Source organism: Stappia sp. ABD4_338, assembly GCF_056312175.1.
This window is the reverse complement of the sequence record NZ_CM149982.1, coordinates 1,466,264-1,581,606: the sequence shown is the minus strand read 5'-3', so window position 1 is coordinate 1,581,606 and position 115,343 is coordinate 1,466,264. Positions and strand designations below refer to the sequence as shown.

Annotated in this window: 85 protein-coding genes, 3 tRNA genes and 2 pseudogenes; 39 read left to right on the top strand and 51 right to left on the bottom strand. The window is 64.3% G+C overall.

Going from position 1 to position 115,343, the window contains the following annotated elements; genetic code table 11:
- Positions 1-393 precede the first annotated feature (393 nt).
- From ACYX4S_RS07275 to ACYX4S_RS07245, 7 genes are all read left to right on the top strand, one after another.
- The gene (locus ACYX4S_RS07275) at positions 394-1,542 is read left to right on the top strand and encodes an acyl-CoA dehydrogenase family protein (protein ID WP_476362411.1); all 1,149 of its coding nucleotides are present in this window, start codon (positions 394-396) and stop codon (positions 1,540-1,542) included.
- Positions 1,543-1,616: 74 nt separating this feature from the next.
- Positions 1,617-1,895 (top strand): acyl carrier protein, encoded by a 279-nt coding sequence (locus ACYX4S_RS07270; RefSeq protein ID WP_293721378.1) that lies wholly within the window; start codon positions 1,617-1,619, stop codon positions 1,893-1,895.
- Between the two features lie 64 nt (positions 1,896-1,959).
- Positions 1,960-3,684, top strand: coding sequence for a cobalamin-dependent protein (locus ACYX4S_RS07265; RefSeq protein ID WP_476362410.1), 1,725 nt, complete (start codon positions 1,960-1,962; stop codon positions 3,682-3,684).
- Between the two features lie 26 nt (positions 3,685-3,710).
- Positions 3,711-4,700: a hypothetical protein gene (locus ACYX4S_RS07260; RefSeq protein WP_476362409.1), complete on the top strand. Its 990-nt coding sequence runs from the start codon at positions 3,711-3,713 to the stop codon at positions 4,698-4,700.
- 10 nt (positions 4,701-4,710) lie between these two features.
- Positions 4,711-5,736, top strand: a complete 1,026-nt coding sequence (locus ACYX4S_RS07255; protein WP_476362408.1) for a 3-oxoacyl-ACP synthase III family protein — start codon at positions 4,711-4,713, stop codon at positions 5,734-5,736.
- 4 nt (positions 5,737-5,740) lie between these two features.
- Entirely contained in the window at positions 5,741-6,856 is a 1,116-nt protein-coding gene (locus tag ACYX4S_RS07250; protein ID WP_476362407.1) for an enoyl-CoA hydratase/isomerase family protein, read from the top strand.
- 223 nt (positions 6,857-7,079) lie between these two features.
- Entirely contained in the window at positions 7,080-8,651 is a 1,572-nt protein-coding gene (locus ACYX4S_RS07245) for an MFS transporter (RefSeq protein ID WP_476362406.1), read from the top strand.
- Between the two features lie 222 nt (positions 8,652-8,873).
- On the opposite strand, the gene ACYX4S_RS07240 is transcribed toward ACYX4S_RS07245, so the two are convergent.
- From ACYX4S_RS07240 to gph, 5 genes are all read right to left on the bottom strand, one after another.
- Positions 8,874-9,647 carry a 2OG-Fe(II) oxygenase gene (locus ACYX4S_RS07240; RefSeq protein WP_293721371.1) on the bottom strand — a complete coding sequence of 258 codons (774 nt, stop codon included), beginning with the start codon at positions 9,645-9,647 and terminating at the stop codon, positions 8,874-8,876.
- A 30-nt stretch (positions 9,648-9,677) separates the two neighbouring features.
- A complete protein-coding gene (locus ACYX4S_RS07235; protein ID WP_476362405.1) occupies positions 9,678-11,597 on the bottom strand; it encodes an IucA/IucC family protein in 1,920 nt (639 codons plus the stop codon).
- An 8-nt stretch (positions 11,598-11,605) separates the two neighbouring features.
- Positions 11,606-12,967, bottom strand: a complete 1,362-nt coding sequence (locus ACYX4S_RS07230) for a lysine N(6)-hydroxylase/L-ornithine N(5)-oxygenase family protein (RefSeq protein WP_476362404.1) — start codon at positions 12,965-12,967, stop codon at positions 11,606-11,608.
- Between the two features lie 170 nt (positions 12,968-13,137).
- Positions 13,138-13,881, bottom strand: a complete 744-nt coding sequence (locus tag ACYX4S_RS07225; RefSeq protein WP_476362403.1) for a cupin domain-containing protein — start codon at positions 13,879-13,881, stop codon at positions 13,138-13,140.
- Positions 13,882-14,083: 202 nt separating this feature from the next.
- The gene (gene gph, locus ACYX4S_RS07220) at positions 14,084-14,788 is read right to left on the bottom strand and encodes a phosphoglycolate phosphatase (protein ID WP_476362402.1); all 705 of its coding nucleotides are present in this window, start codon (positions 14,786-14,788) and stop codon (positions 14,084-14,086) included.
- 640 nt (positions 14,789-15,428) lie between these two features.
- Here gph and ACYX4S_RS07215 point away from each other — a divergent pair.
- From ACYX4S_RS07215 to ACYX4S_RS07205, 3 genes are all read left to right on the top strand, one after another.
- A complete protein-coding gene (locus ACYX4S_RS07215) occupies positions 15,429-15,848 on the top strand; it encodes a universal stress protein (protein ID WP_476362401.1) in 420 nt (139 codons plus the stop codon).
- 49 nt (positions 15,849-15,897) lie between these two features.
- Positions 15,898-17,541 (top strand): BCCT family transporter, encoded by a 1,644-nt coding sequence (locus ACYX4S_RS07210; RefSeq protein WP_476362400.1) that lies wholly within the window; start codon positions 15,898-15,900, stop codon positions 17,539-17,541.
- A gap of 348 nt (positions 17,542-17,889) precedes the next feature.
- Positions 17,890-18,498 carry a HupE/UreJ family protein gene (locus tag ACYX4S_RS07205; RefSeq protein ID WP_476362399.1) on the top strand — a complete coding sequence of 203 codons (609 nt, stop codon included), beginning with the start codon at positions 17,890-17,892 and terminating at the stop codon, positions 18,496-18,498.
- Positions 18,499-18,685: 187 nt separating this feature from the next.
- On the opposite strand, the gene ACYX4S_RS07200 is transcribed toward ACYX4S_RS07205, so the two are convergent.
- Positions 18,686-19,306 (bottom strand): DUF805 domain-containing protein, encoded by a 621-nt coding sequence (locus tag ACYX4S_RS07200; protein WP_476362398.1) that lies wholly within the window; start codon positions 19,304-19,306, stop codon positions 18,686-18,688.
- Between the two features lie 221 nt (positions 19,307-19,527).
- Between ACYX4S_RS07200 and ACYX4S_RS07195 the strand changes: the two genes are divergently transcribed.
- On the top strand, positions 19,528-20,547 hold the full coding sequence (locus ACYX4S_RS07195) for a zinc-dependent alcohol dehydrogenase (RefSeq protein ID WP_476362397.1): 1,020 nt from the start codon (positions 19,528-19,530) through the stop codon (positions 20,545-20,547).
- Positions 20,548-21,563: 1,016 nt separating this feature from the next.
- Here ACYX4S_RS07195 and ACYX4S_RS07190 read toward each other — a convergent pair.
- Positions 21,564-23,159 (bottom strand): DEAD/DEAH box helicase, encoded by a 1,596-nt coding sequence (locus ACYX4S_RS07190; protein WP_476362396.1) that lies wholly within the window; start codon positions 23,157-23,159, stop codon positions 21,564-21,566.
- Positions 23,160-23,697: 538 nt separating this feature from the next.
- On the opposite strand from ACYX4S_RS07190, the gene ACYX4S_RS07185 reads away from it, so the two are divergent.
- Positions 23,698-24,399 (top strand): phosphatidylserine decarboxylase, encoded by a 702-nt coding sequence (locus tag ACYX4S_RS07185; RefSeq protein ID WP_293721356.1) that lies wholly within the window; start codon positions 23,698-23,700, stop codon positions 24,397-24,399.
- Positions 24,400-24,406: 7 nt separating this feature from the next.
- On the top strand, positions 24,407-25,297 hold the full coding sequence (pssA, locus tag ACYX4S_RS07180; protein ID WP_476362395.1) for a CDP-diacylglycerol--serine O-phosphatidyltransferase: 891 nt from the start codon (positions 24,407-24,409) through the stop codon (positions 25,295-25,297).
- Positions 25,298-25,322: 25 nt separating this feature from the next.
- Here the strand turns inward: pssA and rarD are convergent, their stop codons facing one another.
- The 5 genes and pseudogenes from rarD to cysS form a co-directional block, all read right to left on the bottom strand.
- Positions 25,323-26,270, bottom strand: a complete 948-nt coding sequence (gene rarD / locus ACYX4S_RS07175; RefSeq protein WP_476362394.1) for an EamA family transporter RarD — start codon at positions 26,268-26,270, stop codon at positions 25,323-25,325.
- Positions 26,271-26,316: 46 nt separating this feature from the next.
- Positions 26,317-27,912 carry a citramalate synthase gene (gene cimA / locus ACYX4S_RS07170; protein WP_476362393.1) on the bottom strand — a complete coding sequence of 532 codons (1,596 nt, stop codon included), beginning with the start codon at positions 27,910-27,912 and terminating at the stop codon, positions 26,317-26,319.
- 92 nt (positions 27,913-28,004) lie between these two features.
- Positions 28,005-28,502 carry a GFA family protein gene (locus ACYX4S_RS07165; protein WP_476362392.1) on the bottom strand — a complete coding sequence of 166 codons (498 nt, stop codon included), beginning with the start codon at positions 28,500-28,502 and terminating at the stop codon, positions 28,005-28,007.
- Positions 28,495-28,650 (bottom strand): annotated as a pseudogene (locus tag ACYX4S_RS07160) (DUF559 domain-containing protein); the annotation flags it as partial. The gene ACYX4S_RS07165 and the pseudogene ACYX4S_RS07160, both read right to left, overlap by 8 nt.
- 236 nt (positions 28,651-28,886) lie before the next feature.
- Positions 28,887-30,350: a cysteine--tRNA ligase gene (gene cysS / locus ACYX4S_RS07155; protein ID WP_476362391.1), complete on the bottom strand. Its 1,464-nt coding sequence runs from the start codon at positions 30,348-30,350 to the stop codon at positions 28,887-28,889.
- Positions 30,351-30,651: 301 nt separating this feature from the next.
- Here cysS and ACYX4S_RS07150 point away from each other — a divergent pair, with 301 nt between their 5' ends.
- Positions 30,652-32,379, top strand: coding sequence for a L,D-transpeptidase family protein (locus ACYX4S_RS07150; RefSeq protein ID WP_476362390.1), 1,728 nt, complete (start codon positions 30,652-30,654; stop codon positions 32,377-32,379).
- 44 nt (positions 32,380-32,423) lie between these two features.
- Here ACYX4S_RS07150 and ACYX4S_RS07145 read toward each other — a convergent pair whose 3' ends face one another.
- Positions 32,424-33,236, bottom strand: a complete 813-nt coding sequence (locus ACYX4S_RS07145) for a class II aldolase/adducin family protein (protein ID WP_476362389.1) — start codon at positions 33,234-33,236, stop codon at positions 32,424-32,426.
- 312 nt (positions 33,237-33,548) lie between these two features.
- Between ACYX4S_RS07145 and ACYX4S_RS07140 the strand changes: the two genes are divergently transcribed.
- A complete protein-coding gene (locus ACYX4S_RS07140; protein ID WP_476362388.1) occupies positions 33,549-33,809 on the top strand; it encodes a hypothetical protein in 261 nt (86 codons plus the stop codon).
- Between the two features lie 285 nt (positions 33,810-34,094).
- A complete protein-coding gene (locus tag ACYX4S_RS07135; RefSeq protein ID WP_422068968.1) occupies positions 34,095-34,433 on the top strand; it encodes an ArsR/SmtB family transcription factor in 339 nt (112 codons plus the stop codon).
- 37 nt (positions 34,434-34,470) lie between these two features.
- On the opposite strand, the gene ACYX4S_RS07130 is transcribed toward ACYX4S_RS07135, so the two are convergent.
- Together ACYX4S_RS07130 and ACYX4S_RS07125 are read right to left on the bottom strand one after the other, a co-directional pair.
- Positions 34,471-34,977 (bottom strand): CreA family protein, encoded by a 507-nt coding sequence (locus tag ACYX4S_RS07130; protein WP_476362830.1) that lies wholly within the window; start codon positions 34,975-34,977, stop codon positions 34,471-34,473.
- Positions 34,978-35,107: 130 nt separating this feature from the next.
- Positions 35,108-35,461 carry a hypothetical protein gene (locus tag ACYX4S_RS07125; RefSeq protein WP_293721337.1) on the bottom strand — a complete coding sequence of 118 codons (354 nt, stop codon included), beginning with the start codon at positions 35,459-35,461 and terminating at the stop codon, positions 35,108-35,110.
- A gap of 251 nt (positions 35,462-35,712) precedes the next feature.
- Between ACYX4S_RS07125 and ACYX4S_RS07120 the strand changes: the two genes are divergently transcribed.
- The gene (locus tag ACYX4S_RS07120; protein WP_476362387.1) at positions 35,713-37,011 is read left to right on the top strand and encodes a DUF2865 domain-containing protein; all 1,299 of its coding nucleotides are present in this window, start codon (positions 35,713-35,715) and stop codon (positions 37,009-37,011) included.
- Here ACYX4S_RS07120 and gltX read toward each other — a convergent pair.
- From gltX to ACYX4S_RS07090, 6 genes are all read right to left on the bottom strand, one after another.
- Positions 36,974-38,347, bottom strand: coding sequence for a glutamate--tRNA ligase (gltX, locus tag ACYX4S_RS07115; RefSeq protein WP_476362386.1), 1,374 nt, complete (start codon positions 38,345-38,347; stop codon positions 36,974-36,976). The genes ACYX4S_RS07120 and gltX overlap by 38 nt on opposite strands.
- A gap of 68 nt (positions 38,348-38,415) precedes the next feature.
- A complete protein-coding gene (locus ACYX4S_RS07110) occupies positions 38,416-39,648 on the bottom strand; it encodes an MFS transporter (protein ID WP_476362385.1) in 1,233 nt (410 codons plus the stop codon).
- Positions 39,649-39,977: 329 nt separating this feature from the next.
- Entirely contained in the window at positions 39,978-40,676 is a 699-nt protein-coding gene (locus ACYX4S_RS07105; RefSeq protein WP_476362384.1) for a YfdX family protein, read from the bottom strand.
- Positions 40,677-40,832: 156 nt separating this feature from the next.
- Positions 40,833-42,527, bottom strand: coding sequence for an NAD+ synthase (locus tag ACYX4S_RS07100; RefSeq protein WP_476362383.1), 1,695 nt, complete (start codon positions 42,525-42,527; stop codon positions 40,833-40,835).
- Between the two features lie 100 nt (positions 42,528-42,627).
- Positions 42,628-43,086 carry a response regulator gene (locus ACYX4S_RS07095; protein WP_476362382.1) on the bottom strand — a complete coding sequence of 153 codons (459 nt, stop codon included), beginning with the start codon at positions 43,084-43,086 and terminating at the stop codon, positions 42,628-42,630.
- Between the two features lie 368 nt (positions 43,087-43,454).
- On the bottom strand, positions 43,455-44,840 hold the full coding sequence (locus ACYX4S_RS07090) for a class II 3-deoxy-7-phosphoheptulonate synthase (RefSeq protein WP_293721324.1): 1,386 nt from the start codon (positions 44,838-44,840) through the stop codon (positions 43,455-43,457).
- Between the two features lie 363 nt (positions 44,841-45,203).
- Between ACYX4S_RS07090 and ACYX4S_RS07085 the strand changes: the two genes are divergently transcribed.
- Positions 45,204-45,929, top strand: a complete 726-nt coding sequence (locus tag ACYX4S_RS07085; RefSeq protein ID WP_293721323.1) for a VIT1/CCC1 transporter family protein — start codon at positions 45,204-45,206, stop codon at positions 45,927-45,929.
- A gap of 9 nt (positions 45,930-45,938) precedes the next feature.
- Here the strand turns inward: ACYX4S_RS07085 and ACYX4S_RS07080 are convergent, their stop codons facing one another.
- Entirely contained in the window at positions 45,939-46,556 is a 618-nt protein-coding gene (locus tag ACYX4S_RS07080; RefSeq protein WP_476362381.1) for a gamma-glutamylcyclotransferase family protein, read from the bottom strand.
- Between the two features lie 91 nt (positions 46,557-46,647).
- Here ACYX4S_RS07080 and ACYX4S_RS07075 point away from each other — a divergent pair, with 91 nt between their 5' ends.
- Positions 46,648-47,847, top strand: coding sequence for an aminotransferase class V-fold PLP-dependent enzyme (locus tag ACYX4S_RS07075; protein ID WP_476362380.1), 1,200 nt, complete (start codon positions 46,648-46,650; stop codon positions 47,845-47,847).
- A gap of 27 nt (positions 47,848-47,874) precedes the next feature.
- On the opposite strand, the gene ACYX4S_RS07070 is transcribed toward ACYX4S_RS07075, so the two are convergent.
- Positions 47,875-48,837 (bottom strand): GlxA family transcriptional regulator, encoded by a 963-nt coding sequence (locus tag ACYX4S_RS07070; protein WP_476362379.1) that lies wholly within the window; start codon positions 48,835-48,837, stop codon positions 47,875-47,877.
- Positions 48,838-48,987: 150 nt separating this feature from the next.
- Here ACYX4S_RS07070 and ACYX4S_RS07065 point away from each other — a divergent pair, with 150 nt between their 5' ends.
- Positions 48,988-49,776, top strand: a complete 789-nt coding sequence (locus ACYX4S_RS07065) for an MBL fold metallo-hydrolase (protein ID WP_476362378.1) — start codon at positions 48,988-48,990, stop codon at positions 49,774-49,776.
- A gap of 85 nt (positions 49,777-49,861) precedes the next feature.
- On the opposite strand, the gene gor is transcribed toward ACYX4S_RS07065, so the two are convergent.
- From gor to rpiA, 3 genes are all read right to left on the bottom strand, one after another.
- On the bottom strand, positions 49,862-51,235 hold the full coding sequence (gene gor / locus ACYX4S_RS07060; protein ID WP_476362377.1) for a glutathione-disulfide reductase: 1,374 nt from the start codon (positions 51,233-51,235) through the stop codon (positions 49,862-49,864).
- A gap of 190 nt (positions 51,236-51,425) precedes the next feature.
- Positions 51,426-51,971, bottom strand: coding sequence for a DUF2059 domain-containing protein (locus ACYX4S_RS07055; protein WP_293721317.1), 546 nt, complete (start codon positions 51,969-51,971; stop codon positions 51,426-51,428).
- 54 nt (positions 51,972-52,025) lie between these two features.
- Positions 52,026-52,724: a ribose-5-phosphate isomerase RpiA gene (gene rpiA, locus ACYX4S_RS07050; protein ID WP_476362376.1), complete on the bottom strand. Its 699-nt coding sequence runs from the start codon at positions 52,722-52,724 to the stop codon at positions 52,026-52,028.
- Positions 52,725-53,067: 343 nt separating this feature from the next.
- Here rpiA and ACYX4S_RS07045 point away from each other — a divergent pair, with 343 nt between their 5' ends.
- Positions 53,068-54,753, top strand: a complete 1,686-nt coding sequence (locus ACYX4S_RS07045) for a methyl-accepting chemotaxis protein (protein ID WP_476362375.1) — start codon at positions 53,068-53,070, stop codon at positions 54,751-54,753.
- A 95-nt stretch (positions 54,754-54,848) separates the two neighbouring features.
- Complete coding sequence (locus tag ACYX4S_RS07040) at positions 54,849-55,529, top strand: HAD-IA family hydrolase (protein ID WP_476362374.1); 681 nt, start codon at positions 54,849-54,851, stop codon at positions 55,527-55,529.
- A 23-nt stretch (positions 55,530-55,552) separates the two neighbouring features.
- Here the strand turns inward: ACYX4S_RS07040 and ACYX4S_RS07035 are convergent, their stop codons facing one another.
- On the bottom strand, positions 55,553-56,665 hold the full coding sequence (locus ACYX4S_RS07035; protein WP_476362373.1) for a GNAT family N-acetyltransferase: 1,113 nt from the start codon (positions 56,663-56,665) through the stop codon (positions 55,553-55,555).
- A 274-nt stretch (positions 56,666-56,939) separates the two neighbouring features.
- On the opposite strand from ACYX4S_RS07035, the gene ACYX4S_RS07030 reads away from it, so the two are divergent.
- Positions 56,940-57,014 (top strand) — tRNA-Val (locus ACYX4S_RS07030).
- A 340-nt stretch (positions 57,015-57,354) separates the two neighbouring features.
- Here the strand turns inward: ACYX4S_RS07030 and ACYX4S_RS07025 are convergent.
- Together ACYX4S_RS07025 and ACYX4S_RS07020 are read right to left on the bottom strand one after the other, a co-directional pair.
- Positions 57,355-57,759: a hypothetical protein gene (locus tag ACYX4S_RS07025; RefSeq protein WP_476362372.1), complete on the bottom strand. Its 405-nt coding sequence runs from the start codon at positions 57,757-57,759 to the stop codon at positions 57,355-57,357.
- Between the two features lie 262 nt (positions 57,760-58,021).
- Entirely contained in the window at positions 58,022-58,909 is an 888-nt protein-coding gene (locus ACYX4S_RS07020; RefSeq protein WP_476362371.1) for a hypothetical protein, read from the bottom strand.
- 456 nt (positions 58,910-59,365) lie between these two features.
- Here ACYX4S_RS07020 and ACYX4S_RS07015 point away from each other — a divergent pair, with 456 nt between their 5' ends.
- Together ACYX4S_RS07015 and ACYX4S_RS07010 are read left to right on the top strand one after the other, a co-directional pair.
- Complete coding sequence (locus tag ACYX4S_RS07015) at positions 59,366-60,457, top strand: GlxA family transcriptional regulator (RefSeq protein ID WP_293717363.1); 1,092 nt, start codon at positions 59,366-59,368, stop codon at positions 60,455-60,457.
- Between the two features lie 166 nt (positions 60,458-60,623).
- Positions 60,624-62,654 carry an EAL domain-containing protein gene (locus ACYX4S_RS07010; RefSeq protein ID WP_476362370.1) on the top strand — a complete coding sequence of 677 codons (2,031 nt, stop codon included), beginning with the start codon at positions 60,624-60,626 and terminating at the stop codon, positions 62,652-62,654.
- A gap of 126 nt (positions 62,655-62,780) precedes the next feature.
- Here the strand turns inward: ACYX4S_RS07010 and ACYX4S_RS07005 are convergent, their stop codons facing one another.
- From ACYX4S_RS07005 to ACYX4S_RS06990, 4 genes are all read right to left on the bottom strand, one after another.
- Positions 62,781-63,575, bottom strand: coding sequence for an amino acid ABC transporter ATP-binding protein (locus ACYX4S_RS07005; RefSeq protein WP_293717365.1), 795 nt, complete (start codon positions 63,573-63,575; stop codon positions 62,781-62,783).
- 39 nt (positions 63,576-63,614) lie between these two features.
- Complete coding sequence (locus tag ACYX4S_RS07000; protein ID WP_476362369.1) at positions 63,615-64,916, bottom strand: amino acid ABC transporter permease; 1,302 nt, start codon at positions 64,914-64,916, stop codon at positions 63,615-63,617.
- Positions 64,917-64,920: 4 nt separating this feature from the next.
- Positions 64,921-66,123, bottom strand: coding sequence for an amino acid ABC transporter permease (locus ACYX4S_RS06995; protein ID WP_476362368.1), 1,203 nt, complete (start codon positions 66,121-66,123; stop codon positions 64,921-64,923).
- 257 nt (positions 66,124-66,380) lie between these two features.
- Complete coding sequence (locus ACYX4S_RS06990; protein ID WP_476362367.1) at positions 66,381-67,397, bottom strand: amino acid ABC transporter substrate-binding protein; 1,017 nt, start codon at positions 67,395-67,397, stop codon at positions 66,381-66,383.
- 311 nt (positions 67,398-67,708) lie between these two features.
- Here ACYX4S_RS06990 and metC point away from each other — a divergent pair, with 311 nt between their 5' ends.
- Positions 67,709-68,884, top strand: a complete 1,176-nt coding sequence (metC, locus tag ACYX4S_RS06985; RefSeq protein ID WP_476362366.1) for a cystathionine beta-lyase — start codon at positions 67,709-67,711, stop codon at positions 68,882-68,884.
- Between the two features lie 15 nt (positions 68,885-68,899).
- Here the strand turns inward: metC and ACYX4S_RS06980 are convergent, their stop codons facing one another.
- Genes ACYX4S_RS06980 through ACYX4S_RS06965 form a run of 4 tightly spaced genes read right to left on the bottom strand, consistent with a single transcriptional unit; the run spans position 68,900 to position 72,689 of the window.
- The gene (locus ACYX4S_RS06980; protein ID WP_293717370.1) at positions 68,900-69,217 is read right to left on the bottom strand and encodes a lipid-A-disaccharide synthase N-terminal domain-containing protein; all 318 of its coding nucleotides are present in this window, start codon (positions 69,215-69,217) and stop codon (positions 68,900-68,902) included.
- 6 nt (positions 69,218-69,223) lie between these two features.
- Positions 69,224-70,042, bottom strand: coding sequence for a glycosyltransferase family 2 protein (locus ACYX4S_RS06975; protein ID WP_476362365.1), 819 nt, complete (start codon positions 70,040-70,042; stop codon positions 69,224-69,226).
- Complete coding sequence (locus ACYX4S_RS06970) at positions 70,039-70,965, bottom strand: phosphatase PAP2 family protein (protein WP_476362364.1); 927 nt, start codon at positions 70,963-70,965, stop codon at positions 70,039-70,041. The genes ACYX4S_RS06975 and ACYX4S_RS06970 overlap by 4 nt, the downstream gene beginning before the upstream one ends.
- The gene (locus tag ACYX4S_RS06965) at positions 70,962-72,689 is read right to left on the bottom strand and encodes an ArnT family glycosyltransferase (protein ID WP_476362363.1); all 1,728 of its coding nucleotides are present in this window, start codon (positions 72,687-72,689) and stop codon (positions 70,962-70,964) included. The genes ACYX4S_RS06970 and ACYX4S_RS06965 overlap by 4 nt, the downstream gene beginning before the upstream one ends.
- Before the next feature lie 311 nt (positions 72,690-73,000).
- On the opposite strand from ACYX4S_RS06965, the gene ACYX4S_RS06960 reads away from it, so the two are divergent.
- On the top strand, positions 73,001-73,822 hold the full coding sequence (locus ACYX4S_RS06960) for a phosphodiesterase (protein WP_476362362.1): 822 nt from the start codon (positions 73,001-73,003) through the stop codon (positions 73,820-73,822).
- Between the two features lie 379 nt (positions 73,823-74,201).
- Positions 74,202-76,358, top strand: coding sequence for a putative bifunctional diguanylate cyclase/phosphodiesterase (locus tag ACYX4S_RS06955; protein WP_476362361.1), 2,157 nt, complete (start codon positions 74,202-74,204; stop codon positions 76,356-76,358).
- A gap of 82 nt (positions 76,359-76,440) precedes the next feature.
- Here the strand turns inward: ACYX4S_RS06955 and ACYX4S_RS06950 are convergent.
- The 4 genes from ACYX4S_RS06950 to ACYX4S_RS06935 all read right to left on the bottom strand — a co-directional run bounded on the left by ACYX4S_RS06950 (position 76,441) and on the right by ACYX4S_RS06935 (position 78,127).
- Positions 76,441-76,517, bottom strand: a tRNA-Arg gene (locus ACYX4S_RS06950).
- A gap of 63 nt (positions 76,518-76,580) precedes the next feature.
- Positions 76,581-76,886, bottom strand: coding sequence for an ETC complex I subunit (locus ACYX4S_RS06945; protein ID WP_293717376.1), 306 nt, complete (start codon positions 76,884-76,886; stop codon positions 76,581-76,583).
- Positions 76,887-76,967: 81 nt separating this feature from the next.
- Positions 76,968-77,810, bottom strand: coding sequence for a YihY/virulence factor BrkB family protein (locus ACYX4S_RS06940; protein ID WP_476362829.1), 843 nt, complete (start codon positions 77,808-77,810; stop codon positions 76,968-76,970).
- A 240-nt stretch (positions 77,811-78,050) separates the two neighbouring features.
- Positions 78,051-78,127, bottom strand: a tRNA-Pro gene (locus ACYX4S_RS06935).
- A 395-nt stretch (positions 78,128-78,522) separates the two neighbouring features.
- On the opposite strand from ACYX4S_RS06935, the gene ACYX4S_RS06930 reads away from it, so the two are divergent.
- From ACYX4S_RS06930 to ACYX4S_RS06890, 9 genes and pseudogenes are all read left to right on the top strand, one after another.
- Entirely contained in the window at positions 78,523-80,544 is a 2,022-nt protein-coding gene (locus ACYX4S_RS06930) for a type I restriction-modification system subunit M (protein ID WP_476362360.1), read from the top strand.
- Complete coding sequence (locus tag ACYX4S_RS06925) at positions 80,541-81,857, top strand: restriction endonuclease subunit S (RefSeq protein WP_476362359.1); 1,317 nt, start codon at positions 80,541-80,543, stop codon at positions 81,855-81,857. Before ACYX4S_RS06930 ends, ACYX4S_RS06925 begins: the two co-directional genes overlap by 4 nt.
- On the top strand, positions 81,854-82,261 hold the full coding sequence (locus ACYX4S_RS06920) for a hypothetical protein (RefSeq protein WP_476362358.1): 408 nt from the start codon (positions 81,854-81,856) through the stop codon (positions 82,259-82,261). Before ACYX4S_RS06925 ends, ACYX4S_RS06920 begins: the two co-directional genes overlap by 4 nt.
- A complete protein-coding gene (locus tag ACYX4S_RS06915) occupies positions 82,258-85,221 on the top strand; it encodes a type I restriction endonuclease subunit R (protein WP_476362357.1) in 2,964 nt (987 codons plus the stop codon). The genes ACYX4S_RS06920 and ACYX4S_RS06915 overlap by 4 nt, the downstream gene beginning before the upstream one ends.
- A gap of 55 nt (positions 85,222-85,276) precedes the next feature.
- The gene (cas13a, locus tag ACYX4S_RS06910; protein ID WP_476362356.1) at positions 85,277-90,022 is read left to right on the top strand and encodes a type VI-A CRISPR-associated RNA-guided ribonuclease Cas13a; all 4,746 of its coding nucleotides are present in this window, start codon (positions 85,277-85,279) and stop codon (positions 90,020-90,022) included.
- Between the two features lie 405 nt (positions 90,023-90,427).
- Positions 90,428-92,395, top strand: coding sequence for a CRISPR-associated endonuclease Cas1 (gene cas1 / locus ACYX4S_RS06905; protein ID WP_476362355.1), 1,968 nt, complete (start codon positions 90,428-90,430; stop codon positions 92,393-92,395).
- 2 nt (positions 92,396-92,397) lie between these two features.
- Positions 92,398-92,688: a CRISPR-associated endonuclease Cas2 gene (cas2, locus tag ACYX4S_RS06900; protein ID WP_476362354.1), complete on the top strand. Its 291-nt coding sequence runs from the start codon at positions 92,398-92,400 to the stop codon at positions 92,686-92,688.
- A 68-nt stretch (positions 92,689-92,756) separates the two neighbouring features.
- Positions 92,757-93,139 (top strand): annotated as a pseudogene (locus ACYX4S_RS06895) (IS5 family transposase); the annotation flags it as partial.
- Positions 93,140-93,432: 293 nt separating this feature from the next.
- Entirely contained in the window at positions 93,433-95,553 is a 2,121-nt protein-coding gene (locus ACYX4S_RS06890; RefSeq protein WP_476362353.1) for a hypothetical protein, read from the top strand.
- A gap of 446 nt (positions 95,554-95,999) precedes the next feature.
- Here the strand turns inward: ACYX4S_RS06890 and ACYX4S_RS06885 are convergent, their stop codons facing one another.
- From ACYX4S_RS06885 to ACYX4S_RS06865, 5 genes are all read right to left on the bottom strand, one after another.
- Entirely contained in the window at positions 96,000-97,580 is a 1,581-nt protein-coding gene (locus ACYX4S_RS06885) for a hypothetical protein (RefSeq protein ID WP_476362352.1), read from the bottom strand.
- A gap of 568 nt (positions 97,581-98,148) precedes the next feature.
- Positions 98,149-98,835, bottom strand: coding sequence for a hypothetical protein (locus tag ACYX4S_RS06880; RefSeq protein ID WP_476362351.1), 687 nt, complete (start codon positions 98,833-98,835; stop codon positions 98,149-98,151).
- A 3-nt stretch (positions 98,836-98,838) separates the two neighbouring features.
- Entirely contained in the window at positions 98,839-102,687 is a 3,849-nt protein-coding gene (locus ACYX4S_RS06875; protein WP_476362350.1) for an ankyrin repeat domain-containing protein, read from the bottom strand.
- 648 nt (positions 102,688-103,335) lie between these two features.
- Complete coding sequence (locus ACYX4S_RS06870; RefSeq protein ID WP_476362349.1) at positions 103,336-105,276, bottom strand: hypothetical protein; 1,941 nt, start codon at positions 105,274-105,276, stop codon at positions 103,336-103,338.
- A gap of 424 nt (positions 105,277-105,700) precedes the next feature.
- Positions 105,701-107,527, bottom strand: coding sequence for an ATP-dependent nuclease (locus ACYX4S_RS06865; RefSeq protein ID WP_476362348.1), 1,827 nt, complete (start codon positions 107,525-107,527; stop codon positions 105,701-105,703).
- Positions 107,528-108,327: 800 nt separating this feature from the next.
- On the opposite strand from ACYX4S_RS06865, the gene ACYX4S_RS06860 reads away from it, so the two are divergent.
- Positions 108,328-109,866: a PDDEXK family nuclease gene (locus tag ACYX4S_RS06860; protein ID WP_476362347.1), complete on the top strand. Its 1,539-nt coding sequence runs from the start codon at positions 108,328-108,330 to the stop codon at positions 109,864-109,866.
- Positions 109,867-109,877: 11 nt separating this feature from the next.
- Entirely contained in the window at positions 109,878-110,372 is a 495-nt protein-coding gene (locus ACYX4S_RS06855) for a hypothetical protein (RefSeq protein ID WP_476362346.1), read from the top strand.
- 387 nt (positions 110,373-110,759) lie between these two features.
- On the opposite strand, the gene ACYX4S_RS06850 is transcribed toward ACYX4S_RS06855, so the two are convergent.
- From ACYX4S_RS06850 to ACYX4S_RS06830, 5 genes are all read right to left on the bottom strand, one after another.
- A complete protein-coding gene (locus ACYX4S_RS06850) occupies positions 110,760-111,377 on the bottom strand; it encodes a hypothetical protein (protein WP_476362345.1) in 618 nt (205 codons plus the stop codon).
- A gap of 178 nt (positions 111,378-111,555) precedes the next feature.
- Positions 111,556-112,992, bottom strand: a complete 1,437-nt coding sequence (locus tag ACYX4S_RS06845) for a helix-turn-helix domain-containing protein (RefSeq protein ID WP_476362344.1) — start codon at positions 112,990-112,992, stop codon at positions 111,556-111,558.
- Complete coding sequence (locus ACYX4S_RS06840; RefSeq protein ID WP_476362343.1) at positions 112,989-113,345, bottom strand: hypothetical protein; 357 nt, start codon at positions 113,343-113,345, stop codon at positions 112,989-112,991. The genes ACYX4S_RS06845 and ACYX4S_RS06840 overlap by 4 nt, the downstream gene beginning before the upstream one ends.
- The gene (locus ACYX4S_RS06835; protein WP_476362342.1) at positions 113,342-114,025 is read right to left on the bottom strand and encodes a hypothetical protein; all 684 of its coding nucleotides are present in this window, start codon (positions 114,023-114,025) and stop codon (positions 113,342-113,344) included. Before ACYX4S_RS06835 ends, ACYX4S_RS06840 begins: the two co-directional genes overlap by 4 nt.
- Positions 114,022-115,293 carry a DNA-methyltransferase gene (locus ACYX4S_RS06830; protein WP_476362341.1) on the bottom strand — a complete coding sequence of 424 codons (1,272 nt, stop codon included), beginning with the start codon at positions 115,291-115,293 and terminating at the stop codon, positions 114,022-114,024. Before ACYX4S_RS06830 ends, ACYX4S_RS06835 begins: the two co-directional genes overlap by 4 nt.
- Positions 115,294-115,343 lie beyond the last annotated feature (50 nt).

Here is a 115,343-nt window from a genome sequence, read left to right as displayed (position 1 = left end):
CGCAATTCGTTTTTGTCACCCGTTTAACGCGATATAATACGAAACCCATTCATACACTTTTCGAATTTTGAGATACAAATAAGATGACCTCGCAATAAATGAACAAAAACAATGCCGATGCAAGAAACAAACGAATACAAAAACCCAAGTCATACGATAATAATATTTATATAAGCTGCGATTAAATAATAACAATTTTACGCCAGCACCTGATCCGGACGAATTCGCGCCGCTTGATCCGGCAATTTGATCGTGGAGCAGGCTGGCGGACAGAGACCGGACAACCGGCGGCAAGGGGGGAATGCGGCACGCGGGGCCAGGCAACGGTCGGACATCCGGCCGCCTCTGCACACCGCAGGTTGCCGTCCGGCCAGGTGCCGCGAGGGAGGATACATGGACTTCGGCTTCACACCTGAACAGGACGCGTTTCGCGAGAAGATCGTCGCCTTCGCAAAGAACGAGCTCAACGAGGGTGACCTTCGCCAGCGCGACGCCGAGTGCGAGCTGTCGCGCGACCTGTGGCGCAAGATCGCGGGCTTCGGCCTCCTCGGCCTCCCCTTCCCGAAGCAGTACGGAGGCTCCGAGGAAGACATCATCACGACGGTTCTGGCCATGGAGGCCCTGGGTTACGGCTGCCGCGACAACGGCCTGCTGTTTTCCATGAACGGGCAGATGTGGACCGTCCAGATGCCGATCTCCACCTTCGGCACCGACGAGCAGAAGAACAAGTATCTGCCGGGCCTGATCGCCGGAGACCTCATCGGCGCCCATGGCATCACCGAGCCGGAATCCGGATCGGACATCATGAGCCTCGACACCACCGCCCGCCGTGACGGCGACCACTATGTGCTCAACGGCGGCAAGGCCTTCTGCACCAACGGACCGGTCGCCGACGTCTTCGTCATCTTCGCGACCGTCGACAAGAGCGCCGGATCGCTCGGTCTCACCGGCTTCGTCGTGGACCGGAACACCCCCGGTCTCACCATCAGCCCCAACCACCAGAAAATGGGCCTGCGCACCTCGCCGATGGCGTGGCTGACGCTGGAGGATTGCCGAATTCCGGTTTCCGCGCGGCTGGGCAAGGAAGGCCAGGGTGGCCGGATCTTCAACAACTCCATGGAATGGGAGCGCTCGGCCATCCTGGCCGGCCTCGTCGGCGCCATGGAGAACCAGCTCGAGCAATGCATCTCGCACGCGAACACGCGCACGCAGTTCCGCAAGCCGATCGGCAAGTTCCAGTCGGTGGCGAACCGCATCGTCGACATGAAGCTGCGGCACGAGAACGCTCGGCTGCTGCTCTACAAGGTCGCCTGGCTGAAGAAGACCAGGGGAAGCTGCCCGATGGAGGCGGCGCTCGCCAAGCTGCTGCTTTCGGAATCCTGGGTTGCCTCGTCGCAGGACGCCGTCGTCCTGCATGGCGGCTACGGCTACATGGCCGACCAGGAGGTGGAGCGCGACTTCCGCGACGCGGTGGGAAGCCTTCTCTTTTCCGGCACGTCGGACATCCAGCGCACCATTGCCGCCCGCGCCCTCGGGCTTTGAGCGGCCCCCTCGGGGGGCGTCCGCGTGCGCGGGCGTGCCCCTGTCCCCCAGCATGTCACAGGAGGAGGAAGATCATGACCGCAACACCCAGGGACAGAGCAGAAATCGAGACGGCGCTTCGCGACTACCTCATGGAGAATTCGGGCGTGCCCATTTCGGGCGAGATCGATCCGGACGAGAACCTGCTCGACAGCGGCATTCTCGACTCCCTCGGCATCGCCGAGGTCACCGAGTTCATCGAGTCGAACTTCTCGCTGACCGTCGACGAGGAGGAAATCACCTCGGAGAACTTCCGGACGCTGAACTCTCTGTCCGACTTCTGCCACTCCAAGATCACCGCCGCCGCGGCCTGATCGGCACGGCCCCGGCACCACCCGGCGCCGGGGCCAGGTTCCACGCAATGGGAGGAAGCGCGTCATGACCAGCACCATCAAGGCGGACCTGATCCTGGTTCACGCCCCTGCGATCTACGACTTCCGCAACCGGGATGACTTCGTGCTCGGCTGGTACTCCAGCCAGGAAAGCAGCAACGTCACCCCGATCTTCGAGATGCACCCGCTCGGCTTCCTGTCGATCAAGAGCTTTCTCGCCGAACGCGGACTCGACGTGAAGATCGTCAACGTCGCCTCGCTGATGCTGAAGCATCCCACGCTCGACGTGGAGAAGCTCTTCGCCCATCTCGACGCGCCGATCTTCGGCATCGACCTGCACTGGCTGCCGCACTGCCAGGGGTCCATCGAGGTCGCCGGCGTTCTCAAGAAGGTTCATCCGGACAGCTTCGTCACCTTCGGCGGCATCATCTCCACCTACTACGCCCGCGAGATGATGCAGTACCCGCAGATCGACGGCGTCATTCGCGGCTACGACACGCTGGAGCCGCTCGCCGACCTGGTGGGACAGGTGAAGCGCGGCGTCCGCGGGCGCTTCAACGTCGAGAACCTCGTCTACAAGAACAAGGGCGAGGTCATCGACAACGGTCACAGCTACACACCCGAGGTGCTCAACGACGTCGCGATCGACTGGTCGAAGATGTTCCCCAAGACCTCGAGCCTGCTGAACATGCCCAACCTGATGGTGCTGCCGAACACCGGCTGCCAGCAGAGTTGCGGCTGGTGCTCGGGATCCCGCTGGGCCTACCAGCGCATGATGAACGTGGACAAGAAGACCGTCTTTCACCGCCGCTCGGAGCAGCTTGCGCGCGAGATCACGACCTTTCCGAAAACGGAATCCCCGCTCAGCGTCTACACGCTGCAGGCGTATTCGGAATCCGCGCCGCGCATTCTCGACTACCTCAAGGCCGTGCAGGACAGCGGCGTGGTCAAGTCGGTCTCCTTCGAGCAGTTCCGCCTGACCAAGCCGTCCGTGCTGGAGAAGATGCGCGAGGTCGCTCCCGATCTCGACATCTTCATCAACCTCTCGCCCCAGTCCCACGACGTGGAGATCAGCCGCCTGTCGGGACGTGGCACCTATACCAACGAGGAGATGGAATCCTGGATGGCCGATGCGATGGATGTCGGCATCAAGGGGGTCTACCTCTGGTACACGATCGGCATGCAGAAGCAGACCTACAAGTCCGTCATGGAAACGGTCGACTACACTGCCCGGCTGATGGAGAAATTCCCCGACGACAAGATCGTCCCGACGATCTTCGGAATGGTGCCCTTCCTCGATCCCGGTTGCCAGTGGTTCGAGGAATCCGACCAGCACGGCTACACGGTCTTCCACCGCGATCTCGAGACCCATCGCAAGGCGCTCACCTCGCCGCGCTGGCGCGATGCGATGAACTACGAGACCGACTGGATGAAGCGGGACGAGTTCCTGCCCGCCACCTATGACGCCATGCAGGTCATGGCCAATCACAAGGCGGACTTCGGCCGCATCACGCCGCGCTCGATCAAGATCGTCAACCAGCGCATCGATCACCTGCGCTACCTCACCAGCGAGGTCGATCGCGCCTATGACACCATCGGGCACCTGCCCGACAGCCTCCGGCGCGAGATCGGGCGGCACAACGACGAGATCCTGTCCTACGCCGCCGACGTGGCGCTGGTGAAGAAGCCGCTTTCCGGCCGCTGGTACGACGACCACACGGTGCCGGCCGACATCATCGCCGCCTGCTCGCGCGAGTCGCAGGCCGCCTGACCCTTCAGCTTCTCGAGGAAACACCCATGCAGACCCGACCCACGGCGATCCTGTCGGCGGCCGTACACCTGCCGCACGACACCCTGTCGCTCGATGACATCCTCACCGCCGAGATGGTGAATGGCGCAAGCCCCGCGGTGGCGGCGCTCGGCTTCACCGGCGTGCACGCGTTTTCCGGCAGCAATCCGACGGACATGGCGGTCGCGGTGTCGCGCGACGCCATCGAGGAAGCCGGCCTCTCGCCGCTCGACATCGACGCGGTCATCGACTTTTCCGTCATGCCGCAACGCTACGTCGAACCGGCCTGGTCCATGAGCAACGAGCTCCAGGCGGAGCTCGGCGCGAAAAACGCCTTCACGCTCGGCTTCAGCGGCGGGGGATCGGCAAACCTTCACACCGCGATCCGCTTCGCCTCCGCGCTGATCGCGACCAACGACGACGTGAACACCGTGCTCCTGGCGGCATCGGACTGCGCACTTCCCGGCAACCGCGTCATCGGCGGCGATGCGCCGGTCACGCTCCTGGGCGACGCGGCGAGCGCCCTCGTCCTTGCCCGCGACGGCGGACGGGCCCGTGTCATGGACACCGGCCTGGCCTCGCGCGGCGCCTATCACGACCTGCTCTACATCCCCGGCGGCGGCATGCGCCACCCGACGCGGCTCGACCTCTACCGGCTGGTGCTCGACGCGGCGCGCAAGGGAGAGGTCGATCCGCTGGCGGATCTTTCCAGCGTGGTCGACACGCTTCTCTCCCGCCACGGGCTCGCGCCCGACACGATCGATCATTTCATCACCACCGCGATTTCCGACGCCGATCTCGATGCCTTCGACGACCGGCTGGGCGCGGGCCGGCGGCTCGTCAAGCCGGACGCCTCGACGCGCGGCCATCTCCATTCCAGCGATCTCGTCTTCGGCCTTCGCGACCTGATGGCGCGCGAGGATGCGACGGGATCCGCGTTGCTGGCCTCGCACGGTCACGGCTTTTCCTGCGGTGCGACGCTGATCACCCTGTCCTGAGGAGGTTTCCATGGATCATCACACGCAAGATCACGTCGGCATCCTGTCCGAGGCCTTCTACCTTCCGCCCGACAAGAAGCTCGTCGCAGACGTTTTCCGTGACGAGGACGTTCCCTTCGGCACCCTGTCGAAGAACGTCGACTTCCAGCGCGACATCGGCATCCACGACATTCACGTCACCGAGGAGATGCCCTCGGTGCTGGCGCTGGAAGCCTGCCGCCGCGCCATGGACCAGGCCGGCGTCTCGGCCGCCGAGATCGATCTCGTCGTCGATTTCACCTCGATCCCCGAGGACTACGTCGGTCCGACGTGGTCGGCGGCCGGTCTCGTCCAGCACGAGCTGGGCCTCGACAATGCCTTCGCCACCGCCGTCAACACCGGCGGCTGCGCGAGCTATCACCTGGCGCTCAAGTCGGTCATGTCGCTGATGCTGTCGGACACCGGCTTCGAGACGGCACTGCTGTTCGCCGGCGACCGCACGCCGGAGTTCAACAAGACCTACTACCCGATCACGGTCGCAAGCGATGGCGGCAGCGCGCTCGTCGTGCGCCGCAACAGCCCTCGGGCCAGGATCCTCGGCGTCGAGACCATTTCCATCGGCCGGCTGCACGACGTGTGGTACGTGCCCGGCCTGCAAAGCCGCGAGCCCAACGAGGAGCCGACGGAAAAACTCCTGCACATGTACGCCAAGATGGACAAGTTCAACGAGGGCGTCATCCCGATCAACTTCCGGATGTTCGGCAAGGTGATCCAGAAGCTCCTGAAGCGCTGCGAGCTGACCATGGAGGACGTCGACTATTACATCTATCCGACGTTCTCGACCTGGGACCAGGCCTACTTCCTGAAGAAGTTCGACCTGCCCCGCGAGAAGGTCTACACGGCCGCGCTGAAGCATCGCGGTCACGTGCAGGAAAGCGACATGGTCATCAACTACGCCGAGGCGGTGGACCAGGGCCACATCAGGCCGGGCGACAAGGTGATGGTCATTTCCAATGGCGCCGGCTTTGCCTGGTCGGCGGCGCTGATCCAGCACTGACACGATGGCGGGACCGGTCACGACAGCCAGCAGGAGCAAGGACGCCCACCCCCTTGCGGGCGTCCTCATCCGCCGTGCGGGCGCGTGCGGACGCATGACGCTCGACCGGCCCCGCGCCCTCAACACGCTGACGGGCGCAATGGTCGCGGCGATGAGCGAGGCGCTGAAGGCCTGGGAGACCACGCCGGCGGTCCGTCTCGTCCTGATCGACGCCACGGGTCCGCGCGCCTTTTGCGCCGGGGGCGATATCGGCGAGGTCCACGACCTCGCGACCTCCCAGACCCCGGGTGCAGCCCTCGCCCACTGCGCGGACGAATACGCGCTCGATCTCATGATCGCGCGTTATCCCAAGCCGGTCGTCGTTCTCGTGGAGGGCGTGGCCATGGGCGGCGGCCTCGGCATTGCCTGTCACGCCTCCCATCCGGTCGCGAGCCAGTCCGCCACCTTCGCCTTTCCGGAATGCGCCGTCGGCTGGGTGCCGGACTCGGGCGCAACACATCTTCTGTCACGCATGGAGCCGGACCTTGCGCGATACCTGGCGCTGACGGGGACCCGTTTCGGCGCGGAGGACGCCCTGCGCCTCGGCCTCGTGCGCGCCATTCTGGTCGAGGGACGGCGCGAGGAACTGGTCGCGGATCTCGAGGCGAGCGGCGACCCCGACCTTCTCGCCCGTTACGCCAGAAGCGAACCCAAGGCCACGACCGACAGTCCGCCGGCAAGGATCCTCGACGCTTTCGGCGAAACCACGCTGCCCCGGATTCTCCAGGCGCTCGAGACCATGGACCCGGGAGCCGACGACGGCGGAGACGCCGCACGCACCATGCGCGAGCGGGCCATCAAGGCGCTCCTGCGCGGATCGCCATTCGCCCAGGAGCTCACGCTCGCCCTGGTCGCCGCCGCGCGCCGCACGCCGGGGCTTGCCAAGGCGTTCGAACGCGAGACCGGCGCTGTCGCCGCCCTCCTGGAGCACCCGGACTTTCACGAAGGAATCCGCGCCAACCTGATCGATCGCGACCGCCGCCCGTCATGGACGCACGATCACCGCAACTGCGTTCCCGCGACCGAAATCGAAACGGTCCTGACCCGGATTTCCGCACCGCTGGGTGCCTCGGGCTACTGAAGCAAAGGGGCCCGTTTCTCCCTGATACGCAAACGCTCCTAGCGAAGCGGAGAAACAGTATTTCAAAGACTTTCCGCAAAGTCCTAGCCTTCCCGCAAGGAGGGCGAAATTCAGTCAAAAATACTCTGGGTTGCACCTTCGACAAGCCGCGCGGCACAGGCCGCCGGATCCCATGGCCCGCACGGAATCCTCCGTCATCGGGCCTGCCACGCGGGACAGGACCATGACCTCAGCTCAAACGACTTCAGGATCCTCGCTCATGGCGAACTGGCCGACACTGGCCGTCGCGGCGCTTGGATCCTTTCTGGTGATCCTCGATGTGACGGTGGTGGCCATCGCGCTGCCCTCGATCGAGCGCGAACTCAAGGCGAGCTTCGCCGAACTGCAGTGGATCATCAACGCCTACAACATCGCCTACACCTCCGTTCTCATTGCCGTCGGAGCACTCGCCGACTGGTTCGGCCGGCGCCGCGTGATGGTGATCGGCCTTGCGCTCTTCGGCCTCACGTCGCTCATGGTGGGCATGGCGGAAACACCGACGGCGCTCATTCTGGGGCGTGTGGCACAAGGGCTCTCCGCCTCCGCCATGCTCATCCTCGGCGTGGCCCTGATCTCCAACGCCTTCCAGGGCTCCGACCGGGCCCAGGCCTTCGCCATCTGGGGCGTGTCCATCGGCTGTGGCGCCGCCTTCGGCCCCATCGTCGGCGGCATCCTCGTCGACCTCCTGAGTTGGCGCTGGATCTTCCTGCTCAACGTTCCCATCGTCGCGACGCTGATCGCGCTGTGCTACTGGCGCGTGGAAGAGTCCTCCGATCCCAACGCCGGGTCCCTGGACTGGACGGGCATCCTCCTGTTCACCGGAGCCCTCGCCTGCCTGTCCTATGGCGTGATCGAGGGCGGTGAACTCGGCTGGTCGAACGGGGCCGTCGTCGGAGCCTTCGTGGCCTCGGCCGTGCTTTTCGTGCTCTTCACGATCCTGGAGCTCGCGCTGAAGCGCCCGGCCTTCGACCTGCGCCTGTTCCGGATCCCGACCTTCACCGGCATCCAGCTCGTGTGCGTGCTCAACAGCATCACCTTCTGGGTCATGCTCGTGTACCTGCCGATCTACTTCCAGGTGGTGCATGGCATGTCGGCCTCGGCCGCCGGCCTGATGCTGATGCCGATGACGATCCCGCTTCTGCTGTTCGCACCGATGGGAGCCAAGCTCGCGTCGCCGGAACGCTGGGGCGTGCGCAACCTGATCGCCTTCGGATGCGCGCTGATCGCGGTCGGCTTCCTGTGGCTTGCCATCGCACCGCCGGCGGAAGTCACGCTGTGGGTCATCGCCTTCCTGCTGCTTGGCATCGGCACCGGCCTGATCAACGGCGAGATGTCGAACGTGGCCACCGCCGTCGTGCCGGCCGAAAAGGCAGGCATCGCCTCGGGCGTGAACATCACGTTCCGCCACGGCTCCTTCACGCTGTCGATCTCGGTCTTCGGCGCGATCCTGCTGTCCTCGATCACGATGCAGCTTTCCGGCTCGGCCGATCTGGCCACCGCTCTGGGCGAAGGCGTGCGCGAAACGGCCAACCTCATCGCGCGCGGCGATTTCGCCGGCGCCGTGACCAGCGCCCCGGCGGAGATCCAGTCGGTCGTCGAGACCTTCGGCCGCACAAGCTTCTCGTCCGCCTTCTCGGTCCTTCTGTGGATCGTCGCGCTGCTGTCGGTGGCGGCCATCGCGCTTTCGGCGCTGATGATCCGCCGCCGCGACCTGCACGCGGGCCCCGAGGCGGCCGCCTCCCCCGCAGGCGAATAAGTCCCCTGCGGACGGCCGTCCGGCCGCGCGGTTCCTGCCGGAACCGCGCGGCCTTTTTCTTGTCCAAAGCCGGGTGAAGCGCTGCCCCGCATACCGCCAGGGAGACAGCGGGAGACACCGGAAACGAAAAACGGGCGGAGCCCTGTGGTCCCGCCCGTTATCTGTTTCGCCCGTTCCCGGTTTCACCTGCGTCCGTGTCGCGGGACCCCGGTTCGCGTCCGCTCAGCTCCAGTAGGTCAGCGGCTGGTCGTCGCCGCTGTAGCCGACAAAGCACGACATGGTGACCCGACGCCCGCCGACACCCGGCGACACGCAATGGATCAGCAGCGAGTTGAACAGCACCAGATCGCCGTTGCCCGGGCTGACCACGAGACGCGGCTCCCCCAGTTCGGAGCGATCGAGCCCGTCCGTGGTCTTCTGGCGCTTGTCCTGCTCCGCATCCGGCTCGGAGAGCCACAGCTCCAGGTCACCGCCCGACGGCGGCATGTCGAGATAGATGTTGACCGCGAGCTGTCCCGTCAGGCCGGAATTGCCGTCCTTGAGCATCCGCGCCAGCCGGTCGTTGTGGGGAAGCATGTTGGCGCCAGGCTCGATCACCCGGCACGTGCCGACGAAGCTCTTCTTGCCCTCGATGACCTGGATGGAGGCACCCGGCGTCCACACTTCCTCCAGAAGGAGGCGGAACTGGTCCAGCGGCGTCATGCGCGGGTAGACGAGGTCGCGAATGGCCCAGATCGATTGCTGGGCCACGCTGTGGTAGCGCTCGGCGTTCTCTTCGTCACCGCCCACGTCCACATAGCCCATGCCGAGCCGCTTGAGCGCGTTCTGCACCTTGTAGGCCTCGAGCTCCCCGTGACCGGCAACCTTGTCGGAGAACTCCGCCGACAGGTCCCTGGGATAGAACCCCGGCACGTGGATCACGTCGATGGAGCGGTTGATCAGCCCTCTCAGGCTGTCCTCGGTAAGCTCCCTGGCGATTTCGATCGGCTTGAGCATGGCTTTCCTCCCTTGGTTTGGGCAGGCTCATCACCCCTCGGGCGCACCGCCGACGCCGAAGTAGCCGGCAAGCAGGCCGAGCACGCCGCCGGAACGCCTGCGCGGCGCGAACTCCGCGATCGGATTGGCGAGCCGGCCGGCATACTCGAATCCCTTGTCGGGATCGTCCGGATCGATGAGCTGCTGGTTGTCGCGCAACTGCAGACGGTTCAGGCAGTTGCGCGGAAACTCCGACCGGAACGCATCATGCCGGGCGAACTTCTCGCCAAGCTCCGGGCGGGAGGCCTGATAGGCCGCGACGCAATCCGCCACCAGCCGCCAGAAGCGTTCGTCGGACAGGGTTCCGGCGCGCTCCAGAAGCTGCGCCAGATGGCGGAAAAAGCAGTCGAAAACGTCGGTGAAGATGCCGTCCATCCGCACGTCGTCCTCGAGTTCGGCGCAGTTGCGCCGGATCGCCGGCGGCAGCGTGTCGGCCCCCTCCAGGATGCGCATTTCCTCCGCCAGGTCCTTCATCACGATACGCGCCGGCGTCATCCCCTCCATCACCAGGATCACGTTCTCGCCGTGCGGCATGAAGATCAGGTCGTAGGCGTAGTAGCAGTGCAGGAGCGGCGTCAGATAGGCATGCAGGTAGCGGCGTATCCAGGCCTCCGCCGACAGGCCCGAACGCGCGATCAGCTCGCTCACCAGAGGCTTGCCGTCGGTGTCCACATGCAGCAGCGCCGCCATGGTCATCAGCCGTTCGCCCGGCTTGATGAGATTGACCGGGTTTTCCCGCCATACCGCCGCCAGCACGTCGCGCTGCGGCGCGTCCTCGGCGAGCGCCTCGTCGTGATAGGCGTTGGAATAGCTCGCCGTCGCCACCTCGCGGATCAGCATGAAGCCCGTTTCCTGAAGCACCGCGTCGCGCGCGAGCAAACCGCTCAGCCAGTCGTTGAACGGCGGCGTGGTTTCCATGTCCTCCCGCGACAGGCCCCTCTGGAGCAGAAAGCCCATGTTGAGGATCGACAGGGCCATCTTGACGTAGCGCTTGGAGGGCGAAGTCGCATTGAAGAAGGTACGGATCGACTGCTGCGGCTGGTAGAGGTCCGGCGAGTGGCCGAGGAACACGATGCGCCCCGCCGCGATCTCGGGCGCGAAGCTCATCGAGAGCCGGTTGAACCACTGCCAGGGGTGAACCGGCATGAACAGGAACCGCGCGGGGTCGAGCCCGCGCCCGGTGATCCGCTCGCTGAAGGCCGCAATGGCCGTGGCGCCGAGTTCCTCCGCCATCAGCCGCTCGTGATCGAGCCCCGCGACGGTGGTGAATGCGGTGCGGTCCCGGTCGACCGCGAGCCAGACGATGGGCAGTGGACCCGCCGCCTCCGGCGCATATGCCGGATAGTCCGCCGTGCTGAAACCGAGCCGTCCGCTGTTGGCGACGAAGGACGGATGCCCCTCGCTCATCGTCGTCTCGATGGTCTGGAAGTCGGCGCCCGCAAGCTCCGTCACCGTATGGCGCTTGACCGCGCGCTTGTAGCAATCGGAGTAGAGAATGCTGGCGATCTCGTCGAGATAGATCGGCAGCATGGCATCGCGGATGCCCAGCGGGCGCTGGAACTCCGCGATGAAGGACAAGGCGTCGGGCGGCAGTTCGTCCTCGTCGCGCGTGCGCTTGAGCGAGGCCGGGTCGATCAGCCAGCTTTCGAGCCGGAGCCTGCGCGCCCGGAACCTGTAGCGGCCGCGCCCGTCCGGCGCATCGAGCCGGTAGTGCCCCCACCCCGCCTCCTCGCGTTCCAGATGCGGCAGCAGCAGCAGTTCGTGCGCGAACTCCGCGATCGCCTTGACCGTCAGCCTGAGGTTGGCGACCGCCCAGAGCGCGGGCTCGAGATGGGCGACCGCCCGCGCCTCGGGGCCGGACCGCGCCCAGAGCCTGTCGCCACCTCCTGAAAAGGCATCCATCGCCGCCATGCCGCGCCTCAGTCGCTTCCCGCCGCAACGGCCGTTCCAGGGGCCTCGCCGGCAGGCATCGCGGATGCGGCGGGAGCCGCGAACCGCTGGAAGGCGATGCTCTTCTCGACCGGATAGACCTCACGGCCCGCGATTTCGCGAAGGATCACCGAACTGCGGAAGGCGCCCTGCCCCAGATCCGCCGGAAGATAGGCATCGGCATGGATCTCCGAGTTGAGAACGAAGATCTCGCTGCCCTCGCGATCGATCGAGCAATTGCGCGCGACCCTGAAGCGCCCGTCACCGGCCCAGTTGATGCGCTCGCGCACCCCGTCCAGGAAATCGGGCGGCCGGAACCGGTAGCCCGTGCCCAGGATCACGGCCTCGCTCTCGGTGGTGAAACTGCGCTCCTCCTCGAGCTGGCGAAGCGTGAGACGGAACGGACCGTCCTCGCCGAGCGGCTCGACCGCCTCGACCCCGACGTTCGACATCAGCGTCGTGTCGATGTCGCCCCCCATGAGCTTGCGATAGCGCAGATCGAAGATATCGTTGATGAGCGTCGGGTTGATGCCCTTGAAGATCGCCTGCATGGAGCGCACCAGCGCCTCGCGCTTGTCGCGCGGCAGCGAGAAGAAATAATCGCCATAGTCCGGCGTCGTGACCTGAAGCGTCAGCTTGGTCAGCTCGCGCGGCACCAGGCGCGGCGAGCGCGTGTACCAGTCCAGCCGGTAGCCGTGCTTGTCGATGTCGCCCAGAAGGTCGTGGTAGACCTCGGCCGCGCTCTGGCCGCTGCCGATCACCGTGATGGACTTCTTCTGCCGGATCTCGTCGCGGCGGCTCATGTAGTCGGCCGTGTGGATGAGCCGGTCGCGGTGCGCCTCGCACGGCTCGGGGATGGCGGGGATCATGCCCGAGCCCAGCACGAGGCGGCGGGCGAAGAGGTCCTTCGTCAGCCCCATCTTCGTGTTGCGCACACTGACCTTGTAGAGGCCCGTGTCGGCGTCGTGGGTGACGTTCTCGACCTCCCGGTTGAAGACGATCGTATCGAGTTGCGCCACCGCCCAGCGATAATAGGCGTTGAACTCGTTGCGCAGCACGAAGAAGTCGTCGGTGTCGAGCAGGGTCGCGTAGAAAGCGTAGATCCGCCCGGTCTGTTTCAGGTAGTTGAGAAACGAGAACGGGCTCGTGGGATCCGCCAGCGTGACGAGATCGCACAGGAACGGCGTCTGCAGCGTCGCCGTCTCGAGCAGCGTCCCGCCGTGCCAGTCGAACTGCCCTTTTCGCTCCAGGAAGATGCAGTCGAGGTCCGCCACCGGCCTGGACAGGCACGCAAACCCAAGGTTGAACGGCCCGACCCCGATGCCGATAACGTCGTGAGGCTCTGCCGCCATTGCGTCCGTCCCTTCCGTTTCGCGCATGCCCGCCCGCACCGGGCGGGCCGCGCCCCTGAACTCCCTGGACAGGAAGCTTAGGGGTCGGCTCTACATGACTGAAATACTTATTGGTGGAGCCAGTCGAAGGGTTTTCGAATGACCGGCGAATGACACTCGCGGCCCCCTCCTCAATAGGAGGAGGAGGACCCGGCGCTGAAGTCGTGGGACTCGTGCCCCTCGATCGCGGGCGAGAACACGCTGATGCAGATCGACGGATCATCCACAACCATGCGGTGTGCATCGTTGCGGTTCATGATGAAGGCCGTGGCCCCGGCGCCATTGGTGTCGATCGGATGGCTGCCGCTTTCCCAGACGTACTTGCCGCTCCCCTGCACGTAGTAGCAGCTCTCGAAATGATTGCGGTACTGGAGCGGGGAATCCGTGTCCTGGTTGCCGAGTGTCTGGCACAGCGCGAAGCCGAAGCCGTCCGACTTCACCAGCAACCGCCGGCTCTGGCCGTTCCCCCAGAACACGTCACGCGGGGTGCCGAGCGTATCGGCCACGCGCCGCACCAGCGGCTCGCCGGGAAGCTCCTCCTCCGCGCCGGAACCGCCGAGAACGCTGCACAGCCTGAGATCCTCGTTCGCGCGGATGCTGAAGGGGACGGACGCGCGCGCGACCACCAGAACGTCGGGAGCGATCTGGACCGTGCGGCCGCCGATGGTCGCCACCCCGGTGCCCGAAAGGCAGTAATGGGCCTGGGCGGGAAACTCGCCGAAGACGTCACGGCTGAGCGTATCGGTCGCCCCTTCGGCAAACTGCGTATCGAAAACGGCGTGGCCCATCTGGTCTCCCCGCGAGACCACCTCACGCGAGGCGGTGGTGCGAAAGAGCGCCGCCGTCGAGGCGGACTTGAGTGTGCGAACGATCATGGTCGGTCTCCCTCAAGACGCCGACGTACCGTGCGCGCCGGCCGGATTTCCTGCCTCAAACGATATGGAAGAAGCGCAGCAAATCCAGCAAAATCAATTAGTTATATGAATTTCGACTTGTGAAACCCGGTACGGGCTATCACACCGCGCCCCGCTTTTGTCCCGCGATCAAAAAGGGTTGTGTCCGTCTCCCTGAGAGTTTTCACGAGGGGGACAGGCTTGCGTGCTCCGTCTCCGCGCCCTGCCAGACGGCGATCGCCTCCCCCGCCTCTTCCAGCCCCGTCACGAGAATATCGGCGCCCAGATCCTCGGCGCGCCCGTGCCCGTAACCGCCGGACAGGACGATACTGCGCACGCCGGCCGCATGGGCCGCGTCGATGTCGGCCGCGCTGTCGCCCACCATGACGGTCTCTCCCGGCTCCGCCTTCAGCAGCGTCATCGCATCATGCAGCATCTCGGGGTCGGGCTTGCGCGTTTTGCAGGTGTCGCCGCCGACCACCACCGGAACGAGGGTCTCAAGACCGAAATGGGCGAGGATCCGCCGCGACATGGCTTCCGGCTTGTTGGTGACGAGCGCCAGCGCGACGCCGCTTGCCGCGAGGCGGGAAAGCAGTTCGCGCGCGCCCGGCAACAGGCGGGTGCCGCTCGTGAGGTTGGCGCCGTAGATCTCCATCATGCGCGAGACAAGCAGCGCCAGTTCCCCAGACTCCGGCACACCGCCTCGCGCGGCGAGCGCACGCTTTACCAAGGTGGCGATTCCGTGTCCGACCATGGCGCGGACCTCGTCGAGCGACAACGTCTCCCGACCGTCCTCCTCAAGCAGAATGTTCACAGCCCCAGCAATGTCCGGAAGACTGTCGACCAGCGTTCCGTCGAGATCGAGAAGCACCGCCCGGACAGGGGTCAATTCGCATCGCGTAATCATATCTGAACCGCTTCGGGGACGTAGGGTCATCAGCCAATCCGAAATTTGTCGAGCCGACATGGAACCTTTTTGTTTCGCACGCGCTCGTGCTCCGCATCTTCCGTAGATCATGCAAGATCTGGCTTCGCAAGCAGCACGATGCCGGCCAGTCGATTGCGATTACGGCGGAAATGTGTAAAGTTCCGGACATTGTCGACGCGTGCGGGGCTGCCCTCAAGCCAGATGCGCAACCGTTTCGCATGCCTCGACGCCCCCGGACCGGGTGCCGCTCCAGCCGGAATTTGAACGGCTCGCGACGCGCCTGACGCGGATCCCCGATCCGCCTTCGATCCGGGGCAAGAAGCGGAACAGGCCCTTCAGGGCCTTTTCGGCGTTTCGCCTCAGGGCAGGCCGGGAACAACATGCGTCCCGGCGGATGCGTCGGCGTCCCCAGGGCCGTCGGCGTCCCAACGTCCGGAGCGTTCGGGGTTTCCTGTCGCATCCGGCCCGCGAAACCCGCGGATCGCGCCTCTGGCGCGACCGGGATCTGACTTCTGAAAGAACTGGCGGCCATGCGCCGCCGCACCCGACGGGTGGCGTTCGCCACCAGATAACAAACTGGCAAACGGGGGCCTTGCCTGACATGTACAGTCGCATTCTCGTTCCGGTCGATCTCGCTCACGCCGAACGCCTCGCCAAGGCGCTGAAGACGGCTGCCGATCTCGCCCGGCATTACGACATTCCGGTGTGCTACGCGGGCGTCTCGGCCGAGACGCCCGGGTCCATCGCCCACTCGCCGAAGGAATACGGCGAGAAGCTTGCCGCCTTCGCCAGGGACCAGGCCGAGCTTCACGGCGTCAAGGCCGAGTCTCGTCCGGTCTTTTCGCATGACCCCTCCATCGACCTCGACGAGGCGATCGTGAAGGCGGTCAAGGAAAGCGAAGCCGACCTCGTGGTGATGGCCTCGCACATTCCCAACATCGCTGATCGCTTCTGGCCGTCCAACGGCGGGCGCGTTGCCGCCCGGTCCGATGCCTCCGTCTTCGTCGTTCGCGGCGCCTGACGGGAACACGGTCCCGGAAACGCAATAAAATGAAGGAAAACAACCCCTCATGACAGACGAGTCAAACGAATCCAGCTCCGGCATTCCCGCGCCCGAGGGGCCGACCGAGATCATCGACACCGAGTATGAAATCGGCCAGGACAACCTGGAAGGTCAGGTGGGCCCGTTCGGCTTTGACATTCACAACCCGGTGTTCCTGGTCTCCGGCCTGGCGATCGTGGCCTTCGTGCTCTACGCCCTGCTGGTTCCGCAGCAAGCCAGCGACCTGTTCGGCTGGCTGCGGCCGACACTGACCAACACCTTCGACTGGTTCTTCATGTCGGCGGCGAACATCTTCGTGCTGTTCTGCCTGTTCCTGATCGTCAGCCCCTGGGGCAGCGTGCGCCTCGGCGGCAAGGACGCCACGCCCGACTACAGCTACTCCGGCTGGTTCGCGATGCTTTTCGCCGCCGGCATGGGCATCGGCCTGATGTTCTTCGGCGTGCTGGAGCCGGTCTACCACATGGCCATCTCGCAGCCGCTCGGCACCCCCTCGCCCTTCGGGCCGGACGGCGCCGTGATCCCAGAAAACGTCGAGGCCGCCAAGGCCATGGGCCTTGCCGCGACGATCTACCACTGGGGTCTGCATCCCTGGGCGATCTACGCGGTCGTGGCCCTTGCCCTGGCCCTGTTCTCGTTCAACAAGGGCCTGCCGCTCTCGATCCGCTCCGCGTTCTATCCGATCTTCGGCGAGCGCGTCTGGGGCTGGACCGGCCACGTGATCGACACCATCGCCGTGTTCGCCACGCTCTTCGGCCTCGCCACCTCGCTCGGCCTCGGCGCCCAGCAGGCGAATGCCGGTCTCGAACACATCTACGGCATCCCGAACACGGTCACGGTGCAGGTGATCCTGATCGTCATCATCACCTCGATCGCGCTCATCTCGGTGCTGCGCGGCCTCGATGGCGGTGTGAAGGTCCTGTCCGAAATCAACATGGCTCTTGCCGCCCTGCTTCTGCTCTTCGTGCTGGCAGTCGGCCCGACGCTGTTGATTCTCAAGGACTTCCTTGAGGGCCTGCAGGCCTATGCGGTCGATCTGGTCTCCCTGTCGAACCCGATCGGGCGCACGGATGACAGCTACCGCCAGGGCTGGACCGCCTTCTACTGGGCATGGTGGATCTCCTGGTCGCCGTTCGTGGGCATGTTCATCGCCCGCGTCAGCCGTGGCCGCACGGTGCGCGAGTTCATCACCTGCGTGCTGATCATCCCGTCGCTGGTGTGCGTGCTGTGGATGGCCGTCTTCGGCGGCGTGGCGATCGACCAGGTCCTGACCGACACCGCGAGCGCGGTGAAGGCCAACGTGATCGACAGCTACCATCCGGAACTGTCGCTCTTCGCGATGCTCGAGGGCCTGCCGCTCGCCTCGATCACCTCGACGCTCGGCATCATCCTGGTGATCGTGTTCTTCGTCACCTCGTCGGACTCCGGTTCGCTGGTGATCGACACCATCACCGCCGGCGGCAAGGTCGACGCACCGGTCCCGCAGCGCGTGTTCTGGTGCACCTTCGAGGGCCTCGTCGCCATCGTGCTGCTGATCGGCGGCGGTCTCACCTCGCTTCAGGCGATGGTGATCTCGACCGGCCTGCCCTTCACGCTGGTGCTGCTTCTGATGTGCGTCGCGATCTTCCGCGGCCTCCAGTCGGAAGCCCGCTGAGCCAGGACCCCGGACGGATCCGCCCGGGGACAGGACACTGAAGAAAACGGCCGGCGCGGGTCCTTCCGCGCCGGCCGTTCCCGTTTTGCCCGGAAGACATCGCCGGAAACCGACCGCCGACGATTTGTGCGCAAGAGCGCGCGTCTGCATGGTTTTTCGACCTTGTCAGGACTTCGGCGCGGGTCCTACCATCGTTTTCGACAGTTTCCGGCGCGCAAGGCCTCGACGACTGGTGGACAGGCCGCGCGCACGGGGACAAAGAACTTGCGGCAACCGCCCGATCGCATTCAACTGCGCCTGCGTGACCCAAACCGGGGCGCCAGATCGACACAACAAGGGATCGACCAGATGAAGAAGACCTTCGCACCTCTTTCGCTCGTGGCCGCCGCACTGGTGACCGTCGCCGGCACCACGCCCGCCCTGGCCCACCTCGCGCCGGGCGAGCACGGCTCCTTCGCCGCCGGTTTCAGTCATCCGCTCTTCGGTGCCGACCACATTCTGGCGATGGTCGCCGTCGGCCTGTGGGCCTGGCAGATCGGCGGACGCGCGGTTCTGGCCGTGCCGGCGAGCTTCGTCGCCCTGATGCTGACCGGCTTCGGCCTCGCGCTTTCGGGCGTGTCGCTGCCCTTCGTCGAGCCCGCGATCCTGGCATCGGTCGTCGCCCTCGGCCTTCTGGTCGCGCTTGCCGTGCGCCTTCCCGTGGCCCTGGGCGCCGGTGTCGTCGGCATTTTCGCCCTGTTTCACGGCTACGCACATGGCGGTGAAATCGGCTCGGCGGCGGCCCTGGCCTACGGCGCCGGCTTCGCGATCGCGACCGCGCTGCTTCATGCGGTCGGCGTCGGCATCGGCTATGCGGCCGGCGCCATCGGCGAGGCGAACGGTGGTCGCGGCCGTCTCGTGACCCGCGTGCTCGGCGGCCTGACCGCCCTCGCGGGCGTCGCGCTGATCGCCGGTTGAGGCAAGGCAACTTCGCGCAAGTTCCGGCTTCGAACTTGCAAGAATTGATGCAATCTTTTGCGAAATTGCACGACCGGGCGGCCTGAGCCGGAACGCCCGCCACCAGACAGGACAAGGCCCGGAAGCCGCTTCCGGGCCTTTTTCATGGGCCCAACGCCCGCAGGGCCGGAACGGGTTGTCCCCGCCGTCAGCGCGGTGGCGCCTGCCTGCGACCGAAGCCGCCGGACGGGCGGGCGGGCCTGGGGGCGGGAGACGGCACCGCGGGCGAGACGACCCGCGCCGGTCCGCCGGCGGCATGTCGCGCGATGATCGCGTCGATGGACGATGCGTCGAGCCGCTGCTCGTCGGACCAGCCCTCGGCGGCGGCCCGTGCCCTGGACGGCGGGCCGAAGCGGTTCGTGTCGGGATCGCCGTCGCGCATCCCGCAGACCACGACAAGCCAGAGCGCACCGGCAACGGGAACCAGGCCGACGAGCTGCCACCAGCCCGACATGCCGCGATCATGCAGCCGCTTCGTGGTGAGGCAGATCTGGCAGTACCAGGACACCAGCGTCACGAGGACAAGCGGCAACGGCAGCGATTGCACAAGCGCCGTGACCAGCGCCGCCGCGTCCACCTGCCCGCCGGCCAGACTGCTCCCGAGCACCTCCGGGGACAGGCCCGCGGAGGCGCGCAACGTGTCGGCCGCATCCTCGCCCGGGGACGAGGCGAGGATAAGCACCGTCGACAGGACACCGGCGAAGACACCACCGGCCCACCATTCCCGCCGTCCGATCCGCCCTCTTGGGCTGAACAGCAACGCAATCATCGTTCCCCCTGCAGCTTTCCGGCCCGGCGGGCCGCGTTTCGATCCAACCATCCGGACCCTGACAAACCCTTTCCCTCAAGCGGCAACTTTGATCCGTGCACGTGGGAATTGATCTCGCGCAACGCACCCGGCCCCGATCCTTGCCACACTTTCACGCCCGGACGGGCGTCAGCGGCCCGTCCTTCGGTCCCGTTCGAACGGCAACCGGGAAAGGAGTGAAAATGGCAACCGGCATGAAAGCAGCCGTCGTGCGCGCCTTCGGCGCTCCGCTCGACGTGTGCGAAGTGGACAAGCCAGAGGTCGCGCCCGGCAAGATCCTGGTCAGGATCGCGGCAAGCGGCGTGTGCCACACCGACCTTCACGCGGCGGAAGGAGACTGGCCCGTGAAGCCGAACCCGCCCTTCATCCCGGGGCACGAGGGGGTTGGAACCGTGGCGGCCGTGGGCGCCGGCGTGCGCTCCGTGAAGGAGGGCGACCGCGTGGGCGTGCCGTGGCTCCATACCGCCTGCGGCCATTGCCGCCACTGCGTCGGCGGCTGGGAAACCCTGTGCTGCGAGCAGGAAAACACCGGCTACAGCGTCAACGGCGGCTTCGCGGAATATGTTCTGGCGGACCCGAACTATGTCGGGCACCTGCCGGACAGGCTCGAGTTCGCGCCCGCGGCCCCGGTGCTGTGCGCCGGCGTCACGGTCTACAAGGGACTGAAGGAAACCGAGGCAAGGCCCGGCCAGACCGTCGTCATCACCGGCATCGGCGGCCTCGGCCACATGGCGGTGCAATACGCCAAGGCCATGGGATTTCACGTGATCGCGGTGGATATCTCGGAGGAGAAGCTGGCGCTCGCCCGTTCGCTCGGCGCGGACATGACGCTCAATGCGCTTGAGGGCGACCCCGTCGCCGAGGTGATGAAGGGCGGAGGCGCGGAAGGCGTTCTGGTCACGGCCGTTTCGCCCAAGTCGTTCGCCCAGGGGTTTGCCATGCTGGCGCGCGGCGGCACCATGAGCCTCGTCGGCCTGCCGCCGGGGGATTTCCCGCTGCCAATCTTCGACACGGTGCTCAATCGCAAGACGGTGCGCGGCTCCATCGTCGGCACGCGCAACGACCTCGCCGAGGCGCTCGCCTTCGCGGCCGAAGGCAAGGTGGCGACCCACTATTCCGGCGACAGGCTGGAAAACATCAACGCGATCTTCGACACCATGCGCGCGGGCCATATCGACGGCCGCATCGTCATGGAGATCTGACGCGGCAAAGCGCGGTGGGGGGCCGCGCCTCCCCGCCGCCGTCACCCCGGACGCAGCGAAGCGGAGATCCGGGGCCCAATCCACGCATCCGCACATGGCATCGGCGTGGTGGAGCCCTGCCCTCGCCGCATCCGCTTGAGCGCTTCCATCTCGACCCGGGGTGCCAATAGGCCCCGGGTCGCGGGCGTGCGCCCTTGCCCGGGGTGACGCTGGAGAGGGGATAGACCTCAGAGTCCCACCCATTCCCTCGATCACCATTTCCGCAGTCGCCAGTCAGGCGCCGTGCCGCGCCTCCCCGCCGCCGTCACCCCGGACGCAGCGAAGCGGAGATCCGGGGCCCAATCCACGCATCCGCACATGGCATCGGCGTGGTGGAGCCCTGCCCTCGCCGCATTCGCATGAGCGCTTCCATCTCGACCCGGGGTGCCAATAGGCCCCGGGTCGCGGGCGTGCGCCCTTGCCCGGGGTGACGCTGGAGAGGGGATAGACCTCAGAGTCCCACCCATTCCCTCGATCACCATTTCCGCAGTCGCCAGTCAGGCGCCGTGCCGCGCCTCCCCGCCGCCGTCACCCCGGACGCAGCGAAGCGGAGATCCGGGGCCCAATCCACGCATCCGCACATGGCATCGGCGTGGTGGAGCCCTGCCCTCGCCGCATTCGCATGAGCGCTTCCATCTCGACTGGGGGTGCCAATAGGCCCCGGGTCGCGGGCGTGCGCCCTTGCCCGGGGTGACGCTGGAGAGGGGATAGACCCCAGAGTCCCACCCATTCCCTCGATCACCATTCCCGCAGTCGCCAGTCAGGGGCCGTGCCGCACCTCCCCGCCGCCGTCACCCCGGACGCAGCGAAGCGGAGAGCCGGGGCCCAATCCACGCGTCCGCATGAAACACCGGAGAGGAAAAGCCGGAGGCACGGCCCGAACAACAAGCAGAAAAACGAAGGCCGGGGAGAGCGAGCGCCCTCCCCGGCCGGATCATGTCAGAAACTGGAAACCGGCGCTGCCGGGCCCTCGGCGATCAGCCGTGATGGCCGGCCCCGTCGCGCGCGCCACGGCGCTCGCCACGCTGGGCGGGACGACGACGGCCCTCGAAGCCGCCATCGGCCCCCCGACCACCACCGCGACCGGAGTCGGCGCGCTGGCCGCCACGACCCTGACCGCCGCGACCCTGGCCATCACGCTGTCCGGCCTGCTCGCGCGGGCCCTTGTGATCCCGGTGGGCGTGATCATGGTGAGGCCGCTCGCCGCGGGCCTCGCTTCGGTTTTCGCCCCGGCCACCGCCAAATCCGCGACCGCCGCGACCCGAGCCGTCGTTCGACCAGATCTCGTCACGGCCGCCACGCTGGCGCTCGCCCCGCGCCTCGCGGCGCTGCTGGCCTTCGCCGTTGCGGCCCTCGCCACGCTGGCCGCCACGCGGAGCGCCGCCCTGCGGACGGCCGCCACCGCGACCGCCCTTGCGGGGACCGCGTGCGGGAGCGGTCATGTGGCGGTCGTCTTCGCGCTCGACCAGCGTCTTGCCGATCAGGCGCTCGATGTCACGCAGGTAGGCCCGCTCCTCGCGATCCACGAAGGACACGGCCACGCCGCTGCGACCGGCACGCGCGGTGCGGCCGATGCGATGCACATAGGCCTCCGGCACATTGGGAAGCTCGTAGTTGACGACATGCGACACGCCGTCGACATCGATGCCGCGCGCGGCGATATCCGTCGCGACAAGGATCGGCGTGCGCCCGGAGCGGAAGGAATCCAGCGCGCGCTGGCGCTGGCCCTGGCTCTTGTTGCCATGGATTGCCGCGGCCGAAAGGCCGGCCTGCTCGAGCTGGCGCGTCACCTTGTCGGCACCATGCTTGGTGCGCGTGAAGACAATGGCGCGGTCCATGTTCTCGGCCTTGGAAAGAACGTCGACGAGCGCCTGGCGCTTGGCGTCCTTCTCCATGAGCAGGACCTGCTGGTCGATGCGGTCGATCGGCTTGGAGGCCGGCGCGACGGCGATCTCGACCGGGTCGGTCAGGAAGTCCGCCGCAAGGGCACGGATCGGCTTGGGCATGGTGGCGGAAAGCAGAACCGTCTGACGCTCGCGCGGCAGGGCGGACAGGATACGGCGGATGGCCGGCAGGAAGCCGAGGTCGAGCATGTGATCGGCCTCGTCCAGGACGATGGTCGTCGTCTGGTCGAGACGCACGGCGCCGGCGTCCATGTGATCGATGAGGCGGCCGGGCGTCGCCACGACGATGTCGAGGCCGCGCGCCAGCGCCCGGGCCTGTGGCATCGGACGCACGCCGCCGACGACCACGGTCGCGGAGTGGCGCATCTTCTGGCCATAGGCGCGGATCGAGTCGGCGATCTGGGCGGCAAGCTCGCGCGTGGGCGCCAGCACCAGGGCGCTGGTCGTCTTCGGCTGCGGCCGGTTCTGCAGCTCGAACACGCGGTGCAGAAGCGGGAGCACGAAGGCGGCCGTCTTGCCCGTGCCCGTCTGGGCAAGACCGATCATGTCGGTGCCGGACAGGATCGCGGGAATGGCCTGGGCCTGAATCGGCGTCGGCGTCTCGTAGCCCTCGGCGGCAACCGCCTTGAGGATCGGATCGGCGAGGCCGAGGTCGGAAAAGAGGGTCAAAGGGAATCCTTGAGTGTTGCGCGATCGTCCGGGCCGGAAACCGGCCACGGGCGCGCGCCTCGGGTCTTTCATTTAAGGGGGCAAGCGCAGATCAGCCGCCTCGGGAAACACCACCGCATCCAGCGTGGCGCACAGGCGACGGTCGGGCAGGACGTCCCGGCCCCTTGCATGGGGCTCTCGGGCCATGTCGCGCGATGTCGCTCTCGACCTGACGCCTTCGCACGAGGGCCCGAACAAACGGACTCGTGTCTCTGCGCGGCGTCGGATATCGCCGATAAAACATGTTTCATGCTGCGCTGCAATGAAAATCGGAGGGCGGACAGGCCGGTTCCGGTCCGCCCGCCCTGTTTCACGCGTGCCCCGACAGCCCCCGCTCCCGCCGGGTCCGCGCGCCCGGAGCATCCCGAAAGGCCGGGAAAGGGACCGCCTCCCCTCACCGCGTGCCGCCGCACGGATTGATTTTGCCGCCCGCTCCGGTCACAAGGGGGCAATGCGCCGGGCGCTCGTGACCGGCGGGACCGACGAACGGACGCCAAAAATGTCGCTTGCCGATACGATCACCAAGACGCTCGTGCCCATCCACCGCGAGGGCTGGCCCTTCATCGCCATTGCCGGCGCGGCAACGCTCGTCATCGGCTGGTTCTGGGATCCCCTGTTCTGGATCGGCCTGATCCTGACCGCGTGGGTCTGCTACTTCTTCCGCGACCCGCCGCGCGTGACGCCCATCGACGACGATCTCGTCGTTTCCCCCGCGGACGGCACCGTGTGCCAGATCGGCCAGGCCGTGCCGCCGGCGGAGCTGGACCTGGGCTCCGAGCCGATGATGCGGGTCTGCATCTTCATGAACGTGTTCAACTGCCATGTGAACCGCGCACCCATGGGCGGGCGCATCACGCGTCTCGCCTATCGCGCGGGCAAGTTCATGAATGCGGAAAGCGACAAGGCGAGCGAGGAGAACGAGCGCAACGGCATGGTGATCGAGAGCGGCGAGACACGCATCGGCGTCGTCCAGATCGCCGGCCTCGTTGCACGCCGCATCGTGTGTTTCGTGAACGAGGGCGAGAACATCGGCGCGGGCGAGCGTTTCGGCCTCATCCGCTTCGGCTCGCGCCTCGACGTCTACCTTCCGGAGACGGCCAGCGTGAAGGTCGCGGTCGGCCAGACCATGATCGCCGGCGAGACGGTGGTCGCGGATCTGACCGGCGCGGGCGACAGCGCGCTTCTGAGCCGCGTGAGCTGAGGTCGCCATGTCAGCCCCCTTCGCGCCCTACGACCCGGGTCCCACACGCCGCCGTCGCGGCCGCGCGCCGCGTTTCCGCCGGGTGCCGCTGCGCATGGTCCTGCCGAATCTGGTGACGCTTCTCGCGCTCTGCTCCGGCCTGACCGCCATCCGCATGGCGATCGAGACCCGCTGGGACTACGCCATCGGCGCCATCGTCATCGCCGCCGTGCTCGACGCCCTCGACGGACGCGTGGCGCGGCTGCTCAAGGGCACCTCGCGCTTCGGCGCGGAACTCGATTCCCTGGCCGATTTCGTCAATTTCGGCGTGGCGCCGGCGCTGATCCTCTACTCATGGCTGCTGCAGGAGGTGCGCTCCATAGGCTGGATCGCGGCGCTGGTCTTCGCGATCTCGGCGGCCCTCAGACTGGCCCGGTTCAACGTCTCCATAGACGATCCGAACAAACCTGCCTGGGCGGTGCACTTCTTCACCGGCGTTCCGGCGCCGGCGGGCGCGCTCGCGGTGCTGCTCCCGGTCTATCTGGAGTTCGTGGGACTGCTGCCGCACTGGACGGAGCTCGCCCCGATCGTCGCGATCTATGTGGTCGTGATCGCGCTGCTGATGGTCAGTCGCCTGCCGACATTTTCGGGCAAGAAATTCGGCGCGCGCATCCGCCGCGACCTGGTTCTGCCGCTCTTCGTCGCCGCCGTGCTCGTCGTGGCGCTGCTGGTGAGCTATCCCTTCGAGATGCTGGCGCTCGGCGCCACAGCCTATCTGGTTTCCATTCCCGCCGCCTATCGCTGGCACGCGAAGTTCGCGTCGGGCGCGGCCGACGGTCCGCCGGAAGACGGCGACCCGGACGAGGAGGACACCGACCTCGACCATCTCGGCGACGCCGACAAGGGCGACGCCGGCTGACACCCCCGCAGCGGCGTCTGCCCCCTCACCGCGCCTGGGGCGCGGCCTTGGGTGTGCGGGCGCGGCGCGCGTCACGCGAGCGCTTGAGCGCGTCGATGGTGAAGATCGCCAGCGACACCCAGATGAGCGCGAAGGTCGCGAAGCGCACCTCGCCCACCTCCTCGCCATAGACGAATATGGCCAGCAGCATCTGGATGCTCGGCGCGATGTACTGCATCAGCCCGATGATGGTGAGCGGCAGGCGCCGGGCGCCGGCGGCAAACAGCGCCAGCGGAAAGGCCGTCACCACGCCGGTGCCGATCAGCGCCAGAAGCAGCCACGGATCGCCGACATAGGTCACATCCGTGCCGGTGGACACGCCGAACCAGACCAGATAGGCGGCGGCGAAGGGCGAAAGCAGCAGCGCCTCCGTCAGAAGCCCGGGCGAGGCGCCGACATCCACCGTCTTGCGCAGGTAGCCGTAGGTGGCGAAGGAAAACGCCAGCGCCAGCGAGATCCACGGTATCTCGCCCAGCGCCACGCCCTGCACGCCGACGGCGAAGGTCGCGATGGCGATCGCCACCCACTGGGCCCGGCTCAGCGTCTCCTTCAGCACGATCAGACCGATGGCGACCGACACCAGCGGATTGGCGAAATAGCCGAAGCTGACCGAGAGGATCTCGTTCTGCTCCACCGCGTAGATGAACACCAGCCAGTTGACCGAGATCGCAGCCGCCGACAACGCCAGCTTGAAGGCGATGGCAGGCTTGCGCAGGATCGCGATGACCTCGCCGATACGCCCCCGCAGGGCCAGGAACGCCCCCACCGCCACCACGGACCAGAGGATCCGGTGGGCGACCACCACGTCGGCGGGGACCGCCGTCGTCAGCTTGTAGTAAGCCGGCAGAAAGCCCCAGAGAAAGAAGGCGGAGAGGCCGAGCGCAAGGCCGACCTGCCGTTCCTTGTCCGGCGCCGCGAGCTGTTTGTCTGTCATGGATCCTGTCCGGCTTCGGAGCCTGTGGCGGCAGCGGACAGCCCGCTCAGCACCCGGCCTTCAGCAACGTGTAGGTGTGGGAATCGATCAGCGCCTGGAACGACGCATCCACGATATTGCCCGAAACGCCGATCGTGAACCAGCGCTTGTTGGTGCGATGGTCCTGGCTCTCGATCAGAACGCGTGTCACCGCGTCCGTGCCGCCGTTGAGAATACGCACCTTGAAATCGATCAGCTCCATCTGGTCGATGACCGGCTGATAGCGACCGAGGTCCTTCCTGAGCGCATTGTCGAGCGCGTTGACGGGGCCGTTTCCTTCCGACACCGACATGCGCGTTTCGCCGTCGATGCCGACCTTCACGACCGCTTCCGAGACGGTGACCAGCTCGCCGATGGCGTTGTAGCGCCGCTCCACCATGACGCGGAAGGACTGTACGTCGAAATAGGCCGGCACCTCTCCGAGACGCCGGCGGGCAAGCAGTTCGAAGGAGGCATCCGCCGCCTCGTAGGCGTAGCCCTGCGCCTCGCGTTCCTTAACGTCCGCAAGCAGCGCATCGAGGCGCGGATCGGACTTCTCGACCGCGATCCCGAGCCGCGCCAGTTCGCCGAGCAGGTTCGACTTGCCCGCCTGGTCGGAGACGAGCACCCGGCGGCGGTTGCCGACGCTTTCCGGCGGAACGTGCTCGTAGGTCTCCGGCTCCTTGAGGATCGCGGAGGCATGGATGCCCGCCTTGGTGGCAAAGGCATTGGCGCCGACATAGGGCGCATGCCGGTCGGGCGAGCGGTTGATGATCTCGTCGAAGGCGCGCGAGATGGCCGTGACCTCGGCCAGCGTCTCCCGCGTCACACCCAGTTCGAAATGCGAGCGATAGGGCTCCTTGAGCATCAGCGTCGGGATCAGCGTCACAAGGTTGGCGTTGCCGCAGCGCTCGCCGATGCCGTTGAGCGTTCCCTGGATCTGCCGGGCCCCGGCGGCAACGGCGGCAAGGGAATTGGCCACCGCATGGCCGGTGTCGTCATGGGCGTGGATGCCGAGATTCGCGCCCGGCACCGATTCCGCGACGAGCCGCACGATTTCGGCGACCTCTCCCGGCAGCGTGCCGCCATTGGTGTCGCACAGCACCACCCAGCGCGCCCCGGCCTCGAAGGCCGTGCGGGCGCAGGCCAGCGCATAGTCGGGATTGGCCTTGAACCCGTCGAAGAAATGCTCGCAGTCGATCATCGCCTCGCGGCCCGCCGCGCGAACCGCCAGGACGCTGTCGCGGATGCTGTCCAGGTTTTCCTCGTTGGAACAGCCCAGCGCCACGCGCACGTGATAGTCCCAGCTCTTGGCGACCAGGCAGATCGCGTCGGCGGCGGACTCCAGCACACCCTGCAGGCCAGGATCGTTCGCCGCGGAGCGCCCGGCACGCTTGGTCATGCCGAAGGCGGTGAAGGTCGCGGACGAGGTGCGCTTCTCCGCCAGGAAGGCGCTGTCGGTGGGATTGGCGCCCGGGTAGCCGCCTTCCACGTAGTCGACGCCGAGGCGCTCCAGAAGGCCGGCCACCGCGATCTTCTCCTCCACCGAGAAGTCGATGCCGGCGGTCTGGGCGCCGTCGCGCAGGGTGGTGTCGAAGAGGTACAGGCGGTCTCGGGTGGTCATTCCAGGGTCCTCATGGGGCGCTTGGCAGTCGGCAACGGCCGACCGGCGGGGCACGGGGCTTGCGTCTTTCCCCTCCCGCCGGCGGTGCCGGGTCAGGTGTGCGACCGCCCCTCCCCGGGCGGCCAGGTCTCGGTATCCTCGTCCGGATGCTGGAAGGAGCGGATGTCGGAGAGGAAGGGTGCCTCCTCCAGATCCTGAAGCGTCTCGCGTCCGGGCAGGCTGGCGAGCGTGTCCACATAGGGAAGCGCCCGCTCGATGCCGTACTGGATCGAGGGCGGAATTCGCTCGGGATGGTCGAAGGCGCCGATGGACAGCGCCATGGTCTCGCCCGGCTCCTCATAGGTCAGCGGCGTGCCGCAGCTTGCGCAGAACCCGCGCGAGACGTGATTGGAGGAGCGGAACAGCGTCGCCTCGCCCCGGGTCCATTCGATCTGGTCGCGCGACACCGCCACCAGCGGCGCGAAGAAGCCGCCCGTCGCCTTCTGGCACATGCGGCAATGGCAGATGGAGGCCCGCCCCAGAGCGCCATGCACCCTGAAGCGCACCGCGCCGCACTGGCATCCGCCGGAGTGTCCCTTGTCTTCAGTCATGCACGTTCTCCCCGTTCGGGTGGCGGTCGGTCGCGCCGCACGCCTCAACGATCCGTCTGCGGACGCCGTCCGGCTCACACATCACATCCACGTTCCAGAACCGCAGTACGGTCCAGCCCAGTTCCCCAAGTCGCCGGTCGCGCCGACACCAATACCCCCTCTGTCGGCATTCGCCGACATCTCCCCCTCAAGGGGGGGGAGAGAAGAGACCGGGGCGGTCGCAGTCGCTTGAACCGCCCCGCACTTCCCAGGCATCACACGCAAGTTCCCCGTCTTGCCCGGCAGCCGAAGGCACAAGACCCTGCCCTGACCACCTTCCCCTCTCCCCCCTTGAGGGGGAGATGTCCCCGCAGGGGACAGAGGGGGGAATCGCCGCGCTGGTCCTCAGCGCTTCACCTCCCAGGTGGTGACACGCTTGCCGTCCGCGCCCTTGCCGTCCTTGAGCAGGATGCCCTCGGACGCCAGGTCGTCGCGAATGCGGTCGGCCTCGGCCCAGTTCTTCGCCTCGAGAAACGAAAGCCGCTCGGCGACGCGCGCCTCGACGGCGGCGGTGTCGACGCCGTTGACCGCTCCCGCCTGCCTTTGGGCTGCAAAGGACTGCAGGCTCTCCACCGACACGATGCCCAGGAACGAAAGCGCCGCGAACAGCGCGCCCGCCGCGCCCGCATCAGCGGAAGCGGCCTTGGCAAGCTTGTGCAGCACCGGCAGCACGGCGGAAAACGACAGGTCGTTGCAGAGCCCGTCGACCACCTCGTCCGGCACGTCAAGTGCGGCAAGACCGGCGCGCGCGGCGTCGGAGACATCCAGCCCCGAGGCAAGGACGGCCGCCTTCCAGCCGTCGAGGATGCCGGCGGCCTCCTCCAGCCGCTTGACCGAAAAGTCGATCGGCTCGCGGTAGTGCGTCATCAGCATGGCAAGGCGCAGCACATCGCCCGGCCAGGCCCGGCCGCCGAACTTTTCCGTCGCAAGCAGATCGTGGATGGTGACGAAATTGCCCTCCGACTTGGACATCTTCCGCCCCTCGACCTGCACGAAGCCGTTGTGCAGCCAGTAGCGGGCCATGGTGGTGGTGCCATGGGCGCAGCACGACTGGGCGATCTCGTTCTCGTGATGGGGGAAGATGAGATCGAGGCCGCCGCCGTGAATGTCGAAGGTCTGGCCCAGGTGATGGGCGCTCATGACCGAGCATTCGATGTGCCAGCCCGGACGCCCGCGCCCCCAGGGGCTGTCCCAGCCGGGTTCGTCGTCGGACGAGAGCTTCCACAGGACGAAGTCGCCCGGGTTCTTCTTGTGGGCGTCGACGGCGATGCGCGCGCCCGCCTGCTGCTCGTCGAGATTGCGCTTCGACAGCGCGCCATAGCCGGGCATGGAGGCGGTGTCGAACAGCACCTCGCCTTCCGCCTGATAGGCGTGGCCCCGGGCGATCAGCGTGACGATCATCTCGATCATGCCGGCGATGTGCTGCGTGGCGCGCGGCTCATGGGTCGGAGCCATGCAGCCCAGCGCCTTCACGTCCGCGTGGAACTGGTCGCCGGTCTTTTCCGTCACCCGCGCGATGGCCTCGTTCAGCGGCAGGTCGGGATAGTCGCGAAGCGCGCGCGCGTTGATCTTGTCGTCCACGTCCGTGATGTTGCGCACGTAGGTGACATGCTCGGCGCCATAGAGATGGCGCAACAGGCGGAACAGCACGTCGAAGACGATGACCGGCCGCGCGTTTCCGATATGGGCGAAATCGTAGACCGTCGGTCCGCAGACATACATGCGCACGTTCGACGGATCCTCGGGCACGAAGTCTTCCTTCGCCCGGGTCAGTGTGTTCGTCAGCTTCAACACATGAGCGGAATGCATGATCGGTCGTCTCCTGGCCGGCTGGCCGGGGCGTCCGTCTCATCTCCGTGTCGGAGGAGCATCGAGCATGAGGGGAACGGCCACAGCCAGCTTTGTCGCTAGCTGCAAATAATGAGGATCGAAATCTCGGGTCCGTGGGCCGTGGTCATGTTTCGGTTCTGACCCGTTTGCCCGACACGGTCAAGCCCGCAAATCCCGCGTAGCGCACCAAAAACACCTTCGAAGTGACCTGCAACACGCCTCGCGGGCCAAGGATGGTGTGTGTAATATGCAGGACAATTGCCGTGCGGAGGATTTTTGGATGATTTGTACTGCCCGCCCCCTGTTGCCATTCGCGATGAGCGCCGCCGTGCTGGCCGGCGCGCTTCATCTTGCCCTCGCTCCCGTGCCGGCGCTTGCCCAGTCGGGAGGAACGGGCGGCAACGCGACCACGGGCGCCTCCATCGGCGCGTTGATCGAGGAGACCCGCCCGGCCGACCCGCTGGCGGCGGCCATCGCGCGCTATCTGGACAGCACGCCCGCCCCCATGCTCGACGCGCGCTTCAACGCCGGAGTACAGGACGAGGCGGATCTCGGCGTGCATGGCTTCTACGAAGGACGCCTCTACAAGCCCCTGTGGGTGAGCGACGAGGGCATCAATCCCCACGGCGAGAAGCTGATCGCGGCCTTCGCCGCCTCCCGTGCCGATGCGCTCGACCCGGCGGAGTATGACGTCGACGAGTTGCGCCGCATGGCCTCGACCGCCGCCGGCGACGACGACCTCGCCGCTCTGGAGGTGACGCTTTCGAACACGTTCGTCGCCTTTTCCGATCATCTGACCTCCGGCCGGGTACAGCCCAACGAGGTCAACAAAGCCCTGAACATCTTCCCCCGCGCGCCGAACCCGTCCGTGGTTCTGGAATACATCGAGAGCGCGGAGGATTTCGACGCCTCCCTGGAGGCCCTGTCGCCCAACACGCCGAACTATGCCCGGCTGAAGGCCGCCCTCGCCGACTACCGCGCGAAGGCCGAGGCCGGGGGCTTCACTCCCGTGCCGCAGGGCGAGACCCTGAAGCCCGGCATGACCGACACCCGCCTCGACACGCTGCGCAAGCGGCTGGCCGAGCAGGATCTCCTCACGCCGGGAAGCCACGAGGGCGATGTCTATGACGGCGCGCTGGTCGAGGCGGTGAAGCTCTTCCAGGAGCGGCATGGCCTTGCCGTCGACGGCATCATCGGCAGGAACACGCTGGCCGAAATCAACGTGCCGATCAGCCAGCGGATCGCCCAGATGGAGCTCAACATGGAGCGCCGGCGCTGGATGCCGGACGATCTGGGCGAGCGCTATGTCTTCGTCAATCTCGCCGACCAGAACCTGAAGGTCGTGGAGGACGACAAGACCGTGCACACCGCGCGCGTGGTGGTGGGAAAGCCCTATCACGCCACGCCGGTCTTCTCCGACAAGATCACCTATGCCGAGGTGAACCCCTTCTGGACGGTGCCCTACTCCATCGCGACGAAGGAGTATCTGCCCCAGCTCCAGAAAAATCCCGGCGCGCTGGCCGCCAAGGGCATCCGCATCTTCTCCGGCAACCGGGAAGTCGATCCGTGGTCGGTCGCCTGGGGCTCCTACAGCCGGGGCAACTTCCCCTTCACGCTGCGCCAGGATCCGGGGCCGCAAAACGCGCTGGGCCGGGTGAAGTTCATGTTCCCGAACAAGTTCAACATCTACATCCACGACACGCCGGCCAAGGCCCTGTTCTCGCGTGCGCAGCGCTCCTTCAGCCACGGCTGCATCCGCGCCGAGGATCCCTTCGCACTCGGCGGTGTCCTGCTGTCGCGCGACGGCTGGGACAAGCAGAAGCTCATGTCCGTGCGCGACACCGACAAGCGGCGCGTGATCAAGCTCAAGGACCCGATCCCCGTCCACCTCACCTATCTCACCGCATGGGTGAACAAGGACGGCTCGGTGCACTTCCGCCGCGATATCTATGACCGCGACACCGTGCTGGCGAAGGCGATCGCGAACCACCGCCGCCAGCAGCTTTGAAATGTCCGGCCGGGGCTTGGCGCTTTCGCCCGCCCCGGCGGCCTTCAGTCGAACAGATCCGGTTCGTCGGCGATGATCTGCGCCGCAACGGGCTGGAAATGCAGCCAGCCGATGTAATCGGTGCCGATGTGCTTGCGCGAGTAGCGCGCCCGCTCCTCGCTCACAAGGATCGGCTCCCGGCCGCTGGCATCGATCATGAGCTCCTGCTTGCAGCAGCGCTCCAGCGCGATGAACCAGAAGGCGGCCGCATCGATGGAGTGCCGGCTCGCCGTCAGCAGTCCGTGGTTGGCATGGATCGCCGCCTTCACGCCCCTGAACGCCCGCGCGACGTTGCCGCCCGCCCTGTCCTCCAGCGCGGCCGCCCCGGCCTCCTCCAGGATCACCACGTGATCCTCGAAGAACACGCAGGAATCCTGCGTCAGGCGCCGGATCTCACGCCCAAGCGCCGCGAAGGCCGTCCCCGCTTCCGTGTGCGCATGACACATGGACACGATGTCGGGATGCGCCTTGTGCACGTTGGCATGAAGGATGAAGCCGGCGCGATTGACCGCGTGGTTCCCCTCGACCACCCGACCGTGATGGTCGACCAGGATCAGGTTGGACATGCGGACCTGGCTGAAATGCACGGCCATCGGATTGGTCCAGAAAAGCTCCGGATGTTCGGGATCGCGGACGGTCAGGTGACCGGCGAAGCCGTAGCTGTAGCCTTCTCGCGCGAAGGCGCGGCACGCCAGCACCAGCCGCTGCTTGCGGTAGCTCCTCTCCTCGGCGACCGTGGCGAACTCCGGCTCGGTGGGAAACAGAAGCCCCGGCTGGTCGGGCTGGTAGACCGATTTCTTTTCGATGGTGTCAAGCATGGCCCTCTCCGCAATCTTCGGCGGCAGGCCAGTGCCCCCGCCATTCCCCTACGTCGAACGGCGCAACACTGGGGACATTCCGGGAGCGGGTCCAATATAATTGCTGCACTGCAAAATAACTCAAAACATCTTTATCCGGATCCGAATGGTCGCGTTTCGACCTAATCCCCCCCCTTTACGAACATGAACGGCGGATAAATCCGCGCCTCAGCACCGGTTCAGGGCGACTGCGCGAAGATTGTTCTCGATCAAGGCGATCCGGTGCCCGAAAGGCCAGGATCGCCAGTACCTCCTGAGTATCGGAGCAGTGCCATGTCCGTTTCCAGCGTCCTTGCCGCCCCCGTGACCCGCAACCCGTCCTCCCCGGCCGGCCGTCGCGACAACGCACCCCGCCCGCTGGCGCTTTTCGTCGCGGCGCTCGTGCTTTGCCTTGGAATGCTGGCGCCCGTGGCGGCCTTCGTCCTGTCTTCCCCGTCGAATCAGGGCGGCGGACTTGCGGCCTCCTGCTTCGAAAGCAACACCTCATGCCGGATTAACGCTTTTGCGCCAAATGCATCGCACGGCCTGCGTTGAGATCTTGCATCGCACACGTTGTTGCAATCTAATATGTTGAACCGTTCGGACGGGTTTTGCCCCCCGAGCGGTTCAGGCTGTTCAGCACGAGTTCCAAGTACCCGCCGGGCCAGACCTGCAGGGATCGGATCCCGGTTGCGCGCGAACGGGCTGCCCGGTACATCACCGGCAGCAAACCGTGAGGCCGCCGAACGGCATCCGGAACAACGGAACGGCTCCGCGACATGACCGAGGCTGGGGGCACGGCATCGGCACGCACAGCGCGGCAGGGATTCAGGACAGGAAATGATCGAGGCGCTTCAGGAAAAGGCCGAGGACGCGGCCAGCTTTCTCAAGATGCTGGCGTCCGGGCCGCGGCTCATGCTCTTGTGCCACATGGCCGGGGGCGAGATCAGCGTCGGACAGCTTGCCGAACTGACGGGCATGCGGATGCCGACCGTCTCGCAGCAACTCGCCCTCTTGCGCGCCCAGGGGCTGGTGCGCACGCGCCGCGACGGCACGACGATCTACTACAGTCTCGACAGCGAGATGGCGGCCGACGTTCTGGTCCTGCTGCAGAAGCACTTCTGTCCGCCGGAGACGCTCGCGGCCGCCCGCAAGCCGGAAACCGCCGCCGCCGAGTGAGCCCGGCAGCGGCCTCGCCCCGTCGTTCGGGCCGGGGTTACTTGTCGAGCCAGTCGGAGCAGCGCGGCGCCTCGGCTCCGCCCCAGGGCATGATCGGCACGGTCGAGGTGGAGTTCTTGGGGCTGCCCTCGATGACCTTGTCCGAATAGACGAGATACACCAGCACGTTGCGCTTCTCGTCGCAGCCACGCACGATGCGCATCTTCTTGAACAGGAACGAGCGCCGCTGGCGGAACATCTCGTCGCCCTGCTCGAACTTTTCCGTGAAGCTCACCGGCCCGACCTGGCGACAGGCGAGCGAAATGTCGGAGACCTCCTCCGCGACGCCGAGCCATCCAGAGACGCCGCCCTTTTCCGGCACCGTGAAGTGGCAGGCAACCCCCTTCACCAGCGGGTCGTCGATGGCGTAGGTGGCAAGCTTGTGATCGGGCGTCAGCAGCTTCCAGACCGTCGACTTCTTGAAGATCAGGTCGGGCTCGTCCTGGGCCGCGGCCGGCCCGGCGGCGGCAACCACCCCGAGCGGCAGCGCCACATACAGCGCCATGCAAAGGCGCCCGATGGCGCGCGTCAGTCTGCTCATCGCGAAACTCCGTTCCCTCGATCCAAAACCGCTGTCCGCTCCCGATATGGGGTTGGCGGCGCGGGGCGCAACGGCCCGCGTGCCCCGCGTTGGCTCAGATGACGAAGCCCGCTGCATGAACCACCGCCACCAACGGAGAGGGAATGCCGAAAAGGGCAAGCGCCGCGAGGCTGAGCAGGAAGAACGCGATCACGATCACCGAAAGCCGGTTCTCGCCCCGTGCGCGCGCCATGCGGAACGAAAGCCCGTGAAACAGAAGGATCAGCAGCAGGAAGATGCCGCCCAGCACCGTGTAGGAGGTCTGCGTGTCGAGGCCGTTGTCCGTACCGAGACGCAGGACCTCCGCCGGCAGGAAGGCGCCGGCGACGGGCAGGAAGAAGACGTGCGAGAGAACGAGGAGGATGAGCGCGCCGCTTTGCGTCGCGGTCTCTTTGCGGGACGTGGTCATGGGATCGTGCTGGCTCCGTGGGCGGGACAGGGGCGCGCCCCCGCCCCTCCCTGCCACGACCGTACGCCCCGCGCAAGGCGCACGGACGCCGCACCAGGGCATGGCTCCCGGATCCGCCAGGCGGGGGCACCGCCGATCCTCGGCAATTGACGCACAGTTTACTAAAACCCGAGGCTTTCCTTGTCGTGCGCCCGGCGCTGGCGTCATAGTCATGCTCGGATCTTCAACCGCACTGGCAGTGACGACGGACGATGGCGACGACGCCCGCTCTGAGACAACCCGCATCCGCGCCGGCCCGTACGGGCGCCGCGCGGCTGCGTGCGCTCGCCCGAACCGCCGTCGCGGGCCTGCTGCTTGCCCTTGCGCTTCCCGCCGCGCAGGCCGATGCCCGCTCCTGCGCGGCCCTTTCCGCCGATCTGGCGCGCGTTGACGCGAACGCCACCTCGCCCGCCTATCGCAAATGGGACAGCGCGGCGCGCAAGCAGAAGGCCGCACTCTCGCTTGCGGAGCGCGACCACAGGCTTCTCGGGTGTCCGGCGGCCGGTGGCTCCTGTGCCACGCTCGATGCCAAGATCAGGAAGATGCGCGGCAACCTTGCCGCCATCGAACGCCAGCGCAAACGCCACGCGAAGGGAAACCGGAGCGCCGCCCGCGCCGCAAGTCTGCGCAAGGCGATGGCCCGTCAGGGCTGCAACGGCGGGGCCGGCTCCACCACGCAGGCACGCCGCGACACCACGCGCGGCGACGGCGGCGGCCTGCTCTCCTTCCTCGGCCTGACGAAACGCTCCTCCTCCGAGGCGATCACCGTCTCGTCCGATCCCCGCGCCGGGTCCGGCTCCAGCGTGCGCATCAAGCATTCGGGCGGCGGGCGCGTCGGCATCACCCACATGCCGGGTGACGAGAGCCCGCGCGGGCACGGCGGCATCACCTACCGCACCATGTGCGTGCGCATGTGCGACGGCTTCTTCTTCCCGGTGAGCTTCTCGGTCACCGATGCGGGCTTCGGCCGCGATGCCGCGATCTGCCAGGCGCGCTGCCCGGGCGCGGAAACGAAGCTCTTCGTGCACCGCAATCCCGGTGAAACGGTCGAAAATCTCGTCTCCCTGGAGGGCGAGCCCTACACGGACCTGCCCAACGCCGACCGCTTCCGCACCACATATGTCTCGGGCTGCGGCTGCCGCGATACAAGCGAGCCGAACCAGTCCCTGGTCAGCCTGACGACCAGTGGAGACGAGGCCGGCAACGACAACGAGGTGCTGCATGCCGGTCTTCGCGAGGGATTCACCCTCGGCGAGGCAAGGGTGGAGGTGCCGGCCGGCTCCGACCCCGACACCCGCATGAACCTGGAACTCGGCTATGCCGCGCCGTCGGCTTCCGCGACCCTGCCCGTGCTGGGGCACAATTCGGCGGACGCGGCGCGGGATGCGGCCAGGGCCGCGGCGGATCTCGCCGCCGGCTCCACGCGGATCGCCCCGGCTGAGGAAACGGGCCCCGCCGATCCGGACCGTACGGTCAGGATAGTCGGGCCACGCTACTACGTCGCCCAATAAGCGGTAGCAGAGCCTTCATGTCGGGACCGTGGTCGAGCCCCGTGAGCGCCCTGCGCAACGGCAGGAACAGCGCCCGCCCCTTGCGACCGGTCTCCACCTTCAGGCGACCGGTCCAGTCCGACCAGGTGCCCTCGTCGAAGGGCTCGTCGGGCAGCAACCGCGCGGCAAGCTCAAGATAGGCGGCGTCATCGTCGGCAGGGGCAACCCGCTCGGGCGCGGCAATCGCCTTCCACCATGCCGACGCATCCGTGACCTTCTGGCAGTTCTCCCGCACCGCGAGCCAGAACGCGGTACGGAACGTCTCCCCGTCTCCGATCCCCATGCCCTTCAGCCGCGTGTCCACCGCCTCTGGCGGCAGCGAATGCACCAGCCTCGCGTTCAGCGGCAGCAGGTCGTCGGGATCGAACTTCGCCGAGGATCGCGACACGTCGTCCAGGGTCACCATGGCGGACAGCGCGCCCAGGCTTTCCGCCGGCTCGACGGCATGGCTCGTGCCCGTGAGCACGGCCAGCGAGGCGATGGACATGGGTTCCAGCCCCTGCTCGCGCAACGAGCGCAGCGACAGGTCGCCCTTGCGCTTGGAAAGCCCCTCCCCACTCGCCGTCGTCAGCAGGTTGTGATGGGCAAAGACCGGTGGCGTGGCCCCGAGCGCGCGGAAGATCGCGATCTGCACGGCGGTGTTGGCGACGTGGTCCTCTCCCCGGATCACATGGGTGACGCCGCTCTCGATGTCGTCGACGATGGAGGGCAGCGTGTAGAGGTAGCTGCCGTCGGCGCGGATCAGCACCGGATCGGAGAGCGAGGCCAGGTCGACGCTCTGGCTGCCCCGGCACAGGTCGTCCCATGTCACGTCGGTCCGCCGGGTCGTGAAGGGATCGCCCTCGTGGTCGGGCAGCAGAAAGCGCCAGTGCGGCGTTCGCCCCTCCGCCTCGAACCGCTCGCGATCCTCGGCGGAAAGCCTGAGCGCGGCGCGGTCGTAGACGGGCGGACGACCGAGCGCACGGGCGCGGGCCCGGCGGCGTTCCAGTTCGTCCGCAGTCTCGTAGCAGGGATAGAGAAGCCCGGCGGACTTGAGCCGCTCGACGGCGGCATCGTAGTGCGCCAACCGGTCGGACTGTCGGAAGACCTCATGCGGCACGATGCCGAGCCATTCCAGATCCTCGCCGATCGCCTGGGCATAGGCCTCACGCGACCGTTCGAGATCGGTGTCGTCATAGCGCAGGATGAAACGGCCGCCCTCGCGCAGGGCGGAGAGCCAGTTCATGAGCGCCGGACGGGCATTGCCGATGTGGAGATAGCCCGTGGGCGATGGAGCGAAGCGGACGGTGACTGTCATGCCGCTTTCCTAATACGACCGTTCCGGCTTCGCCACTCCCGCGCTTGCGAAAAATATGCGCGCGTGCCTCACCCGCCGGATGCGGCGCGTGCGACAAGCCGGCGCGACACCACCGCCATCGCGCCGCAGGCCAGCAGGCAATAGAGCGCCATGGCCAGGATCTGGTTCTCGTAAGGCACGCCGAGATCGATGAGCCAGCCCGTCAGCCCCGGCCCGGCGGCCGACGCCAGCACCATCAGCGAAACCGTGACCGAACGCACCGCGCCCAGGTGGCGCGTGCCGTAGACCTCGGGCCACAAGGCGCCGAAGAGCGTGGAGCTGACACCGTTGCTCATGCCGAACAAGGCCATGAAGACGAAGGCGGCAAAGGGCGCCTCGATGCTGGCGAGCACGATGCACGCGACACTGAGCGGCAGCAGGAACGCGGGCAGCAGGCGCACCGCCGTGACCTTGTCGACAAGCCAGCCGGCGGTGAGCGCGCAGGTGACCGTCATCGCCGACATCGCGAGGAAGGACGAGGCGAAGAGCGCCTGCGTCCAGCCGCGCAGCTCGACCAGATAGACCTGGTGGAAGAAGATCGTCGTGCCGATGAAGGGCGGAGCGAGGGTTCCCAGCGAGATCACCCAGAAGACCGGATCGCGCAGGACCTCGCCGCGCGTCCACTGGCGCCGCGCGGGCCGGACCGTGTCGCTCTCGTCCCCGGAGACGGTCCCGCGCGGAATGCGCTCGACCCGAAGCAGAAGCAGGAGCACCGGCAACGCCACGAGCACAAGGACCGCCGCCGCCACCCACCAGGTGCCGCGCCAGCCAAGCCCGGCCGCGAGCGCGACATATGTGAGCGGCAGCACCGCTTCGCTGCATTGCATTCCAAGGGCCGCGATGGAAACGGCACGTCCCCGTTGCGCCTCGTACCAGCGCCCCATCGCCGTCATCGCCACATGGGTCATCATGCCCTGCCCGAACAGGCGCAGGCCGAAGAGCACCACGAACAGCATCGCCACCGACGACACGCTGGCCATGGCGGAACTGAAGAGCGCGAGCCCGATCACCACCGCCCCGGTGACCAGGGCGAGCGGGTGGGTATCGACGAACTTGCCCACATAGGTGAGCGAGATCGCGGAGCACAGCGTCGCGGCCATGTAGAGCCCGCCGAAGGCGCCGTGGGACAGGTCGAACGCCGCGCGCAACTCGCCGGCGGACAGGGAAATGAAATAGGTCTGCCCGAAGGCGGAAAAGAAGGTCAGGAGAAGACCGGCACCCAGCCAGCGCAGATTGGTACGCAGGAAAACGAAGAACGGCATGGCGGTGTCCAGAAGTCGGCCGGAGACGGCACGAGGCGGGCAGGTGTTCAGGCGATCGCCCGCCGCCGGGGGCGGTCGGGAGAATGTGGCGCCCGGATCTCGCCGAGGCACGGCGAACGATCACCCGGCACCGTAGACCCGCCACCGCCGCCCGGCAACAACCCCCGGACGTCTCCGCACCCCATACACACGCGAAAACGCTCCGGGGGGATCCACGAAGACCCCGGAGCGTTTCGCCCTGTCGTGTCGCGCTTGCCCGGGAGCCCGAACGACCGCGCCGTCAGGATTTCCGGACCGGCGGATGCGGCAGACGCGGTCCGGAAAGGGGCTCAGCCCTGAGCGGGCAGATTGTCGGCCGAATAGCGGTCGACCTGGACACTGTCCTCGACGGCCTTCAGCGCCAGATTGGCCTCGTAGTATTTCTTCTCGCCGATCAGGCTCGCTGCCTTCTGCACGTTGCCGAGCGTCTCCCTGGCCGGGATCATGGCGGTCTGGACGGTGACATCCACACTGGCCGCCTTCAGCACCTCGGCCGCCGCCTTCTGGTCGCCCTTGGCAAGGTGATCCCCCGCCTTGGCGATCGATGCCTTCTGGTTCTCATCGGGCCGGAAGGTCTCGTCCAGGGTGAGAGAGGAGTAGAACGGGACGTAGGCATCGCCCTCGGTCGCGGCCTTCTTGCCCTTGATGGCCTTCTCCGGCATCTGCGCCTCGGCCTTCTTCAGGTTGCCGGCAGCGTCGGTGAGATACTTCGAGGCCTGCTCCGGCGCGCCATCGAAGAGCGCGAGACGGGCCGCCCTCACCTCGCCCATGGCGCTGAACGCCTCGTCGACGGTCTGAACGAGCTTCCTGTCGGCGGCGGTCTCCGCCTCCGTCCCGGCGGTCTGCGCCGCGGGCTTGGCAGCGGCCTGGGTCTGTGCGTGGTCGGCGGCCTTCGGCACGGCGTCCCCGGCATAGGCGAGGCCGCCGCCGGCAAGCACGGAGACAACGGCAAGCGAGGCGACTGTGGTCTTCAGGCGATTGACGGACATTGGATCCTCCATCTGTTCGGATCCGCTCTGGGGATCCGCGAGGGCGTACAGCTCATCGGCTGGTACACCCTCGAGATGGGGAGCCGTCATGACAGCCGCCTGTCCGGAAGATGAAAAATCGGACAGGTTGGCGGGTCGCTCCGTCAGGCGTTCCGCTCAGCTCCTGTCGCGGAACCGGTTGGTGATCGGATAGCGGCGGTCCCGCCCGAAGTTCTTGCGGGTGATCTTCACGCCCGGCGCCGACTGCCGGCGCTTGTATTCAGCGATGTAGAGCAGGTGCTCGATCCGGTGGATCAGCTCCCGGTCGTGGCCGCGCGCCTCGATCTCCCCCACCGACATCTCGTTCTCCACCAGACACTCGAGAATGTCGTCGAGCACATCGTACTCGGGCAGGGAATCCTGATCGGTCTGGTTCTCTCGCAGTTCCGCCGTGGGCACCTTGGTGATGATGTTTTCCGGGATCACGATGCCGTCCGGCCCCTTCAGCGCCTCCGGCCGGTTGGCGTTGCGCCAGGCCGCGAGCCGATAGACCTGCGTCTTGTAGAGATCCTTGATCGGGTTGAAGCCGCCGTTCATGTCGCCGTAGAGGGTCGCGTAACCGACCGACATCTCCGACTTGTTGCCGGTGGTGGCGACCATGGCGCCGAACTTGTTGGAAATCGCCATCAGGATCGTTCCACGCGCGCGGGACTGGAGGTTTTCCTCCGTCACGCCCGCGTCCGTGCCGGCAAAGAGCGGCCCGAGGCATTCCGTGAAGCCCTCGACCGCCGGGGCGATGGACACGATGTCATAACGCAGGCCGAGCGCGTCCACGCAGCCCTGCGCATCCGCCAGGCTCTCGTCGGAGGTGTAGCGGTAGGGCAGCATCACGCAATGAACCCGCTCCGCTCCCAACGCATCGACGGCCATGGCCGCGACGACGGCGCTGTCGATTCCGCCCGAAAGACCGAGCACGACACCGGGAAACCGGTTCTTCTCGACATAGTCCCGGAAGCCCAGGACGCAGGCCTGCCAGCGCGCGGAATCCGTGTCGGGGAGCGCGACGCGCGGCCCGCTTTCGCAGATCCACGTCTCACCGTCCCGTCGCCAGTCGGAGACGGCGATTTCCTCGCAAAACTCGCCCATCTGGAAGGCGAGCGAACGATCCGCCTGGAGCGCGAAGGACGCCCCGTCGAAGACGAGCTCGTCCTGTCCGCCCACCTGGTTGCAATAGACCAGCGGCAGGTCGGTCTCCACCACGCGCTGGACCATGACCTGAAGGCGGACCTCCGGCTTGCCGGCGTAGAACGGCGACCCGTTGGGCACGAGAAGGATCTCGGCGCCGGTCTCCGCGAGGCATTCGCAGACCTCGTCGTTCCAGCTGTCCTCGCACACGGGAACCCCGAGACGCAGCCCGCGAAACCCGAGCGGACCGGGCAGAGGTCCGGGCTGAAACACGCGCTTCTCGTCGAACTCGCCGTAGTTGGGCAGATCCACCTTGAACCGCACGCCGACGACACGGCCCGCATCCAGAAGCGCGACCGCATTGTGCAGCTTGTCGCCCTCGCGCCAGGGCAGACCGACAAGAACGCCGGGTCCGCCGTCCGCCGTCTCGCCGGCAAGCGTGTCCAGCGCCTCGCGGCAGGCCGCGACGAAGGCCGGCTTGAGAACCAGATCCTCGGGCGGATACCCCGACAGGAAAAGCTCGGAAAAGAGAACGAGATCCGCGCCCTGCCCGGCGGCTTCGGCACGGGCGCGTCGGGCAAGCTCCAGGTTTCCGGTCACGTCGCCGAGAACCGGATTGAGCTGAGCGACGGCGAGACGGAGCCGACCGGCCCGGGAGAGATCGCTGGAACGGTCTGCTGAGGTCATGGAAGCTCCGGCGGGAACGTTGGGATCACTATGCCCGCCGGTTTATCGCGCGCTCGCCTCAAGCGCAACGCGCCATCGGGATCCCCGTCCCCTCAGTCCCTCAGAGGAAGACGACATCCTCCGCCCGCCCACGCGCGGCGCTTGGTGGTGGTGCGGCCGCGGCCTGCACCACGCCCGTCGACGCGGTCAGGACGCGCAGAATGCGCTGGTAAAGCGTTGCCGGAGAGACGGGCTTGGCCAGGAACTCGTTGATCCCGAGCCGCGCGGCCTGGAGCACGACCTGGCGCCTGGCATCGGCGCTCACCAGAATCACCGGTGTGGTCGAGACGAGCGGGTCTGAATCCTTGCGCAGGATGGTCAGGAACTCCGCCCCGCTGAGCGGCTCCATGAGCCAGTCGCAAATGGCGATGTCCGGCCTCCGGTCGACCATCATGGCCAGACCGTCGGCGCCGTCCCCGGCCTCGTATACCCGTCGGATGCCGAAGCCTCCGAGGATCGCCCGAAACAGGCTCCTCATGTGCGTGTTGTCGTCGATGACAAGCACCGACAGATCACTCATGTCGATAATCATGCCGTTCGGTCCCCTCCCGATTGGCGTTTTCTCACCATAGGTCGCGTGTACTAAAATTCCCTTACGTAATCACCAGCAGAAAGCAGGCGTTTCAAGGGTGGAACGGCAGAACTTCGCGCTGCCTCGCGTTTGAAAATCTTCATATGCAAACAGGATGATCGCTCCACGAAACGGGAGCCTGGCGGAAAGTCACGCGACGATCATCTAGGCCGGGAACATTAATGGTTTCCTAGCCCGCCCGGGCGAAGGACAGCATGTCGCAGGCCTTTCCTGCACGAAAAAAGGGCGGCTCCCCGGGGAGCCGCCCTTTCGACATGTCATTGGCCGGCAACGCGTGAACGCGTCACCGGACGGCCTCACACGGCGGCCCGTTCCTGGTCGCCGGACTGGCGGGCGTCACGCTCCTTGCGCACGTTCTCCGCGACGAGGAAGGCGAGTTCGATCGCCTGCTCCGCGTTGAGGCGCGGGTCGCAGTAGGTGTGGTAGCGATCGGCGAGATCCTCCGCCGTCAGCGCGCGGGCGCCACCGGTGCACTCGGTCACGTTCTTGCCGGTCATCTCCACGTGGATGCCACCGGCATAGGTGCCCTCCGCCCGGTGAACGGCGAAGAAAGCCTCGACCTCACGCAGGATGCGCTCGAACGGGCGCGTCTTGTAGCCGTTCGCGGTGATCGTGTTGCCGTGCATGGGATCGCAGGACCACACCACCTTGCGGCCCTCGCGCTCCACCGCGCGCACCAGCGCGGGCATGTGCTCGAACACCTTGTCGGCGCCGAAGCGGCAAATCAGCGTCAGCCGTCCCGCCTCGTTGTCCGGGTTCAGCGTGTCGATGAGGCCGAGCAGTTCGTCCGCCTTGAGGCTCGGTCCGCACTTCAGGCCGATCGGGTTCTTGATGCCGCGGAAGAAGTCCACATGGGCATGATCCGGCTGGCGCGTGCGGTCGCCGATCCACAGCATGTGGCCCGAGGTCGCGTACCAGTCGCCCGTCGTGCTGTCGACGCGCGTCAGCGCCTCCTCGTAGCCCAGAAGCAGCGCCTCGTGGCTGGTGAAGAAATCCGTCGAGCGAAGCTGCGGCGCGGTGTCGGGGTCGATGCCGCAGGCGCGCATGAACTCGAGGCTCTCGGAGATCCGGTCGGCCAGAACCTGATAGCGGTGGCTCTGCGGGCTGTCCTTGACGAAGGAGAGCATCCAGCGGTGCACATGGTCCAGATTGGCGAAACCGCCCTGTGCGAAGGCGCGCAGCAGGTTCAGGGTCGCCGCCGACTGGCGGTAGGCCATGATCTGGCGCTGCGGATCCGGCTCGCGCGACTCCGGCGTGAAGGCGATGTCGTTGACGATGTCGCCCCGGTAGCTCGGCAGTTCCTGGTCGCCCTTCTTCTCCATGGGAGAGGAGCGCGGCTTGGCGAACTGGCCGGCGATGCGGCCGACCTTCACCACCGGCTGGGCCGACGCATAGGTGAGCACGACCGACATCTGCAGGAAGACGCGGAAGAAATCGCGGATGTGGTCGGCGTGATGCTCGGCGAAGCTCTCGGCGCAATCGCCGCCCTGGAGCAGGAACCCACGCCCTTCGGCCACCTCGGCAAGCTGCGACTTCAGCTTGCGGGCCTCACCTGCAAAAACGAGCGGCGGAAAGTCGGAGAGACGGCGCTCCACCTCGGCCAGGGCCTCCGTGTCGCGATACTCGGGCACCTGCACGATCGGCTTCGACCGCCAGCTGTCCGGTGTCCAGTTCTGCGCCATTGTTCCAACTCCGTAAAACGACCTGCGGCAAGATTCCGTATCTTCGGGTCCGCGCTCCGGTTGCGAGTTTCGTCCTCCCCCGGAAGGCCTTGCGGGAAATTGCTCATCCTCCGGGTGCGGGCGGTTATACACGCGGGGGCCACGCGAAGCCACACCAAACCGTGCCCCGCGCACCTGCCTTGCAGGTTTCGCCGAAGGCCGCCGCTGCGTCAGCCCTGCCCGCCCTTGCGATTGCCGGCGCCCCTGGCCGCTTCCGCCTCCCTCCGGTAGTGCCCGACCCCGTGCCAGTGCGGATTGAAACACCGGGCCATTGCTGGAAAGGTCGGGGCCTCGCAAGCCAGCCACCCGCCCGGAGCCAGCCGAATGACGCTCGAACACGACCACTCCGCAGCAGCGATCGCCGCCCGCCTGTCGCGCGGGCCCCGCGTCAGCTACCTGCGCGACTGGATCTACGGCGGCATCGACGGGGCGGTCACCACCTTCGCCATTGTCGCCGGCAGTCTGGGGGCGAGCCTCTCCGCCCGCGTGATCCTCATCCTGGGCGCGGCCAACCTGATCGCCGACGGCTTTTCCATGGCCGCCGCGAACTACTCGGGAACCAAGGCCGAGCACGACGACCACGCCCGCCTCAAGGCGGTGGAGGAACGCCATATCGCCTGCGCGCCCGAGGGGGAGCGGGAAGAAATCCGCCAGATCTACAAGGCAAAGGGGTACGACGGCGATGACCTGGAATCCCTGACGAACCTGGTCGTCTCGCGCAGGTCGGTCTGGATCGAGACCATGCTCGCCGAGGAATACGGCGTTTCGGCCGGCCTGCGCCATCCGTTGAAGTCGGCCGCCGCGACCTTCTCCGCTTTCGTGATCTGCGGCCTGGTGCCCCTGCTGCCCTTCATCGCGGGCCTCCAGGCGTCAGCCCTGACGGCCGCCCTTGCAACGGGCGCGGTCTTCTTCGCCATCGGATCGGCGAAGTCCATCTGGTCGACACAGAGCTGGTTCCGCTCGGGCCTGGAAACCCTCACCATCGGCCTCGGCGCCGCCCTGCTGGCCTGGGGCGTCGGCTACGTGCTGGAACGGCTCGTGACCTTGTAGGCAGCCCGCCTACAGCGCCATGTAGCGGGGCCCGAGCGGGGCAAGCAGCGCATCGAAACGTGCCAGAACGTCCGGCGCGATCTCCTGCGCGCGCGGATAGAGCGGCGCGGAGCGGTCCGCGAGGATCGGCGCCTCCCAGCCATCGGTCGTTTCGAGGAAGTGACGCACGCCCTCCTCGCCCCAGAACGCCATGAAGCCGGCCAGAACGCAGTCGAGATAGGACTGAAGGATCGGATGCGCATCCGTGCCCGCACGACGGATCCGGCTATCGGCCTCGTAGAGAAAGGCATCCCCGGGACCGGGCGCGCCCTGCGCATCGCAGCGGAACTGCTCTCCGATGCCGTCCACGCGCACATAGCGGTGCTCGCGCTTGTCGAGAATGGCGAGGCGTTCGGCCGGTTCGCTGACGAGAACGCCCCGGATGGCGCTTGCCGGATCGCGGCGCACCGTCAACGTGCAGGGAGAGACCCTGCCCGGAGCCGGTGCCCCGGCGCCGTCCGGAGTGCCGGGCCACCACGCACGCCATTCCCGGCGCCATCCCGAGAGCGTTCCGGCGGTCGCGCGCGCGTCCTCTCCAAGCGTCCTCGTGTTGACGAGCGAGCCATACCCGAAATACGAAATCCGCATGAGCCATCCGTTCCCACTCCGGCAGCCCCGGGTGTCGCGGCGGCCGTCTGTCCCGATTTCCAGCGCCAATTGCTAAAGGATCGCAACGCCCATGACCAGTGCCCCCGCCTCGAGCTGGACCGACGACGAGACCGACCGCCTGCGCGCGGACACCCCCGGCGTCGCAAGCGTGCTCCACTTCAACAACGCCGGGACCGGCCTGATCTCCGGAACCGTTCTTGCCGCCGTGAAGGCGCACCTCGACCTCGAGGCAACGATCGGCGGCTACGAGGCCGCCGACCGGGCTGTTTCCCAGGCGGAGGATTTCTATCCGGCCATCGCGGCGCTCATCGGCGCACGATCGGAAGAGATCGCCTATGTGGAGAACGCCACCCGTGCCTGGGACATGGCGTTCTACTCCGTCCCCTTCCGGCCGGGCGACCGGGTCATCACCTCGCGGGCGGAATATGTCTCCAACTATGTGGCGCTGCTGCAGATGAAGGCCCGCGCGGGGATCGAGATCGACGTCATCGGCGACGACCGGACCGGCCAGGTCGACCTCGCGGCGCTGGAAGCGGCCATCACGCCGAAGACCCGGCTGATCGCCCTGACCCACGTTCCGACCTTCGGCGGACTGGTGAACCCGGCCGAGGAGGTCGGAGCCATCGCCCGCCGCCACGGCGTTCTCTACCTTCTCGACGCCTGTCAGTCGGCCGGCCAGATAGACCTCGACGTCAACCGCATCGGCTGCCACATGCTGTCGGGCACCGGACGCAAGTACCTGCGCGGCCCGCGCGGCACGGGATTTCTTTACGTGTCCTCGACGATCATCGAGGACCTGGAGCCGGCTTTCGTCGACCTGGAATCGACCGAGTGGATCGACGCAGAAAGCTACCGGCTGGTGCCGGGCGCAAGGCGCTTCGAGAACTGGGAACGCCATTTCGCCGGCCAGATCGGTCTTGCCCGCGCGGCGCGCATGGCGGTGGAGATCGGGACCGACCGTCTCGAGGCACGCATCGCGGGGCTTGCGGACATCCTGCGCAAGGAGCTTTCCGGCCTGCCCGGCACGCGCGTCCACGACAAGGGCGTGCGGCGCTGCGGGATCGTGACCTTCCGCGTCGAGGGCGAAAGCCCGGTCGAGACCCGCGCGCGCCTGTCCGCCGCCAACATAAACGTCTCGGTCTCGGCCGCCTCTTCCGCCCGCATCGACCTGCCGGAACGCGGTCTTGACGCGCTGGTGCGCGCCTCGGTTCACGCCTACAATACGGAAGGGGAAGTCGAGACCTTCCTCAAGGTGTTGAGCGGTCGCTGACGGCCGGTCCGACGCGGCGCATCGTCCTCACGCGTGGAACCGCCGGCGGTATTCGCCGGGGCCAAGTCCGACGATCCGCTGGAAGATCTTGCGAAACGCTCCGGGGTCGGCATAGCCGACCTCCCAGGCGACACGCTCCACCGGCGTGCGGGAAAACTGCAGCATTTCCTGGGCCCTGGCCACGCGCAAACGCTGCAGGTATTCGGTCGTCGTCATGCCCGTGGCTTTCTGGAAACGCCTCAGGAACGTGCGCTCCTCAAGCCCCGCCTGCTCCGCCAGTTGCGCAAGACGCACCTCCCGCCCCTCCCCGGCCTGCAGGAAGTGCTGCGCCTTGAGGATGGCGGCATCCCCATGCGTCAGCCGGGGTGCAAAGCCGCTGTAGTAGCTCTGCTCGCGCCCCGGCGGATCGACCAGCATGATCCGCGCGGTCTGCACCATGACGAGCGGCCCGAGAAACCGCTCCACCAGCTTGAGACCGAGGTCGGTCCAGGACATCAGCCCTCCGGCGGAGATGATGTCCCCACCATCGATGACGAGGCGGTCCGTATCCAGGGCGACCTTCGGAAACCGCTCCCGGAAGGTCTCGGCATGGTTCCAGTGGGTCGTCACCGTCCGCCCCTCGAGAAGCCCGGTCTCCGCGAGAAGAAAGGCACCGCTGCAGACCGAGGCGAGAACGGTTCCCCCTTCGTGGCAGCGGCGCAGCCAGCCGGCGAGCGGCGCGGCCGCCCCGGGGCCGATGGGCGCCTCCAGCGAGGGCGGCAGGATCAGCACGTCGTGCGATCTGCCCCCGGCACCGCACGTTCCCTCTACTTCCATCTCATCGGGCGCCTCGCCCGTCCCGGCGGGCAGGGATCGGATCGCCAGACGCGAGATCGGCTGATCCGCCTGTGCCGCCACCCGTCCCGCGATCGCGAACAGGTCCGTCAGCCCCATCGCCGCCGACAATTGCGCGCCGGGATAAAGCACGATGCCGATCCTGATTTCGTCCATGTGTCGGAATCGCCCTCCCTTATGTCGATCACGCCAATGGTGAAGGCTATGGCGCTCCCCCAGATTGGCGTCAAGACGTTGAACGCGGACCAGCGTTCAACCGTTTCCGGCGGCATCATGCCGAAACACCCAGGACAGGATGAAAGCACCATGGCCAGCACGCCCGTCACGATCACGCAGATCCGCAACGCCACCCTGCGCATCGACTATGCGGGAACCCGTTTCCTCGTCGATCCGATGCTTGCCGAGCGTCACAGCTTCCCCGGATTTCCAGGGACCCTGAACAGCGAGGAATCCAACCCTCTGGTTCACCTGCCCCTGCCCATCGCCGAGATCGTCGATGTCGATGCCGTGATCCTCACCCACCTGCACCCGGATCACTGGGATCAGCCCGCGCGGGACGCCCTGCCCGGAAACATTCCGGTCTTCACCCAGAACGAAGCCGATGCACAGGCGATCCGGGACCAGGGCTTCACCGATGTGCGCGTGCTTGGCGCGGACACGACCTTTGGCGACATCCGGCTGACGAGAACGTCAGGCCGCCACGGAACCGAGGCGCATTACGCCGTGCTCGCGGACCGTCTGGGCGAGGTCTGCGGCGTCGTGTTCAGCCACCCCGGAGTGAAGACCCTCTATCTCGCGGGCGATACCATCTGGAATGCCGATGTGGCGGAAGCGCTCGCGGCCCACTCCCCGGACGTCGCCGTGCTGAACGCGGGTTACGCCATGGTCCAGGGCATGGAGGGCGGCATCATCATGGGCACCGACGATGTGCTGAACGTCCACGAGGCAGCCCCCGGGGCGCTGCTGATCGCCTCGCACATGGAAGCGATCAACCACTGTGCGCTGACCCGCGCGAACCTGCGGAAATTCGCAGCCGACAAGGGGTTCGGCCACATGCTCCTGACGCCTGGCGACGGGGAAACCGTCGTGCTCTGACGCGGGCATTCGCCAGACGCCGACACGAAAACGCCCTCGCGGAGACCGCGAGGGCGAAAGATCCGAAAAACACGGCGCGCTTGCGTCAGGCGCGCAGGCGCTCGCTCGGCTCGCGCATGGTGACGAGTTCCTCCGCCGCCGTCGGATGAACGGCCATGGTGGCGTCGAAATCGGCCTTGCGCGCGCCCATCTTGAGCGCGATGCCGAGCACCTGTGACAGTTCGCCCGCATCGGGCCCGAGAATGTGGACACCAACCACCTTGTCGGTTTCGGGCTCCACGAGCACCTTCATGAGCATCTTCTCGTCGCGGCCCGAGAGCGTGTGCTTCATCGGGCGGAACTGGGCGCGGTAGACGTCGACCGCGCCATGGCGGATGAGCGCCTCGGCCTGGGTGAGGCCCACCGTTCCGATTTCCGGCTGAGAGAACACAGCGGTCGGGATCAGGTCGTGATCCGCCGTCCAGGGCTTGCCGCCGAACACCGTGTCGGCGAAGGAATGTCCCTCGCGAATGGCCACGGGCGTGAGGTTCACCCGGTCGGTGACATCCCCCACCGCGTAGATCGAGGGGACGTTGGTGCGCGACTGTGCGTCTACCACCACCGCGCCGTTCACGTCGAGCTTCACGCCCGCAGCCTCGAGCCCGAGTCCGGCGGTGTTCGGCCGGCGGCCGATCGCGAACATGATCTTGTCCGCGTGAAGCTCGCGCCCCTGCCGCGTCTTGCCGACCAGCCCGTCACCCGTCTTCTCAATCGACGTGAAGACATCCTCGCAAACGACGGAGATGCCTTTCTTTTCCATTTCCTCGTGCAGTGCCTTGCGCAAGTCGTCATCGAACCCGCGCAGGATCTCCTCGCCGCGATAGAGCAGCGTGGTTTCAGCGCCGAGGCCGCTGAAGATGCCGGCGAACTCCACCGCGATATAGCCGCCACCGGCGACCACGATCCGCTTCGGGAAATCCGAGAGGTGGAACGCCTCGTTGGAGGTGATCACATGCTCGCCGCCGGGCAGGTTCGCGTCCACGTTCGGCGTCGCGCCGACGGCGATGAGGATGGTCTTGGCGGAAATCTCGCGCCCGTCGGTCATCAGGCGAACCGTGTTCGGCCCCTCCACGACGGCGCGGCTGTCGAACATCTCGACCCCGGCCCGCTCCAGGTTGCGACGATAGATGGCCTCGAGCCGGGTGATCTCGCGGTCCTTGGCGTCGACGAGCTTCTCCCAGTCGAAACGGCTTTCGCCCACATCCCAGCCGAACCCGGCCGCGTCCTCGAATTCCTCGGCGAACTTCGAGGCATAGACGAAAAGCTTCTTCGGCACGCAGCCGCGAATGACGCAGGTCCCGCCGTAGCGGTACTCCTCCGCGACGCCGACGCGGGCGCCGTAACCGGCCGCGATGCGCGCGGCGCGCACGCCACCCGACCCGCCACCGATGACGAAGAGATCATAGTCGAAATCGCTCATGGTCCGCCTTCACCTTCTGCACCGTCCCCGCCGGCCCGTGCCGGCCCCTTCCGGACGCCCGTCAGGTCGTGCCGCCGCCCCGCCGGCGCAAGTCCGTCGCGGCGCGCCGCACGATATGGTGATCGACCGTGAGGACTTCCGGGCGGGTCGGCGCCGGGGCGAAATGCCCATCGCCCCGGCGTGCCCGAAATTACTGGTTGGCAGCGGGCTGCTGCTCACCGTCCTTGGCCGCCTCGAGGCGCTTGGTCAGCTCCTCGCGCACCAGCGTCACCATCTCGGTGGAAATGGCATCGCCCCACTGCTTGGCGGCACCGATCGACAGCGCCCGCAGCTCCGGCTCGACCCTTGCGTACTTCTGGCCAAGGTCCGAACGATAGAAGTCGGCAAGCTGCTTCAGCTCCTCGACGGTGAAGCGGCGCGCCCAGACCTCGTAGACGACGCGGTTCAATTCCGGACGGCGCGACGCGAGTTCCAGGGCAACCTCGTTCACCACCTCGTCGATCATGCCCGTGTTGGCCGGATCGTTCTGGATGAACAGGGTCCGCGTGCGATCCGCCATCAGCGGCAGCACGTCGTCGAACGGCCGGATGGCGTTCGAGGCCGAAACCGCTTCGCGGGCGGCGGCGATGTGCTCGTCGGTAAAGTTTTCCTGGGCAGCGAGCGGCAGCGTGGCCGCGGCGCTGAACACCATGACGGCAGCAAGCCGCTTGAGGCTCGTCGTGAAGGTCCGATTCATGTCCCACTCCATAGGCATCTGGCAGGCACGGCGCCGGGCGCGCGCTTGATCCGTTTATTGGTCCGTGACGGGCACGAGGCGCTCGACGCCATCCGTTCCGGCAAGATAGGCGGCATCGGCGATGCCGATGAACAATCCGTGGTCGACGCAGCCGGGCACATCCAGAAGCACCCGGGAGACGGCGACGGGATCGCTGATCTCGCCCATCTCGATGTCGAGAATATGATGCCCGCCGTCCGTGACGAAGGGCGTATCGCCGCCGCGCAGGCGGATCGGGACATCGTAGCCCAATCCGGCGAGCGCCCGTGCGATCGAGGCACGCGTGGAGGCGAGGCCGAAGGGCACGACCTCCACCGGCAATGCGAACCGGCCAAGCCGGGCGACATTCTTGCTGGCGTCGGCGATCACGATCATGCGAGCCGACGCGGTGGCGACGATCTTTTCGCGCAGGAGAGCCCCGCCGCCCCCCTTGATGAGGGTCAGATGCGCGTCGAGTTCATCCGCGCCATCCACGGTGAGATCGAGTTCGGGGCAGTCCTCGAGCGTCGTCAGCGGAACGCCGAGCTCCTTGCAGAGCGCCGCCGTGCGCTCCGAGGTCGGAACGCCGATGACATCCATTCCCCCGGCCACGCGCGCCGCGAGGGCACGCACGAAATGCTCCGCCGTGGAGCCGGTCCCAATGCCGAGCCGCATTCCATGCCGCACTTCGGTGAGCGCCGCTTCCGCGGCAAGGCGTTTCAGGTCTTCGCTCATCGCATCCCGTTTCGAACTGCATTCCGTTCCCGGCGCCAGTCCGGGCGTGGCGGGTGTAGCATGGGTGGCCGCGAAGGCAAAGCAGTCCGCGGCCCCAAGGCACCCGCGAACAACCACTCGCGATACCTGCATTTCGCAGATGCAACACAACCAGAAACACGAACCATTAACTTCAGATTCAAGTAATTACCGCAAAATTCCGTCGATTCCCGAGCGTAAGACAGACGCCGAAACGAAATTCGGAGCCGCAAATATGCGATTTTTCTCAAAAAATACACAAATCGCAACTGAGGCAACACCGTCGCGAGATGTCGGTCCTGACGAGTGCGTCGAAACGGAAGACATGGAGAATCTTTTTGCGCTGCGGCAATCCGAGCAGACCGCCCTCACGCTGGACCTGATCGAATCCGACCTTCGAATTGCCGCCGAACGCATCGGGACGAACGCGGATGACCTGCGCGGGCGCGTCGAGGAACAGATGGGCGCTCTCGCCGAGATCCGCGGACATTCCGAGGACCTCGGCGCCCAGACCCGCACCGCCGACGAAACAGCGCAGCAGCTTTCCGGCTCGGTCGAGGATCTGGTCGAGGCCAGCACCGAAATCGGGACGCAGGTGCGCGGCGCCAATGAATTGGTCGAGGAGGCACGCGGCGTCGCCGACACGGCGAACGCGGGCATCGGCGAACTCAAGTCGGCCATCGACGATATCGCCAATGTGGTACGCCTGATTTCCGACGTCGCCAAGCAGACCAACCTGCTCGCCCTCAATGCGACCATCGAGGCCGCGCGCGCGGGCGAGGCCGGCAAGGGCTTTGCGGTGGTCGCGAACGAGGTGAAGGCGCTCTCGGTCGAAACCCAGACCGCCACGGACGAGATCGTCTCCAACATCGCGCGCCTGCAGCAGTCCGCCGAGGGCAGCATCATGGCGGTCGATCGCATCATCGGCGTGATCGGCGAGATCCTGCCGAGCTTCGAGCGCATGACCGGCGCCGTCGACCGGCAGATGGACACCACCCGCACCGTCGGCGAAACCGCCCGCGTCACCGCCGAGTTCGTGCGCACCGTCAACGAGAAGGTGGCCACCATCGAGACCGCCACCCGGGGGGCAGTCACCTCCGGTGAGGCGGCCGTCGCGGCCACCAACGAGATGAGCGCCCTTGGCGCGGGCCTCAACAGCCGTTTCACCATGATGCTTCGCCAGACGAGCATCGGTGACCGTCGCCGCAGCGACCGCCTTCCCGTCGAGCTCAACGGCGTGCTCGACCCGGACGGCCGCCGTGTCGCGGTTTGCACCCGCGACATTTCCGACGGCGGCGTCCTTCTCGTGCTCCAGGACGGGGCAAACTGGGACGGTGGCGACCGGGTCATGGCCGAGATTTCCGGCCTGGGACACGTCGGCCTCTCGATCGTGGGGCGTTCCGACGGCGGACTGCACTGCTCCTTCGAGCGCAGCGACGCAAGCTTCGAGGAGCGCCTGGCGGCAACGCTTGCCCGCGTGCGCGAGGACCTGGACCCGTCGATCCGCTGCGCGCAGGAGGGGGCCGCCCGCCTGCGCCAGGCCATGACCGACGCACTGGAAGGCGGCCGCCTGTCGCTGGACGACCTCTTCGACACCGACTATCGCCCCGTCGAGGGAACCAATCCGCAGCAGCTCACGACCCGCGCCCTCAAGGTGCTCGAGGAGATCCTTCCGCCGGTGCAGGAGGAAATCCTGGAGCGTTCGACGGGCAACGGAATGACCTTCTGCGCCGCCGTCGACCGCAACGGCTACCTGCCCGTGCACAATCGCATCTACTCCAAGCCGCAGCGTCCCGACGATCCCGCGTGGAACGCCGCGAATGCCCGCAACAGGCGCATCTTCGACGACCGCGCCGGCCTGAGCGCTGCCCGCAATCCGCGCCCCTTCCTCGTTCAGACCTATCCGCGCGACATGGGCAATGGCACCGTCGTGTGGATGCGCGAGGTCGACGCTCCAATCGTCATCGACGGCCGGCACTGGGGCGGTTTCCGCACGGCCTACAAGCTGTGATCCGGCGTGTACGCGCTGGGAGCGGCACCCGCCCCCTCGCCCCGCCTCGCCGGATCGGATAAAAGGCTGTCTCCGCGATCAACCGGAGTGCCTTGATGCCCGCTCTCGTCTTCGATCTCGACGGCACGCTCGTCGACACACGCCCCGACCTTGCCGCCGCCATCAACACGGTGCTGCGCGCAGAGGGGTACGGCGAAGTCGCCGTGGAAAGCCTGGGACACCTCTACGGCCACGGCGGGCGGGCGATGCTGCGCAAGGCCTTCGCGGACCAGGGCGCCGCGGTTTCCGACGATGAGATCGAACGCATGAACGCGGCTTTCGTGGAGGCCTACCGGGCCGACATCGCGCGTTTGAGCCGCCCCTTTCCGGGCGTCCGCGAGGCACTGGCCAGCGCGGCCGATCTCGGCTGGAAGCTCGCCGTCTGCACCAACAAGCGGGAAGACCTGGCGCTGGAGCTTCTCGAGACGCTCGACCTTCTCGCGCCGTTCGCCGCCATCGTCGGCGGCAACACCTTCGCGCGCGCCAAGCCCGACGCCATGCCGCTGCTCGGCGCGATCGAGCGTGCCGGCGGCGACCGCCTGCATTCGGTGATGATCGGCGACAGCCAGACGGACATCGACGCGGCCCGCGCGGCCGGCGTTCCCGTCGTCGCCGTGACGTTCGGCTACACGGCCGTTCCCGTGCGCGAACTCGGCCCGGACGCGGTGATCGACGCCTTCGACGCCCTTGCCGGCGCGCTGGAGCGCATCGGACGCGCGCCTGCCGGCGCGTCCTGACGTGCCGCGCGCAGAGCTGCCGCTCAGAAGTCGTTGAGCAGCCGCGACCAGCTTTCGGACGCAAGGCCACCGGCATAGAAACGCCCCCCGGCGCCGGCGGCACGCACATCGGGATCACTGGACGAGAAGCAGAAGAAACCGCGATGGCGGAAGCAGACATGCGGCTGCATCTGCAGGGCCGGAAACAGGAAAGTTTGCGTCATTCCGACTGCATGGGAATGACCGGCCTTGTCGAGAAGGCCCAGAACCTCCGCCACGCACTCGCGCTCCCGCCCGTCCTCGCAGAGCAGGTTGAGGACATTCGCCTCGCCTCCCGCGCTCCCGCACCAGGCCGCGGCCCCGACAACCCTGCCCTCGCCATCCTCGACGAGACAGAAACGCAAGGGACCAAGCCGCGTGTTGCGCGCCGCCATGGCACAGACCCAGGAAAAGTCCTCTCCGCTCCAGTCCGGATACACATCGAAGCGGGACAAGAGTGCGGGAGCAACCCCGGCGAAAGCGGCCGCGTCCACCACACGGGCGGAAAGCTGATCGGAGCCATTGGCCCGGAACCGGGGATAGGCCCGGCGCACAAGCCCGTCCGCGACGTGTGCGGGAACGCGCATCACGCGCGCGAGCGCACGGGACGCACGCCCCTTGCCCGGCCTCTCGAGACGCTCGAGCGATGCCTGCAGCGGACGGAAAACCCGGCACCACGCAAGACTTTCGACCGGCATCATGTCGCCGCCCCCGGCGCGCCAGTGCCCGACACTTTGAACCTGGGCGGTATCGGAAAACACCAGATCGTAGGACAGGCCATGAAAATGATGGTTGAGGCACGCGGCGGCACGCATGCCCGCCGGGCCGCAGCACATGAAGGAACACAGCAGCCTGGCCGTCACCTGCCGCCCCCCGACGCGAAACCGCATCGGCACGGCAATGAGCGCGGCGAGGATCGTGCCGGCACGGTTCTCGTATACGAGACTTCCATTTTCCGGCGTCAGGGCCGGACTGCCGAAACACAACTCCTCGAGATAGGACAGCAAGTCCGCCGACGGCGTTTCCTTGCGATCACGAAAAACGGCGAGGAACAGACGCGCGACCGTATCCAGATCCCGCCGCTCCATGAAACGCACGCCGCTTTTACGTGTCGGCAATCGCATACCGTCCGGCCGCATCACAGATCTCGCCCCCGCGTCCACCCGGCGCCTTCGCAAGCACCGGAAGCTTTCATGGCGAAAACTGTACAACCAACGGCTTTCCCGAAGGTTGACGGACAACGCTTTGTAACAGGGACCGGCGCACAAGATGCCATGGCCGATGAATCACGTCACAACGGAGTGCGGTTCCAACGTCTGTGAAAAAGTGATCGACCCGGCTTGCGCACCCCACTGACTTCCATTAGATACCCCTCACCAGCCGAAACGGCCCGGGCGATTAGCTCAGCGGGAGAGCGTTCCGTTCACACCGGAAAGGTCACTGGTTCAATCCCAGTATCGCCCACCATTCCCCTTCAATGACTTACGGCCAATCTACGGAATGACCTTTGGTTCAATTGAACCACGATAAAGGTCGGCGAGATGGCGCTCATACGTCCTTCCGCGCAGCCCCTTGCGTCGGGCTTTTTCATGCCCCCCACAGGGACCACAGCTTCCGGTCGGGTTCGTCGCGGTGGAGCACCCGGCCCAAGCCTGGCAGATCGGCTCGCGCGAATGCCCGACTGCGCTCTTGTCACCCATTCGGGCGGCTGGAGCAGATGGAGATCGCGCGACCGGCCCTCCGACGGTCATGAAAAAGGGCCGGCGCAAATACGCCGGCCCTTTCCAGTTTCAGATCGCAAGCGCCCTTACATGGGCGCGACCCACATGCCCGACACCCACGGACCGGGGCCCCAGGGGCCGTAGTCGAAGGCGGCCTGCTGCATCATCATCGCCGCCGTCTGCTGCTCGTTCGCGAGGTTCTGCTCGAACACCATCGCCTTGTAGCTCTGGTAGTTCTCCTCGGTGCCGTAATACAGGCAACCGCAGACGCTCGGGTCGGCATAGACGAAATACGGCGTACCGTTCTTCGACTGCATCACGAACTTGTGCGCCGGCAGTTTCTTCAGCGAGGCGACCTTCTCCGGCGTGTCGGCGACACGCACACGGAATCCGGCGGCCGACAACATGCTCTCGCGGTTTTCGACGGCGGACACGCAACCGGCGGCAGTCAGGCCGGCAAGCGCAAGCGCTGCAATGGCGGAAGGTTTCACGGGAAAGTTCTCCATCTCGGGGTCAGCATTGTAATACCTGTATCAAACCGGAAAGAAATGTCGAAAATGTTAAATCTTTCAATAGACTCTCCCAATTCATCGACAGGACCACCTCAGGCACCACGATTTCGGGACGAACGCGACGGTTGTATTGCCCGATCGGAACACGGCCGCGCCAACGCTTGAATCAGATCCTCAGGCTCTTTCCGCAGCCACCTGACATGACTCCACTTTTCGTACCGGCCACACATGATTCAATGTCTCAGCCGGGCACGACAGGCGATTCTTTCGATTCCACATTCGGGCTTCGCCCGGCACCACACGCCCGGCCGATCCGCGCAACAAGCATCCGGTAGGCACGATAGGTGTATGGCGCGGCACTGCTCATCAGAAACGAGAGCAGTTCCGCCCCTTCGATCACATCCGCCATGAAGGCATTGGCGAAGGCTTCCGCCACATGGCCAACAGTCAGATGCGGACCCAGGATCTGCCCGTGCCCTCGGTAGTAGGCGCGAGAGTGCCCCCAGCCACGCCGCAGGTCATATACCGCCCCGATGAAGTCGCCGACCGCACGCAAACCGTAGCGCGCAAGGCGCAGGCAGCCCCCGTCCCGCCGCCGAGCGGCAAGGGCCTCCAGCCGCCTCGACAGCCCCGCCAGGGCCGCCTCCGCCCGACCGGCCCACCACTGAACGGCGAACAGGGAGGCAGCCTCTCCTCCGTCCGCAAGCGCCAGAAGCCGCTCCCGGGCAACGTCCGGAAACACCGCAAGCATGCCGGCCCGCCCGCCGGCAGCACCATCGTTCCCCGCAAACGCCTTCGGAGGAAGGTCTCCATCACACTCCAGACGCCCGCGGTCCTGTCGGATCGCGGGCGCAAGCCACACGGACCGCCCTACCCGTCCGGCACGCCCGTACAGGTCCACCGCATGTCCGAGTTCGTGGGCAACCACCCCAACCCAGACCCGACCGGCCGCCGTTCCGCGCCAGCGCGCCGGCGCGACGATGTAGTGCGCATCGGCCCGATAGAGACCACCGCTGCCCGGAAAGAACTTGCGGCGCACCGGCGGCGTGGCGTTGAAGGCCGCAACGGCATCGGGGTGGGCCTCAGTTGAAAACGCGGTGACATACTGACGCTCGAAACCGGTCCGCATCCGGAACCCGGCCGGGGTGATCACACGCCACACCGGATGACCGGCTTGCCACCCGCGCGGCCAGCGCCGCGCGACCGGAAAATCCAAGAAAGTCGAAACAAGACATACCGGAACCCACCCCAGTTTCCGCTACGTTCTTGCGCGCGCCTGAAGGATCTCCACGCGCATGCGGCCTGTTTTCCGCCAGACACCGCAAACAGCTTCGGGAGGGTTGATCGCCACGTTCGACCTGCCGAACCGAAATCCCCAGCGCGAACGACCAGCCGGCGTGATACCGCATGCCCATACTGCCATGTCGTTTCCATGAAAAATCTTGATTTACTTAATACGTTCTATGGCAATTGTGCGGAGCATGTAATTTCAAACGATTTTATTTGACACGTAAATTCACCCCCTACAAAATGCCTGCAAACGGCGAATATAAGCCTTCCAGTAGACTTGAAACGGATACAGCCCATGACCCAGGCCCCAACGGACCGCCCCCCGTCCGGTTGCGCGTCGCTTGGCACGTCCCGGGATCGACACGAGGCCTCGGGATCCGAGAGCCAACGGGTCGCCCTCATCGTGCTCGATCAGTTCTCTATGATCGCCTTCACGTCCACGATCGAACCCGTGCGCATCGCCAACCGCGTGCTGGGGCGTGATTTCTACGACTGGAAAACCTACTCGGTCGACGGCGAGCCCGTCACCTCCAGCAACGGCTGCACGCTCTCGGTCGACGGTTCAATCGCCGATCTCAACGACGCGGACATCACGCTGATCTGTTCCGGCGTGGATGTTGAACGTGTTGTCCTGCCGAAGGAACTTGGCACACAGTTGCGCAAGCTCAACGCGCGCGGGCGCACCTACGGCGCGGTCTGCACCGGCGCCTATGTGCTGGCGCGATACAATCTGCTCGCCGGCCGCCGCTGTACGATCCACTGGGAGAACATCCGCTCGTTTCGCGAGGAGTTCCCCGATATCGACGTCTCGGCGGACCTGTTCGCCATCGACCGCAATTGCATCACCTGCGCCGGAGGCATGGCCGCGCTCGACATGATGCTGCGGGTCATCGCCATACAGCATGGCGCCTATCTCGCCCACGAGGTGGCCGAGGTGGCGCTCTACCAGAACATGCGCTCGGGCGAGAGCGCGCAGCGGCATGACCTGGAAAGCCGGACCGGCATCTCCAACGTCAAGATTCTCGATGCCATCCGCATCATGGACCTGCACATCGAGGATCCCCTGTCCTGCCAGCAACTCGCCATGACGGTGAATCTCAGTCCGCGCCAGCTCGAACGCCTGTTCCGGCGGCATTTCGACTGCACGCCTGGCCAGTATTACCTGAAGCTGCGCTTGGAAACCGCGCGGGATCTGCTGCGTCGCACCAACAGGGCCGTTCTGGATGTGGCCATCGCCTGCGGCTTCGCCTCCACCTCGCATTTCACCAAATGCTATCGCGAGCGCTACAGCTGCACGCCCACCGAGGAACGGCAGTCGTATTTCTGGGCCCCTGCCCCACGCAAGCCGCCCGTACGGGCGACAGTGACCCAGTTGGCAACATCGTGAGCAAGCGGTGTCCGGACGCAATGCAAAAACATCCGGACACCGCGCCTGGAGTTTCGCGTTTCCATTCCTTGTGCAGACCCTTTTAACGGTTGGTTGAATACAGTCTGTCCCGGACGGGGTTTCAGGATGGGTATCGACACCCCTTGAGGGACGGAAACGCAACCAGATGAAGTCGTTATTTCATCAGGCGGAAAGCATTCGCTTCTCGTTGCAGGAGGCTTTCATCGCGCTCTTGCCGTTCGTCGTACTCATGTCGGCGATACGGCTGGTGGACTTCGGCCTGATCTACAGCGGCATCCAGATTCCCTTCCTGACACTCGACACACTCGCCGCCATTGCCCGCATGCTCGACACCGCCGTGCCCGTGATGCTGGCGATTTCGGTGTCCTTCCACCTCTCGATCCTGTTCGGCATCGACCGGGTGACCGGCGCGGGGCTCGCGCTTGCCGTCTTCCTGTTCGACACCTACGGCACGGCCCCCGTCGACGATGCGGCAGCCGCGTCTCTCGCGTCCGTCAACGCGGTGGTCGCACCGCTTCTGTCGCTGCTGATCCTGCGCCTCGCCAACCGCATTCCCCTTCCCCGCGTGACCTATGGCGCGCTGAGCTACAATCTCGCCAACGCGCTGAACATGCTGGTTCCCGCCGTGCTGGCCTTCCTGTCGGCCCTTGTCCTCATGAAGGTGCTGCACATGGCGGGCGATGCGGCCTATGCGTTGTGCGCGCCCCTGTTCCTGGATCTCGGTCAGCAGGCAAGCCTGGCGCTGTTCCTCATCGGATCCCAGCTCATCTGGTTCTTCGGCCTTCACGGGACCAATCTTGCCTATCTCGCGGTCGATCCCTCCTTCGGCACGCTCGGCGTGGCCAACGGGATGACGCGGGACATGTTCATGACCAGTTTCGTGAACCTCGGCGGATCGGGAGGCACGATCTGCCTCGCCCTCGCCGTGCTGGTCTTCGCCCGCAACCAGCATATGCGCACGATTGCCCTGATCGCCCTGCCCTTCACGGTGTTCAACATTTCCGAGGTCCTGGTCTTCGGCCTGCCGCTGGTGTTCAACCTGCGCCTGCTCTTGCCCTTCGTCCTGGTCCCGGTCGTCTTCCAGGTGATCGCCACGACGGTTATCAGTTATATCGGCTTCGTCGCTTTCGCCGAGGAAGTGCCGTGGATCGCTCCGATATTCCTCAATGTCTTCCTGCAGACGGGCCAGGCATGGACCGTGCTGCTGCAGGCAGGTCTCATGATTATCGGAACGGCCATCTATGCCCCCTTCGTGATCCGCTACGCCGAGAGTCGCGGCACCGTCTCCGACAGCTCCTTCCTGAGCGAGGGCGCGGATTTCGACGACCGCATACGCCACCAGCACGGGCGCGCGGTGCAGGACGTCCAGTCCATGCTCCTGCGCAACAGCGAGGCGACCCGCCAGGCCGTGGACTTTGTCCGCGAGAACCAGCTTGCGGTGCACTACCAGCCCAAGATCGACGGGCACACGGGTCGCTGCATCGGCTTCGAGGCCCTGCTGCGGGTCTGGGTGCAGGACAACCACTACGTCGGCCCTTACTTTCTGGAGACCCTGGAGAACGCCGGTTTCGCCCAGCTCATCGATCGCTGGGTCTGCCGTCAGGTGCTCCAGGACCTTCCGAGCATTCAGGCCGCCAACCCGGGCGTCATTCTGGGCGTCAACCTGCACCCCGACACGATCGCCGACCGCAACACGGTCAACTGGCTGATCGAGACCTTCGCGGGCACGCCGGTCTGCTTCGAGATCATCGAGCGCGGGCTGAGGTCCGACCCGGAAATCCCGGCCAATATCGGGCGTCTCGCCGCCTCGGGCCTGAGCATCGCCATCGACGACTTCGGCGCCGGATACTCAAACCTCAACCTGCTTGCCGGCCTGCCGGTGGACACGATCAAATTCGACCGCACACTGCTCCTGAACGCCTCTGAGGACCGCGGACGCATCGTCTACGGGCGGCTTACCAGCCTGTGCCACGACCTCGGCTATCGTGTAATGGCCGAAGGCGTGGAGACCCGCGCCCAGCTTCGCATCGTTCGCGACTGCGGCGTGGATGTCATCCAGGGCTGGTATTTTGCCAAGGCAATGCCGCTCGAGGAAGCGATCTCCTATGCCTCGCGCCCGCGACAGGACGATATCGGGCTCGAAAACAGGGACGTTTCGGCAAGAAGCGCGTCCTGACACGCACCTCTTCCCGCGTCGCCGCATGTCGCGTTGAACAGCGGATAACAAAAGGGCCGCCTCGAGGGCGGCCCTTGTCGTTTGGCAAGGCCTCCTGCTGCCGCAGAAGGCTGACCCGCTGCGCTGTCAGTGCAAGATCTGGCTCAGGAAGAGCTTCGTGCGTTCGTGCTGCGGGTTGGTGAAGAACGCTTCCGGCTCGTTCTGCTCCACGATCTGGCCTGCGTCCATGAAGATCACGCGGTTGGCGACCTGCCGGGCGAACCCCATCTCATGGGTCACGCACAGCATGGTCATGCCCTCCTCGGCGAGCCCGACCATGACGTCGAGCACTTCCTTGATCATTTCCGGATCGAGCGCCGATGTCGGCTCGTCGAAAAGCATGATCTTGGGGGCCATGCACAGCGAGCGGGCAATCGCCACACGCTGCTGCTGACCGCCCGAGAGCTGGCCCGGGTACTTGTTCGCCTGCTCCGGGATCTTCACCCGCTCCAGGTAGTGCATCGCGATTTCCTCGGCCTTGGCCTTGGGCATCTTGCGCACCCAGATCGGCGCGAGCGTGCAGTTCTCCAGAATCGTGAGATGGGGGAACAGGTTGAAGTGCTGGAAGCACATGCCGACCTCGCGGCGGATCTCGTCGATCCGCTTGAGGTCGTCGGTCAGCTCGATGCCGTCCACCGTGATGGAGCCGGCCTGATGCTCCTCAAGGCGGTTGATGCAGCGGATCATCGTCGACTTGCCGGATCCCGAGGGACCGCAGATGACGATGCGCTCGCCACGCATGACCTTGAGGTTGATGTCGCGCAGTACGTGGAAGTCCCCGTACCACTTGTTCATGTTCGAAATCTCGATGGCCACGTCGGTTTCCGACACGATCATCTTGGACCGGTTGACTCCGGCGCTCTGGGTAGCGGTGTCGCTCATGTCAGTTTGGCTCCAGAAATGGATGTCCGTTCGGAAGATCTAGCGCTTGTGCCCCGTATGCAGACGGCGCTCCATGTAGATGGAGTAGCGCGACATGCCGAAGCAGAAGATCCAGAAAACGAAGGCGGCGAAGATGAAGCCCGTCGCCGGCGTGTTCGGAGAGGCCCAGTTCGAGTCGGAGAAGTTGAACTGGACGATGCCCAACAGGTCGAACAGGCCGATGATGAGCACCAGGCTCGTGTCCTTGAACAGGCCAATGAAGGTGTTCACGATGCCCGGGATGACCAGCTTGAGGGCCTGCGGCATGATGATGAGCCGCGTGCCCTGCCAGAAGGAAAGCCCCATCGCGTCAGCGGCCTCGTACTGCCCCTTCGGGATGGCCTGAAGACCGCCGCGCACGACCTCCGCCATATAGGCGGACGCGAACATGGCGACACCGATCAGGGCCCTCAGAAGCTTGTCGAAGTTCACGCCTTCGGGCAGGAACAGCGGCAGCATCACCGAAGACATGAACAGCACGGTGATGAGCGGCACGCCTCGCCAGAACTCGATGAAGATCACCGAGATCATCTTCACGGCCGGCAGCTTCGACCGGCGCCCAAGCGCCAGCAGGATGCCGATCGGGAAAGACGCGACGATACCCACGATGGCAACGACCAGGGTAACCAGAAGGCCGCCCCAGAGCTGTGTTTCCACCGGCTCGAGCCCGAAGTCGAAGGACACGATGACAAACACCACTGCAAGCGCGGCCAATCCCGCGGCCGTTCCCTTGAGCGGCTCGAGAAACGACAGTCCCGCAGAGACGCACACACCGGTCACGACGGCGAGCACAGCCGCCGCGAAGACCGCGAAGCCGATCCAGAAATCCAGCGACAGGTCGACATTGCCGCCGGTCAGCAGGATGAAGCCCGCGATCGGGAACACCACCAGAAGATAGAGAACCGTCTCGCGCTTGAAGGGCACGCGCGGTATTGCCGCGGGAATGAGCCCCGCCAGCAACAGGATGCCCGTCAGGTCGACCCGCCAGCGCTCCTCAAGCGGATAGCGTCCGTACATGAACTGGCCGAACTTCGCCTCCACGAAGGCCCAGCAGGCCCCCGCTCCCGGAACGATGCAGGCTTCACGGCTATCGCCGGTCCACACCGCGTCGATGAACAGCCACTGGATCACCGGCGGCAGGATCAGCGCCAGGATCAGCACACCCAGGACGGTGAGGATCGTGTTGCCGATGCTCGAGAACAGGTTTTCGTGCAGCCAGCCGACAGGACCCGTTCTGGTCACCGGGGGCGGAAGGCTCGGACTCTCGTCCTTGCGCACATAGGCGATGGAGATCTTGCTCATGGCCTTACCTCTCCACCAGCGCCATGCGCGCGTTGTACCAGTTCATGAAGGCCGACGTCGCGAGTGACAGGGTCAGATAGACCAGCATGGTGATGCCGATCACCTCCACCGCCTGCCCCGTCTGGTTGAGCACCGTTCCGGCGAACACGGCCACCAGGTCGGGATAGCCGATGGCAACCGCGAGCGACGAGTTCTTGGTCAGGTTGAGATACTGGCTGGTCAGCGGCGGAATGATGACCCGCATGGCCTGGGGCACGACGACCAGATGCAGCGTGCGCCGAGGCCGCAATCCCAGCGAGAAGGCCGCTTCCGTCTGTCCGTGCGAGACGGCGAGAATGCCGGCCCGCACGATTTCGGCGATGAAGGACGCCGTGTAGAGCGACAGGCCAAGCAGCAGCGCCAGGAACTCCGGATGCACGACCGTGCCGCCGGCGAAGTTGAAGCCCCGGAGTTCGGCGAACTCCAGCGACATGGGAAAGCCCGCCAGCACGAAGGCCAGCAGCGGCAATCCGACGATCAGGCCGAGACCGGCCAGGGAACTGGGAAACTGGCGTCCGGTCGCCGCCTGCCGCTTGCGTGCCCAGCGCACCATGCCGACCGTCCCGGCGATGCCGGCGATCAGCGCCAGGCCGACGAGATTGGATCCGGGTCCCGCCACGACATCCGGCAGGATCAGGCCGCGATTGTTGAGGAACACGCCGGAGACGGGTTCCAGCGATTGGCGTGGCGAGGGAAGGACCGAAAGAACCGCCTTGTACCAGAACAGGAGCTGGAGCAGGAGCGGTATGTTGCGCAACACTTCCACATAGACCGTGGCGAGTTGCCGGATCACGAAGTTCTTCGAAAGACGCGCGATTCCGACGATGAAGCCGATGATCGTCGCCAGCACGATGCCGATGCTCGCCACCACCAGCGTGTTTACGAGACCGACGATGAAGGCCCGGAAATAGGAATTGTCGTTGGTATACGGGACCAGCGTCTGGGAAATGTCGAACCCGGCGCGTTCCGAGAAGAAGCCGAAGCCGGAAGCGATGCCGGCGTTCTGAAGATTTGTTCTCGCGTTATACGCGAAGAAGGCCAGCAGCCCTATGATGGCGACCAGAACGAGCACCTGGAACACGACACCGCGAATCTGCGGATTGTAGAACCAGGATGTAGCCCGACGGCCACCCGGACGCTCGCCGAAGGCGGCGCTCGCAGGAGTCATCTCTGCCAATATCCCCTCGCCCGGATCACGCCCGCTCCGGTGGCATCAACCCCTGCCATCCCGCTCCCCGCACCTGCGGAGCGTTCGGGACGACTGGTTTTCCGCCTCTCGGAAACCAGGCGCTAGCGACCCGTTGTCTGCCCTTTGCCGGCTTGGTTTCGACCCGGTTTTCCAGGTTCGTTGTGCCGGCTTTTTCTTTCAAGGAAGGAGGGTCCGGCGCGCTCCCCGCGCGCCGGACCGAATGACCGTCCGCCCGCTTAGCGGATCGGCGGAGCGTACTGCAGACCGCCCTTGGTCCACAGAGCGTTGATGCCGCGGGCAATGCCGAGCGGGGTGTCGGGACCAACGTTGCGGTCGAACACTTCGCCGTAGTTGCCGACGTGCTTGATGACGCGGTAGGCCCAGTCGTTGCTGAGACCGATGTCCTCGCCGAACTTGCCGTCAACACCCAGCAGACGACGGATGCTCGGGTTCTCCGAGGACTTCATCTCGTCGACGTTCTGCGAGGTCACGCCGAGCTCCTCGGCGTTCACCATGGCGAAGTTGACCCACTTCACGATGTTGAACCACTGGTCGTCGCCCTGACGCACGACCGGACCGAGCGGCTCCTTGGAGATGATCTCCGGCAGAACCATGTGATCGCCCGGGTTCGTGAGCTGCAGGCGGATCGAGTACAGGCCCGAGGCATCCGTCGTGTAGACGTCGCAGCGGTTCGCGTCATAGGCCGCGTTGACCTCGGCGAGCTGCTCGAACACGACCGGCTTGTACTCCATGCCGTTGGCCTTGAAGTAGTCGGTCAGGTTGAGCTCGGTGGTGGTGCCCGTCTGCACGCAGACCGAAGCGCCCGACAGCTCGAGAGCCGACGTCACGCCAAGCGACTTGCGGACCATGAAGCCCTGGCCGTCATAATAGTTCACGCCGGCGAAGTTCAGGCCGAGCGTGGTGTCACGGCTCATGGTCCAGGTGGTGTTGCGCACCAGGATGTCGACCTCGCCCGTCTGCAGAGCGGTAAAACGCTCCTTGGCGGTCAGCGGGGTGAACTTGACGGCCTTTGCGTCGTCGAAGATCGCGGCAGCGACCGCACGGCAGCCGTCAACGTCCAGACCGGTCCATTCGCCGGAATCGTCCGGCGCGGCGAACCCGGCGAGGCCGGTGTTTGTGCCGCACTGCAGGAACCCCTTCGCCTTGACGTCATCAAGCGTAGCCGCCGAGGCGGCCACGGCAGACATGCCGAGCGCCGCGCCAAGCACGATCGGAAGGATTTTTGTCGTCATGGATATGCAGCCTTCTCTGTTGCCCTGTATGTTATTGGGTGTTTGAGAGATCACGCCATCAGGGAGGAGACTGCTGCCAAATCCAATAAAATGCACTGGAAACTCCCCCCAGTGGTGCCCCGGCCATTTTTTATGGTCTACCGTGGGCGCCACCATCGCCATCTCATGAGAGCATTCGATGGCATTTATCGCCTAGGGTCAAGGGGCGACGTAAAGTTAAACGTGATTTGTAAAAATCTGCTCGCCGCCGGGTAATCCGCCCTGTCCCGAAACCTCCCCGCCAAATGTTCCGCGTCAGCGAAAGGTCCTCAATGTCCTCTTCCGAAAAGACTCCCGCCAAGGGACTGGCAACCCGTCTCGCGCACATGGGTCGGTATCCGAAGGAGTTCCACGGCTTCGTCAACCCGCCGGTCGTCCATGCCTCGACCGTGCTGTTTCCCGACACGAAGACAATGCTGAGTGGAGCCCAGACCTATCACTATGCCCGTCGCGGCAACCCGACCACCAACGCGCTCGAGGACGCGGTCGCGGAGCTTGAAGGTGCCCATGGCGCGCACCTCGCTCCCTCGGGCCTCGGCGCGGTCTCGCTTGCCCTGCTGAGCGCGGTCTCCTCCGGCGATCACCTGCTCGTGACGGACAGCGTCTACGGGCCGACCCGCAACCTTGCCGAGAAGATGCTGAAACGCATGGGTGTCGAGGTCGACTACTACGACCCCGCCATCGGCGCCGGCATCGCGGAGCTCTTCAAGCCCAACACCCGCGCCGTCATGACCGAGGCGCCGGGCTCCCTCACCTTCGAGATACAGGACCTCCCGGCGATCGTCGAGGCTGCGCACGCGCGTGACGCGCTCGTGGTCATGGACAACACCTGGGCGACGCCGGTCTATTTCGACGCCATCGGGCACGGGGTGGATCTCTCCGTCCAGGCCGGCACCAAGTATCTCGTCGGCCATTCCGACGCCATGCTCGGCACGGTCGCGGCCAGCGAGCGGGCATGGGAGCGCCTCGACGAAACCTATGGCGCGCTGGGAATGCATGTCGCACCCGACGACGTCTACCTCGGCCTGCGCGGACTGCGCACCCTGAAGGTTCGCCTCGAGCGTCACATGGAAAGCGGTCTGGAAATCGCCCGCTGGCTGGAAGGCCGGCCTGAGGTATCCCGCGTACGGCATCCCGGCCTCGAGAACGATCCCGGCCACGCCCTTTGGGCGCGTGACTTCACCGGAGCGAGCGGCCTCTTCGCCTTCGACTTCACCGACGATGTCACCTTCGAGCAGTCCTGCGCCTTCCTCGACGCCCTGGAGCTCTTCGGTCTCGGCTATTCCTGGGGCGGTTTCGAAAGCCTGGCCATCCCGGTGCGGCTGAAGGGCGCGCGCACGGCAACGCCCGTGCCCGGGAACGCGAGCATCCGCCTGCACATCGGCCTCGAGGACACGGCCGATATCCGCGCCGACCTCGAGGCGAGCTTCGCCGCCCTCAGGGGATAAGGATACGGCGCGGTCTCACAGGGTGGGATCGCGCCGCTTTTCCCTGAAGATCAGCCAGATGTTGCGGAAATAGATCAGCAGGCCGAGCCCCTGCCCCGCGATGAAGACCGGGTCGCCGGCCTGGATCGCATAGACGAAGAGCAGGCTGCCGCCGGCCACGGAGAAGAACCAGAAGGCAACCGGCACGATGGAGCGTCCCACCCGCTCCGAGGCAATCCACTGGACCACAAAACGCATCATGAACATGCCCTGGGCGACGAAGCCCAGCAGCACCCAGGCGTCGAAACGCTGGACGAACACCAGATGCAGCCAGTCGAGAAGCTGGTCGAACACGCGAACTTACTCCTTCACGGGCGCCGCACCCGCGGCCTGCCCGTTTCCTGAAACCGTCCCTGCCGAAGCTTCTCCCACGAAGCCCGCGACGCGGCTGACCTGCGGCACCCGCTTGCGCCGGCGCCGGAGCCACCACACGCCGAAGAGATCGAGCGCACCGACGAGCGCACGGTCGAAGATGCCGTATTTCGAGGTTCCGTGACGGCGGTGCCGGTCGACGATGTCGACATGGGTGACCCCATAGCCCTCGCGCAGCACCAGCGCCGGCAGGAAGCGATGCCAGCTGTCGAAATAGGGAAGCTGAAGGAAGACCTCGCGGCGGATCGCCTTCAACCCGCAGCCCGAGTCGCGCGTCTGGTCCTTCAGCAGCGCCCCTCTCAGACGGTTGGCAAGCCTGGAAGCGATGCGTTTCGCCCGGCTGGCCTTGCGCCCGACACGCTGCCCGGCGGCAAGGGCTACGCCCGGACCGGCGTTCTCCAGCGCCTCCACAAGCGCCGGAATATAGGCCGGGTCGTTCTCGCCGTCGCCATCGATGGTGACGACAATGCCGCCGCGTGCATGACGCAGCCCGGTCCTCACCGACGCGCTCTGCCCGCAGGCAACCGCGTGGCGCAATCCGCGGAGGTGCGGCATCCGGCCGGAAAGCTCCGCCAGCATCTGCGAAGTCCCGTCATCCGAACCATCGTCAACCACAAGGATCTCGAACGTCCGTCCCGACAGCGCGGCGGAGATCTCGTCGACAAGAACGGGGAGATTGTCCCGCTCGTCCTTTGCGGGCACAACGACGGAAATGTCCGGCGCGGCGGAATTCAGGCTTGCGCTCATCGCGCGGTCTCCCTCGCGGGGACATCGCCCCTCTTCGTCAGCGGGCGGGCGCCGGTCATGGCGCGCCACAGTGCGCGCGCGGAGGCGCGAAAGCTCACGCGCCCCATCAGCGGACACACCGACCCGCTCTCGTCATAGACGAACCCGAGCCGGCGCTGCGCGAGCCAGCGCGCGATCACCACGCCGACGCTCATGCCGAGCAGCGTGCCGGCGATCACGTCGCTGGGATAGTGCGCACCGACCATGATGCGGCTGAAGGCGATCCAGAACGCGGACACCGCGATCAGCCAGCGGTAGCTGGGGAACAGGATCGCGAGCGCGGTCGCCAGCGCCGCGATGGTGGTCGAGTGACCGGAGGGGAAGCTCGTGTAGGCGCCCTTGAACGACATGAAGTCGAAATGGACGGGCCCGACTTCCTGGTAGAGCTTCGGCCGGGCGCGCCCCAGCACCCACTTGAGCAGCAGCACGATGGCACCGCTCGTCGCAACCACGGTGAAAACGAAGGCGGAATAGGTCCAGATGGCGCCGAGCGCCATGCGCGCGCGAAAGGCGAGCCGGTCCCAGTCCAGCGCCAGCGTCAGCAGGCAGTAGAGCCCCGTGGTCCAGAGGATCCAGTGCCCCTTGCCAAGATCGGTGATCGCGGCGAAGGCGTTGCGGTACTCGCCCGGGAGCGAGCGCAGCCAGGGATAGGTCGGAATATCGAGCACGATCACGGCGACACCGACGGTCAGAAGCAGCACCGCCAGAATGTCCTGCGGCCGGTGACCGGGCCGCAGCGGCGGACGCTCGCGCGCCACACGCTGCTCGCGGACGCGTATGGCCTCGCGGATGCGTACAGCGTTGCGGCGGGCGAGGCGCCAGCGCGCGGCAAGGCCGCCGGCATTGTCCGGCGCAGGCGAGGCATTGGTCTGGTCGTCGCTCATCGGGTCATGTCCGTGGCTCGGTAAAGGCCGAAATCGAGATCGTCGCCGCCATTGATGTTGAGGCCGGTGACGCGCTGCGTGCTCGCGGGCAGCTCATGCCCTGCCTCGGCAAGTGCGGCGAGGAAAGCGGCTTCCTCGCGCCCCTCCACCACGGCGACACGGCATGCGCCATCGGCCTCGAGCAGGAAGCTCGCGGCGCCCTGCGGCGACGACGGCAGCGTGTCCGTTCCCTGCAGGAAGATGTAGCTCGGCTCGTTGAAGCCCACGTTCGCGACCTGCGGATCGGGACAGCCCGCATAGCCGTTGACGGCATCGGCGAGACGCGGACTGATCCAGATCGGGCTGAGCGCGGGCATGGTGAAGGCCCAGGTGGCGATCACCAGCAGCACGCCGGCGCCAAGCGCGGGCGCAAGAGCCTCGCCGGCGGCGCCACGCGCCATGCGGCGCATCGCCGCGAACGCCGGCACCAGCGCGAAGACCGCGATCAGCGCGCCGGGGGGCGACGGCCAGACACCAAGCACCACGGGCACAACGAGGTTCGCCGCGGCGACCGCGACGGCGGGTACGACAAGAAGGGCCGCGGCCGCGATGCGCCAGCCGCGTGACGGCGGCGCCTTGGCATCCGTCAGAAGCACGGCGGCGGCAATCGCAAGCCCGGGCAGAAGCGGCAAGGTGTAGTGAGGCAGCTTGGTCGCGGTGAGTTCGAACACCACCCAGGTCGGGGCGACCCAGCACAGGGTGAACAGCATCGCCGGCGTCCGGAGCGCGCGCGCGGCAAAGGGCAGCGCGAGAACGACGAAAGCCGGCAGCGGCCAGAACGTGCCAAGCGCGGCCGCCAGATGGGTCAGCGGCGGCGCGCCGTGGCTTTCCTGCCCCGTCGCGACCTTCCCCAGAAGATCCTTGCCGACCGCCTCGGCAAAGAACGCGCCGTTGGTCTGGTTGTGTATGGCGATGAACCAGGGAGCGACCAGAGCCACGAAGCCGATGAGGCCGGCGAGAGGATAAAGCCGCTTGAGCCAGGCAATCTCGCGGGTGGCCGCGCACAGGGCGACGATCGTCAGGCCGACGACCATCGGGCCGACCGGCCCCTTCACCAGCACGCTGACGGCAAGGGCAATCCAGAACAACGCCGCAAGGCCGTAGCGCCGGGAACGCGAGACCGGTGGCGCATGGCGAGCCAGCCAGATGCGGGCAAGCGCGCCGATCATCGCCAGAATGGAGGCGAGCAGAACGGCGTCTGTCTTGGCCAGACGGGCCTCCACACCCAGTATGAGCGTCGCGGCCGTCAGCGCTCCCGCCATGAAGGCGGCAGCCGGACCCGCGAAGGCCCTCGCGCACCAATAGGTCAGCAGAACCGCAAGAACCGCACCGGCCTGAGACGGTATGCGGTAGATCCAGATCGGAGCACCCGCCCCCAGGCCACTCGCCTCGACGACGGCCGACTGAAGCCAGTAGATTCCCACCGGCTTCTTGTGGCGGGCCTGATCCTGAAAGCGGATGTCGATGAAGTCGCCGCTTTCCACCATCTGCTTGGTGGCCTGGGTGTAGCGCGGCTCGTCCCGGTCGAGCGGGGGAACCTGCATCACGCCGGGAGAAAGAAAGAGAACCGCAAGCACCAGAAGCGCGAGCGGGGCCAGCACGCGATGGCCGAAGAGACGCGCCAGCCAGCCCTGTCCCGGGCGTGGGCCCGGTTCGCCAATCTCGTGCGCTGCCGTGTCGCTCATTGTCGCTTGCCTGCTTCTGCGCCGCCCCCCGATGGCGCACCCGTTCGCGGCCTCGCCCTTCGGGCGCGCCGACCTCGCGCTTCCTACATGAGCGCGCGCGAAAGGGAAACCGTTGGAACGCTCCAATACCAGCCATGCGCGGCCGTTGCGGCATGATCGCACGCCAAGCGTGACCGGAACCACACGCTCAACACCCCCAAGACTTCAACATGACACGCTTTTCCGATAACGAACGGAACGGCCCCTTTTCGCTAGAAGCGCCGGGATTCGCCTGCAAAGCCAGTGCGCGGCCGGCCCTGGAGACCATCCATATGACCGTGATTGCCCATGTCACCGACCTGCACCTGCGCCCGCGCGGCCTTGCCTGCTACAGGGTGAGCGAAACCAACATGCTGGCCGGGCGCGCCATCGACGCACTCAACGCACTGACGCCCCAGCCCGATGCGATCGTCATCACGGGCGATCTCGCCGATACACCGAACGAGGTCGAATACGCCGGCGTCCAGCGCCTCGTGAATCGGTTGAAGGCTCCCGTCTATGTGATTCCGGGAAATCACGATTCCTCCGCGCTCATGCGCGAGACGCTGACCGGGGTCGGACCGATCAACGAGGGAAGCGCCGACAAGATCCATTATGCCGTCACCATCGGCGACGTGCGTCTCGTCGCGCTGGACACGTCCGTGGCGGGCGTTCCCTACGGAACCCTTGGCGAGGCACAGCTCGCGTGGCTCGACGCCACCCTCTCCGAATCCGACATGCCGACGCTCGTCGCCATGCACCACCCCCCCGCGACCACCGGCATCCGCCACATGGATGGAATCGGACTGACCGACACCGCCGGATTCGCCGAAGTGATCGCCCGCCACTCGAATGTCGAGCGCGTCATGTGCGGCCACGTGCATCGCACCATCATCACCTCGGTCGCGGGAACGGTGATGACCCTGGCCCCCAGCACGGCACATCAGGTCAAGCTCGACCTCTCCGACGGAGACGACGGCGAATTCATCATGGAGCCCCCCGCGTTCTTCCTGCACACGCATGATGCGGGCGCGGGTGTCGTCAGCCATCTCGCCTATGTGGAAGCCCACCCGGGGCCCTTCCCCTTCTACACGGACGAAGGCGTTTCCTGGTAACCGCGCCAGCCTGACCCGGGCGTTTCATTGAACGGATGGCCAGTTTGGCACGCACTCGCGCGTGTCGGACCGGCCGTTCGAACTATTCCGAAAGCACCGCCCTTCAGGCACGCTGTACTGTTTCGAGGGCCAGCGCGCACCGCTGCGGAAATTTCCGGCGCGCCTCAAGTCGATCTCATTCGACCCAGGAGAAACCTGTCCGAAAACCGTACGTCGACGCAGGTCTCCCCTCGATTAAACTTATTGCGTTTATTTTCCCGATAGAAACAACCTCCTGTTCCTTCGCGCATTCCTGTGCCAGACTGATTCATGTGACGTGCCACGTCAGCGCATGAAACATCTTTTCGAGCGAACCAACACGAGCGACGGAAACCAACCGTTGACTGTCAAGCGCGCGAACAATTCCACGGCCCCGAAATCCCCGGCCGCCAACAGTTCGGCCGATGTCTGGATCGACACGGATGGCGAAGCGGTCATCCTGTTCGACAACACCCTGCCCTTTTCGGTGCTGAGGCTGTCGAGTGGTGAAGACGGTCTTCGCGTCGAGGACATCAGCGCCAACTGCAGGAGCGTTTGGGGCATCCCGCGGGATGCGGTCGGCGGTGCTTTCGACAGACTGCGTGAGCGCATTCATCCCCAGGATCTTCCACGGGTGGACGGGATCCTCGCCTGGGCAATCGAAAAGCGGTGCGAATGGAGCGCCACCTTTCGCATCCTTCACGACAATGCGGATGAACACTGGGTTGTCGCGCGCGGCCTGACCGGTCTGGACCGAAACGCCGAGACCTGGATCGTGATGGTCACCGACATCAATGCCCAGATTTCGGCGTTCGCCTCACTGCGTGAGAGCGAGATGAAGCTCCGCGCCCTCGCCGAGAGCATTCCAGGCGCCGCCTTTCATAGTCAAACCGACACGAGCGGCCGCGAGACAGTGAATTTCCTGAGCGCGGCCTGCCAGGAGATCTGGGAGCACTCGGCGGAAGAAATCCGACGCGATCCGGGCCTCGCCTGGCGCCAGATCCATCCCCAGGACGTTTCCGGCCTGAAAGCCTCCCTGAAACAGGCCAACGAAAGCCTCGAACCCTGGTTCCATCAATGGCGCATTCTCACGCCATCGGGCCGGACAAAATGGCTCGAGGGGCGCGGACGCCCGGAGCGCCGGCCCGACGGCACAACCGTATGGAGCGGGCTGGTGCTCGATGTGTCCGAGCAACGCCGTCAGGAGCGCGAGCTGCGACGGCTGGCCGAGCATGACGACCTGACCGGCCTGGCCAACCGCATGGTGCTGAACAGGCGGCTCGATGACGAGATCGCCCTGCATCGGGACGACGGGGGCCAGGGCGCTCTCCTCGTTTTCGACATCGACGGCTTCAACGAAATCAACGACGTTCTTGGCCACGGCGCGGGCGATACCTACCTGCGCACCTTCGCCGAGCGCCTGCTTGCCCTCGCGACTCCGGAAGATCTCGCCGCGCGACTTGGCGGCGACGAGTTCGCGTTGTTGCTCTCCGGAATGGAATCGGAAGCCGAACTCGGTGCGGCAATGACACGCTTTTCCGAGCGGCTCGACCAGGACATCCGTGTGAAGGGAACCACGGTCACCTGCAGCGTCTCCATCGGCGGCGTGCTGTTCCCCCGCGACGGAGCCACGGCCGAAGAGGCGATGAGGCACGCCAACATCGCCCTGTCGGAAGCCCGCAACAGCTCACCGCGCGCACGGGCCGTCTACGCACCCGACATGACGCGGTTTCGCGATCGTCGCTCCACCCTCGCCGGCTCCCTGCGCGCGGAACTGGCGCGTGACGGACTGGACATCGCCTTCCAGCCCATCGTGACCACGGGCAATGGCAGCCACTCGGGCTTTGAGGCCCTGGCGCGCTGGACCCTCGACGGCCGACCGGTCTCCCCGGCGGAGTTCATCCCTCTCGCCGACGAAACGGGCCTTGCCGTTCCGCTTGGAACGCTGCTGCTGCGCAAGGCGCTGAAGCGGGCGGCGGACCTACGGGCGGCGGGCCATCCCCCTGGCGTCATCTCGGTGAACGTCTCGGCCGCGCAGATTCGCGACCCGGATTTCTTCCGTATCGTGGAAAAGCTCATCGCCGAATTCAGCCATCCGCCCGAAGCTCTCGAGATCGAGGTGACGGAAACCGTGATTCTGGGACGCTGGGCCGAGCAGATCGCCGCGACGCTGCGCCGCCTGCGCCAGCGCGGCGTGCGCGTCGCGCTCGATGATTTCGGCACGGGATACGCTTCGCTCGTTCACCTGAAGCAGATCCGCGTCGACCGTCTCAAGATCGACCGCTCCTTCATCAGCAATGTCGATGCCGACCCCGGAGACGCAGCCATCGTCAAGGCGATCCTGGGACTTGCCGAGGCGCTCGGGCTGGAGGTGGTTGCCGAAGGCGTGGAAACATCCGAGCAGCTTGCATTTCTGCGCGATCACGGCTGCGTGCTGGCCCAGGGATATCTGTTCGGCCGCCCGACCCCGAACGAACACGAACTGCTGGACTATCTGCGCTCCCCGCCGCAGGCGTGAACGCAGCGGGCGAAACAGAAAAACGCGCGGTCAAATGCCCCGCGTCACAGGCGATGAAATTCGCCTAACCCCTTGAAAAGAATGGCGACCCCGGCAGGACTCGAACCTGCGACCATCGGCTTAGAAGGCCGGTGCTCTATCCGGCTGAGCTACGGGGCCGTTTCGGCGCGAGACCGTGTCCGGTGGCGGGCTGGTGAAAATGTCCCGCCGCACGTTTGCCGGTCAATGAGTCCAGGGCATGAACCGGTCGTGCCGGAAATTGTCCGAATAGGCGATCTTCGGCACACGGCGTTCGTTCTGGGTCTCAACCCTGTAGGCAATGCCGTTGCGCTCGGCATAGGCGACGGCCTCTTCCCTTGTCGCGAAGCGCAGGCGGATCTGCTGCTTCATGTCACTGGAGGAGGTATAGCCCATCAGCGGCTCGATCGAGCGGGGAGCTTCGGGCACATACTCGAGCACCCAGTCATGGGTCTTGCCACGCCCCGACTGCGTCGCCGTCTTTGCCGGTGAGTAGATACGTGCAACCATGCCTGTCCCTCTCCTTGACCCTTGGCCGACGCCATGAATTCCTGTCGCGCGCATGCAGGCACCTGCGCGGCGCACCCCGGTTTATTCCTTCGATACGCGTCCGGTGTCAACTCTCTTGCCGTCCCGCTCGCCCCCTGCGGTTCGCGCGGCAAAGTCGAGATCCCGCACGGCCTCGAGCTCCGCTCCAAAAAGGAAGAGGAGCACCGCAGCATAGACCCATAACAGGAAGCCGAACGCGACCGCCAGCGTCGCATGGGTGGCCGAGTAGTCGGACGAATCCGAAACGAACCAGGCCAGCAGGACAGATGCCGCCAGCCACGCACCGGCAAACAGAAGTGCTCCCTCCAGACCGCCCCCCGGACGCTTGCAGGAGCGGTTCGGTCCGAGCCTGTAAAGGGCCATCGCGTCCGCGAACATGACCATGAAGAACAGCAATGACGCGGCAAGGCGCATCACGAAAGCCTTCACGCCAGCAACGCCCAGCCCCTTCAGGATCAGGGGAAGCCCAACGATGACACCGCCAGCGAGGAACATCAGTAGCAATCCTCCAGCGGAAATGGAAAAGCCGAGGGCAAAAAGCCGCGACTTCGGCCTGGTTTCCTCCACCTCGTTGACGGTGTTCAAAACCTTGAGCAGGGACCGTACGGCGGCGTTTCCGCTCCAAAGCGCCAAGGCCACGGACATGAAGAAGGCCACCGTCAGCCAGCCACGGTCGGCGCCTGCCAGATCGCGCATCTCGTCGCCCAGCAGGCGAAGCATGGCCGGCGGTACGTGAAAGGAGAGCCACCGCAGTTGATCCCCGAGCCTTGCGGGATCCGCGAGCAGGCCATAAAGCGCGGCAAGGGCTCCCAGTCCCGGCAGGACGCCACGCACGACAAAGAACGTCACGCCCGCCGAAAGCATTGTTGCGTCATGCCTGCCCATGCGCGAACGCACGCGCGCAAAAAGCACCCGCACTCCCGATGCACCCGGATCTTGCGAATCTTCTGCCTTCACCCCAGCCCCTCTGACGATGTCCGCGCGACATTTCGGAGGCCGTGACCGCCCCCGCACCTTCAATGCCACAAAAGAGCAAAGCCAAGGTTACGGCGAAGACAGCACGAAACGCGCCGGAGGCCGGAAACCTGCAAGGAGTCAGGAGATCTTGGGAGAATGTCCGGTAAATGGTCGGGGCAGCAAGATTCGAACTTGCGACCCTCTGCTCCCAAAGCAGATGCGCTACCAGGCTGCGCTATACCCCGACGACTGGATTTCTGCGGTTTATCCGGCATCGGCCATGTCAGTCAAGCAGGAACGAACAGGGAATTTGGGGGCCAATTCGGCATGCCGGGGCAATGGAGTCCCGGAATAGTCCCGGAATCCGGGGCGCGGAAATCTCATCTTGTTCCGTACCATTGACGCCTTTGTGTGCTCAGATGGTTCCAGCAACGCCCCCCTCACGACAAGGGCCTCTCTGGCCTTCTCACGGCGCCGGAACCTGCTTCAAACTGGTTCAGTTCAGTGGGGCAATGTCAGTATCCAGTTGTGAACCTGCAGCCTAGGAAGCCGGGAAGATCGCGTGCTAGTGTTCAACCAGAGCGTTTACCGGGGCAGAAAGTTGGCGCAGAATCAGAATGATCGGGGCAATCAGCGTTTCATGAGTACGGATATCAAGTCACTCGGGTCCTTCGTCTGGTCCATCGCCGAACTGTTGCGCGGCGACTTCAAGCAGTCCGAATATGGCAAGGTGGTCCTGCCCTTCGTGGTGCTGCGCCGTCTCGACTGCATCCTGGAGCCGACCAAAAAGGCCGTTCTCGACATGGCGGCCACGCTTCCCGAGGATATGGACGAGGAGGCACGCGACACCCTCCTCTCCGGTGCGGTCGGACAGGACATCCGCATCTACAACCTGTCCCGCTTCACCTTCGCCTCGCTCAAGGGGCAGGACCCGAAGGACATCCACAAGAACCTCGTCGAGTACATCACCAGCTTCTCCGGCAACGTCCGCGACATCTTCCTCGACAAGTTCCTGTTCACCGACCAGCTCAAGCGGCTGAACGACGCCGGTCTGCTCTACCAGGTCTTCGACCGCTTCACCCAGATCGACCTGCATCCGGACGCGATCTCGAACCTCGAGATGGGCTATCTGTTCGAGGACCTGATCCGCCGCTTCTCGGAAATCTCCAACGAGACGGCAGGTGAGCACTACACCCCGCGCGAGGTGATCCGCCTGATCGTCTCGCTGCTGCTCATCAACGACAAGGACGCGTTGACCGGGTCGGGTGTCATCCGTCAGGTCTACGACCCCGCCGCCGGAACGGGCGGCATGCTGTCGATTGCCGAGATGGAGATGAAGGAACTGAACGAGCGCATCCGGGTCGAGCTGTTCGGTCAGGAGCTGAACCCGGAATCCTTCGCGATCTGCAAGTCCGACATGCTGGTCACCGGACACAACCCGGAGAACATCGCCTTCGGCAACACGCTGACCCAGGACGCGCATGCGACCCGGCGCTTCCACTACATGCTGTCGAACCCGCCCTATGGCGTCGACTGGAAGAAATACGCCGACCCGATCAAGGGCGAGGCAGCGGAACAGGGTATGTCGGGCCGCTTCGGCGCGGGGCTACCCCGGATCTCCGACGGACAGTTGCTGTTCCTGCAGCACATGATCTCGAAGATGCGCAACGACGAACAGGGGTCGCGCATCGGCATCGTCATGAACGGGTCGCCGCTATTCACCGGCGGGGCCGGATCGGGCGAGAGCGAGATCCGCCGCTGGATGCTGGAAAACGACTGGGTCGAGGCGATCATCGCGCTGCCGACCGATCTCTTCTACAATACAGGCATCCAGACCTATGTCTGGCTGCTGACCAACCGCAAGGACCCGGCGCGGCGCGGCAAGGTCCAGCTGATCGACGCCAGCGGCGAGCGGTTCTGGAAGTCCATGCGCAAGTCGCTCGGCTCCAAGCGCCGGGAGATTCCGTCGGAGGCCTGCGACCAGATCACCCGCATCTATGCCGAGATGCTGAACGGCGATGGGGAATGGGGTGACGTCTCCAAGATCTTCGCGAAGACCGACTTCGGCTATCGCGAGGTCCGGGTCGAACGTCCGTTGAAGCTTGCCTTCGCCGTGACGCCCGAGGGGCTGGAGGCCCTGCGAGAGGCAAAGCCCTTCCAGAAGCTGGACAAGGACGAACAGGCCAGCGTCCTGAGGGCCCTTGAGACGCATTTGCCTGCTGGCGAACGATGGATCGACCGTGACGACTTCGAGAAGGTCCTCTCCGCAGCGTTGCGCCGTGGGGGCGTCAAACTGGGTGCGCCGGTCAGGAAGGCGATCCTCTCCGCCCTATCGGAGCGTGACGAGGACGCGTGCGTCTGTACCGACAAGCAGGGAAACCCGGAACCGGACACCGATCTGCGTGACCATGAGCTTGTGCCGCTTGGCGAGGATTGGCGCGATTACGTGAGGCGCGAGGTGCTGCCCTTCATCCCCGAGGCCTGGGTGGACGAGACCTACACGGACGCGCAGGACGGCGGCGTCGGACGCGTCGGCTATGAGATCAACTTCAACCGCTACTTCTACAAATACGTGCACCCGAGACCGCTGGAGGAAATCGACGCGGAACTGAAGGCGCTCGAAGCAGAGATCGCGGGTCTGCTGAAGGAGGTGGTGGAGTGACGGACGAGACCTTTCTCGAACAGTTCTCTTCCCAATACGTTTGGACGGCCGCACCCGCAAAGCGAATGTTTCGCTATCGTAAAGAAGTCAATAAAGGGATGCGAGAGACGCATAGACTTGCTCTCACGATGAAGGGCGTAGTGGATCGTGCTCTAGACGATCTGGAAGGTCTGCAAGCATCCGATTACTCGACCTATCAGATATTTGAAGAAGGTGACCTCGTCTTCAAACTGATCGACTTGGAAAACATTAAAACAAGTCGTGTCGGGCTGGTGCCGCGACGCGGGATCATGAGTCCAGCGTATATTCGATTGGTTCCGGTACACCGAGGAGCCGACACTCGTTTCTACGCGTGGTTCTTCTTCGCCGTATACTTCAACAACATCTTCAACGGCATGGGCGGAGGCGTCAGACAAAACCTTACGCCGACCGATCTACTAGAGTTCCCAATCCCTTTGCCCGACCTTGCGACCCAACGCCGGATCGCCGACTTTCTGGACCGGGAGACCGCACGGATCGACCTGCTGATCGAGAAAAAGCATCGATTGGTGGCGTTGCTGGGGGAAGAACGCAGCGCCGTAATATCGCATTCCGTCACTAGGGGCATCGATCCTGATGCGCCCATGAAAGACTCTGGAGAAGACTGGTTAGGACAAATACCTGAGCACTGGGAAGTCGTGCCGCCGACAGTGGTCTTCACCGAGAGCAAAGAGCGCGCGCGTGATGGAGATAAGATGCTGTCCGCCACGCAGAAATATGGGGTCATTCCACTTTCAGAGTTTGAGGCACTAGAAAAACGGCAAGTGACCAAGGCATTCACCAACCTCGAACGCCGCAAACACGTAGAGATCGGCGACTTCGTTATAAGCATGAGAAGCATGGATGGTGGGTTGGAGCGAGCCCATGCGACCGGCAGTGTGCGTTCGTCTTATTCCGTTCTGAAGGCAGGTCCTGAAGTTGAGGGACGGTTCTACGGTGCAGTCTTGAAGTCCAGTCTCTACATTCAAGCGCTTCGGTTGACCTCGAACTTCATTCGAGACGGTCAGGATATGAACTTTGGACACTTCAGAAAGGTCCGCCTCCCGATAACAAGTATCTCTGAACAAACAAAAATCGCTGACTACATCGAAGCGCAAACAACTAGAATCGACGATCTCGTTTCTAAGACCAGTTCAAGCATTGATCTGCTGAAAGAATGGCGCTCCGCCCTGATCACCGCCGCTGTCACGGGTCAGATCGACGTGGAGGCGGACGCCAGATCCGGCGCAACCGACCGCCGCCTCGACACCATTCAAGAGGAGATGGGGGCGTGACGGACGCAATTGCAGACCTCAAGGCTTTCATCACCGCGAAGCTCCGCGCAAACTGCGACCCTGCCGCACCGAAAACCACGACCAGTCGGCAACTGCATCTTTCGGTCTGGACGACACGAGCGGGCCGGCGGGCAATTGGTGTCGAACTCGACCACAAGACCAAGGTCAACCTGTGGGTTGTCAGTCCGGACGTCCCTTCGGCGATACCCTCGACCGTGACGGTTGCAAACAAGCTCTGGAACGGTTCCGGCTGGGAGGACGAAGCGCCCGCCCCAGGTCGGGAGAAGCGTGGCGCAAACAGCAATCTCAGAGGCTACGACGCATTCAGAACGAAACCGCTCACCCGTCTTGGCGTTCAATCCATTGATGACGCAAGAGCCATATTGGATCACCTGTTGTCATGACCTCCACCCACACGACCGCCGACATCCACCAGGAAAAGGTCTTTGAGGCGCATATCGTCGCCTGCCTGACCTCCGGTCTCGGATATGTCGAACGCGACTGCGCAGCGCATTACAATGTCGCCCATGCGCTCGACGCCGGGTTGCTCTTCCAGTTCCTCAAGACGACACAGCCCGACTCCTGGCAGACGCTGGTGGACCACTACAGTGGACAGGCGGAAGCGGAGGTTCTGAAGCGGCTCGAACAGGCATTGAAGCAGAACCCGACACATGTCGTGTTGCGCGACGGGCTGAAGCTGGTGCCGAACATCCACTTCGCTCTTTGCCACTTCAAGCCAGCATCCAACCTGAACCCGGAGCTGACCCGCCTGTATGAGGCAAACATCCTGTCCGTGATGCGGCAGGTGACCTATTCGGCGAAGAGCAAGAACGCCATCGACCTCGTCACCTTCGTCAATGGCATCCCGGTCGCCACGCTCGAGGTCAAGAACCTTCTGACCGGACAAAACGTCAAGCACGCCGAAAAGCAGTACCGGCAGTACCGCTCCCCCGCAGGCGAACCGCTGCTGACCTTCAAGCGCGGGGCCATAGTCCATTTCGCGGTGGATCAGGACAACGTGTCGATGGCTACCCGGCTGATGAACGGCAAGACGCGCTTTCTACCCTTCAACCGGGGGCGCGACGGCGGCGCGGGAAACCCGGACGTACCCGGCGAGAACCGGGTCGCCTATCTCTACAAGGGCCTGCCGGACGGTCGCGCGGTGTTCTCACGCGAGGTGCTGCTCGACCTGATCGGACGGTTCATCCACCTCGAGCGGTCGAACGGCAAGGAGGCGCTGATCTTCCCCCGCTTCCAGCAACTCGACGCGGTGCGCAGGCTCCTGGCCGATGCACGCACGAACGGTGCAGGACAGAACTATCTGATCCAGCACAGCGCAGGGTCGGGAAAGTCAAACACCATTGCCTGGACCGCGCACCAGATCATCACGCTCCATGACGCGCACGACAAACCGCTGTTCGACACGGCGATCATCGTCACGGATCGTCTGGTGCTGGATCGTCAGTTGCAGAACACGATCAGTGGCTTTGCCCAGACCAAGGGCGTGGTGCGGAAGATCGACGGCACGTCCCGCGACCTCAAGGACGCGATCCTGAAGGGCGCCCGGATCATCATCACCACCATCCAGAAGTTCGGCACAGAGCATCTGGCGACGATCTCGGGGCAGTCGGGCCGGAACTTCGCTGTGATCATCGACGAGGCGCATTCGTCCCAGTCGGGCAAGGCGGCCCAGGCGATGACCGATGCATTGACCCGTGACGCCAGCAGTTCCGAGGATATCGAGGACATGGTCCTTGCGTTCCAGAAGGCGCGCGGACCGCAGAAGAACATTTCGTTCCTCGCCTTCACCGCGACACCGCGCAACGTCACGCTGGAGCGGTTCGGGCGTGTCGGGAGCGACGGCCGACCGCATCCCTTCCACCTCTACTCGATGCGTCAGGCCATCGAGGAGGGGTTCATTCTGGACGTGCTCCAGAACTACATGACCTACAAGGCCTACTACCAGCTCGAGAAGACCATCGAGGACGACCCGGCCTTCAAGGGACGCAAGGCACAAGCCCGCGTCGCTCGCTACGCCTCGCTCCATCCGACCGCCATAGATCAGAAGGTCGAGGTGATCGTCGAGCACTTCCGTCGCCACGTCGCCAGCGAGCTGGACGGCAGGGCGAAAGCGATGATCGTCACCCAGAGTCGCGAGCACGCCCTGCGCTACTGGCAACAGCTGAACCGCTACATCGAGGACAAGGGATACAAGGATCTCAAGGCCCTCGTCGCCTTTTCGGGCGAACTGGATATCGACGGCAATATCTGGACCGAGGCGACTGCGAACGGCTTCGCGGAGACGGAACTTCCGGCGAAGTTCGACACCGACGCATTCCAGGTTCTGGTCGTCGCCGAGAAGTACCAGACGGGCTTCGATCAACCGAAGCTCGTCGCGATGTATGTGGACAAGAAGCTTGCCGGGCTGCAGGCCGTACAGACCCTTGCCCGGTTGAACCGCACTCATCCCGACAAGGACCGCACCTTCATCCTCGACTTCCAAAATACGATGGATGAGATCCGGGAAGCGTTCGCGCCCTTCTTTGAGGCGACTGCCCTGGAGGAGCGAACAGACCTGAACCAGATCTACGACCTCGAGGGCCGCATCTCGAACACGACCTACATCCACAAGGATGAGATCGAGCGCTTCGCCGATCGGTTTTTCAAAGGCGCTCTGACCACCCAGGACCGTCTGGCGCTCGAAGGCACTGTCCGTCTCGCGGTTGGACGCTTCGAGTTGGACGAGGACGAGGCGCAGAAAGAGGAATTCCGCCAGCTTCTGCGAAGCTACCAGCGGTTCTACGCCTTCGTCGCACAGGTCATTTCGCTGGACGATGCATGGCTCGAAAAGCTCTACGTCTATACGTCCTGGCTGTCTCGCCTGCTGCCGTCGCGCGATATGCCTGCCGACATCACGATCACCGACGACATGCTGAACCTCTCCGCCTTCAAGCTGCAGAAGGGCGAGGAAGGCAGCGCCTCCCTTGCCGCAGGTGACGGCACGACCCTCGATCCGATCACCGAGTTCGGGGCCAATGCCTACACCGAGGAGGAAGAAAAGGCGCTGTCGGAAATCATTGACTCGTTCAACGATCGGCATGGAACCGACTTCTCACGCGAAGACTTCCTGCGCATGGAACGGGTTAACCGGGACATCATGAACGATGACATGACCGATATGGTCAGGAACAACCCGGCCGACGTTTCCTACAACGCGTTTTCCGAGGCGTTCTTCCGCGGGCTTGTTCGGGAGTTCCAGCGCGACAACGAATTCCGCAGTGTCGTGATGACCGACCGGGATGCGCGTGAGCAGATGACACGCTTCGCCTTCAAGCGCGCACAGCGGATGGCGCGTGAGATGTGATCAATCTCTCCGACAAGGAGGTCGCGATGGACTGCCTCGGGTTAAACGGCAAGGAATGGTCAATCATCGAACCGCCTTTGCCGCGCGAGAGCCGAAGCTCACCCTAAGATTTACCCTGGATTGGTCACTAGGGGCAGATCAATCTCGCATCCTGCCACTAAAAACCTTAATAATTCTAACAATACAGACTCAGCGCAGCTTTCAACAAGCTTCCGTTCAGAAACAATATATCCTTATTGCTCGCAAATTTGGAGCGTGGTGTCGTAAAAGCCACATTTTGTGTACTTGGTGGGGGGATACAATGCGAATTATGCGGTCCATAGGAACGAGCTACACACGGTTTGCGGATCGGAAGGAACGGGAGGACAAGGCTCCCGACGAGTCACAGAGAGCACTTCCGTCACGGGGGCTGCTCTTGGCCGGTCGACACTCCGCGCACACTGGAACGATCGCGCCTACATTGTCCGAGGAGGAGAGGTTCCTCGATTATCTGGAGGAAGATGCCCGACTTGCCATGCGCCAGTACATCCAGTGCCTCGACACCGTGCTCCGCAAGCCACGGAGCCTTCGAGGCATGGACTTGGACTCCTATCGCGCCCGGACTTTTCTTGGCGAGTGCCTATGGGATCTTTTCGCAAGCCGTCATCTTGCTGATGCGGGCGAGGCGATCAATGGTGTCCCCCTTCGTGATCTCTGGCGGGCCAAGGTGCATCCCTATGCTGAGGCCGAGGTGAAGTGGCTGTTCCCAGACCGGGATGAAAACGCAAAGAAAATCAAGGAATACGTTGCCCAGAGGCCTGCATGTCGTCGAAATGAATGTGTCAGCTGGACGAGATGGGTCAAAGTCTTCGGTGTTCCGCTCGGTGCCAGGGAGCTTGAGCGATATCGCAAGGCGGCTGTGAGGATACAGGATCATCTTTTGAGCCGCGAGATGAAGATCAGCGGCCAGTGTCGCACCCGAAGAAAGGTTCCGGTAACGGATGGCTTCATTCGCGAGCGGGGCAATGCGATTGTTCAGTCGGTTTCCGACCCTCGTGTCCGGAGAGAGCGGGCCAAGGTCGCATGGGGTGAGAAAGAAAAAACTCTCTATCGACGCCCGGGGGACGTTGCGGCAAAAATCCGGGAAGCGCTCATCTATGGCCCGCGGCGCGAGCGGCCGAGCAAAATCGTTGGCAGCCTTCTCTACGATCACTTCGGTGCCATCGGGGGGGCGAAGAAGACGACGTTCAAGCCGCCCCAGACGCTCTGGAACCTGCACAATGCGGTGAGATTATACTACAAGCGTCTCCTCGAAACGCGCCGCTTCATGGAAGCGGTTCGTTCGGAAGACCATGTCAAGCTTTCGCATCTGCTTCCCGCGACTCTCGACAAGCTCTTTGCGCGCTTGAAAGGAGCTTCGAATGGGCAGGAACTCCAGCGCAGGATCCGCGTAGGCAAGCTGTTTGCCCATGCTGTTGAACTCTGCTTCGTGGAGAGTGATACACGCGACGACAACTTTGACGCCCTGGTGAAGCAGGCCATGGATTATTTCGCCACCAGCATTGGCCAAGCCGATATCAAGCGAAACGAGGCCTTTGTTCGTGTCTTGCGCACGTCCGTTGCTCTTGCGCAGCGCACGATGCATGCTTGGCTGCAACCGGGATATGTGTCGGCGCTGGCGCTTGCACAAAAGACCAGCAACGAAGACCAGATGGCGGTCTTGAGCGACCATGACGTTGCAACGACGGCTGTCGGCGCGTTGGCCCTCACGAACCTCGAAGCCAGACGCGCGAACGAGCATGGTCGCGTGATCTTTGGAAGCCGGTCATTCACGGTGCGTATCTCGGATCTGTCGGATGGCAAGCTGGTCAAGGTCAGTCGCACGCAAATTCTGTTCGACGGGAGCCAGACTGACAAGGAAGTCTTGTGGGGACTGCTGCGTTACGCCGCCCGCATTCGCGATCTCGGCTATCACTTCAACACCAAGGTGCGCTTCCTGAGCCGTGTTGCCGGGGCCACGCTCCTCGAGCCCTTTGGCAAGAAGGTTGACGCCGTTCCTTTCGTCGATCGCAGCAGCCTTGCACACGTCATCACCGCCGAGGCTCTTGACCGGATCAAGCGCCTGCTCGAGTTCGATCTTCAGATCGAGGCGTCTGTTCTCGCACAGGAGCTCAACCGCATTGGCTTTGCCGGGTATGTGCCTGACGAGAGGCGTCCCGAGACACTGGCTCTCATCGGTCGTGCGCCGGCCAGCGATGACCGGGTCACTCCGAAATTCATGCAGGTTCTGAAGAAAGCACACCACCTCGCGACGGGTGATCCCAAGGAGGCACGTGACGATCTTCTTCTGCCTTTCGCCGGACTGCAGCTCAGTGATCTGTCGAAGGGCAAGGCCAGGGAGATTGTGGACGAGGCTTCTCGCGCGCGCACTGTCAATCATGACCGGATCGGCCTGCTGCGCTTGTTCTATGATCGCGCCTTTCCGGCCTGGCTTGAGGAAAAGGAGGGGGATCCATCCTTCGCGAAGGCGGTCTTTTCGCGGATGCTCGAGGCAAAACACCGGCGTCGCGAGGCCTTCGACAAGAAGAAGAAGGGCGAGAGTGCGCCCAGGGAGGAGAGCTTCGCAGAGCGCCTGTTGACCCAGGCTGTGACCCTTGCCGAGATGGAGCTGCTTCTGCAGTCCGAGGCGCTTCTGGAAACCGAACCTGACGTCGACGACGGGCGGTTGCTGGAACATTTCGAAGCCCTCGCGGACGCCGCGGCGGAGGCGGATGGCCGGCAGCCGCAAAAAGACGGGAAGGCAGAAAACCTGTCGGATCCCTACGTTCCCGATCGCCAGTTGCAACAGGAACAGGCCAGCCGGTTGCAGGAGTTCCGCCGGGAGCTCTACGGCTACCTCTTCGCCGCATTCCTGAATGAGCGCCTGCCCGGGAGCGAGCGCAGCAAAACGCCGGCCGGGACAGGCGTCGGCGCTGTCGTGACGGACAAGAGCTGGATCTGGTCGCTCGATATGGCCCGGGACCCTGCTGCGAAGAGGAAGCCACCGGTCACGGCACAGGAAATCTCGGACAGCAGCGCAGCGTCCGCGCGCGAGGACTATCCGGATTGGCTTAAACTCTTTTATGCTTGGCTTTATCTCGTTCCGCCGAGCACCATTGCACAGCTTCAGCATCAGTTCCGGAAAACAGCGATCCTGGAGCGCAAGGCGACCAGGGACAGGCGGAATGTGTTGTGGTCGCAGAACCCCGCCGACGAGCAGCAGCAGAGAATCCTGCGATTGCTTGACCCGGACGGCGTCGGGGAGGCCAGCTCGAGCGCCGAGGCATCGGGCAGGCCAGTCGCGCCTTCAAGGTCGCAGAGCGATCAAATCTTGCGCCAGCTCGACCGGGTCATGGGGCTCTATACCCGGGTTCAGGCTGCAGGCTTCTCCGGAGCAGAGATCGACAGTCGGGAGTTTTTCCAGAACACTGGCGATTTTGCTGCGGTATGGCCGGCTCTGGGCAACGCCGGTGAAGGCGCAGCCGCTGACGAAGCCGCAGGGGAGGCTCCGCTCATGCTGGCCGGCACGCTTGCCGGGCTTCGCCAGATGCGGCGCTTCAACACGCTACCCCTGCTCAGGAGCACTTTTGGCAAGCACAAGGTGCAGCCTGCGGAGGTTCTGCTGTTCAAGGCGATGCGGGACGATGCATCGCTGACGCCTTTCACCGAGAAGGAAAGGCTGCACAAGGCCTTGACCGAAGGCGCGCGCGCCACGAAGCGACAGGATGACCAGCTTCAGAGGCTGGCGACGGAGTACAAGGAAAAAGCTGCGGAGGTGAGCAGGTACAACTTCGCGATTTCCGCGGTGCGCCTGTCCGACTTTGCCAATCTCCAGCATCTGCTGATGGAGATTCTGGCACGGCTGACCGATTTCTCGGCCATGTGGGAGCGCGATCGTGACTGCGCCTTGCTGGCCGCCTGCTACGAGGAGATACCGGACCTGCGCCTGGTCGCAGCCAGGTCCGGGGTCACGCTGGTCTCAGAAACGGCGGCGTTTTCCGCCACCGTCTTCAGCCCGTCCTCGGGCTTCCGGTACGCCGCCGCAGCCATCGAGAGGGCCGGACCGAACGGATTGTCAGAAGGTACCCGCGTGCAGCTGGGCCGGTTCTTCGGGCTGTTCAGGTCGCGAGGGGAGCGTCGGCAGGAGCATTCTCTCGACAAGGCCTTTCGGGAAAGGCGCAACGCCGAGCTTCGCAAGGCGGGGAAACCGCTGCTCCAGCCGAATGTCGGGCACAGCTTTGACCTTGACCAGATCCGCAAGGATCTTGCTCACTTCAACATCCTTGACGGCAAGCCGGACCAAAGCGGTCAGGGGCGGACGACGCATCGCAGGGACATCAACCTGACCTATGTGATCAATGCGGTGAGAGCCCTTCTCAGCCACGATCGCAAGCTGAAGAACGCGGTGCCCAAGGCCATCGCCGACATCCTGCAGCGCCAGGGGCTCGCACTGGACTGGCGGTTCTCGCGCGACCGACTGCGTGCCGCCGAACTGCGGCCGGTTCTCTTGCCGCATCTGGCCTTTCTCACCCTCAGGCTTGACCAGGGGGACGGCACCCGCCAGCGTCAGTCGATGGCGTTCCCGCTGCCCCGGGTGTCGCCGCGCCAACTGTCGATGACGCGCGCCCTCTTCGACTTCGGCTCCTCCGGCCATGTCAGGAACGGGGCCACGGGCAATCCGTGTCTGGCATATCCGGAGACTGTTGCGGACGCGTTGCGCCAGTCCGGCGTACCGTCGGCGATGGCCGACTTGGACCAATTGGCCTCAGATTATGGCAAGTAACTGAAATGAAAAAAATTTTTAGTCTCCCAGCATCAGCATATACCCGTCTGTGTGTCGCTGGGCAGAAAAAGGCAATCGGCTTCAGAACCGTGCTCACTTGTGTTAGTTCTGGCAAGGGGTTACAAAGGGGGAGTTCAGGATGACCGCCATTTTCACGGCGGACTGAACCGTTTTTTCATGGGGAAACGCTCCTTCAAGGTTCAGGATGACCGCCATTTTCACGGCGGACTGAACCTTTACTCTCCGTAAAGCTATGTGTGATTGTTCAGGATGACCGCCATTTTCACGGCGGACTGAACCTCTCAAGAAGAGTGAAAAAGATGGTATTGCGTTCAGGATGACCGCCATTTTCACGGCGATTGCGCCCGTTCGGGGGGCTTTGCTCGGGAACCTGGGAAGAGCAGGATGGAGGACGACAATCTCTGGCAGAGGGTGACGAGCGAGGCAGCCCTGCAGTCAGCCTGGTACAAGGTCAAGGCCAATGGAGGCGGTCCGGGCGGCGACCTTGTGACACCGGCGGAGTTTCAGCGGGATCTCTTCGCCAATATCACCCAGTTGCGCGCGGAGTTGCTGGCGGGCTCCTACCGCACCGGGCCATTCCGCAAGGTCAGCATTCCGAAGAAGAAGCCCGGCTATCGTGTGCTGACGATTCCCGGAATTCGCGATCGAGTTCTGCACACAAGCCTAGCAGCCACGCTCACACCCATCCTGGACGCCCTGTTCGAGGACAGTTCCTTTGCCTACCGCCCTGGCCGCGGTGTCGTACACGCGGTCGAGCGTATCGAACGCTGGCGACGCCGGGGATACGACGTCGTCATCGAGGCTGACATCGTCAGCTATTTCGACAATATCGATCAGGAAATCCTTTTCGACAAACTGCAGCCGGTGCTGGCCCCCTTGCCCGGCAGCGCGGCAGTGCTGGCCTTGGTCAGGCGGATCTTGGCGGATCAGGGGCAGGCCCTTGGAACACCGGGACGAGGTCTCGTGCAGGGATCTCCCTTGTCACCGCTGCTCGCCAATCTCTATCTGGACGCCTTGGATGAGGAGATCGATGCGCTCGGCGTCAAGATTATCCGCTTCGCCGATGACTTCGTCATCTTGTGCAAGAGCCAGCGCAAGGCCGAGAAGGCCTTGCAGCGGTGTGTCGAGGTCCTCGCGGTCCATGGGCTGAAGCTGCATGACGAGGGCACCCGCATCGTCAGCTTCGACCGTGGATTCGACTTCATCGGGTACCTTTTCCTACGCACGCTTGCCCTGCAGCAGAAACCGGATCCGGCTGTGCCGCAACGCGCCGCCGTCAAGTCGCACATAACCGACGAGGGAGTGATCGAGCTGGAAGAGGCCGGCTCGAGCTTCGACCCCGGTGCGCGCGTGCTCTATGTCCTGGATCAGGCCCACAGCCTGTCGACTCGCAATCGCAGTTTCTCGGTCCTGCGGGACGACGGAACGGAACTGATCGCCCTGCCGTATCGCCGCATAGGGCGGATCGAGGTCGCTCCGGCCGTTGCCTTTACACGCAATGTCATTGATCTGGCGTTAGAAACCGGAACAGACTTGGTGCTTCTCGACGGGTTTGGGCAAACGCGCGGCTGTGTGGTGCCGCCGTACGGGCGCAAGGGCGGGCTCATCCTGGCGCAGGCCTCGGTCGCCCTGGATCCCGAACGGGCTCGTGCCATCGCGCGATGCTTGGTTGATGCGCGACTGCGCAACCAGCGAGCGCAACTCTCGCGGCTGAACCGGACCAGGCAACGGTCGGAGGTCCGTTCTGCGCTTGATGCCATCGGCCGGCAACTGCGAAAGCTGGACCATGCCGGGACGGTGGAGGAACTCAGAGGCCTTGAGGGTGCCGCAACCGCGACGTACTGGCCGGCGCTTGCGCTCCTTCTGGACACGCCGCTTGAGGCCCCGTTTCGCCGGTCTCGCCCGGCCGCGGATGACGTCAATGCCGCCATGAACTATCTGACCGCCCTCCTGGAACGCGATACCCGAGCGGCCATCCAGTTCGCGGGTCTCCATCCCGGTATTGCCTGCCTGCACGCCAGCAAGGATCGTCATGATGGGCTGGTCTACGATCTGATGGAGCCTTTCCGGGCGCCGCTGACCGAGGGGCTTGTCATCTATCTGCGCAATGCCCGGAGATTGCGTCCGGAGATGTCGGAGACCGTGGACGGACGTCGGATCGAGATCTCCGCCGAGGGCCGCAAGGCATTGATCCTTGCGTACGAGACCGCCGTGGCGCGTCGTGTCAACCGGCCCGATGGCGGCGGCAAGCTGGCCTGGCGCTCCATGATGCGATTTCAGGCGCAGAGCCTCGCGGCGGCAATGCGCTCGGGGGATCCTGACGCGTTTCGTCCCTATTTGATGGAGGTTTGACAATGGCACGCGAGCAGCATTTGCGTGTTCTTTGCTACGATGTCAGCTGCGATAGAAAACGGCGAAGGATTGCCAGGATCCTCGAGGAAAGAGCTTCGCGTGTACAGTTTTCCGTTTTTGAGGCGCGCCTGACGACGAGCCAGACCGATCGTCTGGCGACCCAGGTCGAGGCACTGCTGGACAAGGGTGACAGCCTGCGCGTGTACACGATCGGCCGCAGCGGCGAACGGCACTGCCGTGTATATGGAGCTGGCGTTCCGGTCGAGACAGAGGCTGGGTTCTGGCTGCTCTAGGTGACGCCCTCATAAACTGGGTAGCCAAATCACGCTTGTTTTGATTCAAGCTCCGCAAGGAGTTTGCAATGGCCCGTTTTGATATGAGCGATGCGGAATGGTCGGTGATCCAGCCACTTCTTCCCACGAAGGTGCGTGGCGTTGCCCGTGTCGATGACCGTCGGGTGATCAACGGTATTCTTTGGCGCTGGCGCACGGGCGCGCCGTGGGCGGATATCCCTGAACGCTATGGTTCCCACAAGACCTGCTACAACCGCTTCGTGCGATGGCGAGCCGCCGGCGTCTGGGATCGGATATTGAAAGCCGTATCAGCCGCTTATGACGGCGACATCCAGATGATCGATAGCTCCTCTATCCGCGTTCACCAGCATGGTGCCAACGGGGATAAAAAGGGGGATCCGGTTGCATGGGACGTTCCCGGGGCGGCCTGACCAGCAAGACCCACGCGGTGTCAGTCGTCCTCGATGGTTTCGCCCGATCCGGAGAATTGCCCCCATGCAATCTGCTTCAGATAAATTGGATATTTCTCACGCATCATCAGAGAGTTTCAAGGAGAGGTCAGCATGACCGCATATTCAAGGCGGACTGGCCCTCGGCATTCTGCGGTGTGGTATCGGAAGTTCAGGATGACCGCCATTTTCCACGATGGATACGTTCTGAACATTTTGCCTCATGCGCCTTCTCTGCGTTGCGGATCTGCGAGAAGTGAGGAACACTTGGAGGACTGAGTCATTTGGAGGGGAAATGCTTTCTCAGAGCAATATCCTGTTCGGCAGGCAGCAGCAGGAAGAGCGGCAGCCGCGGCATCTGGAAGTGGGTATCGGTGATCGACCAGGGCTCCAGAAGGGCTGCCTGTCCCTCAATCACAAGGATACCTGCACGCCCCTCTACTCGGCGACCGAGTTCGTTGCACGTGCAACTGAAGAAGAACTGCTAACTTGGCGCAACGCCATCCCCTTCGGCTCAGGGGGGGACCCGTTTGCGGGACTCACGGTCGCTGTCGAGGACGCATCGCCGGACACTTGCGTAGCTCTGGTGTGCCTGAGGGAACGACTGTGCACTCGGCCACTTGCTCAAGCTTGGGTCGCCTTCGCCTCCGAGTGGGAGCAAGGCTTTACGCCGCCGGGCGTTGAAGTCGAGCGAATGGCGGGAGTCCTGATAAATGCCTTCACACATGCCCTTTTCGAGAGCCGAGAGGGTGGAGGCGTCGCTCTTGATGACGAAGGGCAGAAAAGTCCCCTCGCGTCTGCAGTTGACTATGTGGCAGGGCTTGTCCTTGCCGGAGTCGACCCTTGGAATGTGCCGGACCTCTTGCCAGAAAAGGCGGGAGCTGAGGCCATTCGGCTACACAAAATTGCACGCCTGGCCCTTGCACGCGAACAGACCCACTACCGGCGCGCCCTGGCCGGAGCCCTCAAGCTTCAGCTTTCCGTTCCGCTTCAGGGCACGCGCAGGCGCATGGATATCGATGCTGTCTTTATGACCGAGGTCGAGTTTACCGGTGTCTTGAAGGTTCTGCTTCGACGAGACGGAACTGCTCCACTTGGTCGAGGCTATCCCCTTTGGGGGCTCTATCGACCGACCATGCGTGGAACGGGCTTCGACATGACGATATCGACGGACCCAGCTGAGCGCATAGATCTAAAACAGCTGTGGATCGAGATCGAGCGGGCAGAAGAGGAGGCTTGGGTCGCGTATGCCGCAACGCATGGCTCTGAACACGGCCGTCCTCGGGAACCACAGCGAAGTGGCATGCTTAGCTTCTATGAAGAGCCAAAGATATGTGCACCCTCGTGTCAGCCCTGGTGGGAGGGGCGCCCTCTCTATTCGATGATTGCAGCGCCAAGATCGGTCACTGTGGCTGGCGAGACGATACCTGGCACTCGTCTTGAGTGGGCTCAGGTGCTCCGGATTTTATGGCACCTGTACTCGCCAGCTCAAGGTCTCTCACTGCGGCGCTTTGAGGCGCCGTCTGAGCCTGGCTGGCGTCTGCTTGACCAACCACCCGCTCAGGCACGTCGAGTTCTTGTCAACAAACGAACCGAGCTCTTTGGCGTGAGACTCAGTCTTACACCCGCGACCTCTGGGGCTCCTTTTTCCTGGTCGCCCGTCATAGCGGCCAGCTTTGCCGCCTTTATTGACGTCGGGCGCATCGAAATGAACCGGTTGCCCCCGGCGGAAGATTTCGACGTCATTGAGGCGCGTGGCGGAATAGTCATGGTCACGGCGCGTGGGATGTTGTTGCTGGAGACCACTTCACGGGCGAATTTCCCGATGGAAGAGCTAGATCGATCCGCACGCGACGTAGCAGCAACGTTGGACTGTGCGAGGGCGATTATCGATCAAATCAATGGCATTGTAAGAAATCTCGTCGTGAAGGCTATCAATACTGGGCGCGCAGGCGACAAGCGCAGAGCACTCAAGGCGATTTATGATGCAAAGCTGAAAGCTAGAGAGACCTGGGCACAAAGCGCCAAGTTCGAGGAAGATCCCCTCGTTCGGCGGTTTCGTGAGCTCTGCGAACATCGTTGGAAAGCGGAAGGAAGGCTCACGGCGGCATTGGCGGAAATAGCAGAACTGGAGACCATGGTCGTCTCCTCCAGTGAAGTTCGTGCAAATGCAACGCTAAACGCCATCGCATTCTTTGGGTTTCCGCTATCGATCTGCGGCAACCTTCTTGGAGGCCTTCTAATCGCCGATCAGAAATTTGCATCGGAAGAAGGATATATTTTTTCTCTTTTGGGGGTCGAAATTATTTTGCCAATATTAGGAATATTCTTCATATCATCATCAATCTTGCTTGCTGCAATTTGGTTATTTGCAAAGATCAACGACAATCGCTGGAAGCCCGGGCGAGACGTCTGACGTATATCTATTCCCCGCAGTCCAAGGAACGCCAAATATAATATTTTTAAACAACGAAAAATATTAATATAATTATTTAAATATCGCACCGTTTTTGAAAGTAATTGATGTTACCAATGTAAGATATTGAAAATTCATCAGCAACGCATCGTCATAACTCCTTCGGAAGCCCTGAACAATGGAGGAAATCTCCACGCAGTGACCTGCACGCTAGGAGACAATGGGTTCTGCGAGTTCGTATAAAACCCCCTCCTCCAAGCCATGCGTCTTCCCGCGCCACCTCTGGGGTGTGCTCTCTTTGGCTCCACCGGTGGGAGATCTATCCCCCGGCCCCCGCACACGCAGAGGAGATGTGCACGGCCGCCCTTCCCTGCGACCGTGCTCTTTGCATCGCGCGTTGCTCACACCCAGGGTGCGGCCTGAGCAAGATGGCCGGCGCGTCCTCCTCACCAGGTCGTAAGCGCGGAGCGCTTCCAGGTGTCGGGCGCGGTGCAGACATAGATGTGCTCGTCATCCCAGGCGATCTGGCCGGTCTCGCCGGTGTCGGTGGCACTTGCCGGGGTTTTCGGGCTGGTCACCTGCACACTGTCGTCGTTGACGACCAGCTTCGAGGCGCCGGAGGTGGCGCCAATGAGGAACTGACCACCGGAGGCGATCCGGGCAGCCTCCGTACCGCCATTGTAAAACACCGTGTTGTCGCTCGCGATCAGCGAGATCCGCGTCCCGCTGACGTCCGCTCCGGCCCCCTCACCCGCGACCATGACAGCGCGTCCAGGCGTCGAGGCGTGCTCATTGCCGCAGACATACATGTAGGCACCGCGCGACGAGGTGAACCCACCGCCCCCCAACAACGCCACACGCGCACTGTCTGCCCCATCCGAACTGGTCGGATAGAGCCGGGCATCATCAGACAGGAATGCGATGTTCCCGCCCAGGGTCGCAGCGCCGGAAACACTGAACGTACCCTTCACGTCGAAGTCGTGGTCTGGGGATGAGGTTCCGATCCCAACCCGCCCGGAACTATCGACACGCATCGCCTCGACACCACCATCGCTGGCCCCGGCACCATACCGAAAGACAACAGATCCCGTGCCGCCCGAGATATTGACGTCGTCATTTCCCAGAAGAACCTTCGCGCGCCCCGCACCGCCCTTGATATTGAGAAACGCAGACGGCGAAGCAGGCCGGATCAGATTGTCATTGCCGTAGGCCGTCCCCGCACCGGTACCCACCTTGAACGCCTCACGCGCACGGATGTCCCCGTGGACATCAACCGGATAGTTCGCGGATGAGCCGCCAACCGCCAGACCGGTCGGCGTGAACCGGGCCACCTCCGTCTCATTCACGGCCATGATCACGTCGCGCGAGGCACTGTTCGTTCCAACCCACAGTCCGGCCCCATCCGCAGCAAGGCCCGCCTTGAACCCGTTGCCGTTGATGGTGACCTGACCGGTCCACGAGCCATCGGGCGTATGATCCTCACCGTCGCCGGCAAGAACATGCCCACCAATAACCAGCTTGTAGGCGCTCGAGACATTGCCTCCAATGGCAAACCCCAGCGGACTGAACCGGAACACTTCCTCGCCCCCGGCCCCGCCGGCCACGACATCTCCGCCGGGGAAGAAGAAGCCCGTGTTGGTGTCCCCCTCCCGGGCGATTGCCGGCGCCGCGGCACTGCCGTCGGCAAAGCGTGTCTGGCCGGTCAGACGGGGGTTCGCGAAATCCGCCCCGTCAAGGCTGAGCCCCTTGACCGTCACCTTGCCCGTCTCGCTGTCGATGCGCAGCCGGTCGTCATAGGTGAACAGCGTGCCGTCCGGGCTGTACTGGATCACGAAATCCTTGTCCTCGGGCGCCAGGCCCCAGCGGAACCGCTCGTGTCCGCCCTCGCGCAGATAGACGAGCGCCGCGTTTGCGCGGGTGGCGCGATCGAGTGTCAGCAGCCGCGTCGGGCCGACCGCGTTCACGGTATTCGCCATGCTCTCGAGAAGGTCATTCAGCTTGATCAGGATTTCGCGTTCACTCGACATGTCATCAGCTCCTTTTTCCCACGAAAAAGCCGCCTCCGGATCCCGGGGCGGCTTGGACAAAATCCGGTTGCAGGCCGACGGCTGGATGGCCGTTGCCCTCACACGGGACCAGCGATGTTGCGGTGATGTTGAGGGCAACGCCTGGTGTTGCGCCCTCATTGTTGCGTTTGTTGCGGCTTTGTTTTTGCCGTCAGACTGGCGAACCCAAACACTAAGTCCGCCCGTATTGTGTTTGGTCCTGGTACGGTCCCTAAACGCGCCCGCCGGCCGGTCACCAGTCACGAAAAAGCCCGGCCGGGGTTTCCCCCGCCGGGCGCAAATCTCGAGACTGTCAAACTATTGCGGGCAACCTGTACCAGGTGTCAACTCCAACGCGGACAGGCGTCCCGTTGGACGCCACCCAATAGACCCTTGCAAACTCTTTTCGGAGCTTGAATCGAACCGGGTCTGATTTGGCTATCCCGTTTGTGAGGGCGTCACCTAAGCTGCCACTCCGCTCCAAACGTTGATGCGTGGAACATCGACATCCTCTGTTTCATGAGTATTTTCAACGGCGTTATCTGATTTATCAGCTCTCGTTTCCAATTTCCAATTCGCTTAGCGCCCCTTGGCTCTGTTTACCGCTATCCGTCACAATAAGCGGAGCTGTGATCTTCGCCGGCAGGTCTACCAAGACTGGCCAGTCGTCAAGCATCTCGACCATTCCCGTCGGCGAGACCAGAAAATCGGCATTGAAGACCGCGTTGCTGTAGAAGACCGGCGCCGACAGGCGGAACTTGCCATCTGAATCTGTACCGTACAATCGCGGCGGTTCGGCGTGATCGATAACACCCGTGGCCTCCGAGGGAAGCAGGGGGTCCGCAGTCTCAGCGCAAATATGGTACGGGCCTTCTTCGCCGCGGAGAAAGAAGCAGAAGAACCGGAGATAGTCGGCCACGAGCTCTTCGGTGAGTTTGAGAGGTGCCTTGGCATTGACCTCATGGATCGGCGGTGAGGCTCCTTTGAGACGGTAGAGTTCTCCATCTTGCCGCTGGATAAGATAGACGCAGACACCTTCCGGCAGCCAGGCGGGATCAGTGAGCCGGATCAGGTCAAGCCCGGGATAGAAATCGAGAACGAAGACCTCTCCCGCAGTTTCGGGGGAGAAGGCACCTTTCCCGTCCACCGGGTCAAGCCGGTCAGCAAGAGCCGACATCTCGCGCATATCAAGGCGACGATGCAGTGATGGCAGGAATGTGTGGCGCGGGTCCGACATCGTCTAACCCTCCTCTTTGAAATATGTTGCCTCGATTTCCGCGATCCGGTCACGAGCGGGCTTGGGGGCAACTTCGGAGGAGACGCGCCCCCAATTGTCGCGAGGCAAGGGATTTCCGCGCATCGCCCTGGCCAGAAGCTCGAATTTCTCCGTGTCCGCCCGTTGTGACACAAAATGCGCGGGCCGGAACCCAAGGGGGCCGAGCGGTTGGTCGAGCGGTACGCTCTTTTCAAGGAGTCGTCTGACTTCATCCGCCCCCCCCTTCGCCGCCACGAGCGCCAGCAGGGCCCCGCCACTTTTGGCACTGTTCTCCGGGGTGATACGGTCGATCAGCGAGCCGAAGAGCGCAGCCTTGACTGCTTCTTTCGGGGCGTTTTCCCCTGAGAAGGGATACTTCTCGTAGATCGCTTTAATCAGGCAGAGACCTTCCGTTGCACGAAGGTTGACGTGAGCAGCAAGCAGCGGCGCAACGGAGGGCCAAGCCGCCTTGGATATTTCCGTCAGAACGGTCTTGTCGAGAAGCAGGTCGGGACGATGCTGGGCGATCCGGAGCGCCTCGTCACGATGGGCATTGCGGAGCCAGTCGCGTGCGGTCTTGACTGTGATGATTTTCCAGTCGCGCGGACAGCGCGTGTGGCCGTTCACCAGCCGTCCTGCCGGACCGGATTTGGCGGCCAGTTCATGGAGCGTTTTGCCATTTTTGCCAAGCGCTGTCGGGTCGATACGGGGATCGTCGAGAAGGACCTCAAGCGTGTCACGCAGTCTTTGGTCGTAGCCAGGCAGGTCGCGTTGCACCATGTGCGCCACAAGCTGAGCCAGGTTACCATAGCGACCACCCAAAAGATGATGCGTGTCACCGGGGTCGATGTCAGGGTGAGAAAGGAGCCACTTGACAGTGCCGGGCCGGAGGTTCACCGCAGCCAGCCCGAGTGGGCTGAGCTCGTTCTCGCCGCGAGGGCCGAACAACACCGCGCGATCCTCTGCAGTGAGACCCGGCGTTGTCAGCAGCAACTCGAGGGTTTTCCATCTGCCATTGGCCGCCGCGAGGTCGCTGGCTCGCCAGCTGTGTGCCGCCTCATTCATTTTTGCCAGGACGCTTGAACGAGAACGAAGCTCTGCGACGATATCGAGGTGACCATTTGAAGCAGCGTACATCAGCGACGTTTGGCCATTGCTATCACCCACATCGGGAGATGCACCCTCTTTTATCAGGTACCGAAGAATGGAGAGCTGCCCCCCTTGCGCTGCCTGATGCAGCATTGTCCGGCCATCACTTTCGCATATCGCCTCATCGAAGCGGTATTGGCCCATCAACAGGTCCAGGATGTCCTTTCTGCCAGATTGGATCGTGCCACATATCGGGTGAAACCCTCTGTAGTCTGGCTCCTTCACCCGTGCTTTGTGGCGAAGCAGCGTCGCGACGGCAGCGGGAGATGACCAGGCGGCGGACGTGAGCGGTCCTGAGGAATCGGAGTTCTTTGCGTTGGCAATTGCCTCGACATCTGCGTCCGCTGAGCGGAACCAAGTCTCCAGAAGATCAGCAAGTCCGTAGGCGGCCGCAACATGTACGTAGCGTTTTTTGATCAGAGAATGAGGCACCTTTGCCAGAGGCGTTTCGGAGTGTCGAAAGACCTCGATTGCATAATCCCGGAGAAGCGTGTTTTTGGGCGACGTATCCCAGGGAGAGAAAGCAACCTGCATATCAAGTATCGAAGCCGCGACAGCAATTTCTGCCTTCGAAACCTGCCGAAGGGCCGGTCGTCCTTCTTCGTTCCAGGCCTGGGCCCTGCGGAGCAGCCCGCGTTCGTTATTGAGATAGCTTTCGAAGTCGCTGAACCATTCAGCGCCTGCCTCCCACCGATCGATCACGGCCTGATGCGTCAGCCGCACCGTTTCCTGCTGACCGGCAAGAACCGGGACCATTAGCCGGGACTTCAGGAAACGTTCAATCAGACCCGACATAAGAGAGCGGACCGGCGGTCGCGCGACATCGCGCAACTCCTTTTCTCCGTCATGAGAAAGACCAACGAGGGGTTGCAAAAATCTGTTGAGATCGTTCTTCTTGGGAACTGGCTTTCCCTTCTTATGCTCCACGGCGCTGTAGCTTCCTGCGACCTCAAGCCAGGCGGTCGTGGCCAACTCATCAATCAGGCTCTCCATCGCCGGCATGTCGTCGATGTGGTCAGCAGTCAGCACTGGCTCATCGCTGGCGTTCAGGAACGACCCTGTGAGCTCCCCTCCTGGTTTGCGCACAAGGGGGCGACAGCGGTCCTGCAACCGTGCCAGCCAAAGCCCTAGAAGCGGCAGCGTCGAAGCCTCGACGCTCACAGTTTCCTCGAGTTCCTTCCAGAGTGTGACGATCCGGCGCAGCGCGTCCACATCGGGCGGCAGGCCGGCAGCCTTGAGCGGCGCCTCAACGATCTGCCGCACCCGCTCCTCGTTCAGATGAAGGGTCTTCGTCCGGTCGAGCCGCCAACCGTATTCGGCATTGGCGAAATCCTCGCGCAACTTGTCTCTTTGGGTCTCGAGTGTCGCGACGATGGCGAAGCGGCCGCTCTCAAGGCAGGCGCGGAGGAACTCAAAAGCGGGCCGGAGGCGATTCGCCGCGCTTTCGGAGCTTGACTGCCGAAACAGGATGTCGAGAAACTCCTCGAACTGGTCAATACCCAGGAGTAGTCGCGCGTCGATACGCCCGAGCGCCTCGGTCAGCGCGAGTGCCGCCTCACCGATGGCATCTGTCCGCGAGGGATCCATTAGAAAATTGGTCGTGATCCGCGGGTCAGCAGAAAGGATCATTTGCCAAAGCAGCCAGAGGCAGTTTCCCGTACCGTGCGGGTCAAGGTCGTTTGGCCGAAATGCAATTGCGATCGCCTCTTTGTCCTTCGCGCGGACCAGCGAGCCGAGAATGCCGCGCCGCATGTACGACGTCTTGCCGCAACCGGAGGGACCGGTCAGCAACAGGGTCCGTGTCGCGGCGCTCGCGCCGAGGTCGAAGGCATCGCGCCAGAATTCGTCGGCAACAGTATCTGCCTCGGCTTGCAGGCCCGGCAGAGGGTAGCTGTCGCGAATGTCGTAGAAGGTGAGCGCGTTCTTGTATCCGCTCGATCCATTGTGCGGAAGAGCAATGGGAAGGACCAATTTCTTGGTCTCTTCCAGCAAACCAGAGCACATCGCCGCAGCACTATCGAAGTGGAGCAGTTCTATCTTTCCTGAGGCGCGCAGGGCCTTCAGATAGTTTAGAAGCCCCCTTCGCTGGCGCTTCAGCTGGGGCCTAAGGACTTCCTCTTCTTTGTCTGTCTTTCCACTTAGCACGCGTCCTTTCAGCAGCGAGCCGTTGAAAAGCACATCCTCAACGTCCGTGTCCGGTGCAACGTTGCAATTCGCGACATAGCCGATGAAAGGTTTGGGGCGGTCGGGGTCCTCTATTGCAGCGTCGATGGCACAGAGCTGTTCGAAGATCGTACCTGTCAAGGGATAGCAGCCGTTAATCAGCGCCTCTTCGCTTGCCTCGACGCCAACCGGCCAGGGATGGAGAAGACGGAAGTGGCCCTCTCGCCAGGCCGCGAAGTCGCGGCCAAGCGGCGCGCCATCAGCCAAGGGAACGCCACACCGCTCGCCGAACATGCCAATAGTCAGAAGCACCTCATCACCATCGGTGCGGATGAGCTCGCTCTGGATCGGCTCCCGGGCGTCGAGGTCTTTCAGAACCTCATCCACTTCCCAGCGGTACGGTTTACATTCCAGCTCGGTCTGTCCTAGAGATTTGTTCCACTTTCTAAATTCGAAATCGAAATTGCCCCGGGTCTCGACGAGATCACCGGAGGACGACAGAAAAACCAGTCTACGCCGCATCGAAGCCCCGCTCTCACCAAATGAAACCGCAGGCTCTTGCCTGCATCAAAAATTTCTGCAGCTCCCGCTCGCAGTCTCAATGCCGATCTGAATTTTCTCAAGCGTGTTGTTTTTAACGATCACAGGCAAAGATTGCACTGACTGGGCCTCTGTGGCAACGGCGCGCACCGTCTGAAAATCCCTCGCAAGCGCCAAGGGCTCCGACAGAACGATGGTTGTGGGCGAAAGAGGGGAACATGGCGGTTGTGCCTGATGACCGTCATAGACTCGGCCCTCTCTCAGGCTCAATCCGATCGGCAGGCTGCGGGCATCCTCCACCGCGCGTCATGCTCTCGGGACCGCCCAGGCACCGTCCCTTTTCGCCCGGTTGGCACCATGCAGCTGCACGCGGACGCAGGCGCTGTCGATCGTCACGATGTGACCGTCGTAAGCCTTTGACACCGTGTCCAGAGATAGGCTGGCGCCGAATGCTCTCCGACAGCAAACCGGTTGCAGAGCGTCGTGCACGAGCCATGCCGCTCCTGCACGTAACGTCAGGGCGAGCCGGTGCGAAACTGCCAAAGGATCGCCTTGATGACCCGACAATCATCGACATACGTCACGCCGCGTCTCTTGAGCGGCGCAACGGTTCGACGGCGAAAGGGTCGTTCACCCCATTCGGAGAATACGTCGACGCTCACTACCGGCTCGCCAGCCTTCGATATCACGCCCCAAGAGGGATGCAGCGTCGCGCACGATCTCGGTGCCCCGAGCGAGCGAGGGACAATGATCGGGCCCGGAATCCAGCGTGTTCCCCAAATCACCCTTTAGCTGCCCGAAGCGCTTTTCGAAGAATTTGCTCCGAACCGCCGAGCCGCTGAAATCAAGCTTGGCTTCGACCGCGACAATGGCGGCACCGATTGCCGGGATGAAAGCGCTTAGGATGAGAAGCACCTCGCCCCAAGCGTAGCCGGGCTTCGCCGCAATGCCACGGAGGCCGAGGGTCATCCATAGAGTGAAACCGACCAGCGCAGCTACAAGCAAGAGAAACAGCGTGTTCTCGATCCGCTCCAGATTGACATGAACGTGGTGCATTCGTCGGTGATTGTTCCGGTGATACGCCTCTTGTGCCAAGATCAAGTCACGCTCCGCGCGCCGCAGGGCATCGAGCCGACGCTCTTGCGACATCACTCCAGAAGGTGGGCCGGCTTGGCGAAGCAGGTCGAGCGCGCGCCATTCGGTCCAGGTCGCTGGCGGCATCTTGTGCTTGTCGCCAACATCGATGCCAAGAGGCCAAGTGACGAGGATGCCCCGTAGGCGCTCCGCGAAGACCCTCGCATCTGCCCATACGCGATGCCGCTCTCGCCCGGCAGCCTGCCGCCACAGGTAGAATATCGAAGCGAGTAGGAAGAACTCCAATACAACGCAGATCAGCTTGAGATTGGAAACGTCGCGCAGCAGCGGCACATGCTTTCCTGCAGGAAGCACGCCGATAAGAACAGCCAAAGCCGCAAGGCCCAGAATGACAATCTGTAGAGACCGGTGACGTGCACTAACCCGGTTCGCGATCAGATCGGCCGCAGCGTACTCACGATCTAGACGCTCATTCCCAGCGGAAGGATCGCCCTGGTGCTGAACGGATGAGACACCCCCAAGCAATCTGACGAAGTGAGAGTAAATTTTTGTCCACTGTCGCTCCCACACGCCAGGCTTGGGTTGCGACGCGAATTTGGCTGCGCGAACATTGTAGGAAACGTATGCGATCTTCTCCGTCGCAGTCGACTTGTCGGCAACTTTCCAGGGAGGAGAAACGTAAGGCCTTAGCAAGTGAAACAGGCTGTCAGTCGTCGCAACCGGCGCTAAGGTTTCCCGTTTTTCATTTGCAAGCGCCTCGACGAACTCTCCCCGATCAAGGTCGTCAAACAACATCCTCGGGTCGAGCAGTCGTGCCGGCCCTGCTTCTGCCGGGTCAATCCACAGAACTGGCACTCCTCGGGTCAAAGCCTGGAAGACTGTATCCGCCGTACCGCCCGGGCCGCGGGGCAATTCTCCATCCCACACGACCACCACGAGATCGCCATATCGGACCAACCAACGCATTTGGTCCAGATGCGCATTTCTCGATGGCACCTCCGCTTCCGCACCCATTCCATCCAAGACGGTGACCTGATCGAAGATGGAGAAGTCAGTTACACGGGCGTCGGGCTCTGCAGCCAGTTCGCTCGGGCGCGTTGTTAGAGCGGAGAAACTCGACAACGTCCAATCGTCCGTTGCATCTTCATCCTGGTAGGGGAACACACCGTGTATTGGTCCATGCGGTAGCCCGGACTCATGCAGGTCGCACCAAACCCGCGCCGCTTGGCGATCTGTTCCCGGTGCCCCCCCCACCAGCAACGCGGCAACGTGAGATGATCTTCCCGACGAAAAGTCCGGGCGGTCGGCCGCCAGCTTGAGAGCGACCTGGCCGACGAGTTCGAATGTGGTCCGGATCCGATCCCTGATGAGCTCCTCACCTGATGTCACCTTCCGATGTCCAGCGAATGCGACACGAAGGGCGATTGTCGTTGCTGCGGTTTCACATGTGTCGGTGACATCTTTCTGGTGATCCATGGTGTCCTTCCCGAACAAAAGACTATGATTGCCCGTATCGGGCGCGAGAGCGATATCTTCAAAAATTTCATCAACACGGGCGTTCCCAAACACCTAGCATCGAAGTCGTCACAGATGGAGTCAGTGTCCGGTATGTCCGTTGTCAGAACATTTGACACACCTAGCGGTGTAGATCAGCGGAGCGTGGGCCTCGTCCGCGGTTGATGTTTAGGCGGCGATCTCACGGCGCAGCATTCCGCATAGTGGACTGGTAGCAGGCTTTCGTTGGGAGCCGAACCAAAGTCCAGAAAGGCAGAAGCAGGCTATCGCTGCGGTCGGAACGAACGACAAGAATGGGGCCGATAGCGGAATGTCAGGTTTTGGCGTACTGCTGTGAAATCCAGACCTTCAACTAGGTTCGATCTGTGCGATTGAGCCTTGCGCATCAGGCTGCGACGTCAGGCGCGATTTCGATCCCGAGAAAGGTCAGGGCCTCTAGAAGCAGTGCTTCGAAGTTTGCCAAAGTCATCCGACAGTCCGCGTCGGCCTGCCGGCAAAGGCGTTGTGCGGTAGTGACCTTTTGATCCGGCTTGAAATCATTAAGCACGAGATACGCCCAATCTGCATGAAGCTGCTCTTCGAGTGTCGTCTCACCGAGCAGAATCCGGTTCACCAGATCAGGATGGCATACTTTGCTAGGATCACGCTTAACCAAGTGGTTCTTGGCACTTGCATCCGTCCACACCGCAACCGGATAAAGTGTCTCTAGCGATGCGTGGACATTGAAATGGGCAGCCCTGGCAGCACGCAGACTTGCGGGTGCGGGGTAGACGAAGCACTTTGCCGACTTAATATTATTCGGTTGTGCGTTGAATTCCTTCTTCGCTTGGCTAGCGTCGCCGTCGACGATACCAACCGCCTTCGGCCGTTCAGGATGATGCTTGTGCTGTGAACGCCAGCCGCTCAACATGTCGATCACGTAGGTGTGCCCCGCCCCTTCCCGCTTTGTCTCAAAACGAACTCGGTCGACCGCTTCCGGGAAAAACAGCTGAAGCGACCTGGCGAGAACGAGCCTGTCGCTTTCACCTTCCACAAAAATGCGCGGACAGTTCTGCTGCGCCAACTGCGCGGTAACTGCTTTCGCCTCTTCCTGCTGACGGACTTGCGCGACCATTTCTGAAATGCGCGGTGCAATCATTGCCAGAGTGCCAAGGCTTTCGTCGATTCCCTTCGCGTCCGTTCTTGTGAGCGTGCCCTCCGCGTCCGTTGTCCGGGTCACAAAGTTGAGGGCGATCTCGTCCTCCCGCTGGCCGAGGTCATAAAACGCCGGAGAATGAGTGGTAAGAAGTATCTGGGCTATTCCCGATCGGGCCAAGGCATGCAACTCATCCGCCAGTTGCACTGCGCTCCCGATCTCCAAATTGTTTTCAGGCTCCTCATACGCCCATATGCTGCTGATCGGTTGCCCGCCACGCTTCTGCAGCGCAGCCTTCTTCTCGGCCATGAACCGAAGGATCAGCGGGATGTGCCTGGCCTTGACCCCGTCACCGCGGTTCTTCAGTGACACCGACTTCTCGCCGCTCAGGAAATCGAGCTTTTCGAAGATGTGATATAGGTCCCGCGGCAGCGCCAGACGGGTCTCAAAACCCAAGGACGCAGAGATACTGGCGGTCAGTTCGTCCAGATGATCTCCAATCGACTGCTCGAATGCTGTACTGGATTCGTGGAAAGTGCGCGCAGCTACTTCAGAAATAATGCCATAGATACGTCCTCGGAGATCATCGAAGTATTCGGCATCCTTGATGGCCGGGACATATTCAAACTCGATCTTGCGTAGAAGCGCATGGACGTTCGACTTCTCCGGAATCTTTACGTCCTCTCGAATCTCCTGCCCACGCTTACCCTCGGTGATCCGCTGGCCGTGGTAGTCGTAGTCCTCGCTCCACTGCCCATCCTCGCGCCAACGCTTGGTCCAGATAATTACGTGTCCGTTGGTCGCGTGGTATGTTTCCGGCAGTGCTATCTCGATGCGGACAACTACCTCCTTAGCCTTCCGGACGCGAGCCGGTGCGAAGAAATTGTAATCCTCATTGAAGTCAAACTCGACACCAGGGTTGGTCTCACCGTTGAAGAATAGGTTCAAAGCCCGAAGGATATTGGATTTTCCGCAGTCGTTCCGACCAACAAAGATGGCGAACTGAGAAAGATCAGCATCGATTGACCTTATTGAACGGAAGTTCTCGATGTGGACCGATTTAATGGTCGCCGCCATTACCCCCCTCCGAATCTCGTCTCCCAGACGGGGCAGCATAGCAGTCTGGGCACAATCATGCCCGCGTATTGGACCTGGTGTGAACAACACACTTCGCCAAGCCCGGTTGAGAGTTAGCTCAGTTGTCCGACGCGGCGCGTGGTGAGCCTTCCGAAACGTGCGCACCAACTCTAGCCGAAGGTCGGCTTTCGGGATTTTGCGCTGGAAGACTGAATGACCGATCGGGGCGTGTTTTGCAGTCTGACTGCTCATGGCAAAACCAGTCCTTCAGCTCCGAGGCGGGGAGGGGACTGTCCGGTCCTGGAGCTGCAGGAGGAAATAGCTGCCATAGATCGCGGGCGGCCTCCATGACCGCCTCCGCCCCCATTGCAGCCAGTGGGTGGTGTTTTTGGAGAGCTCAAATGCTGCCGTTTTGACCCGCCCCCCCCCCGACATCAGCTTCGCGCGCGCCATTCCGGTCGTCGACTAGGGTTGGCAGCGTTCCAAGAGCCGACACTATCAGATCGCCAAACCTACAACCGCGTCGGGTGGTGTCGGTCCTGCGCCTAGGTTAGTGGAAGCGTGATGCCTGCTGTCAACCAGACCACGCCTTTTGGCACCCACACAAGACGCACAAATTGGCAGAGTTTTGGGCGATGCGGGCCTATCGGACATGGCCACTGTGACATCCTTGATTTTGCGCCACGCTTTAGAGGCGAAATTATCGAACGGATTCAAAGCATAAGATGGACAACGCAAAACCGGAGCTGCCACCATGTATTTATGTTATTAATAGCGCTGTGTGACATGGGCGGAATATCGTGAGCGACCTGGTTGAAAGCTTCCTTGAAACACACGGCCCTCGCCTATCGAGCGAGGTCGCGGAGTATTTGGTCGTCACACTCGGGATTTCACCGGTAGCGGCGCGAAAGCGGGTGTCCAGGCTCGCAGGCAATGTGCGGCGCCTCGGCTACATCACCTTTCCCCGCAAAGCCCGGTACATGTATCTCGAGCAGCAGTTCGGCTCGCGCCCGTATTGGGAGAACCTGGTCGAAGCTCTCATGCGGACCAAGTCCTCCTATGGCCATGCCATTGCGGCTTTGAGGCAGCGCGGCGGCGCGGTGCCCGAGCGGCTGTTTCCGATCGTGTGCGGCTCGCCGGTGAAGCAGCGCAAACATCTGTCCGCCGAGAGCGTGTTGAAGCACCTCATTGAGGCTGGCCTATTACAGCGGGTCGCACTGCCAGGACTCGGCGACTGCATCGTGATCGTGCAGGCGGAGGGCTACTACAACAGCCTCGCCGAAATGGTTCGCACCCGACTCATCACCGAAGGTTTCCTGCTCACGGCTGTAAGCGATTGGCTGAAGAAGCTCGGGGTAGTCAGCTACGGAAAGGTGGCGACCCGCGACGGAGACGCTCTGCCTCGCGTGGGCACGTTCGCGTGGGACTTAACCGCGCCGTCCTATCTCGGCCCGATGGTGAAGCCCGGCAAGGAGGGCAAGGACAAGCCAGGGTTCGTCGTGTGCGACGTGCATTTGGGGGAAGAGGCCACGGTCGAGGGCGTCCGGCCGTTCGTCACCAAGTGCAAGACCTTACGAGGATTTCGAAGTATCGGGCCGTGCCTGCAGATCTTTGTGGCCGGAAGGTATAGCGGAGAGGCTTTCAAGCTGCTCAAGGAAAACGGCATCATGCCGGCTACACCCGCCAATCTTTTTGGCGAGGAAATTGCGGCCGGTTTGAAGCAGCTTTCCACTGTCCTGACGAAAGCGGCCGCGCTCTCGACGATTGACCCGACGGCGTTCGATGAGCTGTTCAGCAAGTTCGGCAAGATCGAGGGCGCCGCCAACCAGCTCAGAGGCACCCTGTTCGAATACCTGGCTGCAGACATATTGCGTAAGAGCGGAGCGCATCAGGTGCGCATGAACCGGATATTTAAGCAGGAGGCCAAAGAAGCCGAGGCAGACGTGATTGCCGTGCGCGATAACCTGTCGCTGACCTTCATCGAGTGCAAGGGCCACTCCCCGTACGGCGAGACGCCGCATTTCGAAGTCGAGAAATGGCTGCAGCACAACGTGCCGATTTTCTTCAAATCCGCGAGGAAGCATGACGACTGGAAAAACCTACCGGTTCACTTTGAATTCTGGACGACCGCGCCCCTGACCGAGGAGTCGATCCAGTTCCTTGAGAAGGCCAAGGCATCGATCAAGCCGACGCGCTACACCATTGGGTGGCGCCTCGGACCGGAGGTTCTGACATTGTGCAAGGGGACGAAGGATGACGGCCTCGTCACCGCGTTCCGGAAGCACTTCATGAAGTACAATGCAAAATCGGCAGCAATTGCCGAAGCCATCTGGCCGTAAGGGTCCAACTCATGAACGACTATCGCATCGGCATCGAGCGAAACCTCGCTCCCATCGCGTTTAAGTTTTTCGCGACGTTCTCGCGTTTCGAATTCGCTTTGAAGCGCGGCAACTACGCGGCAGGCGATGAGGGCAAGAAAGCCTCTCCCGACTGGATCGGCTTCGCGGGCGACCTGGGCGATGACTTCTTCAAGCAAATGGAGGCGGCGGACGCCGCCGAAATTTTTTTCGAGGCGCCCCCGAAGCGCCTGACGATCAAGGTTGGCGGCGGTGTCGAATTCACCGATCAGGACAAGCTGACAAACACGCAGATGCTCCTGGCGGCCGTCGGCCTCGTGCGAAACAATCTTTTCCATGGCGAGAAAATTTGTGTGAGCGATCGTGATGAGGCGCTGATCCACGCCTCCTTGTTCGTGCTCGATAGCGCGTATGCGGCGGCGAACGCCCGAGAGGACATGCGGCAGGTCTGTGCGGCTTTCAGGTACGCCCAGATCAACCCACACTGACAAAAAAGAGCGCCGGATGATCCGGCGCTCTCATCCTTGACGTTCAAAGGACAGACCGCCTAAGGCCCGTATCGGCCATGCTTGTCATGCTTTTCATGCTTGTATATCTGCTTCGCGGATCAGCTGACCCAAAAAGTCACCTGTCTCCTACCCACCCCAAATTCGACGCAGGTCTGGCGTGGCGGGAATGGCCGCTTTCGGTATCAGCGGCGCTGACCTTGAACGTCCGACTTGGGCGCGCGAAGCCGCCATTGATTGAGCGCATGACCAACGTCAGCCCAGGGCCGAATGCGACTACGCAGCGATTGAACGCGAATGTCTGCTTCGCTCATCGCTAAGGCCATTTCCCCCTCACCCCCGGCCCCTCCGCTCGGCCGGGGCGCTGGTTTACACCTTCAGCACAACGGCCGCATCGCCAAGCGCCTGCCGCACCTGGCGGGACACGAAGTCCCGCGTCTTGCGGCTGCAGGCGCCATTGCTGAGCGCGCTCGCCTCCTCCTCCAGGTCACAGGCGATCGTCGCCAGACTGTCGCCCTCGATGATGATCCGCCGCAGCGCTGCGAAGGCCCGGCTGCCGATCTCCACACGCACTTCCCGCAGCTTGCGCTCCGCCTCCAGCGCGCCAACCAGGAGGTCAGGCTCGATCGCCCCTCGCCCGCCGTCGACCCGCTCCACCGTCCAGTCCAGCGAGCGCACATGCGCGCCTCCCTGCACCTTCATCCAGAGATCGCCCAGCCGCAGCGCGGCTGCCACCTCCGCCTTGCCGAGCGCCCCTTGCGTGTAAAGCCGCTGGATCGTCGCGTTCGATTTCAGGAGGGGATCACGCGCCTTGCGCACCGCGGCCGCTGCCTGACCGGTCGCCTTGCGGGTTTCCCGAACGCCAGGCCGGCGCCGGATGCCGAGCGGATCCCCTTGCGCCTCCGCACGTTCCCGTGCCCCCCGCACCCGGTCCAGCTTCGCTCTCCTCTCCGCCTCGTGTGCCGCCATCTTCCGTTCTGCCGCCATTGCCATCACCTCACACCGCCTCTTGGGGCTTAGCCTCTTGGGCGCGGTTTCCAGTCCGGGGAGACCGGACCGGCTGTTTGCCCCTCCAGCCGGCCGGTCTCCCCCTCTCGTCCTCCCTGATCCCTGGTAGCTTGGGTCCCTGTTGTGGCCTGGTCCCTGCTGGAACCGCTCGTCCGCCCTATGCCCCGCGCAGGGCTGTCCGTGCGCCCGCCTGACAGCGGGCCTCCCGGGCAGGCGGCCCCTCTCGGGCAAGCGCCAGGATCTCATGCGCCCTTGCCGATGCCGCCTCGTGCCTGAGCGCCCGCTCCTGCGCCGCCCGGCGCAGCACCGGCGACATGATCGTGGAAGCCGCCTCATCGACGTTGCGCTGGAAGGTCGCCCGGCTTTCCTGCCAGACCTCGCGAAGCCGCGCGTAGTCCTCGAGCGTTGGTAGCCCGTGGCGTTGACGAACCTCGCCCAGCAGATACGGCACCAGACCGTCAGAGACAGCCGCGGCGAGAAGCTCGCGCGCATCGGCATGCTCGAGGAACTTCCAGCCAACCTCCTCGCTCAGCGCCCGCCGTTCGCCCGCCTCCGCTGCACGCACCGGCCGCTCGGCCGGGTCCGGCAGCAACCGCCAGGGACCGTCTGCGAGATAGCGCGCCAGCGTCCCGGGCTTGCGCCGGTGCCGTGTCACCCGGTTGAGATAGACAGGCACCCGCCGGGCCGCATCGCGCCGCTCCTGAGGGGTGAGCTTGCCCCAGGCGGTGTCGATCCGCCCGCGCCGCTCGGTGAGCCCGGAGGGCCACTGGCGGATTGTCTCGTTCAGCAGCCGGGTGTCCGCAGCCTTGCGGGCCGCCGCACTTCGATCAGTCGCACTCTGGTCAGTCGCGTTCTGGTCGGTCGCGGCTGGCGCGCCAGCCCCGGCCACATCCTCCCTTTCCGGGCCAGCATCGCGGGCTTCGGCCTCAGGCAAGGCGGTCTCCTCGCCTTGCTCCGGAGCAGCCTCCACGGGAGCGCCTTGCTGCGGATCGCCCTTCCCCTGGCTTCCCGGCACCGATCCGACCCCGGCCTCGGGGTTCGGCCTGGCGCCAGTGCTCGAGCGGTGCTCGGGGAGAACGCCCGACGGCGCGGCAGGCGGCGCGGTGAGTTCCGAGGGCTCGGCACCAGCCGTGTCCGCTGCAGCCGGCTCGGCAAGGGGGGGCTTTGGGGGGGATATATTACGGGTTATTATTACTGGTTCTGTGTCCGACCAGCCGGACACGGCTCGGCCCGAATTCCGGACACGGCTTTGCGGCGCCTCATCGGACCCGTGTCCGGATTTAGGACACGGCTTTTCAGCCTCCGCAGCAGAGGGAAAATCCTCCTCGAAGGGGAAGCGATAGCGTGTCGAGGCCTGACGCTTCGTGCGCGGGTCAAGCCGCGCCTCACGGTGGATCAGCCCGCGCTCTTCCAGAAGCGCCAGATGGGTGTTGAGCGTCGAGCGCGACAGCTCGCAATCGTCGGCAAGCGTGCCCTGGGATGGAAAACAGCCATGGTCCGGGTGATACCGGTCGCACAGGTGCCACAGCACCAGCTTGGCAGCCGGCGGCAGCCCCCGCTGGCGGATCGCCCAGGTCGTCGCCTCGTGGCTCATGACAGCACCGCATGAATGAGCGGCATCGCCCACGCGTTGAACTCCACGGCGAAAACACCGGCCACAAGCCACGCCATGTCCCGGTTGCCGCGCTCGCGCTCGCAGGCCTGCCGATAGGGCCGCGTTGCGCGCAGACCGGCAAGCCGGCGCTCGTAGCGCGCCCTGACCCGGATCGCCGAGCTGTGGGTGTCCATCACGCGCGCAACCGCCTCCGCCTCTTGAGCGGTCAGGCGAACAACCACCCGCTGCTCCGGATCGGTCACCATGGCCGCACTCAGGCGGAACCGGCGCGCAGCGGCGCGGCAGGCGTCCGCATCAACGTCACTCGACGCAGGATGGTCATGCGCGCTCATGCCGCCACCGCCATGAGCGCGGCATCGCCCCATTGGTCGGCCGCCGCCGCACACATGCCCGGCCAGCTCCGCGCGCGCAGCCGCGCCCGCTCCGGTCCCGGCGGCATGCGGTGGACACGGTTCCATGCCTTCCATTCGGCGGATCCGCGCTCGGGCTCGCTCAGACGATCGGTCTCGACCAACCCGGGCAGCCCTCGCAGATACCAGCCCGTCGACTTGTAGGCCGGATCACCAAACCAGAACGGCTGCACCATCTGCGGCGCCGGCAGATCCGCCGGCATCCGGTCCCGCGCCAGATCGTTCATTTCGGGATTTTCGATCGCGATGTGCGGGATTGGTGCCCGCCAGCAGGCGACGAAGAGATCGACACCCGCCTCGAACTCGGCCCGCAGATCCTCGACCGTCCTGCCGCGCGGCAATTTCTTCGGGGGCGTCCACTTGCCGGGCCCGCTCATCCAGCGCCGGCCGGATCGGCACAGACGCGTGCACGGCGGGTGCATGACGGCGAGCAGATCCCACCCGTCATCCAGATAGTCGCGCACATCGCCGATGATGTGCCGGTTGCTGCCGTCCTCGGCCGGCTCCAGGTCGCAGGACCACACGTCATGCCCCCGCGCCGCAAAGGCGGTGCGCATGATCCCGCTGGTCTCGCAACCGATCAGGACGCGAAGTGCTCTCATTCCGCCGCCTCCCATCCGAACAACGGCCCGGCATCGTCGTTCGCCTCGCCCGAGGCGGCCGCCGCGCGGCGGCGCTCGTCAGGTCCCATCCAGTCACGGCGGATGCGTTCCGCTGCGATGTCCGCATACGCCGGATTGAGTTCGATCAGTGCCGCCCACCGCCCGAGCCGCAATGCCACCAGCGCCGTGGTTCCGGCACCCCCGAATGGATCGAGGACCAAACCGCCCGGCGGACAACCGGCACGGATGCAGCGCGCGGCGAGCTCTGGGGGAAACGTCGCGAAATGCGCTTGGGAAAACGGTCTCGTCGCCATGCGCCAGACCGTCAGATCCGCGACCAGCGGGTCGCAGGCGTCGGGCGCATCCTCATAGTTGCGCAGCAACCGTCCACCGGCGCCCTGTTCCGCTTTGGTCATGGCGTCCCAGCGAGCATTGAACCCGTCGTGTCGCCGCGAATGACCGCGCTGCTTGTCCACCCGCCGGTTTCCGGTGACCTGTCGCGCGCCGCGAGCACCGCCGACATAGGAGCCACCGCGATAGGTCGTCGCATCCTCGTCACCGGCCCGCCCGACGCGCACCGCCCCGGCATCGTAATAGGCGCCGATCCGCGACCAGCGATTGGCGATCACATCCGGGCGCGTGATCAGCGCGCATGTCTCCGTGAGGTCGGGAGCACACGAGATCTCGCCCGTGTCCCGCGCCCGCCACACGTCGCCGTCGCTTGATTTCGTCAGGAGGAAAATCTTTTCGTGCGCCGTCGCCGGGCGCGCGGTGCCGGAACTGTCCGGCATGGGGTTCGATTTGCCCCACACGATTTCCGAGCGAACCCACCAGCCAGCGTCCTGCAGGGCGATGGCGAGCCGGTTCGGCAGCATGCAGAGATCCTTGGGCTTGAGCGTGCCGCCCACCGTCGAGAATGGCTTGTCACGAAACGTCCTGTCGTCATGCCCCGCCGCTTTCGTGTCAGCAGCGGAACGCCCGGCGGGCGCCGTCGCATAGCAGTCGCCATAGTTGAGCCACAGCGTGCCGGCAGGCTTCAGCACTCGCCGCACGGCCTCGAACACGCGCACCATGACGTCGAGATGTTCGGCGAGCGTCGGCTCGAGGCCGATTTGCCCTTCGACCCCATAGTCGCGCAGGCCCCAATAAGGCGGCGAGGTGACGACGCAATCGACGCTGTCAGGTTCCATTGCCGCCAGCCGGTCGAGCACGTCGCCCAGGTGCAGCGCGCACCGCCCGTCGCCGAGAATGTCGAGAACCGCCCCCATCACGCGGCCATCCCGTTGCGCATGGGCGCAATCTCTGGTCGGATGACAGC

Bases quoted from the DNA above. Each gene is read 5' to 3' on its own strand.
- ACYX4S_RS07275 (WP_476362411.1), top strand. From the start codon at position 394: ATGGACTTCGGCTTCACACCTGAACAGGACGCGTTTCGCGAGAAGATC.
- ACYX4S_RS07270 (WP_293721378.1), top strand. From the start codon at position 1,617: ATGACCGCAACACCCAGGGACAGAGCAGAAATCGAGACGGCGCTTCGC.
- ACYX4S_RS07265 (WP_476362410.1), top strand. From the start codon at position 1,960: ATGACCAGCACCATCAAGGCGGACCTGATCCTGGTTCACGCCCCTGCG.
- ACYX4S_RS07260 (WP_476362409.1), top strand. From the start codon at position 3,711: ATGCAGACCCGACCCACGGCGATCCTGTCGGCGGCCGTACACCTGCCG.
- ACYX4S_RS07255 (WP_476362408.1), top strand. From the start codon at position 4,711: ATGGATCATCACACGCAAGATCACGTCGGCATCCTGTCCGAGGCCTTC.
- ACYX4S_RS07250 (WP_476362407.1), top strand. From the start codon at position 5,741: ATGGCGGGACCGGTCACGACAGCCAGCAGGAGCAAGGACGCCCACCCC.
- ACYX4S_RS07245 (WP_476362406.1), top strand. From the start codon at position 7,080: ATGACCTCAGCTCAAACGACTTCAGGATCCTCGCTCATGGCGAACTGG.
- ACYX4S_RS07240 (WP_293721371.1), bottom strand. From the start codon at position 9,647: ATGCTCAAGCCGATCGAAATCGCCAGGGAGCTTACCGAGGACAGCCTG.
- ACYX4S_RS07235 (WP_476362405.1), bottom strand. From the start codon at position 11,597: ATGGCGGCGATGGATGCCTTTTCAGGAGGTGGCGACAGGCTCTGGGCG.
- ACYX4S_RS07230 (WP_476362404.1), bottom strand. From the start codon at position 12,967: ATGGCGGCAGAGCCTCACGACGTTATCGGCATCGGGGTCGGGCCGTTC.
- ACYX4S_RS07225 (WP_476362403.1), bottom strand. From the start codon at position 13,881: ATGATCGTTCGCACACTCAAGTCCGCCTCGACGGCGGCGCTCTTTCGC.
- ACYX4S_RS07215 (WP_476362401.1), top strand. From the start codon at position 15,429: ATGTACAGTCGCATTCTCGTTCCGGTCGATCTCGCTCACGCCGAACGC.
- ACYX4S_RS07210 (WP_476362400.1), top strand. From the start codon at position 15,898: ATGACAGACGAGTCAAACGAATCCAGCTCCGGCATTCCCGCGCCCGAG.
- ACYX4S_RS07205 (WP_476362399.1), top strand. From the start codon at position 17,890: ATGAAGAAGACCTTCGCACCTCTTTCGCTCGTGGCCGCCGCACTGGTG.
- ACYX4S_RS07200 (WP_476362398.1), bottom strand. From the start codon at position 19,306: ATGATTGCGTTGCTGTTCAGCCCAAGAGGGCGGATCGGACGGCGGGAA.
- ACYX4S_RS07195 (WP_476362397.1), top strand. From the start codon at position 19,528: ATGGCAACCGGCATGAAAGCAGCCGTCGTGCGCGCCTTCGGCGCTCCG.
- ACYX4S_RS07185 (WP_293721356.1), top strand. From the start codon at position 23,698: ATGTCGCTTGCCGATACGATCACCAAGACGCTCGTGCCCATCCACCGC.
- pssA (WP_476362395.1), top strand. From the start codon at position 24,407: ATGTCAGCCCCCTTCGCGCCCTACGACCCGGGTCCCACACGCCGCCGT.
- rarD (WP_476362394.1), bottom strand. From the start codon at position 26,270: ATGACAGACAAACAGCTCGCGGCGCCGGACAAGGAACGGCAGGTCGGC.
- cimA (WP_476362393.1), bottom strand. From the start codon at position 27,912: ATGACCACCCGAGACCGCCTGTACCTCTTCGACACCACCCTGCGCGAC.
- ACYX4S_RS07165 (WP_476362392.1), bottom strand. From the start codon at position 28,502: ATGACTGAAGACAAGGGACACTCCGGCGGATGCCAGTGCGGCGCGGTG.
- cysS (WP_476362391.1), bottom strand. From the start codon at position 30,350: ATGCATTCCGCTCATGTGTTGAAGCTGACGAACACACTGACCCGGGCG.
- ACYX4S_RS07150 (WP_476362390.1), top strand. From the start codon at position 30,652: ATGATTTGTACTGCCCGCCCCCTGTTGCCATTCGCGATGAGCGCCGCC.
- ACYX4S_RS07145 (WP_476362389.1), bottom strand. From the start codon at position 33,236: ATGCTTGACACCATCGAAAAGAAATCGGTCTACCAGCCCGACCAGCCG.
- ACYX4S_RS07140 (WP_476362388.1), top strand. From the start codon at position 33,549: ATGTCCGTTTCCAGCGTCCTTGCCGCCCCCGTGACCCGCAACCCGTCC.
- ACYX4S_RS07135 (WP_422068968.1), top strand. From the start codon at position 34,095: ATGATCGAGGCGCTTCAGGAAAAGGCCGAGGACGCGGCCAGCTTTCTC.
- ACYX4S_RS07130 (WP_476362830.1), bottom strand. From the start codon at position 34,977: ATGGCGCTGTATGTGGCGCTGCCGCTCGGGGTGGTTGCCGCCGCCGGG.
- ACYX4S_RS07125 (WP_293721337.1), bottom strand. From the start codon at position 35,461: ATGACCACGTCCCGCAAAGAGACCGCGACGCAAAGCGGCGCGCTCATC.
- ACYX4S_RS07120 (WP_476362387.1), top strand. From the start codon at position 35,713: ATGGCGACGACGCCCGCTCTGAGACAACCCGCATCCGCGCCGGCCCGT.
- gltX (WP_476362386.1), bottom strand. From the start codon at position 38,347: ATGACAGTCACCGTCCGCTTCGCTCCATCGCCCACGGGCTATCTCCAC.
- ACYX4S_RS07110 (WP_476362385.1), bottom strand. From the start codon at position 39,648: ATGCCGTTCTTCGTTTTCCTGCGTACCAATCTGCGCTGGCTGGGTGCC.
- ACYX4S_RS07105 (WP_476362384.1), bottom strand. From the start codon at position 40,676: ATGTCCGTCAATCGCCTGAAGACCACAGTCGCCTCGCTTGCCGTTGTC.
- ACYX4S_RS07100 (WP_476362383.1), bottom strand. From the start codon at position 42,527: ATGACCTCAGCAGACCGTTCCAGCGATCTCTCCCGGGCCGGTCGGCTC.
- ACYX4S_RS07095 (WP_476362382.1), bottom strand. From the start codon at position 43,086: ATGAGTGATCTGTCGGTGCTTGTCATCGACGACAACACGCACATGAGG.
- ACYX4S_RS07090 (WP_293721324.1), bottom strand. From the start codon at position 44,840: ATGGCGCAGAACTGGACACCGGACAGCTGGCGGTCGAAGCCGATCGTG.
- ACYX4S_RS07085 (WP_293721323.1), top strand. From the start codon at position 45,204: ATGACGCTCGAACACGACCACTCCGCAGCAGCGATCGCCGCCCGCCTG.
- ACYX4S_RS07080 (WP_476362381.1), bottom strand. From the start codon at position 46,556: ATGCGGATTTCGTATTTCGGGTATGGCTCGCTCGTCAACACGAGGACG.
- ACYX4S_RS07075 (WP_476362380.1), top strand. From the start codon at position 46,648: ATGACCAGTGCCCCCGCCTCGAGCTGGACCGACGACGAGACCGACCGC.
- ACYX4S_RS07070 (WP_476362379.1), bottom strand. From the start codon at position 48,837: ATGGACGAAATCAGGATCGGCATCGTGCTTTATCCCGGCGCGCAATTG.
- ACYX4S_RS07065 (WP_476362378.1), top strand. From the start codon at position 48,988: ATGGCCAGCACGCCCGTCACGATCACGCAGATCCGCAACGCCACCCTG.
- gor (WP_476362377.1), bottom strand. From the start codon at position 51,235: ATGAGCGATTTCGACTATGATCTCTTCGTCATCGGTGGCGGGTCGGGT.
- ACYX4S_RS07055 (WP_293721317.1), bottom strand. From the start codon at position 51,971: ATGAATCGGACCTTCACGACGAGCCTCAAGCGGCTTGCTGCCGTCATG.
- rpiA (WP_476362376.1), bottom strand. From the start codon at position 52,724: ATGAGCGAAGACCTGAAACGCCTTGCCGCGGAAGCGGCGCTCACCGAA.
- ACYX4S_RS07045 (WP_476362375.1), top strand. From the start codon at position 53,068: ATGGAGAATCTTTTTGCGCTGCGGCAATCCGAGCAGACCGCCCTCACG.
- ACYX4S_RS07040 (WP_476362374.1), top strand. From the start codon at position 54,849: ATGCCCGCTCTCGTCTTCGATCTCGACGGCACGCTCGTCGACACACGC.
- ACYX4S_RS07020 (WP_476362371.1), bottom strand. From the start codon at position 58,909: ATGCGGACCGGTTTCGAGCGTCAGTATGTCACCGCGTTTTCAACTGAG.
- ACYX4S_RS07015 (WP_293717363.1), top strand. From the start codon at position 59,366: ATGACCCAGGCCCCAACGGACCGCCCCCCGTCCGGTTGCGCGTCGCTT.
- ACYX4S_RS07010 (WP_476362370.1), top strand. From the start codon at position 60,624: ATGAAGTCGTTATTTCATCAGGCGGAAAGCATTCGCTTCTCGTTGCAG.
- ACYX4S_RS07005 (WP_293717365.1), bottom strand. From the start codon at position 63,575: ATGAGCGACACCGCTACCCAGAGCGCCGGAGTCAACCGGTCCAAGATG.
- ACYX4S_RS07000 (WP_476362369.1), bottom strand. From the start codon at position 64,916: ATGAGCAAGATCTCCATCGCCTATGTGCGCAAGGACGAGAGTCCGAGC.
- ACYX4S_RS06995 (WP_476362368.1), bottom strand. From the start codon at position 66,123: ATGACTCCTGCGAGCGCCGCCTTCGGCGAGCGTCCGGGTGGCCGTCGG.
- ACYX4S_RS06990 (WP_476362367.1), bottom strand. From the start codon at position 67,397: ATGACGACAAAAATCCTTCCGATCGTGCTTGGCGCGGCGCTCGGCATG.
- metC (WP_476362366.1), top strand. From the start codon at position 67,709: ATGTCCTCTTCCGAAAAGACTCCCGCCAAGGGACTGGCAACCCGTCTC.
- ACYX4S_RS06975 (WP_476362365.1), bottom strand. From the start codon at position 70,042: ATGAGCGCAAGCCTGAATTCCGCCGCGCCGGACATTTCCGTCGTTGTG.
- ACYX4S_RS06970 (WP_476362364.1), bottom strand. From the start codon at position 70,965: ATGAGCGACGACCAGACCAATGCCTCGCCTGCGCCGGACAATGCCGGC.
- ACYX4S_RS06965 (WP_476362363.1), bottom strand. From the start codon at position 72,689: ATGAGCGACACGGCAGCGCACGAGATTGGCGAACCGGGCCCACGCCCG.
- ACYX4S_RS06960 (WP_476362362.1), top strand. From the start codon at position 73,001: ATGACCGTGATTGCCCATGTCACCGACCTGCACCTGCGCCCGCGCGGC.
- ACYX4S_RS06945 (WP_293717376.1), bottom strand. From the start codon at position 76,886: ATGGTTGCACGTATCTACTCACCGGCAAAGACGGCGACGCAGTCGGGG.
- ACYX4S_RS06940 (WP_476362829.1), bottom strand. From the start codon at position 77,810: ATGGGCAGGCATGACGCAACAATGCTTTCGGCGGGCGTGACGTTCTTT.
- ACYX4S_RS06930 (WP_476362360.1), top strand. From the start codon at position 78,523: ATGAGTACGGATATCAAGTCACTCGGGTCCTTCGTCTGGTCCATCGCC.
- ACYX4S_RS06915 (WP_476362357.1), top strand. From the start codon at position 82,258: ATGACCTCCACCCACACGACCGCCGACATCCACCAGGAAAAGGTCTTT.
- cas13a (WP_476362356.1), top strand. From the start codon at position 85,277: ATGGTCAATCATCGAACCGCCTTTGCCGCGCGAGAGCCGAAGCTCACC.
- cas1 (WP_476362355.1), top strand. From the start codon at position 90,428: ATGGAGGACGACAATCTCTGGCAGAGGGTGACGAGCGAGGCAGCCCTG.
- cas2 (WP_476362354.1), top strand. From the start codon at position 92,398: ATGGCACGCGAGCAGCATTTGCGTGTTCTTTGCTACGATGTCAGCTGC.
- ACYX4S_RS06890 (WP_476362353.1), top strand. From the start codon at position 93,433: ATGCTTTCTCAGAGCAATATCCTGTTCGGCAGGCAGCAGCAGGAAGAG.
- ACYX4S_RS06885 (WP_476362352.1), bottom strand. From the start codon at position 97,580: ATGTCGAGTGAACGCGAAATCCTGATCAAGCTGAATGACCTTCTCGAG.
- ACYX4S_RS06880 (WP_476362351.1), bottom strand. From the start codon at position 98,835: ATGTCGGACCCGCGCCACACATTCCTGCCATCACTGCATCGTCGCCTT.
- ACYX4S_RS06875 (WP_476362350.1), bottom strand. From the start codon at position 102,687: ATGCGGCGTAGACTGGTTTTTCTGTCGTCCTCCGGTGATCTCGTCGAG.
- ACYX4S_RS06870 (WP_476362349.1), bottom strand. From the start codon at position 105,276: ATGGATCACCAGAAAGATGTCACCGACACATGTGAAACCGCAGCAACG.
- ACYX4S_RS06865 (WP_476362348.1), bottom strand. From the start codon at position 107,527: ATGGCGGCGACCATTAAATCGGTCCACATCGAGAACTTCCGTTCAATA.
- ACYX4S_RS06855 (WP_476362346.1), top strand. From the start codon at position 109,878: ATGAACGACTATCGCATCGGCATCGAGCGAAACCTCGCTCCCATCGCG.
- ACYX4S_RS06850 (WP_476362345.1), bottom strand. From the start codon at position 111,377: ATGGCGGCAGAACGGAAGATGGCGGCACACGAGGCGGAGAGGAGAGCG.
- ACYX4S_RS06845 (WP_476362344.1), bottom strand. From the start codon at position 112,992: ATGAGCCACGAGGCGACGACCTGGGCGATCCGCCAGCGGGGGCTGCCG.
- ACYX4S_RS06840 (WP_476362343.1), bottom strand. From the start codon at position 113,345: ATGAGCGCGCATGACCATCCTGCGTCGAGTGACGTTGATGCGGACGCC.
- ACYX4S_RS06835 (WP_476362342.1), bottom strand. From the start codon at position 114,025: ATGAGAGCACTTCGCGTCCTGATCGGTTGCGAGACCAGCGGGATCATG.
- ACYX4S_RS06830 (WP_476362341.1), bottom strand. From the start codon at position 115,293: ATGGGGGCGGTTCTCGACATTCTCGGCGACGGGCGGTGCGCGCTGCAC.